Here is a 115,343-nt window from a genome sequence, read left to right on the forward strand (position 1 = left end):
GATGTACTGAAGGAAACCGAGGCGGGTGAAGATGCCACCGTTGGGCTTGTACGGATTGCCGGCGATGACCACTTGCAACCGCTGCTTCAGCGAGTTGTCCAGCGAGGTGAGGTTGCGCAGTTCGTTGGACACCACCGCCGCGCCCTGAGAGAAGCCGTAGATCACGACGTCGTCGTTGGTGGCGGTCAGTTCGTGGATCAGCGCACCGTTGAGGTGCGTGACGCCGGTGCCCACCGAGTCGTCCCACTTGTCGCCCTGCAGCCCGCCGACCAGTGGCCACAGCGAGGCCGGGTAGTTGATGCCCTGGAGATCGCATGAGGTGTCGCACGAGGTTGCGCCAAGGTAGTAATCGCGAACATTCGTCAGAAAACCGTCGACGAGGTTCGCGTTGGACGTCCCGGTGCCGGGCACGATCAGACCGGTGGTCGCGGCCAGCGCAACGGCCGAGGTGAGTACCGATCCGATCCCGAGAATCACGGCCGCGAACAAGGCGAGGACAGGGGCGACCAAGCGCCGGGCGCGATGCATGGATCACATATCAGCAGTAACGCGAGCTATGCGCAAGGCAAACTCCTGGCAATTCGCTGTCATACCCCCGAGCCGGTCATGTCTGGCACTGCCACATGATTGCCAGACGTCCCCGCTCTAGCGGTGGCCGCCACCCACTTCGGCGGGCAGTGGTGGCGGCAACGGTGTCGTCGACGTCGGGGTGGTGCTTGTTGGTGTGACCGACGTCGTCGGCGCCGATGACGTCGAAGTCGAGGTCGAGGTCGAGGTCGAGGACTGAGACTGCGGGCCGTGGAAATCCACCCACGACTCCGTGCGAACCACGCTGCCGCCGGAGCTGATCGCCAGCGAGCTCGAGCTCACGGTGTACGTGATGCCGTCGTTGGCTGCGGTGTACGAGCCGCCGCCGGCGCTGGATGCGGACACCACGAGCTTCGCGCCATCGCGCACCCGGACGCCGCGGTACTCATATCCACCGGACGTCTTGCAGATCGCAACCCGTGAGCTGTCGGTGCTGCCGAACAGCACGGCGGCGTCTGCACACCGTGCCGTGGAGTCGAGATAACCCTGAGAATCGAAGGCGGGGGCGGCGCCGGCCTGCGGTAATGCGGTCGCGAGCAGCGCAAAGCATGCCGCGGCCGCCGCAATGCCTGCGGCGCGGATTGTGTGAGAGGACATTGCTTCCACGACACCACGGTGGATGCGGGCGGGCGAGCGCCGATGCCGAGAATCCACGAGATCGTTAGTTTTCTGAGACCGCGGCCAGGGCGTTTGTAGACAGATTTCCGATTGTGTACTGTGACCGAGCGCACAGTCGATACTGTCTGGGCGTTGCACCACTGTCGGGGGATTTGAGATGGAGTTTGGGATGCGAGATCACGCAGGCGCTCGGCCGATGCCGCGCCGCGCACTGAAGGCACTTGCGACGGTCCTCTCGGCCGTCGCGTTGCTCCTGGCGTCGGCGCTGCCCGCCTGGGCTGCCGATTCGATCACCCTCACCTGGGTGCGTCATGGCGAGTCCTACGGCAACGTCGCCGGTGCCGGGATCGACACCAAGGTGCCAGGGCCGGTGCTCACCGATCTTGGCGAGCAGCAGGCGGAGGCTATCGCGCAGCAGCTCAAAGACGGCGGCTACGACAGCATCTACGTCTCGAACATGATCCGCACCCATCAGACCGCTGCGCCGCTGGAAGCCCTTCTGCCGGGCCTCCCGGTGCACGAGGAGGCGGGCATTCACGAGATCAGCGCGGGCATCTTCGAAGGTTCGCCCATCGACAGCGGGCTGGGCCGTATCGGCTACTTCCTGATCCCGGTGGCCTGGACCCTCGGGCTGCGCAGCCTGCCTATCCCCGGCGGAGAAACCGGCAATGGATTCGAGGCGCGGGTCAACGGAGCGATCGACGACGTCATCACAGGAGGTGACACCAAGCCCCTGCTTTTCTCGCACGGCGCGACGATCATGGTCTGGACGATGATGAACGTCGACAACCCGGACGTCCTGCTGATGCTCACGCACCCCCTTGGTAACACCGCCGTCGTGGTCGTGACGGGCAATCCGGACGACGGCTGGATGCTGCAGAGCTGGGATGGCATTGCGATCAGCCAGAATCCGTCGCTCGGCGGCCAGCTGTTCGTCAACCTCCGCAATCTGGTCGTGGCCCCGCAGACCGCGGTCTACAACGTCGTGCAAGCCGTCAAGTCCCGCGATCTCACCAAGGTTGTGGCCGCCATCCGTGACGGTGTGATCTCCGTCGCGAAGGCCGGCGTCGACTTCGTCAAGGACTCGGTCACCGACATCGCGCAGGCGATCCGTGGTGCACTCCCGGGTGCGGCAGCGGCCAAACCCGCTGCCACCAAGGTCAAGTCGACCGCGGCCGCCGTGGCAACCGACGAGACGGCGACCGGCGCGACGGATCTGACCGATGGCAACAAGGTCGAGCCCGCGAAGGTCGGCGCCGGCCGCGTGGCCGGCTCGTCGCCGGCGGCGTCGGACCAGGACGGCCAGAGCGCGACAACCGGCAAGGCTGACGCCGGCGCCAAGAAGGGCACCGGCTCGAGCCGGCGGGCCAGCGCGCATAAAGCGGCTGCCTGACAAACGATTTCGGACCCCTCCGCTTGGCGTGGAGGGGTCCGTTTCGTTGTCAGCCCAGATACCGCGACTCGAGCACCAGGTCGGGAATCAGACTCTGGTACTCCATGTGGCTGCGGTGTTCCACTGTCTCCCAGCCCTTACCTTGCTGGTCGCGCATGAAGCCCCGGTACTTCGGGGAGCCCGGAAAGCCGACGTTGTCGGCCACGACGATGGCACCCTGGCGTAGCCAGTCGCGCTCGACGATGCTGAGCAGATCGGTCAGGTAGGCGTTCTTGTTGTGATCGATGAACAGGAAATCCAATGTGCCTGAAGCGAATCCGCACTCATCACGCAGCACGTCGAGGGTTCGTCCGCCATCGCCGATCGTTCCCACCACGCAGGTGATGCGTTGTTCGACGCCTGCATGCGCCCAAATCCGCTGGGCCACTGCCGCATTCGCCGATGATAGCTCGACGGAGAAGATCTGGGCCGACGACGCGGCGCGGGCGATCCGTAGCGCGCCGTAGCCGCAGTAGGTGCCCAACTCCAGTGCCAGGCGCGGATCAGCACGGCGCACCGCGGCGTCGAGCAGGGTCCCCTTCTCGTCGCCGATATTAACCAGAAACGACTTCGCGTAGGCGTACTCGTCGATGGTGGCCAGCACGTGGTCGATGTCACCACGGCGGGCGTTGGCTTCGACGTAATCGGCCGCTGCCGCCTCCCGGCCGTCACCGATCTGACCGGTTCTGTTGAAATTGCGGATACCGATGCCGGTGCGTACCACCGACCATCGCAGCAGCGGAAAACGCTGGCCAAGCCTCATGTCCCCACGCTACGTTGTGCTCGGGGGTGCCACTGAAGAGGGATTGTGTGCTGGCAGATTCATCATCGCCGGCCGCCGGGGGACGCGGCGGCCGGATATTCGTAGCGGTGGGCTATGGCGTCATCTGCCATGTCGCGTTCGCGTTGGGTGTGGGCGCGATGATGGTCGCGATGTACTTCGGGATGAGCCGCTCACTGGGCACCCTCGCGGCGCCGTGGAGCTGGATCGCCAACGCCGCGCTGCTCGCACAGTTCCCCCTCGTCCACTCCCTGCTGCTCACCGGGCGGGGCAGGGCACTGGTCAACCGGCTCGGGCCACGCGGCACCGGCACGACGTTGGCGCCAACCACGTTCGTCACCGTCGCGTCGATTCAGGTGCTCGCCCTGTTTGCGCTGTGGTCGCCGTCGGGGACCGTCTGGTGGCAGGCGCACGGAGCCGCGTTAGGTGTTCTCGACGTGCTGTATGCGTGCGCCTGGTTGCTGCTCGGCAAAGCGATGGTCGACGCCGGCCTTTCGGTCCAAATCGGCACCTTGGGTTGGGTCGCCTTGTTGCGCGGTCGCCGGCTCGTCTATCCGAAGATGCCGACGACCGGACTTTTTCGGTTGACGCGGCAGCCGATCTACGTGGCCTTCACACTGACGGTCTGGACCGTGCCAACGTGGACGCCCGACCAACTGGCGGTGGCTGCCACTTTCACGGCGTACTGCCTGGTAGCACCCCTTTTCAAGGAGGCTCGATACCGCCGCATCTACGGTTCCGCGTTCGACAACTATGCGCGAAAGGTGCCCTATTGGTTACCGTTGCCGGGTAGGCCACGACGTCCTTCGGGGAGGCATTGTGAACCTGCTGCTGGTCGGGTACGTATCAGCAGAAGGCAGGGCTGACACCGAAGGACAATTCATTGCTGCGAGCGACCGCCCGGCTAGCCATCGCCGCGCCACGAAGGGTGGTCGCCGTTGCCATCCTCGTGATGGTGGCGATCGGCATCTTCGGCGTACCCGTCGCCAAGAATCTCTCCCCGAGCGGGTTCGCTGATCCGACCTCCCAATCGTCGCGGGCCACCGACCTGCTCACCGACAAATTCGGCCAGGGTGACGTCCAACTGCTGGTGGTCGTCACCGCGGGCGATCGGTACGACAGCCCGGCGGCACGTACGGCCGCCCTCGACGTCATCGATCAGCTGAAGCGCTCCGGCCACGTCATCGGGATCACCTCGGCCTGGACCTCCCCACCACAGGCGTCGGCCGCACTGGTCAGCCGCGACCAGAAGTCGGGCCTCATCACGGCGGGAATCACCGGCAGCGAGGCCAACCAACAGGCCTACGCCAAAGACCTGTCCGACCAGATCACCCGTGACCGCGACGGCATCGTCGTGCGAACCGGTGGGACGGCGATGGTGAACCTGCAGGTCACCGAACAATCCCAGCACGATCTGCTGCTGATGGAGTCCATCGCGATTCCGCTCAGCTTCCTGGTCCTGGTGTGGGTCTTCGGTGGCGTGTTCGCCGCCGCACTACCCATCGCCGTCGGGCTGGTGGCGATTCTCGGTGCCCTGGCCGTCCTGCGGGTGACGACCTTCTTCACCGACGTCTCGATCTTCGCGCTGAACCTCACCACCGCGATGGGCCTCGCACTGGCGATCGATTACACGCTGCTGATGATCAGCCGCTATCGCGACGAACTGGCCGAGGGGGCAGACCGCGAGGACGCGCTGATGCGGACCATGCTCACGGCGGGTCGCACCGTGCTGTTCTCGGCCACCACCGTCGCACTGTCCATGGGCGCGATGGTGCTGTTCCCGATGCACTTCCTCAAATCGTTCGCCTACGCCGGCGTCGCCACTGTCGCATTCGCGGCGATAGCGGCGGTCGTGATCACGCCCGCCGCGATCAGTCTGCTCGGTGATCGGCTGGACTCGCTCGACGTGCGCCGGTTGTTCCACCGCATCCTCGGCCGAGCCGAACCCGCACAGCGGCCTATCGACGAGCACTTCTGGTACCGCTCAACGAGATTCGTGATGAAGCGAGCGGTGCCGATCGGGTTGGCCTGTGTGGTGGTGCTGGTGACTCTCGGTGCGCCCTTCCTCGGGGTGCGCCCGGGATTCCCCGACGACCGGGTCCTGCCCTCGTCGGCGTCGGCCCACCAGGTGGGTGATCGGCTGCGCGGCGATTTCAACAACAATTTCGAAACCGCCATCCCCGTCCTCATCCCTGATGCCGACGGTCTTTCCGACGCGCAGATCGCCCGGTACGCCGCCGACCTGTCGCGAGTCAACGACGTGACGACCGTATCCGCGCCAATGGGTGCGTACGTGGGCGGAAACCTGGTGGGACCGCCGTCGGCGGCCACGGGCCTGGCGTCGGGTAGCGCGCTGATCACGGTGGAAAGCACCGCTCCGCTGTTCTCGGACCGTTCCTCCGATCAACTCGACCGACTCCATGCCGTGAGTACGCCCGGTAACCGGACGGTCGAGTTCGCCGGTACGGCGCAGACCAACCAGGACAGCGTCGACGCCATCATCTCCAAGCTTCCCATCGTGTTGGGCTTGATCGCGGTGATCATGTTGGTACTGCTGTTCCTGCTGACCGGCAGCATTGTGTTACCGCTGAAAGCCTTGGTGCTCAATGTCTTGTCGTTGACGGCGGCGTTCGGCGCGATGGTGTGGATCTTCCAAGATGGCAACCTCGGTGCGTTCGGCACGACCTCCACCGGGACCCTGGTGGCGAACATGCCAGTTTTGTTGTTCTGCATAGCTTTTGGGCTCTCGATGGACTACGAGGTGTTCCTGGTCTCGCGCATCAGGGAGTTCTGGCTGGCGTCACCGCAAGGCGGAGTGGCGGATAACGACGAGAGCGTCGCGCTCGGGGTGGCCCACACCGGCCGGGTGATCACCGCCGCCGCGTTGATCATGGCGATCTCGTTCGCCGCCCTGATCGCGGCGCATGTGTCGTTCATGCGGATGTTCGGGCTCGGCCTGGCGCTGGCGGTGATTGCCGACGCAACACTGGTGCGGCTCGTCCTGGTGCCGGCATTCATGCACGTCATGGGCCGCTGGAACTGGTGGGCGCCAAAACCGCTGGCGTGGATGCACCAAAGGGTAGGGATCCGCGAAGGCGGTCCGGCGCGGCATACTGGTTGATGTGGGAAGTAGGGGGTCGCAATGAAGGCTGGTGAACCAGTGGGTACGGGATCTCGTGTTGAAGACATGCGTCCGATCAGTGTTATCGCCGGTGTGCGTGGTGAATTGCCGCCTTACCGGTTCAGTCAGGCTGAGATCACCGAAGCCTTCCTAGAGATAGGCGGGTACGGCGAGTACGAAGAGATCCTGCGCAAGCTGCACCGCAGCGCCAAGGTCGACAACCGTCACCTCGTCCTGCCGCTGGATCAATATGCCGAGCTGACCGATTTCGGCCAAGCTAACGACCTGTTCATCGAGCACGCTGTCGAGCTGGGGTCGGCCGCGGTCGCCGGTGCGCTCGAGGAGGCCGGCCTGCGTCCCGAGGACGTCGACCTCGTCATTTCGACGACCGTGACGGGTGTCGCGGCCCCGTCGTTGGAAGCCCGGATCGCCGGTCGGCTGGGGATGCGGCCCGACGTGCGACGGGTGCCGATGTTCGGGCTGGGCTGTGTGGCCGGCGCGGCAGGCGTGGCCCGGCTGCACGACTACCTGCGCGGAGACCCCGACGGCGTCGCAGTGTTGGTGTCGGTGGAGCTGTGCTCGATGACCTACACCGCGCACAAGCCCACATTGCCCGGACTGGTCGGCAGCGCACTGTTCGCCGACGGGGCCGCGGCTGTCGTCGCGGTCGGTGAACGGCGAGCCAAGCAGATCAACGCCAGCGGCCCCGACATCATCGACTCGCGCAGCCATCTGTATCCAGATTCGTTGCGCACCATGGGTTGGGACGTCGGCGCATCCGGCTTGGAGCTGGTGCTGTCCGCCGATCTGCCCGAGGTGATCGAGCGTTACCTACCTACTGATGTCACCGAATTCCTTGGCGCACATGGTCTTAGCATCGACGATATCGGCACGTGGGTTTGCCACCCTGGTGGTCCGAAGATCATCGAAGCGATCGTGGACAGCCTCGAACTGCCTGAAGAGGCACTCGAGCTGACCTGGCGCTCGCTGGCCGATATCGGCAACATCTCCTCGTCTTCGGTATTGCACGTGCTGCGCGACACCATCGCCAAGCGTCCGTCAGCCGGTCCTAGCGTGATGATGGCCATGGGTCCCGGGTTCTGCTCGGAACTGGTGCTGCTGCGCTGGCACTGATGATTTGGTATGTGCTGCTCGTTGCCGCGGTCGGGCTGGAGCGAGTTGCTGAACTAGTCGTCGCCCGGCGCAATCTCGCCTGGAGCCGGGCTCAAGGCGGTATCGAATTCGGCGCGAGCCACTATCCGATCATGGTCGTTCTGCACACCGGGCTGCTTGCCGGCGCCCTGGTGGAGGTGATCGGTTTACATCGGCCGTTCCTGCCCGTGCTCGGCTGGCCGATGCTGGCGATAGTCGTTGGCGCGCAAGGCTTGCGCTGGTGGTGCATCACCACGCTCGGCCAACAGTGGAACACCAGGGTCGTGGTCATTCCCGGTGCGCAACGGATCGTCGGCGGACCGTACCGGTTCTTCAGCCACCCCAACTACGTCGCGGTGATCGCCGAGGGCATCGCGCTGCCACTGGTGCACACCGGGTGGATCACCGCACTGGTCTTCACCGTCCTGAACGCCGCGCTGTTACGGACCCGGATTCGCACCGAAAACGCCGCCCTGGCAAGCCTGTCGTGATCGATCTTCTGGTCGCGGGTGGCGGGCCGGCCGGGCTGGTCACCGCATTGCACGCCGCGCGGGCCGGACTCTCGGTGACCGTCGTCGAGCGGCGGACGCCGCCGATCGACAAGGCCTGCGGTGAGGGGATGATGCCCTACACCATCCAGCAACTGGATGCGCTCGGAATCACGCCGCCGGGCAAGCCGTTTCGAGGAATCACGTATCTGGATTCGGAACGCACCGTCGACGCACCGTTCCGGGCCGGCTCCGGTCTCGGGGTGCGCCGCACGGCGCTGCACAGCGCGCTGGTGGACGCGGCGTGCGCGGCGGGCGTCGACCTGGTCACCGCCCATGTCGGATCGATCAGTCAGGACTCGGATTCAGTTCAGTGCGCGGGATTTCGGGCACGCTACCTGGCTGCCGCCGACGGCCTGCACTCACCGATCCGGCGGTCGCTCGGCCTGGCCCTTCCCAGCCGAGGGTCGCGTCGGTGGGGGTTGCGGCGGCACATCCACGTGCCGCCATGGAGTGAACGGGTCGAGGTGTACTGGGGAGACGGTGCCGAGGCCTATGTCACCCCGGTTGCCGACGACTGCGTCGGCATCGCGATCCTGACAGCGCGGCAGGGCTCCTTCGAGAGCCGACTCGCCGGATTCGGTGCGCTCAGTGACCGCGTGAACGGTCACCCGCACGGACCCGAGCGCGCCGCCGGCCCCTTACGGCAACGGGTGGCGGGCCGCACCGCGGGACGCGTCATGCTGGTCGGCGATGCCGCCGGCTACGTCGATGCGCTGACCGGTGAGGGCCTGGGCATTGCGTTCGGCGGGGCCGAGTTGTTGGTGAATTGTGTTCTGGCCGAGCGGCCGCAGGACTACGACCGGCAATGGCGGCGGATGTCGCGGCGCTACCGCGTACTGACCGCAGGTCTTCTGCACGCCGTCGAGTTCGCGCCGACACGGTCGCGGATCATGCCCGCGGCAACGGCGTTCCCGAGCGCGTTCACCAGGATTGTCAACCTGCTGGCGTACTGACCGGCGTAGGCTGCGCCGCTATGAGCAACGGCCCGCGCGGCGACGCGGACATCCCGGACATTCCGGACTGGAATCGCTTGCTGGACGGCCGTGTTGCGGTGGTGACCGGGGGCGGTGACGGTATCGGAGCGGCGATCGCGGCGCTGTTCGCCGCGCACGGCGCCACGGTGGAAGTCGCCGAGATCGATCCCGTTCGCGCCGAGCGGATCAGCCACGACGTGTCGGCCGCCGGCGGCGTGATCCGCACCCACGTGATCGACGTCACCGTCGACGACGACGTCGCGCGCCTCGCCGACGCGGTGCTGACCGAACACGGCCGGGTGGACGTGGTGGTCAATAACGTCGGGGATTACCGGCCGCTGGTGGCCTTCGACGAGTCGACGCCGCAGAGCTGGCAGCGGATGTACGACATCAATCTGCGGCACATCTTCGCGGTCACCCGCGCGTTCGTCCCGGCGATGATCCAGGCGGGCAGCGGCAATATCGTCAACGTCCACTCGGTGGAAGGCATGCGTGGGTTCCCGCGCGACCCGGTCTACGGCGCGATGAAAGCCGCTGCCGCGCACTTCACGACGTGTCTGGCGGTTGACCTTGGCCGGCACGGGATCCGGGTCAACGGCATCGGCACAGACCTGACCCAGACCCCGCAGGTGGACTATCTCACCGGTTACGAGGATGTCGACCACCTGTGGCAGTCATGGGCGCCGGTCGGCCGGGTCGGCTGGCCCGACGATCAGGCGAGGGTGGCCTTGTTCCTGGCATCCGAGCTGTCGGCGTTCGTCACCGGCCACAACATCCCGGTCGACGGTGGAACGAAAGCCGGTGGGGGCTGGCTATTTTCACCGCGCGCCGGGCGGTTCGTCAACCGGTCGAAGCACCTTTAGCCCTTCAGTAATCAACAGTTCGGCAGATTTCGTGTGCCGAATCGGCCCGAGTCGTTCGCGCCCATCGGTAGCCTCGGGGTTGATGACTACGGAGGTCGGATGACGGCAGACGGCGGCGAACGCGGTCTGGCGTCGGCGCTGGGCGCGGCACCAGAGTTGATCACCGTGCGCACCGACGGGTTGGCGCACATGGACGTGTTCGCTGGGTGTCCGCCTGAGCTGCTGCGGCCGCTGGCCGCACAACTGCAGCCGTTGCAGGCGCCGGTCGGCCAGGTCCTGACCCGTCAGGGTGAGCGAGCGGTGTCGTTCCTGCTCATCCAGTCCGGCCGGGCCGAGGTGAGCCACATCGGCGACGACGGCGAGGTCGTCCTCGGCGAGGTGTGCGCCGGCATGATCGTCGGGGAGATCGCGCTGCTGCGTGACAAGCCCCGCACAGCCACGGTGACGGTCACCGAACCCTTGACCGCCTATATCGGCGACCACGCGGCCTTCGAGATCCTGGCCCACCTGCCCGGCATCAGCGAGCGCTTGGTGCGCACGGCCCGGCAGCGGCTGGCGGCTTTCATCACCCCGATCCCGATCGTGCTCAAGGACGGCACCGAACTGATGCTGCGACCGGCGCTGCCCGGTGACAGCGAACGCACATCGAACGGGCCGATCGAATTCTCCAGCGAGACGCTCTACCGCCGATTCATGTCGATGCGCGCGCCCAGCATGACGCTGATGAACTACCTGTTCCAGGTCGACTACGTCAACCACTTCGTCTGGGTTCTCGTGGACGGCGCGGACGGCCCGGTCGTGGCCGACGTGCGGTTCGTCCGCGATGAGTCGGATCCGTCGCTGGCCGAGATCGCGTTCATCGTCGGTGACGCGTACCAGGGCCGCGGCATCGGCAACTTCATGATGGACGCGTTGGTCATCGCGGCGGAGGTTGGGGGAGTGAAGCGGTTCTCGGGGCGCGTACTGTCCGACAACGTGCCCATGCGGACGATTCTCGACCGCTTCGGCGCGCAATGGGAACGTGAGGAGCCCGGAGTGGTGATCACCGAATTCGACGTGCCGAAAAGTGATGCGCTGCAGATCGATCCGGTCTTGGCTGCCGAGATCAGGGCAACCGTGCGGCAAGTACTCCGGGCGATCGGCTGACATGGCCAGGCCCGCGCTGAACAAGGACACCAGGCTGTGCATATCGCTGGCGGCCAGGCCCAGTAACATCGGCACCCGGTTCCATAACTACCTCTACGAGCAACTCGGCCTGGATTTCATCTACAAGGCATTCACCACAACCGATATCGCTGCCGCGATCGGGGGAGTGCGGGCGTTGGGCATCCGTGGGTGTTCGGTGTCGATGCCGTTCAAGCAGGATGTGCTGGCGCTGGTGGATCAGGTGGAAAAGTCCGCACGCGCGATCAACGCCGTCAACACGATCGTCAACGACAACGGCGAGCTGACCGCTGCCAACACCGATTACACGGCCGTGCAGCGACTGATCGCCGAGTACGGTCTTGATACGAGCGTGGCGGTGCTGATCCGTGGCAGCGGCGGGATGGCGAGCGCGGTGGCAACGGCGTTCCGGGACAGCGGATTCGGAAACGGCACGATCGTGGCCAGGAACACCGACAGCGGGCTGGAGCTGGCGGAGCGGTTGGGCTACGAGTGGCGCAGTGAGGTGGGCGATCTTCGTGCGCCAGTGATCGTCAACGTGACGCCGATCGGGATGGCAGACGGCCCCGAGGAACATGAACCGGCGTATGGCGACGACGTGATCGCGGCTGCGCACACGGTTTTCGATGTCGTCGCGCTGCCGTCGGAAACGCCGTTGATCGCCTCGGCTCGCGCGGCAGGCAAGCAGGTCATCACTGGCGCCGAGGTGATTGCCTTGCAGGCGGCCGAACAATTCGAGCGCTATACCGGGGTGCGGCCGAGCCCGCAACAGGTCGCTGACGCGTCGGCGTTCTCCCGCGCCTAGATCCTACGGAAATGCCACCGCTCTAGTCCTTTTCGTCGTCTTTGGGGAGCAGGCGTTCTGGGTGGTGGTAGTCGTTGGTGCCGCCTCGCAGTGGGACGCCTGGTGGTGGAGTCCAGTGGGTGTTGCCGCCTGGGAGTTGTTGAGTGGTCCAGCCGTCGTTTTCGGCCAGCAGGTTGTCGCATTTGCACGCCAACGTGAGGTGGTCGATATCGGTGGTGCCGCCGTGTTTCCAGTCTTTGGTGGCGTGGTGGACCTGGCTGTTATAGCCGTTGACGGTGCAGCCGGGTGCGGTGCAGCCACGGTATTTGGCCAGCAATATAATGCGTTGATCAGCTGAAGCCAGCCGTTTGGATCTGCCCAGCCACAAGGATTTTCCGGTGACACCGTCGAAGACCGCCAGATAAGGGTTCGCCGGCGTGGCCATGCGAATCAGGTCTGAGATCGGGATCAGTGTGCCGCCCGCAGTGACCGCGTGGCCGGCACCATTCTGGAGGTCCTGCAGGGTGGTTGTGACGATGACCGTGACTGGTAACCCGTTGTGCTGACCCAGTTTCGGATCACCCAGCCGGCCACCCACCAACTCGGCTAGCGCGTCATGTTGGCGTTGGGCGTGACTGCGCAGATCGTCGGGCTGCGGTGCGGCGAACTTCGCCAACCAGGCGTCCAGCATCGCCCGCAGCTCAGGTGTCGCGGTCAGCTTTCCCACACTCATGCCGTCGGCGCGTTGACCCCCACACCACAGGAAGCCACGCTTACGGGCCCGGTCTTCCTCGGAGAACTTCCCGTCGGGGTTGAGGTGAGTCGCGAGGCGGTCGGCGACCTTCGCGAGCTGATCGGGCCGCAAATTCTGGGCGTGCTCGGCCAAGGACTTCTCGGCCTTGTCCACTTCGACCGGCCCCACATGGTCGGGCAGGTCGCGGAAGAACTTCTGGATCACCTGCACATGCTCACCGTCGAGGTCCCCGGCCTCCCACGCCGAGGCGGTGTTCGGGAGCAAGGCGGGTAACGGGTCGCCGGTCAACGTGGTGCGCGCCGTCAACTGTTCAGCATCACGCACCCGCCGCCGTGCCGCAGGACGGCTGATCCGCAACACATCAGCCAACACGATCGGGATCGGCGGGCAGCCCTCGTAACGCTCCAGATGGGTGATCTGGGTGTGTGACACCGCGACCAGACGACGCACCACGGTTTCCAGTCGTTCGATCGGCGCGAACCGCTCCGGCGCGGGCAGTTCCTCGATATCAGCGGCGCCCAATAGTTCGACCGCGGCGTCGAGCGCATCCAGCGCCACCGTTATCGAACTCATGTTCGAATACTATGCCCACACACCGACCCAAACCGCGCCCAAAAGCAATCTGTGGATGAATCCGAGACTGGGGATAAAGCCAATCCGCAGAAGCGAATTCAGGCCGCTATATCTGCTTCTGCTGGCTCGCCGCGTACTCGTCGGGCCGATTCTTCTTCATCCACAACCGAATCGGCGCGAACAGCACCCACAAGACGCCGTACACCGAGTAGTAGATCGCCAGCGCGAACAGCAGCCCGACTACCCATCCCGGGTAGACGATGATCAAGCAGAACTGCACAAACTGCTTGAGCACCACCGGATATGGGTCGGCCATCGACAGCACGGAGCGCGGGCTCAGCGACTTCAGCATCCGGGCGCCCGCTGAAGTCTCAGGGATCTCAGGCTCTTCGGGTACTTGCGGTTCGAAAGATGTCACAACCAAACCTCTCCAGATGAGCGCGGCTGCCGGCGCGTGTACACACGCCGGCAGCCGCGGAATTCACCGATCAGGGGGTGATCGTCGTCTTCTCGTCGATGGCGTTGGTGGCTTCCATCAGCGGACCTTCCTGGCCGTCCAGCGCATCAGCGTTCAACTGCAGGACGTACAGCCCGTCCTTGCCCGGAATCGCCACCGTCTTCTGCGCGATGATCCGCTTCTTGCCGTCCTTCATGTAGTTGCCGCCGAGCTGAACGGCGTCGAAACCGCTCAGCGTGCTCTTGCCGACGTCCCCGAGCGACTCCCAGCCCGGCAGGTTCTGCAGCTCGCCCGGCGCGAACTCGAGGACCTTCTTCGGGTCGACGTTGCCGGTCAGCTTGGAGACGATCGCAATGATGCTCGGCGGATCGGCCGGGTCCTGCGGAGTGTTGAAGACAACCGCGCCGTACGCCCAGTCGGGCGTTTGCCCCCCGGCATCCGACCAGCCAGCCGGCATCGCCAGGTCGATGTTGGGTGAGCCGGGATCGCCGCGCTTGACCGGCGCCTCGGTGATCTGGTTCTCCTTCAGGTAATCCTGAATCGTCTTGTTCGTGCCGGCAGCCGGTGCCGGGCTCGCCGATGTCTCAGTGCTTTTCGACGCCGATGTCGAGGTGGACGTCGAGGTGGACGTCGAGGTCGACGTGGACGTCTTGGTCTCGGTCTTGCTGTCCGAGCCGCAGCCGACAACCGCGAGACTCAACGAAATGGCAGCCACGCCCGCCGTGGCAACCGCCGTCAATTTGTTCATCGAACGAGTTCTCCTTTTGTTGTGGCGCACTGTTCCCAGCGACCAACCAAATTCGATTGAGCAGCTTAGTGCGATTCACAGCGAATTTGAACGTTTGTGAACGTGCGCCGCAGAAGAGGAGCACCATTGCCGCTAGGTCGCGTAATTTCAATGGCGCAGCGTGGTCGCGGCGGTGGGTCGGGCTAAGCCACCATAGGCGTTGCGCTCGGCGTTGGGGGGACGCCATGGTCGGCTGTCTGCGCGTGCTGCGCCAGGCGTTCCTTGGCGTCGTATGTACGGCCGTTGTCGGAGCCGTCGCACCGCTGACAATCGGCGTTCAGCTGACCACCACCACGGCGTTGATCATGGGCGGCACCGGGCATCCGTTGGTCGGCGAATCACCCGACTTCGTCGGGCAGTTTGTCCGGGGCGCGCTCGACAACTACATCGCGCCCACCGGTCTCGCCAGGGCCGAGGCGACCGATCCTGGGTTTTATCACCTGGTCGCCGTCCATACCCCAGAACAGTTCTGGCCCGTCTTCGGCGCGGACCTGTTCGACACCTCGGTCGCGGCCGGCGTCGGCAATCTGAACAACTGCCTGCAGGGGCGCACATCGTGTCAGGCGCACAGTTTCGATGACGACACCGCGTCATCCTCGGGCTACACGGTGTTCGGGTATTCGCAGAGCGCAAGGATCGCGACCATCGAGAAGCGAAACCTGTTGGCGCAGTACCGCAAACCGGACGGAACGTGGCTCCCGGTTGCCGATTCCAACGGCGTGGACCTGGATGCCTCATTCGTTCTCATCGGCAATCCGAACCGGCCGAACGGTGGGATCATGGAGCGCTTCACCGGACTTCACATTCCTGTTTTAGGGGTGACCTTCGACGGCGCCACACCTACCGACAGTTGCGACGCGGACGGCACGAATTGCCGGTTCCCGACCGCCGACATCGCGTGGCAGTACGACGGGTGGGCGGACTTTCCGCGCCGCCCGCTGAACCTGCTGGCCGATCTCAACGCGCTCGCCGGGATCATCTACGAGCACCCGAACTACACCGTGTCCGTGACCGGCGCGATAAACCAGGGCACCACCGGCGATACCACCTACTATCTGCTGCCTGCCGCGCGTCTTCCGCTCCTGATGCCGCTGGCCCGACTCGGGGTGCCGGCACCGATTCTCGACGTGCTGGACGCGCCGCTGCGGGTGATCGTCGAATGGGGCTACGACCGCGGCGTCAACGCGGGGGACCCGACCTCGGCGACGCTGCTTGACTCCGGCGACCCGCTGACCAAGATCCGTAACCTTCTGACCGCCATCCCGACCGGGCTGGATGACGGCCTGCAGGACGTGGGGTTCGGGCGGCCCCTTGGGACCAAACCGGCCGGGACATTCGGAGTCGGCGTTGCGATGCCGCCAACCGCGACACCGAGCACACCGGCTTCGAGCACACCGGCGCCGGCCACTCGGCGGCCGGCGGTGCGGCCCGATGGCGCGGCAGGGCTGAAACCTCGCTCGCGGTCGGGATTGAGCCACCCGTCGCGCGGGTACGTTGGCGCCCATGGGCAAGTCGATCATCGCAACATCGTTGGCCACAGCCGCAGCGGCCGTGGTCGGTAGCGTCGCCAGCCGAGCCGGTGTCGAGACGTGGTACCCCACGCTGCGCAAGCCGCGCTACGTCCCGCCGAACGTGGTGTTCCCGGTGGCATGGACGTCGCTGTACGCCGACATCGCCGTCACCTCGGCCGCGACGATCGACAAATTGCGCACCGCGGGCGAGGCCGACAAGGCCCGCGCGTACTCCGCCGCGCTGGGCGTCAACCTGGTGCTCAACGCCGGGTGGAGCTGGCTCTTCTTCAAGTCGCACAAGCTGGGCCCGTCGGCGGTTGTCGCGGGCGCGCTGGCCGTCAGCAGTGCTGATCTGGCGCGCCGGGCCGGGGGAGCGTGCCCGAAACTCGGCGCCGCCCTGGCGCCTTACCCGTTGTGGTGCTCGTTCGCGACGCTGATGTCCACCGACATCTGGCGTCTCAACCGCTAGGACGGCAGGTCGGTCCTAACCGCTAGGACGGCAGGTCGGTCCTAACCGCTAGAACGGCATGTCGTGCGGTGCGAAGCGGTCGCTGATGTCGCCGACCAGTGACTCGTCATAGGGGTTGACCGCGATGGGCCCGCCGTCGAGCTTCAACCGATCCATCTCGATCCAGATGACACTGGGGCTCGTGGTCAGCTCGAAGAAGTACATCCGGTTGGTCAGGTCGGTCACCGTTCGGTATTCGGTGTTGTAGACGCCGAAGTCCTTGTACGGCGCACCGAACGGAACCGAGACGTTGCGCATGATCGCCATCACGCTCGCGATGGCCTCACGCTGCGAACCCGGTTTGGGCAGCAGCGCCGAGTAGTAGGCGGCCCGCTGGAAGCGATCGACCGGGTTGACGTTGCCGGGCAGCGGCATCTCGCTGGTGGGGTGCGAAAAGTCTTGCCGGGACAGCAGATCCAACTGCTCGTCGTACGTCGGGTCGTTGGTCATCAAGGTGTACTGGCGCCCGTGATGGATGACCGGGCGGCCCTGCGCGAACTCGATGATCGCCGAATCGCCACCGACATCCTCCAGAGCCAGATGCAGGTTGGCGTCGTGCCCGTGGGCCGAGATCTTCAGCACCTCGATCTCGTCCATCAGCTGCAGTGCTTCGGCCACGGTGGCGGCCTGGTCCAGCAGGTACTGCAACCACAGTCCGGCATGCACCCCGGGCTTCGCCGGGTCGCGCGGGCCGAAGTCGGTCTCTTGCAGGTACAGGCCGTGGCCGGCCAGGCCCGCCTCGTTGACACCGTCCACGGTGCCCAGACCGTAGATCGTGGTCACCAAGCTGGCGTGACGGCTGGTCCACCGCAGCGGATTCGAATCGGTGATGAATCCGGCTGGACTGATGCCGTCGCGCTCGCGCCCGCGGGGAAAGCCGACGATCAACGGTTGGGTCGACTCCGGCCAGTCCATCGTGCGACCGGTGAAAACGGCGACGTCATTGGTGTTCCACAGCACTCGAGTACACATGGCTGCCAGGTTAGCCCGCGAGGCGAGCGCGCCAGGCCAACAATCAGTGGTATCAAGGCCCCGTGCGGCAGCTCCTCGTCTGCTTGATGACGGCGCTCTGGCTGGCCGCATGTGCGGCGCAGCCCAATCCGGCGGCGCCGTCGTCGTCACCGAGCGCACCGCCCAGCGCCGGTCCGCTGAATCCGGCGAACATCAAGCGGATCCGGCCCGCGCTGCCCGCCGGTTACGAGATCGCCGACGTGTCCGGACCGCGCAGCGCAGCGGGGTTGTGGGGCTTTGGATCCGGGTGGACCGCAACGCCCCCGCAATGCGCCGCACTCGCCGACCCGGCCCCCGACGATCCGGGCGCCCGTGGGTACTCGGCGTCGGGGCCGGGCGGGACGGTCTACGTCGTCGTCGCGGTGCCGGCCCAGGGTGTGCCGGACGACGGCCTGATCGGCGACTGCGCGCACTGGACGATGACGTTCGCGCACACCACCGGCGACGTCAGCCTCATTGAAGCGCCGCACATCGACGGCGCCGACACCGTCGCGATGACGGTCAGCACCCGCATGGTCGTCGAGTCCGGGACCGAGACCGACGGCAATGCCGTGACCGCGCAGGCCTACCTCGACGGCCGCGTCGTATTCGTCACCTTGGTCACCGATCCCGGATCCCCGCATCCGCCACTGGATTCGCACTTCGTCGGCGATCTGTTGGTCACGACGGTGTCTGCCCTGCGCGGCTGAACACCCGCGTTCGGTACATTTGGCCACGATGTTGAAACCCGGCGCGGTCATCGCAGTGCTGTGTGCCGGACTCCTGGTCGCGTGTGGTTCGGGCGGATCGGCCCATTCAAAGGCTGACATCGCGAAGGTGACGACGCTGAAGTCCAGCTTCGGTCCCGAATTCACGGTGTCCGAGACGGCCAAGGCGGGGATCGATCCCCAAGTGCTGGCCGGACAGAAGCTGCCCGACGGACTGACCTTCGACCCGCCCGCCTGCGCGAAATTCGCCGCCGGACAACTCGTGCCGACGGGCACCGAGGGCAACATGGCCGCGGTCTCCGCCCAGGGGGAGGGCAACCGGTTCATCGTCATCGCCGTCGAAACCAACGCGCCGCTGCCGGTGACCGAGCCCGGACCCGATTGCCAGAAGGTCACTTTCAACGGCGCCGGGATGCGCGGAGTGGTCGAGATCGTCGACGCACCGAAGATCGACGGCGTCCAGACTCTGGGTGTGCACCGCGTCCTGCAGGCGATGGTCAACAACCAGGTGCGCACCGGCGAGACCTACAACTACTCCGCCCACTTCGACGTCTATCAAGTGATCGTCAGCGCCAACCCGTTGGTGGTGGCCGACAAGCCGATCGTGCCGGTGAACACTGGGCGCGCCCGCGACCTCCTGGTCGCCGGCGTCAACGCCATTCGCAGCTGAGCTCAGCGCACGTCGCGCGGGCGGAACTGGATGCTGATCCGCGGGCCCCGCGGGCGGGCGGTCTTCGGGATCGCATGCTCCCAGGTGCGCTGGCACGACCCGCCCATCACCAGAAGGTCGCCGTGGCGTTGCGGCAACCGCAGCGACGGTCCACCCCCGCGGGGGCGCAGCGCGAACACCCGGGTCGCGCCGAGGCTGACGATGGCGACCATGGTGTCCTCGGAGCGGCTGCGGCCGATGGTGTCGCCATGCCAGGCCACGCTGTCGGTGCCGTCGCGGTACAGGCACAGACCAGCGGTGGTGAAGGGTTCGCCGAGCTCCCCGCCGTAGATGTCGTTGAGGCGGCGGCGCAGTTTGGTGATGACGGGGTGCGGCGGCGGCTCGGTGGTCAGGTCGTGGAAGCTGACCAGTCGCGGGACGTCGAGGACGCGGTCGTACATCTGCCGCCGTTCGGCGCGCCAGGGGGTTTCGTCGACGAGGCCGTCGAACAGCACGTCGGCATCTTCGACCCACGCCGAACGGATGTCGATCCACGCACCGGCGCCGAGTTCGCGGCGCTCACTGTGCTCGAACAGCGCGCTCTGAACCACCACAGACACGCGATCGAGGATATCGCACATCTGTTCGATGGGAAGACATCTACAGCTTCGCCGCTCCGGGTCCGTGGCCGGCGAGCACGTCTTCCGGGTTCGACAGTGCGCAACTGCGCAGGCTCAGGCAGCCGCAGCCGATGCAGTCGGCGAGATTGTCGCGCAACCGCTGCAGGTGCACGATTCGCTCGTCGAGATCCTCGCGCCAGCCCGCGGACAGCCGCGCCCAGTCCCGGCTGGTCGGCACCCGGTCGGTCGGCAGTGTCGCCAGCGCGTCGGCGACCCGGGCCAGCGGTATGCCGAGGCGCTGGGACATCCGGATGAACGCCACCCGGCGCAGGGTGTCGCGGAGGTAGCGCCGCTGGTTCCCCGAGGTTCGGCGGCTGGTGATCAGCCCCTCGCGTTCGTAGAAATGCAGTGCCGAGATCGCCACGCCGGCCCGCTGGGCGAGTTCGCCGGGCGACAGTTCTTGCTCGGTCACACCTCAACGATAGTTGAGGTGGCTGAGCTGTTGTTACGGTGCTACGTGTGACTGCCACCGTGCTGGGCTCCAACTCCGAGGTCGGGACGCTCCGGGTCGTCATTTTGCACCGGCCCGGCGCCGAATTGCAGCGACTGACCCCACGCAACAACGACAAGCTGCTTTTCGACGGACTGCCGTGGGTGTCGCGAGCCCAGGAAGAGCACGATGCGTTCGCCGATCTGCTGCGTTCGCGGGGCGTTGAAGTGCTGCTGATGTCCGATCTGCTGACCGAGGCCCTGGGCAGCGGCGCTGCCCGGATTCACGGCATCGCGGCGGCCGTGGACGCGCGCCGCCTGGGATTGCCACTGGCGCAGGAGCTTTCGGCATATCTGCGCAGCCTGGAACCGGCGGCCCTGGCGCACGTGCTGACAGCGGGCATGACGTTCACCGAACTGCCGTCGGGCGCCAAGACCGACACCTCGCTGGTGCGGCGCATGCATCACGGCGGCGATTTCGTCATCGAGCCGCTGCCGAATCTGCTGTTCACCCGCGACTCGTCGTTCTGGATCGGCCCGCGGGTGGCGATCACCTCACTGGCATTGCCGGCCCGGATGCGCGAAACCTCGCTGACCGACCTGATCTACGCCCACCACCCGCGCTTCCTCGGAGTGCGGCGCGCCTACGAGTCGCACACGGCCCCGGTGGAAGGCGGCGACGTGCTGCTGCTCTCGCCCGGCGTGGTTGCCGTCGGGGTGGGCGAGCGCACCACCCCGGCAGGTGCGGAAGCGCTGGCGCGCAGCCTGTTCGACGACGGGCTGGCGCACACGGTGCTGGCCGTGCCGATCGCTCAGTCGCGGGCCCAGATGCACCTGGACACCGTGTGCACGATGGTCGACGTTGACGCGGTGGTGATGTATCCGGCCATCAGTGATTCGCTCTCGGCCTTCACCATCAAGCGCACCCCCGACGGGGTGCGGATCCTCGACGAGGCGCCGTTCGTGAAGGCCGCCGCCGAGGCGATGGAGATCGAGCAGCTGCGGGTCATCGACACCGGGCTGGATCCGGTGACCGCCGAACGCGAACAATGGGACGACGGCAACAACACGCTCGCGCTTGCGCCCGGCGTCGTGGTCGCCTACGAACGCAACACCGAAACGAATGCGCGGCTGCAGGATTCGGGCATCGAGGTGTTGCCCATCTCGGCATCCGAGCTCGGTACCGGACGCGGCGGACCGCGGTGCATGTCCTGCCCGGTCGCGCGGGATCCGCTGTGACCGACCTGCTGATCGACGGGCGTCTGGTCGTCGGGGGGGCGGGCACGTTCGACACGATCAACCCGGCCACCGAAGAGTCGATCGGGCCGGCCGCCGACGGCGACGCCGCCGATATGGACCGGGCGATCGGGGCGGCACGCCGTGCCTTCGACGACAGCGACTGGTCGCGGGATGTGGCGCTGCGAGTGCACTGCCTGCGCCAGTTGCGCTGCGCGCTGAACGCCGAGATCGAGGAACTGCGCGCGATCACCGTCGCCGAGGTGGGCGCTCCGGTCACTGGTACGTATGCCTCGCACCTGCAGGGCCCGGTCAACGACCTCGCGTTCCCCGCCGACACCGCCGAACACTATTCGTGGACAACCGATCTCGGTGTGGCTTCGCCGATGGGGATCGCGTCCCGGCGGACGCTGGTGCGTGAGCCCTACGGTGTCGTCGGTGCGATCACGCCGTTCAACTTTCCGCACCAGATCAACCTTGCCAAGCTCGGGCCTGCCCTGGCGGCCGGTAACACCGTGGTCCTCAAGCCGGCCCCGGAAACCCCGTGGTGCGCCGCCCACATCGGGCGAATCATCGCCGAGCACACCGACTTTCCACCCGGTGTGGTCAACATCGTGACCTCCAGCGACCCGCGCATCGGCGCGCGACTGAGCGAGGACGCCCGGGTGGACGTGGTGTCGTTCACCGGCTCGACCGCCACCGGCGCGGCGGTGATGGCCGCTGCGGCGCCGACCATCACCAAGGTGTGCCTCGAACTCGGCGGTAAGTCGGCGTTCGTCGTGCTCGATGACGCCGATCTGGTGCGGGCGTCCGGCGCGGCGGCGCTGGCCGTCTCGCGCCACGCCGGCCAGGGCTGCGCATTCACCACCCGCCTGCTGGTGCCGCGGGACCGCTACGACGACGCCGTCGAGGCCGCCGCGGCCGCGATGGCCGGCATACCGGTCGGCGATCCGACCGATCCCGCCACGGTCTGCGGCCCGCTGATCTCGGCGCGTCAGCGTGACCGGGTTCAGGGATATCTGGATTTGGCTGTGGCCGAGGGCGGTTCGTTCGCCTGCGGTGGGGGCGCGCCCGCCGGGCTGAGCCGGGGGTACTTCATCGCGCCGACGGTTGTTCGCGGACTGGACAACTCCGCTCGGGCGGCCAGGGAGGAGATCTTCGGGCCCGTGCTGGTGGTGCTGGCCCACGACGGCGACGACGACGCCGTCCGCATCGCCAACGACTCGCCGTATGGGCTGTCCGCCGCGGTGTGGGGCGCCGACCCGGACCGCGCGGCGCGCGTGGCGGCGCGGTTGCGGACCGGCACGGTCAGCGTCAATGGGGGAGTGTGGTATTCGGCTGACGCTCCGTTCGGCGGCTACAAGCAGTCGGGCAACGGCCGCGAAATGGGGCTGGCCGGCTTCGGGGAATACCTCGAGACCAAGCTGATCGCGAGCGCGGTGCACATATAGTGCGGACAACGTGACCGGCTTGCCCTTCGACCCCGACGCGCTGCGCGCCCGATACGCGCGCGAGCGCGAGGTCCGGCTGCGACCGGACGGGGTCGGCCAGTACGTCGAGGTGGCCGGCGATTTCGCGGGATTCGCCGAAGATCCGTGGTCGGGCGAACCCGCGGCCCGCGAGCCGCTGACCGACGAGGTCGACGTCGCGATCATCGGCGCCGGATTCGGTGGTCTGCTGACCGGGGCGCGGCTGCGTGAACTCGGGGTGCAGCGGATTCGGCTGATCGACAAGGCCGCCGACGTCGGCGGCACCTGGTACTGGAATCGGTACCCCGGCATCGCCTGTGACGTCGAGTCCTACGTCTACATGCCGCTGCTGGAAGAGACCGGCTACCTGCCGACCGAGAAGTACGCCAAGGGCCCCGAGATCTTCGCACACTGCCAGCGCATCGCCGAGCACTACGACCTCTACCGAGATGCCTGCCTGCACACCGAGGTCCGCCAGATTCGCTGGGACGAACACCTGTCCCGGTGGATCGTCGAGACCGACCGCGGCGATGCGATCCGGGCCCGGTTCGTGTCGATGGCCAACGGCTACCTGCAGAAGCCGAAACTTCCCGGCATCCCCGGAATCACGGCGTTCTCCGGGCACACGTTCCACACCAGCCGGTGGGACTACGACTACACCGGCAAAGATCTGGAATTGCTGGCCGACAAGCGAATCGGCATCATCGGCACGGGTGCGACGGCCGTGCAATGCGTGCCGCATCTGGCGCGCGCGGCGGGTCACCTTTCGGTGTTCCAGCGCACGCCGTCATCGGTCGACGTGCGCAACAATCAGCCGACCGATCCGCAGTGGGCGGCGGACCTCACTCCCGGCTGGCAGCGCCGACGCATCGAGAACTTCCAGCAGCTCACCGCAGGCGGCGAGGCCGATGAGGACCTGGTGGCCGACGCCTGGACCAGTATCACCAAGACCCTGCTGGTGATGCGGGACGGCGAGCTTGCCGATTTCGCGAAGATGGAGGAGGTCCGCGCCAGGGTCGACGCCATCGTCACCGATGCGGACACCGCCGAAGCGCTCAAACCGTGGTACGGCTACTTCTGCAAGCGCCCGTGCTTTCACGACGATTACCTGGCAACCTTCAACCGGCCCAACGTGAGTCTGGTCGACACCTACGGACACGGCGTGCAGTGCATCACCGAACGCGGTGTCGTGGTCGAGGGCGTCGAGCACGACATCGACTGCCTGATCTTCGCGACGGGTTTCGAAGTCGGCACCGAGTACGCGCGCCGGACCGGCTTCGAAATCGTCGGCTGCGACGAACTCACGCTGACCGGCAAGTGGCGCGACGGCGTGCGCACGCTGCACGGGCTACTGGTCGCGGGGTTCCCGAATCTGTTCGTCGAAAGCATTGCGCAATCGGGGTTTACGGTGAATTTCCCCTACCTGCTCGATGTCCAGGCTTCCCACGTCGCGTGGATTATCGCCGAGGCCCTGGCCCGCGACGTCACCAGGCTCGAAGCGACCACCGCCGCCGAAGACGGTTGGGTCGACACCGTGGTGGGCAGGTCGGCGGGCACCGCCGACCGCGCTCGGTCCTGCACCCCCGGGTATTACAACCGGGAGGGCCAGGCCAACGCGACGACGCGACAGGGCAGCTTCTTCTACGGCACGCCCACCGAGTACGCCGACACCCTGGCGGCCTGGCGCGACGACGGCACACTCGACGGGCTCGACATCACCAGAGGTGGGCGCTGATGCGCAACCGGTACCTGTCGGGGCGGGTACGGGCGACCCTGCGCCGGCGTCCCGCACCGCGGGTGGCGATCATCGGTGCCGGGTTCGGCGGCCTCGCCGCGGCGGTGGCGTTGCGCCGCATCGGTATCGACGATCTGGTGATCATCGAGCGCTGTGACGGGGTGGGCGGAACCTGGCGGCTGAACACCTATCCCGGTGCGGCGTGCGACATCCAGAGCCACCTCTATTCGTTCTCGTTCGCACCGAATCGAAACTGGAGCCGCACCTACGCCCGGCAGCCCGAGATCCTGGCGTATCTGGAGTCGGTGGCCGAGGACTTCGACCTGACACGGCACCTGCTGACCGGCACCGCCGTGCGGAGTATGCGCTGGAACGCGGGCACCTCGCAGTGGGATCTTGACCTCGAATCGGTCGGCACGGGAGGCGTTTCCGCATACTCCGCCGACGTGGTGGTGAGCGCGGTGGGCTTGTTCGGGGAGCCCAAGCTACCCGATATCGACGGCCTGCCCGACTTCGCCGGTTCGATCATGCACACCTCGCGGTGGGATTCGACCGCCGACCTCACCGGTCGCCGGGTGGCGGTCGTCGGCACCGGAGCCAGTGCCGTGCAGGTCGTTCCGGAAATCGCGAAGGTCGCCGCCGAGGTGACGGTCTTTCAACGCACCCCACCGTGGATGGTGCCCAAGGACGATCGCGCGTTCACCGGTGACCAGCTCGATCGCTTCCGCCGCAGCCCGTGGGCGGCTCGCCGCGAACGCTGGCGGTTGTGGAAGGAACAGCACGACAACACCGCGTTGCGCCTCGACGACCCACTGGTTGCCGGCAAGCAGGGCATTGCGGAAAAGTTCCTGCGCCGCAACGTTGCCGACGACGGGCTGCGCGCGGCGCTGACGCCCGACTACCCGTTCCGCTGTAAGCGGGTGCTGCTCGGCAGCGACTACTACGCCGCATTGCAGCGGGACAACGTCTCGCTGGTGACCGCGCCCATCGACAAGGTCACCGCGGTCGGAGTGTCCACCGCGGGGTCGGTGACCGACGTCGACACCATCGTGCTGGCCACCGGATTCCAGACCAACCACTACCTGTCGGGTATCGAGGTGACCGGCATCGACGGGCAGTCGCTGCATCAGCGGTGGGGTGAGGACCCTAGCGCCTACCTCGGTGTCGCCGTCAGCGGGTTCCCCAATTTCCTGATGCTGTACGGCCCGAACACCAATCAGGGCGGCAATTCGATCGTCTACATTCTGGAGGCCGGGGCCCGGCTGGTTGCCGACGCGGTCAACCGACTCGCCCGCAGGGGCGGAACGCTGGAGGTGCGACCGGAAGCCGAGCGGCGGTTCAACGAGGAGATCTCGGCCGAACTCGAGCAGACGGTATGGACGCAGTGCGGCAGTTACTATCGGTCACCGGCCGGCCGCATCGTCACGCAGTGGCCGTATAACGAGCTCGAATATGCGCGCCGCACCTGGCGCGTGCGGTCCCGCGACTGGATCCACCGGACGAATGGTCACAGTCCCAGTGGCCAGGATCCGATCACCCTGCCGTCTTCCAGGCCGGCGAGCTCCTGAGCCGTCAACCCCAGTGACCCGCCGAGGATTTCGGTGTTGTCCTGCCCCAGTAGCGGAGCGGCAATGTCCACGAAGTGACCGGTGACCGGCGGTCGCGGGTAGGGCAGCGGGCCGCACAGCGGGTGGGTGACGGTTTGGAAGAAGCCCCGGGCCGCCAATGCGGGATTGTCGATCACCTCCGGCGGCTGCACGACCGGCGCGGCCGGTATCCCGGCGGCGAGCAGCGTGGCCACGGCAGCGTCGCGGGGTTGGGTGGTGAACCAGCCGGCGAGGTGGCTGTCGATGTGGTCGGCGGCGGCCCCGCCATATTCGACGCCGAGCGCCCATACCGGTTGGCCAAGAACACCTTTGAGGGCAACCCAATCGTCGTTGTGGCGAATGCTGACCGCGATCCACTGATCCTCACCCGCGCAGGCATAGACGTTCTGGACAGCGAACTCATGGCCGCGGTTCCCCCGACGCGTCAGCAACACCCCGGCGGCGTCGCGCTCGATGACTTGCAGGGCGCTGGCGTTGAGCACCACGTCGATCATTGGCAATTCGACCAGTTGCCCCTGCCCGGTGCGGCGTCGATGGTCCAGCGCCGCGAGGGTGAGGAAGGCGGCGTGCACACCGGCCAGCGGGTCACAGGCGCCCCGCGGTGCGGTGGGAAGCCCGTCGGGATATCCGGTGAGCCAGGCCAGTCCGGCAAGCTGCTCCATCGTCATCGCGAACCCGACCCGGTCGCGCCACGGGCCGTCGAGCCCGAACCCCGGCATGCGGACCTCGATGATCTTGTCGTTGAACGCGCGCAACTCCTCGTAGCTCAGCCCGAAGTTCTCCATCACCCTGGGGGTGAAGTTCTCGACCACCACGTCGGCCTCGGCGACCATGCGGCCGAAAAGTGTTCTGCCCTCTTCGGATCCGAGATCCAGCGTGACGGAGCGCTTGCCGGAGTTCACGCCGTGGAACACCCAGCTGTACTCCCACCACCGTTCGACGTCCTCGCGGAAGCCGCCGGCGAAACGCATCCCGTCCGGGCGCTGCACCGATTCGATCTTCACCACGTCGGCGCCGAGCATGGCCATCAGATGGGTGGCGGTCGGGCCGGCCCAGAACGCGGTCAGGTCGACGATCCGGACGCCGTCCAACGGCAGACCCGCGTGCTGGGGCGGTGAGTCCCGGGTCGGCCAGGCCACCCCGGGGTCGGTGCCGCCAAGGGCGGGCGGCAGCGCCGGTGGCAGCGCGGGCGTGCTGCTCATCCGCCAGGGTGCGCGGGGCGCGCGGAACCCACCGGGATGGTCGAGGAACGACTCTCGTTCGATGAAATGATCCATGCCGGCCAGCGTTTCGCCGTTTCCGATGGACGTCATCGGAATACGGAACAGCGCGGCCAGCTCGACGATCTCCGCGACGGTGTGCGTGGCGAAAAACTCCGCGGTGCGGGCCCGGATGAGATCGCGCTGTTCCCACCGGCCGATTTGGAAGCGCAGCTCGGGGACGTCGGCCAGATCGGGGCACTCGACCATGGCGCAGAAGTCCTGCCACTGCTGTCCGGTGGCCATCGAGATGCCGACATAGCCGTCTTTGGCGCGTTCGACCGACGGTACCTCGGTCGACCTCCCGACGACCTCCAGCAGCATCAATTCCTTGCGCAGCCAGGAGAACACCTGCATCGAGGTGGTCATGGCCTCCAGGACCGACAGGTCGAAGGATCCGCCCCCGCGGTGGGCGGCGAGTGCGAAGAACGCGGCGTAGCTGCCTGCGATGAACTCGCCAAGGTCGCCGCCGACGGCGATCGGCGGGCGCTCGGGCTCGCCGCGTGAGCCGGTCGATCCGCACCACGCCTGCAGCGTGAATTCGGTGGCGGGCATATCGGTCCAAGGGCCCGTCCAGCCGAAGTCCGAGACAGTGATGACCGATGCTGTGCGGCAAGCGAGTTCGTCGCTGCCAAGGCCCATCGCGGCGGCTTCTGCCGGTGTCGCCCCCAGGATCACGACATCGGCCGTATCCAGTAACTCGGGGGGCGCCGGGCCGGTAATACTGCGCTTGCCGCCGGCCAGGAACGAGAAGAACGGGGCGTCACCGGCGGACGGCTGCACCCCGGCAGGCCGGTAGCGCCGGAGCCGGTGCCCGGCGGGTGGTTCGACCATCACCACGTCGGCGCCTGCGTCGCGCAGCAACTTGCCGCAGTATGCGGTGGCGATCCGATCGCCGATTTCGAGCACTCGGATACCCGATAGCGGAGAAGCCATGGGGCTCAGGCGATCCCGAAGTCGATAACGCCGCGGACCAACTCACCGCGCAGCAGGTCGTCGAACGCGGTGTTGATGTCGTCGAGGCGGTAGCGGCGGGTGATCATCTCGTCGAGGCGCAGTTGGCCCGCGGTGTACATGCTGGCCAGCAGCGGGATCTCGGAGCGCGGATTGCACGAGCCGAACACCGTGCCGCACAGGGTCTTGTTCATCAGCACCAGGTCCTGGATGTCCAGCTGAACGGGCAGTCGGCCGGCCGGCGCCATACCGGTCAGCACACAGGTGCCGCCCTTGCGCGTCAGTGCCAGCGCGTCGCGCACGTCGTCGCCGGTGATGTCGGAAGGGGCGACGACCACGCAATCCGCCATCACCCCGCGGGTCAGGTCCCGGACCAGTTCGACGGCGTCGCACGCCCACACCGCGGTGTGCGTCGCACCGAAGTCGGTCGCCGACTTGCGTTTGTTCTCAAGGGGATCGACGGCGACGATCGTCGTCGCGCCGTTGATCCGGGCCCCCTGGATGGCGGCCGTCCCGATCCCGCCGGCACCGATCACGACGACGGTGTCGCCGCCGCGCACGTTGCCGCGGTGGACCGACGAGCCGTAGCCCGTCGGGATCGCGCACGCCAGCAGGGCGGCGGGCACCAGCGGGATGTCCTGGTCGATCTTCACCAGCGAATCGGCTGCCACCACAGTGTGTTCGGCAAAGGCGCCGATCTTGGAGGTGTGGCCCACGTCCTCGCCATCGAGGGTGTGGTGGCGGAAGGTGCCGTCGGTCGGCATGCCGGGGATCAGCACACCGGCACCCTTGTCGCACAAGTACTCCATGCCCGACGCGCACCACCGGCAGTGCCCGCACACCGCGACGAACGAGGTCACCACGTGGTCACCGGCGGCCAGCCCGGTCACCCCAGGGCCGACCTCGACAACCACGCCGGAACCCTCATGGCCCCCGATGGTCGGCGGCCGGGTTCTCGGGCCGCCGGGCGGCGACATGAAGCCGTTGCGGATGTGGTCGTCGGAATGGCAGAGGCCCGCGGCCGCCATCTGGACCAGCACCTCGCCTGCGCGCGGTGGGTCGAGCTCGAACTCCTCGACCGACCAGGTGCCGCCCACTTCGCGGACGATCGCGGCGCGGCTTCTCATGGCCCCGACCTTACGGCCCGGCGATATTCCCAGGTTCGCGGAGAGTGAAACGGGGCGCGCGCCCCGGTTAATCGTGGTTACGTGAACTCCCGTGGCAATCAAACTTGCACTTCAGATCCCGAACTTCTCCTACGGCACCGGCGTTCCGGAAATCTTCCCAACGGTTATCGCGCAGGCACAGGAAGCCGAGGCCGCGGGCTTCGACTCCGTGTTCGTGATGGACCACCTCTATCAACTGCCCGGGCTCGGCGCGCCCGAGGAGCCGATGCTGGAGGCCTATACGGCGCTCGGCGGCTTGGCGACGGCGACCCAGCGGGTGCAGCTGGGCACGCTGGTCACCGGCAACACCTATCGCAACCCGACGCTGCTGGCCAAGGCGATCACCACGCTCGACGTGATCAGCCAGGGCCGGGCCGTCCTCGGCATCGGCACCGGCTGGTTCGAGCTCGAACATGACTCGCTGGGCTACGAATTCGGGACCTTCACCGACCGGTTCAACAAGCTCGACGAGGCGCTGGCGATCATCCTGCCGATGCTGAGCGGCGAGCGGGTCACGGTGGACGGCAAGTACTACCGCACCAACGAGGCGTTCGCGAACCCCCGCTTCCGTGACCACATCACGCTGATGATCGGTGGCAGTGGCGAGAAGAAGACAATTCCGTTGGCGGCCAAGTACTTCGACCACCTCAACATCATCGCCGGTTTCGATGAACTGCCCCGCAAGGTGCAGGTGGTCAAGGACCGCTGCGAGGAAATCGGCCGTGACCCAAGCACCCTCGAGACCAGCGTGCTGGCCATGGCAGTCATCGATGAGAACGTCACCGCCGACACCATTCCGGACGACTTCAAGCAACAGGCTGTGTTCGGCAGCCCCGAACAAGTGGCCGACCAGATCAAAACCAGGGTGCTCGACGCCGGCGTCGACGGTGTGATCCTCAGCCCCATCACCAGTGTGAGCGGCTACCAGCCCGGTGCCATCACCGCGGTCGCCGAGCACCTGAAGCCGCTGCTGGGTCTCGCCTAACGCCAGCTGGGCAGCCAGATCTCCATGTTCCATGTCGACTGCGAGATCGGGACGCCGGTCAGCACCGGATACAGCCAGGCGAAATTGGTGATCACCAGCGCGACATAACAACTCACCACGATCAGCCCGAGCGTTCGTCGTTCGGCATTCTGGTGGGGCGAGTGCAGGATGTCGCCGAGGATCAGCGCGATCGCCATGATCAGGAACGGCGCCATCGGCACGGCGTAGAAGAAGTACATCTGCCGGTCGATGTCGCCGAACCAGGGCAGGAATCCCGCGCCGTAGCCGGTGAGTACGACCGCGTAGCGCCAGTCGCGGCGGACGAACGCCCGCCACAGCGCATAGATCAACACCGGCACCGCCAGCCACCACATCGCGGGTGTGCCGACCAGCATCACGGCTTTCACACAGGAGACCGACCCGCAGCCGGCCACGTTCTGGTTGTCGATGGCGTACAGCACCGGCCGCAGCGACATCGGCCACGTCCACGGCTTGGACTCCCACGGATGGTGGTTGCCCGCGGAGTTCGTCAGCGTCGAATGAAAGTGATACGCCTTGTAGGTGTAGTGCCACAGCGACCGGATCGCGTCCGGCGGCTGATACCACTGGCGCTCGCCGATCGACTGCCCGACCTCGTAGCGGTTGACCGCCGTCTCCGAGGAGAACCACGGCCCGTACGCGGCCAGATACACCGCGAACGGGATCAGTCCGAAGACGTAGGCGGTCGGCCCCAGGTCGCGCCGGATCGCCCCGAACCACGGCCGGGGCACCCGGTAGGCCCGCCGCGCGGCGATGTCGAACGCCAGCGACATCGCGCCGAAGAACACGATGTAGTACAGCCCCGACCACTTCGTCGCGAATGCGAGTCCGAGCAGCACGCCGGCGCCGAAGCGCCACCACCGCACGCCCAGCCGTGGACCCCACGGTGTCTCGGCGATGCGGCCCTCCAGCAGGGCGTTGTGCATTCGCTCGCGCATCTGATCGCGGTCGACGATCAAGGCGCCGAACGCCGCTACCGCGAACAGCGTCAGGAAGCTGTCCAGCAGCGCGGTGCGTGCGGCCACGAAACTCACGCCGTCGGCGATCAGAAGCAGCCCGGCGATCGCGCCGACCAGAGTGGACCGGCTGATCCGGCGCACGATGCGCACCACCAGCAGGACCAGCACCACGCCGAACATCGCGCTGGTGAACCGCCAGCCCACGCCGTTGTAGCCGAACAGCGCCTCCCCGAACGCGATCAGCTGCTTGCCCATCGGCGGGTGTACCACCAGCCCGAAGCCGGGGTTGTCCTCGACTCCGTAGTTGTGCAGCACCTGCCAGGCCTGTGGCGCGTAGTGCTTCTCGTCGAAGATCGGGGTGCCGGCGTCGGTGGGCGAGCCGAGGTTCATCAGCCTCGTCAACGCCGCCAGCGCGGTGATGATGGCGGTGGCCACCCAGCCCTCGATGCGATCGAACGGGCCGAAGTCGGCGACCGGCACCAGCGGGCCGGGGCTGATGACGGGCGCGTGCCGCTCATGCGCGTCGAGGTCATCGGCGGTGGTGGTCATCGCCTGCGATCGTAAGCTGTCGGCGTGCCAATCCCCGAGTCGCTGCGCTCCGGCCCGCCGGAGCCTGCCGGGAGACTGCTGCTCGGCGCCACGCCGTTGGGGCAACCGGGTGACGCGTCGAAACGGCTGGTCGACGCCCTGGCCACGGTCGATGTCGTGGCCGCGGAGGACACCCGGCGGGTGCGCACCCTGGCCCAAGCGCTGGGCGTTCGGATCGGCGGGCGAGTGGTCAGCCTGTTCGATCAGAACGAAGCCTCCCGGGTGCCCGCGCTCATCGACGACATCAAGGCCGGTGCCACCGTGCTGGTGGTCAGCGATGCCGGGATGCCGCTGATCAACGATCCCGGCTATCGCATGGTGACGGCCTGCATCGAAGAGGGCCTGCCGGTGTCGTGCCTGCCCGGTCCGTCCGCGGTGACCACCGCGCTCGCGGTCTCCGGGCTGGCGTCGGACCGGTTCTGTTTCGAGGGGTTCGCGCCGCGCAAGCAGTCCGCACGCCGGAGCTGGCTGGCTGGCTTGGCCGCCGAGAGGCGCACCTGTGTGTTCTTCGAATCGCCCCGGCGGCTGGCCGACTGCCTGCGCGACGCCGTCGACGAACTCGGCGGGGAGCGCCGCGCGGTGGTCTGCCGGGAACTGACGAAGGTGCACGAGGAGATCGTGCGCGGCTCGCTGGCCGAGCTGGCGCAGTGGGCCGACGAGAAGGTGCTCGGTGAGATCACCGTGGTGCTGGCCGGTGCGGTGCCGACCACGGATCTGCCGACGCTGGTCGCCGAGGTCGGCGCGCTCGTGGCCGACGGGATGCGGGTCAAGGACGCCTGCGGCCACGTCGTCGAGGCCCATCCGGGCGCACCGTCGCGGCGGGAGCTCTACGAGGCAGTGCTGCGCTCTCGGGAGTCGTGAATCACCGGTGCTGCCTTATGCAGGCATTCCTGCCATTCGGCTTTCGCGTCCGAGTCGGCAGTGATCCCGCCGCCGACGCCGAGCACCGCGCCACCGTCGGCGTCGAACTCGACGGTGCGGATCGCCACGTTCAGCTCGGTGCCTGCTATTGGCGACGCCATGCCGACGGTGCCGCAGTACACCCCGCGCCGCCGCGGCTCCCATTGTGAAAGCAGTTGACGGGCACGGCCTTTCGGTGTTCCCGTCACCGAAGCGGGCGGGAAGGTCGCGGCCAGAAGCTCTGCGTTGGGGACTTCGCGGCGCACTGCGGCGGCCACCGTCGACACCAGGTGCCACACGCCCGGTGCGGCCCGGACCGTCAGCAGTTCGGGCACGGTCACCGTTCCGGTGTCGGCGACCCGGCCCAGGTCATTGCGCACCAGGTCGACGATCATGATGTTCTCGGCCACGTCCTTGGCCGACGCCAGCAGCTCGGCGGGTGGGCGGTGCAGCGGCAGCGTGCCCTTGATCGGGCTGGACGTCACGTGGTCGCCGACCCGGCGGATGAACAGCTCCGGTGACAGCGAGGCCACCGCACCCCAATCGCCGGCCAGGTAGGCCGCTCGCGCCGGCATGGTCCGGGTCACTGCGTCGGCGAAGAACTCCAGCGACGAGCCGCGCAGTGTGCCGGTGAATTGCGTGCATACGCAGGCTTGGTAGACCTCGCCGGCGCCGATCGCAGCAAGGGCTGCCGCCACCCCGTCTTGGTGGCGCGCGAAATCGGGCTCTTCCCAGTCGATTTCGTAGGTACCGCGGGGCCAGAGAGAAGACAATGGCGGAGCGGACAATGCGTCGGCCACCCACGCCGCAATCGGTGCGCCGGAAAGGCTTTCGTGCCACCAGCAACCGTCGCGGTCGAGGCGCAGCACAGTGTCGGTCCAGCCGCCGGCCGCTTCGGGGATCCGCGGCGGCGCGCCGTCGGCAGCGGCATCGGGGTAGGACAGAAAGCCGATCCAGCCGCCGCCGATCGCCTCACCGCGATCGCCGGGCGGCACGGCGAACACCTCGGCGGGGGTGATCGCCCGCACCGGCACGGTGGGGGCGATCACCGCCGCTGAGCCAAACCAGTCGCCGACCAGTGCGGCCGGAGGCGGCAGCCGGCGCGGTGCGGCGGCGCCGGCTACGGCGCGCAGCACCGCGGCGGCGGTGCCGAGGTCGCCGAGCCGGTCGATGCGCATCGCCCTAGCCTGACGCCTGCGGCCAGCAGACGCAAAGGTGTCAGCGGCTGATCTCCCTGCGCACGGTCACGGCGGCGAGCTTCTCCGGGTTGCGCATGGCGTAGAAGTTGGTGATCGTCCCGTCAGTGATCTCGATCGTCATCACCGATTCGGCTTGGTCGTCGCGATAGACCACCAGCGCCGGCGCACCGTTGTAGTTGGCCGCTTCGATCCGGTATTCCGGCGTGGCCTGCCGGAACAGCCCGATGATCAACCGGGCGACCTTGGCGGGGCCCAGAACCGGGCGGCGGGCGGCGCTCGCCTTGCCGTCGCTGTCGGAGGTGAAGACCACGTCGGGCGCCAGCATGCCCATCAGCCCGTCCAGGTCGCCGGTCGCCGCCGCCATCAGAAACTGCATGGTGATCTGCTCGGACTGCTGCGGGTCGGCGGGCTCGAACCGACGGCGCCGCGCGTGCACATGCTCGCGGGCGCGATGCGAGATCTGGCGCACCGCGGCCGTGGATTTCCCTACTGCATCGGCGATTTCGTCATGACTGAAGCCGAACACCTCGCGCAGCACGAACACCGCGCGCTCGTCGGGGGTCAGGGTCTCCAGCACCACGAGCATCGCCATCGACACCGATTCGGCGAGCACCAGGTCATCGGCGGCGTCGCGTTCGTCGAGCAGCAGTGGTTCGGGCAGCCACGGTCCGACGTAGTCTTCGCGGCGGCGGGCCTGCGAGCGCAGTGTATTCAGCGCCTGGCGGGTGACCAGCTGAGCCAGATAGGCTTTCGTATCACGAACCACGTCTAAATCGACTGTCGCCCAACGTAAGTAGCTGTCCTGCAGGACGTCGTCGGCTTCGGTGGCCGAGCCGAGGATCTCGTAGGCGATGGTGAACAGCAGTGGCCGCAGCAGGGTGAACCGGTCGGCGTGTTCGTCGGTCGAGGTCATGGGGTCTGCACCGCCTCGGGTGCCGGCCGCTTGCCGCCGCCCTTGATCCAGAAGTAGGACCCGGGCTTGCGGGCCTCGCGGCGCAGGAAGCTGACAGTGCCCTTGCAGACCGCCTCTTTGATCATCGCCGCGGTGCGCCCGCCGATGTACAGCGGCAGCGGGACGTCATTGGTGCGGGCGAGCTGCACGGTGGCGCCGGCGCGGCCCAGGCTGATGCACTGCCCGGTGAACGCCTGGCTGATCGCGGTGGGCTGATCGCCGGCGATGCGGGCCAGCACGGTGTTGGCGGCCTGGGCGCCCAGCGGGATCGCGGCCTGGCAGCTCATCCGCAGCGGCTGGTCCGACGGCGCGCCGGCATCCCCGGCGGCCACGATCCGGACGTCGTCGACGCTGGTCAGTGTCTCGTCGGTGAGTAACCGGCCGATCGCGTCGGTGCGCAGCCCGGACCGGATCGCCAGATCGGGCACGCCGAACCCGGCGGTCCAGATCGTCACGTAGCTCGCCAGCCGGCGTCCGTCGCCGAGGGTGACCGCGTCGGCGGCCACCGCGGTCACCATGGCCTGCGGTCCGTCGACGATCTCAACCCCGAGCTTGCGCAGCCGCTTGGCCACCGACCGGCGACCCGGCGTGCTCAGGTACGGGCCGAGGACGGCGCCGCACACCAGCGTGACGGCCCGGCCCTGCTCGGCCAGCTCGGCGGCGGTCTCGATACCGGTTGGGCCGGCACCCACCACGCACACCGGCGCGCCGTAATGCAGGTCGGCCAGCGCCGCGGTCAACCGCTGGGCTTCCTCGAGATCGGCGATGGGATAAGCGAATTCGTCGGCGCCGGGAACGGTGGGTCGGGCCGAGCCGCTGCCGACCGCGTAGATGAGGTAGTCGTAGGGCAGCGGCTCGCCGCTGAACAGCTCCACGTGCCGCGCCTCGGTGTCGATGCGGGTGGCCGCATCGACCACCAGCGCGATGCCGTCGCCGAGGATGTCGGCGTAGGTCACGGTGGCGTCATCGGAACCGGTGACCAACTGGTGCAGCCGGATCCGTTCGACGAACTCGGTGCGCGGGTTGACCAGGGTGATCTGCACATCCGGACGCAGCCGCAGGTGATTGGCGGCGATCACGCCGGCGTAGCCACCGCCGACCACCACTACTCGGGTTCGTTGCTCGGTCATCACATCTCTCCTTTGAGGTCGCTTGAGCGTGCTGACCTCGAGACACCAGCGTTGGCGTGAATGTGACGCTACGTGACGCAGCTCACTCGGCGACCTGGTACCGCGGGAAGACCCCGGCCGGCGCCGGCAGCGGGGTGCCGGGCGCGATGCGCACCGCGACAGCGCCGAAGTCACGCGCAGACTCGGACTGACCCAGTAGGTCGAGCAGGGTTCCCGACGAGGTCGGCATCACCGGTTGCACCAACAGCGCCGCGATCCGCACCACCTCCAGCGTCACGTACAACACCGTGCGGAACCGGTCTTGGTCGGCCGCCGCCTCGGACTTGCGCAACACCCATGGCTCCTGCGCGGAGAAGTACCGGTTGGCGGCGCTGAGCATGGCCCAGATCGCCTCCAGAGCGAGATGCATGGCGGGCACATCGAAATACGCACGCACCCTGGGCAACAGCTCGTCGGCGAGCGCGAGGAGCTCGCGGTCAGCGTCGGTGAACTCGCCTGGTTCTGGCACCTGGGCATCGAGGTTCTTGTTCACCATCGACAGCGAGCGCTGCGCCAGGTTGCCGAACTCGTTGGCGAGGTCGGCGTTGATCCGGCCGATGATGGCGTCCTCGTTATAGCTGCCGTCCTGCCCGAACGGCACCTCGCGCAGCAGGAAATAGCGCACCTGGTCGAGCCCGAACGCATCGATGAGCGCGAAGGGATCGACGACATTGCCCACCGACTTGCTCATCTTCTCGCCGCTGTTGAGCAGGAAACCGTGGACGAAAACCCGTCGCGGCAGCTCGATTCCCGCCGACATCAGGAACGCGGGCCAGTACACGGTGTGGAACCGGATGATGTCCTTGCCGATCATGTGCAGATCGGCCGGCCAGTACTTGCGGAACGACTCGGAGTCGGTGTCGGGGAAGCCGGCGCCGGTGAGGTAGTTGGTCAGCGCATCGACCCACACGTACATGACGTGATCGGGATGGTCCGGCACGGGCACACCCCAGTCGAACGTGGTGCGCGAGATCGACAGGTCGCGCAGGCCGCCGGAGACGAAGCTGAGGACCTCGTTGCGGCGCACGTCGGGCGCGATGAATTCGGGGTGGGCGTCGTAGTGGGCCAGTAGCCGCTCGGCGTACGCCGATAGCCGGAAGAAATAGGTCTGCTCCTCGGTCCACGTCACGGGCGTGCCGGTCTCGACGGAGTACTTGTTGCCGTCGGCGCGCGTCTCCAGCTCGTCCTCGGTATAGAAGCGTTCGTCACGCACCGAGTACCAGCCCGAGTACGAGTCGAGGTAGATGTCGCCTGCGGCGTCCATCCGCTTCCAGATCGCGATCGACGCCTCGATGTGGTCGGCGTCGGTGGTCCGGATGAAGCGGTCGAACGATGCCCCGAGCTTCTCCTGCATCGCCTGGAACGCATCGGAGTTGCGCCGCGCCAGCTCGGGGGTGGCAATGCCCTCCGCGGCGGCGGTCTGCGCCATCTTCAGCCCGTGCTCGTCGGTCCCGGTCAGGTAGCGCACGTCGAAGCCGTCGAGGCGCTTGAAGCGGGCGATCGCGTCGGTCGCGATGTACTCGTACGCGTGCCCGATGTGCGGCGCACCGTTGGGATACGCGATCGCGGTGGTGAGGTAGTACGGGGGGCCTGGGGTGCGCGCCCCCGCGCCGGGGAATGAATCTGTCATTGGGGTTCACCCTAAGGTGTGGGCGTGAGCTCGCAGACAAAGAGACGTGAGCCACCGCCGCTGCCAGAGCCGTTGACGCCGTTGATCGATGCTCATACGCACCTGGATGCGTGCGGGGCCCGCGACGCCGACGACGTCCGTGCGATCCTCGACCGCGCGCAGGCCGCCGGGGTGGTGGCGGCGGTGACCATCGCCGACGACCTGGACGCCGCCCGCTGGGCTGCCGAGGCGGCCACCTGGGACCCGCGGGTCTACGCCGCGGTCGCACTGCACCCGACTCGTGCCGACGCACTCACCGACGACGCCCGCGCCGAGTTGGAACGGCTGGCCGCGCACGAGCGGGTGGTGGCAGTCGGGGAGACCGGCATGGATCTGTACTGGCCGGGCAAGCTCGACGGGTGCGCCGACCCGTCGGTTCAGCGGGAATCGTTCGCCTGGCACATCGACCTCGCCAAGCGCACCGGCAAACCGCTGATGATCCACAACCGCGACGCCGACGCCGAGGTTCTCGACGTGTTGCGCGCCGAGAGCGCCCCGGAGACGGTCATCTTTCACTGCTTCTCTTCGGGCCCGGAGATGGCACGCACCTGCGTCGATGCGGGCTGGGTGCTGAGCCTTTCCGGCACGGTCAGCTTCAAGAACGCCCGTGACCTGCGGGAAGCGGCGACTCTGATTCCGCCGGATCAACTCCTGGTGGAGACCGACGCCCCATTTCTGACGCCGCATCCCTACCGCGGGGCGCCGAACGAGCCCTATTGCCTGCCGTACACCGTGCGTGCGCTGGCCGAAGTCGTGGACCGGCCGGCAGAGTTGCTGGCAGAGCAGTCATCGGCGACCGCTCGGCGGGTCTACGGTCTCTAAGGGTCTGCTGAGAGCCTCGGGCCCGAGTTGCTCCGGTCCGGTCTGGTTCGTTACCGTCTTGTGATCAAAGGGGGCCGATAGGCCCCTTTCTTTCGTTTATTGCTTAGTACTGAGGCGGGATCGAACACTTGAATGCGTTGACCAAGCTCCACCAGTCGCCGTCACCGATCCTTCGTCTCGTCATCGCCGCAGTGCTGTTGACGCTGGCCGGTGCCGGGGTGTTCGCGGTGATCTCCGAGAAGACCGTGATGCTGAACATCGATGGCACCCAGCTGAAGGTCAGCACGATGAAGTCGCGGGTGATCGACGTGATCGAGGAGAACGGCTACTCCGTCGGCGACCGTGACGATCTCTTCCCGGGCGCGAACCAGTCGGTGAACGATGCCCAGACGATCGTGCTGCGGCGCAGCCGCCCGCTGCAGATCTCGCTGGACGGCCAGGACTCCAAGCAGGTGTGGACCACTGCGTCGACCGTCGACGAAGCCCTTGCTCAGCTGCGCATGACCGATACCGCGCCGGCCGCAGCCTCACGCGGCAGTCGATTGCCGCTCGAGGGCATGGCTCTCCCGGTCGTCAGCGCCAAAACAGTGCAGATCAACGACGGCGGCGTGGTGAGCACGGTCCACCTGGCCGCCCCGAACGTGGCCGGCTTGCTCACCGTCGCCGGCGTGCCGCTGGAGCAGGCCGACTCGGTCGTGCCCGCAGCGTCCTCCCCGATCATCGCCGGAATGCAGATCCAGGTGACCCGGACGCGCGTCGAGAAGGTCACCCAGCAGATGCCGCTGGCGCCGGTGGCCCAGCGGATCGAGGATCCGACCATGAACATGAGTCGCCAGGTCGTTCAAGATCCAGGAACGCCCGGCGTACAGGACGTGACTTTTGCTGTCGCGACGGTCAACGGTGTGGAAACCGGACGGCTGCCCGTTGCCAATACCGTCGTTCTCCCGGCCCGCGACTCGGTTCTTCGGGTCGGCGCCAAGCCTGGCACTGAGGTGCCTCAAGTGCTGAATGGACCCATTTGGGATGCCATTTCCAGGTGCGAAGCGGGCGGGAACTGGGCGATCAATACCGGCAACGGTTACTACGGCGGCGTGCAATTTGATCAAAATACCTGGGAAAGAAACGGCGGTCTGCGCTATGCTGGCCGTGCCGATCAGGCAACAAGAGAAGAACAAATCGCAATTGCTGAAGTTACGCGTTCGCGACAAGGCTGGGGAGCGTGGCCCGTGTGTGGTAGGGGTGCATCGTGACAATTCGTCTTCTCGGGCGCACCGAGATCAGAAATCTGGCTAAAGAGCTCGACTTCAGGCCGCGAAAATCTTTGGGTCAGAATTTCGTGCACGACGCAAATACTGTGCGTCGCATTGTCTCGGCGTCTGGCATCAACAAGCACGACCACGTCCTGGAAGTCGGGCCCGGCCTCGGCTCGCTGACGCTGGCGTTGCTAGACCGTGGTGCCACCGTGAGCGCTATCGAGATCGATCCGGTGCTGGCCCAACGGCTCCCCAAGACGGTTGCTGAGCACTCGCACAGCGAGATCCATCGGCTGACCGTGCTGAACCGGGACATCCTTGGCATCGAACGGTCCGATCTGACCGAGCAGCCCACCGCCGTGGTGGCCAACCTGCCGTACAACATCGCCGTGCCCGCACTGCTGCATCTGCTGGCCGAGTTCCCGTCGATCCGGACCGTGATGGTGATGGTCCAGGCCGAGGTGGCCGAGCGGCTGGCGGCTGAACCCGGTGGCAAGGACTACGGAGTGCCCAGCGTCAAGGTGCGCTTCTTCGGCAAGGTCCGCCGCTACGGCATGGTCTCGCCGACGGTGTTCTGGCCCATCCCGCGGGTCTACTCGGGTCTGGTGCGCATCGACCGTCACGAGACCTCGCCGTGGCCGGAGGAAGACGGCTTCCGCGAGAAGGTGTTCGAGTTGGTCGACATCGCCTTCGCGCAGCGTCGCAAGACCGCCCGCAACGCGTTCCTGGAATGGGCCGGTACGGGTAACGAGTCCGCCGAGCGTCTGCTCGCCGCCAGCATCGACCCCGCCCGTCGTGGGGAGACGCTGACGGTGGCCGACTTCGTCCGGCTGTTACAGCGCTCTGTCGACTTCCCCGGCGCGACCGAATCCTCGGAAGGCCCGTCGCGGCCTGCTCAGGTGTTCTGAGCGCTGCGGCGCACTACCTCGGCGATGTGATGCACCAATTCGGTGCATGACGGATATCTCCGGTCTGGGTCTTTGGCGATGGCTCTGGCCAGAATCACGTCGAATGACCGTGTCAGCCACGGGATGTGTCGTGACGTCTCCGGTGGCGGCAGGTGCAGGTGTGCATCGACGAGAGCCAATTCATTGTCAGCGGTGAATGGCGGTGCGCCGGTGAGCAATTCCAGTGCCGTGCACGCGAGCGCGTACTCATCGGTCGCAGCCTGGGGCAGGCGGCCCGCCAAGAGCTCGGGAGCGGCATAGGGCAGCGACGCCATCACTTGGGCGGGGCGATGCCAGACATCCTCGGCGAGCACATGGGCGACACCGAAGTCGATCAGCACCGCACCGTATTGCGAAAAATCTTGATGCACAAGGATATTCGCAGGCTTGACGTCACTGTGGACGACACCGTCGTGGTGGGCGTGGTCGAGTGCGGCGGCGATCTGGCCGAGTGCGGAGAGCTTCGCCTCCAGTGAGGCCAGCCGGGTCGCGTTGCCGCCGTCGATGTACTGCATGGTCATCCAGTGCTGACCGTGGTCGTAGACGGCCACGATGTGGCGGTGCCGCAGACGATTTGCGATCCGGAACTCCCTGGCCAGTCGGGCGGTGCCGGCGGGATCGCGGTCTTGCTCGTTGAGCACCTTCAATGCGACGAGCGGATGCGTCTGGTCCGCGCCGCGGGCGAGGTAGACGGTCGCCTCGCCGCCGTGGCCCAGCACGTTTTCCACCACATAGCCCGCGAACGACTGCCCGGGATGCACCACGCTTCGAACCCTAGAGTCGCGGGTCGGCGACAACCGGGGAATCGCGCGCGGCGCGCTAGTCTCGTCCGGTGCCCCCGTCCAACGGCTCCACCGCGTCCGAATGGGTGCCGACCGGGTCGGTGACGGTACGCGTGCCGGGCAAGGTGAACCTGTACCTGGAGGTCGGTGACCGCCGCGCCGACGGCTATCACGAACTCGCCACTGTCTTTCACGCCGTGTCGCTGGTCGACGAGGTCACCGTGCGCAACGCCGACATCCTGTCCCTGCGCGTGGTGGGGGAGGGTGCCGACGACCTGCCCACCGATGAGCGCAATATCGCCTGGCAGGCGGCCGAGCTGATGGCTGAGCATGTCGGGCGTGCACCCGATGTCGAGATCACCATCGAGAAGTCGATTCCGGTGGCCGGCGGGATGGCCGGCGGCAGCGCCGACGCCGCGGCCGTCCTGGTCGCCATGAACAACTTGTGGGAGCTGGGCGTGCCGCGCCGCGATCTGCACGGACTGGCCGCACAGCTGGGCAGCGATGTCCCTTTCGCGCTGCACGGCGGTACGGCGCTGGGTACCGGTCGCGGCGAGGAGCTGGCGACGGTCTTGGCGCGCAGCACGTTTCACTGGGTGCTGGCGTTCGGTCGGGACGGATTGTCGACGGCCGCGGTGTACAGCGAGATCGACCGGTTGCGGGAGACCGGGGACCCGCCCCGGCTGAGCGACCCCGAGCCGCTCCTGGGTGCGCTGGCCGGCGGGAATCCCCGAGAGCTGGCCGCGCTGCTGGGCAACGATCTTCAGGCGGCCGCGTTGAGCCTCAACCCGGGTCTGCGACGGACCCTGCGGGCCGGCGCCGAGGCGGGTGCGCTGGCCGGCATCGTGTCGGGGTCCGGCCCGACGTGCGCGTTTTTATGCGAATCAGCGGCCGCGGCAGTGGACGTCGGTACCGAATTGGCCGGCGCCGACGTCTGTCGCACCGTGCGAGTGGCCAGTGGTCCGGTCCACGGGGCCCGCATCGTGTCCAGCCAAGCCTGATTCCCGGGTCGGTGCCCCTCCGCGGGCTGGCCCAAACTGTGACGCGCTTCTCATTCCCGTCGAAAACTTGGCAGTAACTTAAGGGGAGTTTAAGATGATCGACGGTGATGACTAGCGGCCTGGCACTCCTTACGTGCGAGTCGCCCACCCCGATCCGGGGCGGGCGGTGGCCGGGCGGGACCGCTGTTTGTTCCGCAGCATCACCATTTCGAGACCGAACCGCTCCCCAGTCGTACTGGCGTGCCTCCTATGCAGTGCGTTGCGGCAGGTGGAGCATGAATTCAACGTCGCTGATCAGCCAGCTCCAGATGCCGAGGAGGTCGTCGTGAGCCGTTTCACCGACAAGATGTTCCACAGTGCCATGGTCAGTAAAAAGGGCATGGTCACCGGGGAACCGGTCGAGCCGGTGCGCCACACCTGGTGGGAGGTGCACGAACGTGCACGTCGCATCGCGGGTGGCCTGGCTGCCGCGGGAATCGGCCCCAGCGATGCAGTGGGCGTCCTGGCCGGTGCTCCGGTGGAGATCGCGCCGACCGCCCAGGCGCTGTGGATGCGTGGCGCCAGCCTGACGATGCTGCACCAGCCCACCCCGCGGACCGACCTGGAGCAGTGGGCCAAGGACACCGCCATGGTCATCGACATGATCGAGGCCAAGGCCGTCATCGTCTCCGACCCGTTCCTGATCGCCGTGCCCGTGCTCGAGGAGGCCGGCGTCAAGGTGCTCACGGTCGAGGCGCTGCTGGCCGCCGAGCCCATCGAGCCGGTTGAGACCTCCGAAGACGATGTCGCGCTGATGCAGCTGACGTCCGGGTCGACCGGATCGCCCAAGGCCGTGATCATCACCCACCGCAACATCCACTCCAACGCCGAGGCGATGTTCATCGGCGCCAAGTACGACATCGACAACGACGTCATGGTCAGCTGGCTGCCCTGCTTCCATGACATGGGCATGGTCGGCTTCCTCACCATCCCGATGTACTTCGGTGCCGAGCTGGTCAAGGTCACCCCGATGGACTTCCTGCGCGACACGCTGCTGTGGGCCAAGCTCATCGACAAGTACAAGGGCACCATGACCGCGGCGCCGAACTTCGCGTACGCGCTGTTCGCCAAGCGGCTGCGCCGCCAGGCCAAGCCCGGCGACTTCGACCTGTCCACCCTGAGGTTCGCCCTGTCCGGTGCTGAGCCGGTCGAGCCTGCCGACGTCGAGGACCTGCTGGATGCCGGCAAGCCCTTCGGGCTGCGGAAATCGGCGATCCTGCCTGCCTACGGCATGGCCGAGACCACGTTGGCGGTGTCCTTCTCCGAATGCGACGCCGGACTGGTGGTCGACGAGGTCGACGCCGACCTGCTGGCCGCATTGCGTCGCGCCGTGCCCGCCGCCAAGGGCAACACCCGCCGTCTGGCCACGCTGGGTCCGCTGCTGACCGACCTCGAGGCGCGCATCGTCGACGAGGACGGCAACGTATTGCCGGCGCGTGGCGTGGGCATCATCGAGCTGCGCGGTGAATCGCTGACCCCGGGCTACATCACGATGGGCGGCTTCGTGCCCGCCCAGGATGAGCGCGGCTGGTACGACACCGGTGACCTCGGCTACCTGCTGGAGAACGGCCACGTCGTGGTGTGCGGCCGGGTCAAGGACGTCATCATCATGGCCGGCCGCAATATCTACCCGACCGACATCGAGCGGGCCGCCAGTCGCGTGGAAGGGGTGCGCCCCGGGTGTGCGGTCGCGGTGCGGCTCGACGCCGGCCACTCCCGCGAGACGTTCGCGGTGGCCGTCGAATCCAATGCCTGGCAGGATCCCGCCGCCGTGCGCCGCATCGAGCATGAGGTGGCCCACGAGGTGGTTGCCGAGGTCGATGTGCGGCCGCGCAATGTCGTGGTTCTCGGGCCGGGCACCATCCCGAAGACCCCGTCGGGCAAGCTGCGTCGCGCCAACTCGGTGGCACTGGTCACCTAGGCTGGATTATCGACCTGGGGTCAGGCCCGGCAGCTGATCTCCATCGCGTCAGAGTTGCGGACCGGGAAGCTCACGCCCACATAGCCATTCGCCGGGTCGCGGATGTAGTCGACGTAGGGCTTGGCGTCCGCTAGGCCGGTGTTGTCGGCGATGACGAGTGCGCCAGGGCTCAGCTTCGGCTCCAACAGCGCGATGACCGGGACGTAGAGGTCCTTCCAGCCGTCGAGCAGGACGAAGTTCACCGGCTCCGCGATGCCGGCAAGCGTCTGCAGCGCGTCACCCTCCAGCACGGTGATCACGTCGTCGAGGCCGACCTCGGCGAAGCTGGCCTTGGCGGCGACGACCTTGGCCGCACTGAGTTCGGTGGTCACGACTCGTCCGACGCCGTTGTCGCGGACGGCACTGGCCAGATGAATTGCCGAGAGCCCCAACGACATTCCGAACTCCACGACCAATGTGGGCCGGGTCGCGCGGACCAGCGTGTACAGCAACTGCCCGGACTCCGGGGTCACCGGCAGGTAGAAGTCGCTGAACGCATCGGCGCGCTCCTGCGCGGTGGTCGCCTTGATCAATTGGGCGCCGCGCTCGTGGAGCTGTGCCATCTGTTCGCTTGCTTCGGTGTACATGCGGTCGATGACCGACGCCACCTTCGGATCGCGCAGGGTATTCACGCCCCCGACGGTACCTTGGCGTCGTTGCGGGACGGCGGTCTCTGGCTCGCGCACCCGCCCGACGGTTCTGGAATCAGCAGGACCGGAGTGGCGGTGTGGGCCACGACGGCCGCGGCGACGCTGCCCTGGAGGTGACCGAGCAGCCCGTTGCGGCGGTGCGGGCCGAGCACGATCACGCTGGCCCCGTGCTCGTCTGCGGTTTCGACGATGCCCTTCCAGGTTGGTGATGCCTCGATCGCCAGACTGCACGAGGCGAACCCTGCCTCGTCTGCCAATGCCGCGCCGTGGGCGGCTGTCCGCTCGGCGGCCAGTCGTACCTGGCTGGCCCGGTCCGCGTCGAATGGCTCGCCATCCAGTGGCGTGAAGCCGACCTCGACGGGCTGCCAGACACAGACCACGACGGCGCTGCGAGGCGAAAGTTGTTCAGCGGCTTTCGTTATCGCATGGTCTGCCAGTTGCGAACCGTCGTAGGCGAATAGCGCGGGCCCGATCGAGGTGACCGGATGACGATGCGGCGTCCGCACTGCGCGGCCTGCCGCGGCGACCGGAGCCGGTGCCGTGAGGCCGCGCAGGCGTGCCAGCAGCGGCGGCGAATACCAAGCGGGGGAGTCGCCGTCGAGGAACTCGTCGAGATCCGGGGTCTGCGGCCGTGCCCCGCTCAGCGCGTACACCGCGACGCCGAACACCGCGCCACCGATAGCGAGCCCGAACCCGACCCAGAGTGCGACACCGGTCCCTTCGAGGAGATCGCCCGAGTATCGCGTCGCCAGATGGGCGAAGATCGGGGCGACCATGAACGCCGCGACCGCACGCAGCAGTTCGATGATCGCGAAAACCCGCTGCAGGCTGTTGGATTGCAGGGAGAACCCGGCGACGAACAACGCGGGTGCGACCGTGGCACCCAACGCCAGACCCGTCAGCGCGGAACCGAGAAGTGCCAGCGGCACATTCGCGGGAAGCGACGCCCTGAACACAGCGATACCGGCCGCCAGCAGGACCATGCCGACCAGTGGCAGGTAGTGCATGGCGCGTCGGGAAATCACGAAGCCGAACACCACGGCCATGACCAGCGCGCCGCCCAACTCGGGCAAGTACAGCAGGCCGACCTCGACCGGGCTGAAGTGTTGCATGAAGACCGACGCGGTCAATACGGTCGCCGCCACCGAGGCCGCCGCGGCGAACAGCGCGACACCCACGCCCGCGACCGGGATCGCGCTCGTCATCATCGTGCGGACGGTCAGCAGCGGCCGGCGCGCCCGGAACTGGTAGACGATCAGCGTCACGATCAGGGCCAGACCGCCGAACATCGGTCCGGTCACCGCCAGGTCGGAAAACTCATGAGTCGTCAGCTGCGCGGCGCCCACGAAGGCGGCCGTACAGCCAACGGCGGCCAGCGCGATCGCGGCCAGATCCCATGGGGCGTCGCGATCGGCGGGTGGCGCATCGTCGAATGTCAGGGTCGCCAGAATCAGTGCCAGCAGGGCGATTACCGCGACGATCCAGAACAGCGGCCGCCAGGCGTGCGCCGAGGCCTGCACTCCGCCGACAAACGGCCCGAGGGCGACGGCCCCGAACACGCACATGTTCATGATCACCGCGGTATTGCGGAGCTTGTCCCGGGGGAATCCGATCGTGAGCGGCGGCGCTGCGGCGATCAACAGCATGCTGGTTGCCAGGCCCTGGAGGACGTGGCCGACGATGAACGCCGTCGCATTGGGCGCGGCGGCCGCGATCACCGATCCGACGACGAGCACCACCGCGTACCCGACCAGCATGCGGCGCTGGGGGAGGTGCTGGGCGAATTGCACGGCGAGCACCGTGCCGACGGCATAGGCCGCGTTGCCAAGCCCCGAGCTCAGGGCCATCGCCTGAGTCGTCATATGCAGCTGCTCAGAGATGATCGGCACCAGCGGATCGAGTGCGGCCGACAGCGCGAGGTAGGGGATCAGCGCGAGGGTGACCATAGCGGCCACCGCTGGGTAACGTCCTGCCAGCGGGCCTTGGCGCATCAGTGCCGTCTCCCGGTTTCTGCCGCCGGGGCGAGACGCGCGCTCGAGTGCGGGTGGGCGGGCGCGGGGAGACAGAGCATGGTCGCAAACAACTTTACATAGGTAACCAATATTCCGCCCACTGAGGTGTCCTCCGTCACGGATAGCTGAGTATCGTGTACCGTACTCAGCTATGAACCTGCCGCCGCGATTGGCCGATCACCCGACCGTGCAGGCCGTGCGGGCCCGTCAACGTCAGGAACCGGCACGGGTGATCGACGCCGACTGGCTGCGTGAGCTGTGTCTGGCGGCCGGTGCCGACGATGTGGCCTTCGCCAGCGTGGACAATCCCGAGCTGGCCGGTGAACGCGAGCACGCCGAGGCGGCACTGCCGGGGACCCGCAGTTACATCAGCCTGGTCGTGCGGATGAACCGCGACAACGTGCGGTCGGTCGCCCGCAGCGTGGCCAACCAGGAATTCCATCGGACCGGCGAGCTGATCAACGAGGCCGCCCACCGGATCACCCGCACGTTGCAGGACGCCGGTCACCGCGTGCTCAACCCGTCGGCCACCTTTCCGATGGAGATGGACCGGTACCCTGGCCGGATCTGGGTGGTCGCGCACAAGCCCGTCGCGGTGGCCGCCGGGTTAGGGGTAATGGGTATCCACCGCAACGTCATCCACCCGAAGTTCGGCAACTTCATCCTGCTGGCCACCATTCTCGTCGATACGCCGGTCAGCAGTTACGGTGCCCCACTGGACTATTCGCCATGTTTGGAATGCAAGCTCTGCGTCGCGGCCTGCCCGGTCGGAGCCATCAAGAAAGACGGCGAATTCGACTTCGTTGCCTGCTCGGTGCACAACTATCGGGAGTTCATGGGCGGGTTCACCGATTGGGTACAGACCGTCGCCGACAGCGAGGATGGCGCTGACTTCCGTTCCCGCGTCACTGATTCGGAGAACGCCTCGATGTGGCAGAGCCTCGCGTTCAAGCCCAACTACAAGGCCGCCTACTGCCTCGCGGTCTGTCCTGCCGGCGAGGATGTCATCGAGCCGTACCTCGAGGATCGCAAGGGATTCATGGATCTCGTCTTGCGACCGCTGCAGGAGAAGCCCGAAACCCTTTACGTACTGCCGAATTCAGCAGCCAAGGAGTATGCGGAACGTCGCTACCCGCACAAGCCGGTCAAGGTCGTCGACAGTGGAGTCAAGGGTCGCGCGTAGGCTGGCCCGATGGTGCGCGCGCTCGGCTGGATCGGTGTGGTCGGTGCGGTGGGGGCGATGGTCCTGGTTCTCACTCTCGACGCCACGCTCGGCGGCCAGCAGTCCCGGCGTGGGGAATTGCGCGCGGCAACCATCTCCGAATACGTCTACACCTCGGGCAGCTGGGCCTTCGTTGTCGCGGTGCTGATGCTGGCCTGCGGTTCGGCGGCGCTGCTGTACGGCCTGATCCGGGCCGGGCGGATCCAGCCGCGATCGGCCGGTTCGGTGTTGATGGCGCTCTGGGTGCTGGGCCTCGTCGCTGTGGTTGCGTTTCCCAAGCACAACTTTGTCGCCGGGCCGAGCGCTTCCGGCACCGCGCACCGGTACGCGACCCTGATCGCGTTCGTCGCGTTGCCGCCGGCGGTGCTGTTGATCGCTCGCGGCCAGGCAATCACCGCCCGGGCGGCCAGGTGGCTTGCTGGGATCGGAATCGGTTGGCTGGCAGTGTTGTTCGGGGCGATCGCAGTCGGCATCGTCACGGGTCAACGGTGGTGGGCGTTGATCCCACTCGGCCTGGTCGAGCGCGGGATCGCCGGATTCGAGGTGGCCGCGCTGATTGCACTTGGGCTATGGCTGGTTCGCGGTGAGGGTGCCGGCGCCATCGCGTCGAGAACGTCGTAGACCTGCCACCACTGGGCCTCGTGCTGTAGCGGGGAGATCCGGCCCTCTTCCAGGGCGAGGTCGGCCTGATCGAGCGCGCGCGCCATCACGCGTAGCACCGAATACCGTCGGTCAACGTCGTCGTGGTCGTAGCCGGCCATGGTGCTGGCCCACAGGGTGCGCACCCGCACCCGCGTCTGATCCGCCAGCACGAATGTCAGTGCACCCGCGGCGATGTAGATCATCGACCCGGCGATCAGCGCGGTCTCGGGCATGCCGGCCAACTCGCCGGCGATCTGCAGGCCCACCCACAACACCGCACCCCACAGCGGCCAGGCTCGCCACATCCGCAGCAGTCGCCGCTCGCGGGCGGTGATGCCGGGTGGAAACACGACCAGGCGGTAGCGGGCCACACCATAGCGCGCGGGGTAGGCGTCGAAGGAACCCCAAACACGGGAAATGCTCACGCATTCAGGTCTACGTCGGCAGCGACGCCGGTTCAACGATCCCTACGGAATCCTGACGGCCGAGCGGCGAATCCTTACGCCGGCTCATACCGATGTCGCCGGCCCAGCGGCTCCGTTACCAGGCGTGCACCTGATTCTGGGCGGTCTCCAGACCGACCTCGATCAGCAGCTCGGTGGCGTCGGCGGCCTGCTCACAGATCGCCGGCACCTCGGTACGTTCGGCCGCGGCGAAGGCCTCCAGCACATAAGCGGCCGGATCCTTACGCCCCGGCGGTCGGCCGATCCCGATGCGCACCCGTTGAAAGTTCTTGGTGCCCAGGGAAGTCGCGATCGATCGCAATCCGTTGTGACCACCCTCGCCGCCACCGAGCTTCAGCCGGATCCGGCCGAAGTCGATGTCGAGCTCGTCGTGGATGACGATGATGTCGGCAGGCATCACCGAGTAGAACTTCGCCAACGGACCGACCTGGCGCCCGGACTCGTTCATATAGGTGCGCGGCTTGGCCAGCACGACGGGACGATGACCGAGTCGGCCGGTCACGATCTCCGCGCCAGAACGCTTGTGCACCTTGAACTGTGCGCCCATCCGCCCGGCTAGCAGGTCGGCCACCATGAAGCCGACGTTGTGCCGGGTCTTGGCGTATTGCGGGCCCGGGTTGCCGAGGCCGACAACCAGCAGGGGTTCGGCCATCCGGGCTTACTCGGCCTCGGCCGACTCGCCCTCGCCCTCGCCAGCCTCGGCTGCCTCGGCGGCCTGCTCTGCGATCGACTCGCCGCCGCCCTCGGACTCCAGCTCCTCAGCGGACGGCGCGGCGACGATGTTGGCGACCAGCAGGTCGGGATCGCTGACCAGCGTGACGCCCTCCGGCAGCTCGACGCGGCCGGCGGTGATCTGGGTGCCCTCCTCGACGCCCTCGATCGACACGACCAACTGCTGCGGGATCGACATGGCGTCAGCCTCGATCTCAATGGTGCTGGCTTCCTGCGTGACCAGGGTGCCCGATGCGGCTTCGCCCTCGAGCAGGATGTGGACCTCGACGGTCACCTTCTCGCCGCGACGGACGATCACCAGGTCGGCGTGCGTGATGCTGCGGCGGATCGGGTGCACGTCGAGGGCCTTGGTCAGCGCCAGCTGTTCCTTGCCGTTGATGTCCAGGGCCAGCACGGCGTTGGTGCCGGAGTTACGCAGGACGGCGGCGAATTCGCGCGCGTTGAGTTCGAGGTGCTGCGGGTCGGTGCCGTGGCCGTAGAGGACGACAGGAACCTTGCCGTCACGACGGGCCTGGCGCGACGCGCCCTTGCCGGTCTTGTCCCGGACGTCTGCGGTGAGCTTGCTAGTGGCGTTCTTGGCCATGATCGGTGCTCCTGTGTTGCCTGTTGTGGGTCATCCGCACGGAGAAGGCAGGCACCAAATCAAGAAGGTTGCCTCGTCGATAACGGTGGCTGGACCACCCTCGCCGTGACGCGGGCATAAGGGTAGCCGACTAGCGGGTCAGAGCGGAAATTCGATGGCCGTGAGCTGCTCGGATAGCCGCCACAGCGCGTTCGCGGTGGTCTGATTGCTGGCCAGCGGACTGCGCGGTGACTGCCCGGTCGGTCCGCGCATGCCGAACTTGGGGCCGATGAAGCTGTTGCCCGGCAGGTCCTGGCTGGCCGCATACAGCGTCTGGCGCGCGCCGAAGTCGGCGCTGGTGGCCAGCAGCGAGTTACCGGCATCCCAGACCCTGGTGCCCAACCGGTTGCCGGTCTGGCCCTGAAGGTTGGTGGCCGAGTAGCCGGGGTGCGCGGCGTAGGACTTCACCGTCGAGCCGGAACCGTCAAGGCGCCGCTGCAGTTCGCTGGTGAACTGCAGGTTGGCCAGCTTGGACTGGCCGTATGCCAGCCACGCCGAGTACGGCCGGGCTTTCCAGTTCAGGTCCTTGAGGCTGATCTTGCCAAGCAGGTGCATGAACGACGACACCGTGACCACCCGGTCGGTCACCTTGGGCAGCAGCAGGTTGGTCAGCGCGAAGTGGCCCAGGTGGTTGGTGCCGATCTGGCTCTCGAAACCATCCTTGGTCACTGCGTACGGGACGGCCATGATGCCGGCGTTGTTGATCAGGACATCCACGCTCTGCACGCCGTCTGCGAATTCCTTGATCGAGGCCAGATCTTGCAGATCGAGGCTGCGCACCTCGACGTCGCCGGTCATATCGGCTGCTGCCGCGGCGCCCTTGCTCACGGTGCGGCACGCCAGGATGACGTGTGCGCCGACGCGGGCGAGCTCTCGGGCGGTGACCAGACCCAGTCCGCTATTGGCCCCGGTGACGATGACGGTGCGTCCGGCGAATGACGGCAGATCTGCAGCGGTCCAACTCATGCCGATCACCCTATCTGCCTATTTCAGCGCGACAGTGAAGCCTTTGATGATCGCCTCGACATCGTCGGATGCGGCCGCGGCCTGGTCGGCCAGGGTGGTCACCGTGAGCTGCACCAGATAGCGCTGGAACTTCGGTGCCGCGGTCACCGGGATCACCACCCGGTTGTAGGAGTGCAGACGCTTGCCGTTGAGGTCGTAGCTGCCCTCGATCATCGCGGATGGGAAGCCATCGAAATCGGCGGTGGATGCATTGAGCTTGGTGAAGTTCTGCGACATCTCGGCGTCGGCGCCGGCGTGCTTGAGTGCCTCGCCCACATCGAAGTTGCCCGTGAGCTTGAAGACGATCACCATCGCCGTCGGGTACGTGTTGTTCTTGGCGATCACTTCGGTGCCGGGGGAGAAGTTCGAGTTGGAATATTTGGTCCAGCCCGGCGGCCGCGGCAGCGTCACGGTGATGTCGGTGAGCTTGTCCAGCGGAATCTGCTCGCCGGTAACCCCGACGCCGTAGAGGTATTCGGCGATGGGCTGCGGCTTGCCCGAGGCGCTCGCGGGTGCCGTCGTCGTCGCCGGTGTGGTCCAGACCGAGGAGTAGTCGGGCGGCCTGGATCCGCACGCCGCCACGGTCATGGCCAGCGCGAGGAAAAGGGCTGCGCTACGCGCTTTCACAGAATTTCGTGCACCGATTCGATCGGCCGGGCCAGGCGGGTGCCTTTGCCGGTCACCACGAACGGACGCTCGATGAGGATCGGGTTGGCCGCCATCGCGTCGAGCAACTCGCTATCGGTCGCCTCGGCGAGATTCAGCTCGGCGTAAAGCGATTCACGCTTGCGGACGGCAGCACGCACATCGATGCCGGCATCGGCGATCAGCTTGGCGATCTCGGCGCGTGACGGGGGCGTCTTCAGGTATTCGACGATGTTGGGCTCAATGTCGTTGCTGCGCAGCAGTTCCAGAGTCTTGCGTGAAGTGCTGCAACGAGGATTGTGATAGATGGTGCTGGACAACGCTACGCATCTCCGTCGAAAAGGCCTGTCACCGAGCCGTTTTCGAAGACCGCGCGGATGGTTCGGGCCAGCAGGGGTGCGATGGACAGCACCGTCAGCTGTGGGAACCGCTTGGCGTCGTCGATCGGCAGGGTGTTGGTGACGATGATCTCGCGCGCACCGCTGTCGGCGAGCCGCTCGCGCGCGGGGTCCGACAAGACGCCGTGGGTGGCGGCGATGATGACGTCTTTGGCGCCGTCGTTGTGCAGCAGCTTGACTGCGCCGGCGATGGTGCCGCCGGTGTCGATCATGTCGTCGGTCAGCACGCAGGTCTTGCCCGCCACGTCACCGACGACCCGGTTGGACACCACCTGGTTGGGCACCTTCGGGTCGCGGGTCTTGTGGATGAACGCCAGGGGCGTGCCACCCAGCGCGTCGGCCCACTTCTCGGCGACCCGCACGCGGCCGGAATCCGGCGAGACCACGGCGACGTTCTCGCAGTTGTAGTTCTCCCTGATGTAGCCGGTCAGCAGCGGCTGTGCCCGCATGTGGTCGACCGGGCCGTCGAAGAAGCCCTGGATCTGGTCGGTGTGCAGGTCAACGGTGACGATGCGGTCGGCGCCCGCGGTCTTGTACAGGTCTGCGACCAGGCGGGCCGAGATGGGTTCGCGGCCGCGGTGTTTCTTGTCCTGGCGGGCGTAGGGGTAGAAGGGCAGGATCGCGGTGATTCGCTTGGCGCTGCCGCGCTTGAGCGCGTCGATCATGATCAGCTGTTCCATCAGCCACTTGTTCAGCGGCGCCGGATGCGACTGCAGGACGAACGCGTCGCAGCCACGCACCGATTCGTCGAAGCGGACGAAGATCTCACCATTGGCGAAGTCTCGCGCGGTCTGCGCGGTGACCTCGATGTCGAGCTCCTTGGCGACCTGTTCGGCCAGCTCCGGGTGCGCTCGACCCGAGAAGAGCATCAGATTTTTGCGGTTGTCGGTCCAGTCCGTGCCCACTGTGCGCTGCCCTTGCCGGTCGGAGATCGATACGGCCCAATCGTACGGTGCTAGGTCCCCGGGTTACCAAAAAGGCAACATCTGGCGACGCTGATCACTCGATGGCGTCACCGGCTGGGGCCTGCTTAGCCCTCGCGGCGGCCTCCGCCGCTTGGGCTCGATTTGCGGCCTCCGCCGCGGGACTGCCCGGGCGCTTGCGTTGCACCCAGTCCTCGATGTTGCGCTGCGGCCCCGCCGACACGGCCAGCGCGCCGGGCGGCACGTCGTCGCGCAGCACGGTTCCTGCGCCGGTGTAGGCGCCGTCACCGACGGTGACCGGTGCGACGAACATGGTGTCCGAGCCGGTGCGCACGTGCGAGCCGATCGTGGTGCGGCTCTTGTTCTCGCCGTCGTAGTTGACGAAGACGCTGGAGGCACCGATATTGCTGTGCTCGCCGATGTCCGCATCGCCCACATAGGTCAGGTGCGGCACCTTGGTACCGGCCCCGATCACCGCGTTCTTGGTCTCGACGAACGTCCCGAGCTTGCCGGCCACACCGAGGTCGGTGCCGGGGCGCAGGTACGTGAACGGCCCGACCGTCGCCCGGTCGGCGATCGTCGACTCGCTGCCGTGGGTGCGGATCACCGAGGCGTCGTTGCCGACGCTGACGTGGGTGAGTGTGGTGTCGGGGCCGATCTCGCAGCGGGCGCCGATCCGGGTGGCGCCCAGCAGCTGGGTGCCGGGCTGGATGACGGTGTCGCCGCCGATGGTGACGTCGACGTCGATCCAGGTGGTCAGTGGGTCGACGACGGTGACGCCGGCGCGCTGATGAGCAGCCACCACGCGGCGGTTGAGTTCGCGCGCCAGATCGGACAGCTGCACCCGGTCGTTGACGCCGGCGACCAGGGCCGCATCGTCGACGTGCTTGGCGTGCACGACCCGATGGTCGGCGCGCAGGATCGAGATGACGTCGGTCAGGTAGAGCTCGTGCTGGGCGTTGTCGGCCGAGAGCCGGCTCAGCGCCGATCGCAGTTCGGTGATGTCGAAGGCGTACACACCGGCGTTGACCTCGCGGATGGCGCGCTGCTGCGGGGTGGCGTCGGTTTCCTCGACGATGGCGATGACCTCGCCGTCCTGGGTGCGCAGGATCCGGCCGTACCCGGTCGCGTTGGGCAGCGTGGTGGTCACGACGGTCGCCGCCGCGCGTTGGCCGCGATGGTTGGCGATGAGCTCGGCCAGGGTTTCGGCGTCCAGCAGCGGCACGTCTCCCGACGTCACGACGACGGTGCCGGCGAAATCGGGGGGCAGACCGGAAAGGCCGCACAGCACCGCGTGCCCGGTGCCCAGCTGCTGTTCCTGCACCGCGACCTCGATAGCGCGGCCCAATGGCTCGGCCAGCCCGGCAACGACCGGGCCGATGCGTTCGCGATCCTTGCCGAGCACGACCACCAGGTGCTGGGGTGCGACCTTGGCCACCGCGTGCAGGGCGTGCGACAGCATGCTGCGGCCGCCGAGGGTGTGCAACACCTTGGGGGTCTCGGAACGCATGCGGGTGCCGGCGCCGGCGGCCAGAACCAGGACGGCGGCATCGGTGTGTGTGGTCATCAAAGACCTCCCATAAATGCGCTCCCCAGCAGATAGTCGCTCGCCGAGAGCTCGCTCCGTCGCCAGGACTCGAACCTGAACTATCTGAACCAAAATCAGAGGTGCTGCCGATTACACCACGACGGACTGGCCGAAATGTCCGCCTGAGACTCTAGTGCAAGCGGCTAGGCTCCTTCGGAGGGCAGGAGCGCAGCGACCCGGGAAGGTACACAGCGTGGCAGCACCGGAGAAGGAGCCGAAGGCGCCGCGCGCCCGAATGACCGGCACCGAACGTCGCCGCCAGCTGATCGACGTGGCCCGCACACTGTTCGCCGAACGCGGCTACGAGGGCACCTCGATCGAGGAGATCGCCCAGCGCGCGAACGTCTCCAAGCCCGTCGTCTACGAGCACTTCGGCGGTAAAGAGGGCCTGTACGCGGTGGTGGTCGACCGCGAGATGTCCGCTCTGCTCGACGGCATCACGGCGTCGCTGACCAACAACCGCTCCCGGGTGCGCGTCGAGCGGGTGGCGCTGGCCCTGCTGACCTACGTCGAGGAGCGCACCGACGGCTTCCGCATCTTGATTCGTGACTCACCGGCCGCGATCAGCACCGGCACCTACTCGAGCCTGCTCAACGACGCGGTCGGTCAGGTGTCCTCGATCCTGGCCGGCGATTTCTCCCGCCGCGGCCTCGATCCCGGATTGGCGCCGCTCTACGCCCAGGCGCTGGTCGGCTCGGTCTCGATGACCGCGCAATGGTGGCTGGACACCAGAGAGCCGAAGAAGGAAATGGTCGCCGCCCATCTGGTGAACCTGATGTGGAACGGGCTGACTCATCTGGAAGCGGATCCGCAGTTGGAGGGCGAATAGCGGCGCCAGCCGGAATAATGACGTCACGTCGAACAGACTGTCGGGGGCTGACAGGAGGGGACGACGCCGTGGTCGGCAACGGGGAGAGTATCGACCAGATCGGGGCTCGGCTGGCAGCCGCCGAGCGCCTCGAGGATGTCCAGCAGGTGGTCAAGGTGGCCGCGCGCCGCCTTGCCGATGCGCACGGTGCGACCTTCGTGCTGCTGGACCGCGATATGTGTTACTACGCGGACGAGGATTCGATGAGTCCGCTGTGGAAGGGACAACGTTTCCCTGTCTCGGACTGCATCAGCGGCTGGGCGATGATCCACCGCACGGCGGTGACGATCTCCGACATTCGCCGCGACGACCGGATCCCGCAGGAGGCCTACCGGCCGACCTTCGTGCGCAGCCTGGTCATGGTGCCCATGCTGGCGGCCGATGCGGTGGGTGCCATCGGGGTGTATTGGGCACGGCCCGGTCAGCCTCATCCGAACGTCGTTGAGTCGCTACGGCGTCTGGCTGACCTTGCGGTGGCGGCGCTGCAGCGGTTCCCCGAAGGCATTCCCGACCCCGGCTTCAAGGTCGCCGCACTGAACGCGGCCGGCGGCGACTAGACCCGACGCGACCTGCGTCACAGCGCTCGGGCGAATCGCGGCCCGCCGCAACGCCTTCGGTGGTCTTGCCTAGGATGGGGGGATCATGACCGCACCGGGGCACCAGTATGTCCAGACCCCGTTAGCCGGGCTGGTCGATTTGGCGCTCACCGCGCCGGCTTTCGTCGAACTCGCGCAGCGCGCTGTCGACCGTCCCGAAGAACTCACGATGGTCGGGCCGTCCAGCGCGCAGCTGTATGCCGCGTGCGCGCTGGCCCGCGGCGGTCCACTGCTCGTGGTGACCGCGACCGGGCGCGAGGCCGACGACCTGACCGCCGAACTGCGCGGCGTCTTCGGCGACGCGGCCGTGATGTTCCCGTCCTGGGAGACGCTGCCGCACGAGCGGCTCTCACCCGGCGTTGACACCGTGGGCGCCCGCCTGATGGTGCTGTACCGGCTGGCGCACCCCGACGACGCCCGGCTGGGGCCGGCACTGCGCGTGGTGGTGACGACCGCGCGCTCACTGCTGCAGCCGATGGCGCCCGATCTGGCCGACATCGAGCCGGTGACGCTGCAACTCGGTGCGGAGTTCGACTTCGACCAGCTGGTCGCGCGGCTGGTCGAGCTGGCGTACACCCGCGTCGACATGGTCGGCAAGCGCGGCGAGTTCGCCGTCCGCGGCGGCATCCTCGACATCTTCCCGCCGACCGCCGAGCATCCGGTCCGGGTGGAGTTCTGGGGCGACGAGGTCAGCGAGATGCGGATGTTCGCGGTCGCCGACCAGCGCTCGATCCCCGAGATCGACGTCGCCACCGTGGTCGCGGTGCCCTGCCGTGAGCTGCTGCTCACCGACGAGGTGCGGGCCCGCGCGACCAAGCTCATCGAGACGCGCCCGCCGGATGACAACCACATCACCGGCAGCGTCGGGGAGATGCTGACCAAGATCGCCGAAGGCATCCCGGTCGACGGGATGGAGGCGTTGCAGCCGGTACTGCGACCGGACGAACTCGCGCTGCTCATCGATCACCTGCCCGCCGACACTCCCGTATTGGTGTGCGACCCGGAGAAGGTGCGCACCCGCGCGCACGACCTGATCAAGACCGGGCGCGAGTTCCTCGAAGCGTCGTGGTCGGTCGCCGCGATCGGCGGTGACGCCCCGATCGACGTCGAGCAGCTCGGCGGGTCCGGCTTCCGGGAGCTCGAAGACGTCCGCGACGCGGCCCGGGCGAGCAACCGCCCGTGGTGGACGTTGAGCCAGCTCGCCGCCGAGAGCGCCGTCGAGCTCGAGGCGCGCAGCGCCCCGTCGGCGCGCGGGCAGCAGAGCAGTGTCGACGAGATCTTCGCGATGCTGCGCGCGCACGTGCTCACGGGTGGTTACGCCGCCGTCGTCGCACCCGGCACCGGCACCGCCCACCGAGTCGTCGAACAGCTCGGCGAGCGCGATACCCCGGCCGCCATGCTCGAGCCCGGCCAGGCCCCCAAACAAGGTGTGGTGGGCGTGCTCAGGGGCCCGCTGCACGACGGCATCGTCGTGCCGGGCGCCAACCTCGTGGTCATCACCGAAACCGACCTGACCGGCAACCGGGCCACCGCCCCCGAAGGCAAGCGGCTGGCCGCCAAGCGCCGCAACACCGTCGACCCGCTGGCACTGACCGCAGGCGATCTGGTGGTGCATGACCAGCATGGGATCGGGCGGTTCATCGAGATGGTCGAGCGCACCATTGGCGGTGCGCGCCGCGAGTACCTGGTGTTGGAGTACGGCTCCAGCAAGCGGGGGCAAGGAGCCGACAAGCTCTTCGTGCCGATGGACTCCCTCGATCAGCTGTCACGCTACATCGGCGGCCAGGAGCCCGGCCTGAGCCGGCTCGGCGGCAGCGACTGGACCAACACAAAAACCAAGGCGCGCAAGGCCGTTCGCGAGATCGCCAGCGAACTGGTGTCGCTCTATGCCAAGCGTCAGGCCGCCCCAGGGCATGCTTTCGGACCGGACACCCCATGGCAGGCCGAGATGGAGGATGCGTTCGGGTTCACCGAGACCGTCGATCAGCTGACCGCCATCCACGAGGTCAAGAACGACATGGAAAAGCCGGTCCCGATGGATCGGGTCATCTGCGGTGACGTCGGCTACGGCAAGACCGAAATCGCGGTACGGGCGGCGTTCAAGGCCGTGCAGGACGGCAAGCAGGTGGCGGTGCTGGTGCCCACCACGCTGCTGGCCGACCAGCACCTGCAGACGTTCACCGCGCGGATGGCTGGTTTCCCGGTGACCGTGAAAGGACTGTCGCGGTTCACCGATACCACCGAATCGCGGGCGGTGCTCGACGGGATGGCCGACGGCAGCGTCGACATCGTGATCGGCACCCACCGGCTGCTGCAGACCGCTGTGCGCTGGAAAGACCTCGGCCTGGTGGTTGTCGACGAGGAACAGCGCTTCGGTGTGGAGCACAAGGAACACATCAAAAGCCTGCGCACCCACGTCGACGTGCTGACGATGAGCGCCACCCCGATCCCGCGGACCCTGGAGATGAGCCTGGCCGGCATCCGGGAGATGTCGACGATCCTCACCCCGCCCGAGGAGCGCTACCCGGTGCTGACCTATGTCGGCGGGCACGACGACAAGCAGGTCGCCGCCGCACTTCGCCGTGAGTTACTGCGTGACGGGCAGGTCTTCTACATCCACAACCGGGTCAGCAGCATTGACTCTGCGGCCGCCCGGATCCGGCAGCTGGTGCCCGAGGCGCGGGTGGTGGTCGCGCACGGCCAGATGCCGGAAGAGTTGTTGGAGCGCACCGTCGAAGGCTTCTGGAACCGCGAATACGACATCCTGGTCTGCACCACGATCGTCGAGACCGGACTGGACATCTCGAATGCCAACACTCTGATCGTCGAACGTGCCGACACCTTCGGCCTGTCCCAGCTGCATCAGCTGCGCGGGCGGGTGGGCCGCAGCCGCGAGCGCGGCTATGCCTACTTCCTGTACCCGAAGGAGATGCCGCTCACCGAGACCGCCTACGACCGGCTGGCCACCATCGCGCAGAACAACGAACTCGGCGCGGGTATGGCAGTTGCGTTGAAGGACTTGGAGATTCGCGGCGCGGGCAATGTGCTCGGTGTCGAGCAGTCCGGCCACGTCGCCGGGGTCGGATTCGACCTGTACGTCCGGCTGGTGGGCGAGGCGGTCGAGGCGTATCGGGCGGCTGCCGACGGAAAGACGGTGACCACGGTCGAGGAACCCAAGGATGTCCGGATCGACTTGCCGGTCGACGCCAACCTGCCGCCCGAGTACATCGCCAGTGACCGGCTGCGGCTGGAGGCCTATCGCCGGCTGGCCGCCGCTGCCGACGATGCCGGCATCGTCGCGGTCGTCGAGGAACTGACCGACCGCTACGGACCGCTGCCCGAGCCCGCCCAGCGGCTGCTGGCGGTGGCGCGCCTGCGTCTGCTGTGTCGCGGTTACGGGGTGACTGAAGTGTCTGCCACCGGAAGTGGTTCCGCCACAACGATTCGGGTGGCACCGCTGACGTTGCCCGACTCTGCGCAGCTGCGCCTGAAGCGGGTGTATCCCGGTGCCGCCTACCGTGCGACGACCTCGACGGTGCAGGTGCCGATCCCACGGTCGGGCAGTGGCGTCGGTGCGCCGCGGATCCGTGACCTCGAATTGGTGCAGATGGTTGCCGATCTGCTTCGCGCACTTGACGGACAACCGCATGGCGAGCTTGATATAACGACCTTCACACCGGCTGGCGCAGAGAAGGGAGATCGGCGGTGACCGTGATCCTGGTCGATCCGCGCCGTCCCTCGCTGGTGCCCGTCGAGGCCGTCGAACTACTCAGCGGCGACGTGCAGTACACCGAGGAAATGCCGGTCAAGGTGCCGTGGTCGCTGCCGTCGGCGCGGTCACTATTCACCAGCGGCCGGGAAAAGCCGGCTCCGGTGCTGCTGTCCTCGGATCGGCAGCATCCTGAGGTGCGGGCCCGGTTGGCCGCCGGCGAGCGGCTGATCGCCGTGCCGGAGCCGCAACCCGGCGAGCGGTTGGTCGACGCGGTGGCGATCATGGACAAGCTGCGTACCGCCGGGCCCTGGGAGGGCGAACAGACCCACGACTCGCTGCGGCGCTACCTGCTGGAGGAAACCTACGAGCTGTTCGACGCCGTGCGCGGCGGCAACCTCGTCGAGTTGCGTGACGAGCTCGGAGATGTGTTGCTGCAGGTGCTTTTTCACGCCCGGATCGCGCAGGAAGCGACGCAACATGCGTTCACCATCGACGATGTCGCCGATGCGCTGGTGCGCAAGCTCGGCAATCGGGTGCCCGCGGTATTGGCCGGCGAATCGATCTCACTGGAAGACCAGCTGGCTCAGTGGGAAGAGCGCAAGGCCTTGGAACACAGCAGCGGGCGGGTGTCCTGTGTGGACGACGTGCCGACCGGTCAGCCGGCGCTGGCGTTGGCGCAGAAGGTCATTGCCCGGGTTTCGACCGCGGGCCTGCCGGCACAGTTCATCCCGGCGTCGATCGTGACGGTGACCGTGGCGGCCGACAAGGACGCCGAAAACGAGCTGCGCACCGAGGTGCTGGAGTTCATGGACACCGTGCGCGCCGTCGAACGCGCGATCGCGGCGAACCGCCGCGACACCGATGCGCCCAGCCAACTCGACGCCGCCGCGCCGCTGGGGCCGGTCAGTGCCGACGAGTGGCGCAGGCATTGGCCGTCACCGGCCGACGAGCCGCTGGAACTGCCGCTGGTGCCCGAGCTGGTCTCCGGCGATGAGGATCTGCTCGACGATCTCGAAACCGTGCTTGTCGCAGGAGAAGACGAGGAATTCGAGGTGCCCGAGCTCGCCGTCGAGGACGTCGACCTGGCCGATCAGCCGAGCAGCGTCGAACCCCAGTAGTCGCTGTCCCGCAGACCCGGCGGGATGGCGAAGATCGCACTGCCGTTGTGGGTGATGTACTCGTTGAGCGCATCGCGGCGGGCCAGTTCCATCTGCATCGGGATGAACTGGGTCAGCGGGTTACGCACGAACGCGATGAAGAACAGCCCCGCATCCAGGTGGCCGAATCCGTCGGAGCCGTCGGTGAAGTTGTAGCCGCGGCGCAGGATCCGGATGCCGTTGAGGTGCTGATGCGACGCCAGCCGCACGTGGGCGTCGACGTCGATCAACGGGGTGTCCTTGTTGTCGACGATATCGAGGTTGAGCTCCTCGAACTCCTGGGTCAGCCCGTTGGGTGCGCCGCTGCCCTTCTGTCGGCCGATCACCCGCTCCTGCTCGAGAAGCGTTGTGCGGTCCCAGGACTCGATACGCATCCGGATCCGGCGGCTGATCATGTAGCTGCCGCCGGTCATCCAGTCCGGTCCGTCGCCCTTTTCCACCCACACCTGCTGGTTGACCTGGTCGGTGTCCTCGGCCTTGATGTTGTTGGTTCCGTCTTTGAACCCGAACAGGTTCCGTGGCGTGGCCTGCTCACGAGTGGTCGACGAGGTACGGCCGAAGCCCAGCTGGGAGTAGCGCACCGCCACCGTGCCGAAGCCGACCCGGGCCAGGTTGCGGATGGCGTGCACCGCCACCTGCGGATCGTTGGCGCACGCCTGCACCACGATATCGCCGCCGCAGCGGGCCGGATCCATCGTCTCGTTGGGAAACTTCGGCAGGTTTTCCAGCAGCTGCGGCTTCTGGCCCGCGATACCGAAGCGGTCCTTGCCGTCCTTGAGGAAGAACGTCGGACCGAACCCGATGGTCAGCGTCAGCTGCGACGGCGGTAGACCTAGCGCCTCACCGGTATCCGACGGTGGCGCATAGGGATTGAGCCCGATGGCGCCGTCGCGGACGGCCTCTTCGCCGGCGGTCATCCGCTCGGCCATGCCCGTCCACTCCTTGAGCATGGCGACGACGTCAGCCTTGGAGTCGGTGGTGAGGTCGAAGCTGGCGAAGTGCATCCGGTCCTGGGCCGGGGTGACGATCCCGGCCTGGTGGTCGCCGCGGAACGGCACCGGTTTGTCCAGCCCGGCGGTGTGCGAGTCGGCCGCCGACGCCCGCCCGGCCAGCGCCCCGGCGCCGGCCGCGCCGACCACCGCGGCGGTCACCCCGGCGGCACCGAAGAGCTTGCGTCGGGACAGGCCAGATGACGCCGGCTGGGCCGGCGTCATCTCGTCATCGCTATTGGGGGGCAATGACACCTTGCACCTGGCTGACGTTCTTGCTCAGCGCGTCGATCGCACGCGAGAGTTCTTGGCGCTGAGGCTCGGTCACCGTGTCGTACAGCACGAACCCATCACCCTGGCGGTACTTGGCCAGCAGCGCCTCGACGTCGGTGAAGCCCTTGTCGACCTGCTTGCCCAGCTCGGCGTTGCGGCTGTCGAGGATCGGGCGCACCGACGCGACGGCGGTCTGTGAACCATCCACGTTGGCCTGGAAGTCCCACAGGTCGGTGTGGCTGAAGATGTCCTCTTCACCGCTGATCTTGCTGGCCGCGATCTCGTCGAGCAGACCCTGTGCGCCACCGGCGATCTGGGTGGAGTCGATGGTCCAACCCGGCGCCTTGACGCCGTCGTTCAGTTCCTTGACGTCGGCCACCAGCTGATCGGCGAGCGCGTTGGCATCGGGCTGCAGGCCGGTGACCCACAGCTGCTTCTCCAGGGCGTGGAAGCCGGTCCACTTCTGGCCGGGTTCCACGTCGGCCTCACGCAGGTCGATGCGCGGGTCGAGGTCGTTGGGGAACGACTCGGCGACCGGCTCAATGCGCTCGTAGTAAGTGCGGGCGATCGGGTACTGCGCCTTGGCCGCCGCGACGTCACCCTTCTTGATGGCGTCGACGAACAGCTGGGTGGCGGGCACCAGTGCGTCGGTCTGGCTGTTGACGTACCGCTTGTAGCTGTCGGCAGCTTCCTTGAACTCGCCCTTCTCGTCGACCGCGACGGAGTTGCCGGTCACGGTGAAGTCGCCGCGGAGGCCGTCGCCGATCATGCCTGGCTTGCACGCGGTCTGGTACTTGCCCGGCTCGCCGAGCTGAACGACCAGCTTGCGCTGCAGGCCGGGGGAGATGTTCTCGACCTCGCCCATCACCCGCTCGCCCTCGCCGTACACGTAGAACTCGGTGACCTTGGTCCCGTTGTTGGTGATCACGAAGGTGCTGGGCCCGGTCCCGGACTGGGTGCCCGACAGCTTGCACTCGGTGTCGGAGGCGTTGACGGTGATCTCGGAGGGCGCCTTGGTGCTCGAGTCCGCGGACTTGGTCTCTTTGGCCGTGCAGGCGGCCATGGAGATTCCGGCCAGGATCGCCGCGGTAGCGGCAGTACCGGTCTTGATGCCGTGGGTGAACGTCACTGAGGGGACCTTTCGGAGAGGGTGGACTCCTCCAAATCATCGGAGGCATGGGTGTTCTCGGTGGAAACGGTTTTCTGGGTGGAAACTTCGCTCGCCGGTGCTTGCGGCTTCGGCGCGTGGCGGGCGGGCCGCAGGAACAGGGCGAGCACGACGACGATGTAGGCCAGCCAGCAGACCAGCTGGAGCACCGTCGGGGTCGGGGTGATGTTGAAGACGCCCTGGATGATCGCGCCGTACCAGGCCGACCAATCGAATGCGTTGCTGATGTCAAAGGCCTTGGAGCCCAGTCCGGGAAGCCAACCCACGGTCTGGATCGCGCCGATGCCGTACGACAAGACGCCGGCGGCAACCAGGATCAGGAACACGCCGGTGTAGGAGAAGAACTTGGCCAGGTTGATCCGCACGGCGCCGGCGTACATGCCCCAGGCGATCGCGGCCGCGGCCAGCACGCCGATCAGCAGGCCCAACAACGGCCACGACGTCTCGGCCTCGGCGAACCCGACCATGAACAGCGCGGTCTCGACGCCCTCCCGGCCCACGGCCAGGAACGCGAGAGCGAAGACGGCAAACGCGCCGGTCTCAAGTGCCTTGGACATTCCGGCCCGCAGCTCACCGGACATGGTGGCCGAGGCCTTGCGCATCCACAGCACCATCGAGGTGACGATCACGACGGCCACCAGCGATGCCACCCCGGCGATGGCCTCGGCGCCCAGGCCCGTCACCGTGTAGGTGCCGTACTGGATCGTCAGGAACACGCCGACCGTCATCACGACCGCCGCACCGACACCCAGCCAGACCCATTTCAGGGCGTCGCGGCGGCCGGATTTCACCAGGAACGCGATCAGGACCATGACGATGATCCCGGCTTCCAGGCCTTCACGTAGGCCGATCAGCCCGCTACCGAACAGCTGGGCGGTGATATTGGGGGCGGCCGCGCTGAATGTTGTGTGGATACCGGTCGCGATGTCCGCCACGTCAGTCATTCGGCGAGTCCTCACTAGCTTTGGATAATCCCAGGTAACCAAGCCTTACCAAACCAAGGGTGGGCTCACCTTAACAGAAGGCAGGTAACGACGTTATCGCCTCGTTGGCATCCCTCCTTGGCATCATTGGTGGGAATTGGTGGGGACTAATGACGCCGAACCCGTGGGACGATGAACACGGTTGATTGGGTTCGAGGAGTGCTGTGTCGTCAACGCGTTGGCTGCGGGCTGTCGCCGTCGTTGCGGCGGCTGCCATGCTGCTGGCGTCGAGCTGTTCCTGGCAGCTCGGCGCACCAATTCCCGACGGTGTACCGCCACCGCCGGGTGATCCGGTGCCCGCGGTGGACACCAGTGCCAAGGGCCGGCCGGCCGACCAATTGCGTGACTGGGCGGCGCAACGGGCGCCTCAACTGGGCATTCCGATCAACGCGCTGGAGGCCTACGCGTACGCCGCGCGGGTGGCCGAGGTGGAGAACCCGGATTGTCATCTCGCGTGGACGACGCTGGCCGGGATCGGCATGGTCGAGAGCCACCACGGCACCTACCGCGGGGCCATCATCGCGCCCAACGGCGACGTCAGTCCGCCCATCCGCGGGGTGCACCTGGACGGCACCAACGGCAACCTCGAGATCATCGACAGCGAACAGTCGCTGGACGGTGACGTGCCGGTCTACGCCAGGGCGATGGGGCCCATGCAGTTCATCCCCGAGACCTGGCGGCTCTACGGCGTCGACGCCAACAACGACGGGGTGATCAGCCCGGACAACTTCGACGACGCCGCGCTGTCGGCGGCGGGGTATCTGTGCTTCCGCGGCAAGGACCTGGCGTCACCGCGCGGCTGGATGAACGCGCTGCACGCCTACAACCACTCCGACCAGTACGCCCGCACCGTCCGGGATTGGGCGACGGCCTACGCCCAAGGCCATGCGCTCTAAGAGCGCTCTGGGCAGCGGAACCATCTAGGCTATTCGTCGCAGCCCACGACGCGAAGGAGAAAGCCAAGTGCCCATCATCGAGCAGGTCGCGGCCCGCGAGATTCTCGACTCCCGGGGCAACCCGACCGTCGAGGTCGAGGTGGCCCTGATCGACGGCACCTTCGCCCGCGCCGCCGTCCCATCCGGCGCGTCGACCGGCGAGCACGAAGCGGTCGAGCTGCGCGACGGCGCAGGCCGCTATGGCGGTAAGGGTGTGGAGAAGGCTGTCGAGGCGGTGCTCGACGAGATCGCCCCGGCGGTCATTGGACTGTCCGCCGACGACCAGCGGCTGATCGATCAGGCGCTGCTCGACCTGGACGGCACCCCCGACAAGTCGCGGCTGGGCGCCAACGCCATCCTCGGCGTCTCCCTGGCGGTGGCCAAGGCCGCTGCGGATTCCGCCGGGCTGCCGCTGTTCCGCTATCTGGGCGGCCCGAACGCCCACATCCTGCCCGTGCCGATGATGAACATCCTCAACGGCGGCGCGCACGCCGACACCGGTGTCGATGTGCAGGAGTTCATGGTCGCCCCGATCGGTGCGCCGAGCTTCAAGGAAGCGCTGCGCTGGGGCGCGGAGGTCTACCACGCGCTGAAGTCGGTGCTCAAGAAGCAAGGCCTGTCCACCGGTCTGGGCGACGAGGGTGGTTTCGCGCCCGACGTCGCCGGCACCAAAGCCGCGCTCGATCTGATCGGCACCGCCATCGAGGCCGCCGGGTTCAAGCTCGGCACCGACGTGGCATTGGCTCTCGATGTGGCCGCCACCGAGTTCTACACCAGCGGTAGCGGTTACAGCTTCGAGAACGAGGTTCGCACCGCCGCGCAGATGACTCAGTTCTACGCCGAACTGCTGGACACCTACTCGCTGGTGTCGATCGAGGACCCGCTGTCCGAGGATGACTGGGACGGCTGGGTCGACCTGACCACCGCGATCGGCGACCGCGTGCAGATCGTCGGCGACGACCTGTTCGTCACCAACCCCGAACGGCTCGAGGAGGGCATCGAGCGCGGGGCGGCCAACGCACTTCTGGTGAAGGTCAACCAGATTGGCACGCTGACCGAGACGCTTGATGCTGTCGCGCTGGCCCACAACAGCGGGTACCGCACCATGATGAGTCACCGCAGTGGCGAGACCGAGGACACCACCATCGCCGATCTGGCGGTGGCCGTCGGCGGCGGTCAAATCAAGACCGGCGCGCCCGCCCGCAGCGAGCGGGTGGCCAAGTACAACCAGTTGCTGCGCATCGAGGAGGCACTCGGCGACGCCGCGCGCTACGCCGGCGATCTGGCCTTCCCGCGGTTCGTGCTCGGCGAATAGGCGCCAAGTCACTGTGGCGGAAAGCAAGCGGCCCGACCCCAAGCGACGCTCCCCGGCCTCCCGGCCGGGTGCGTCGGGGCGGATCCGTTCGCGTTCTGCGCCAGTAGCCAAGCCGCGCCCCGCTGAGTCGCGTGCGGTCGCGGAGCCGGTGAGTGTCACCGAACCGATCCGGCGGTCGATCGCGGCCTCGGTGGAGCACCAGAGTGAACAGCGACTGGGCTTCACCGCGCGCCGGGCGGCGATCCTGGCGGCACTGGTCTGCGTGCTGACGCTGACCATCGCCGGACCGGTGCGCACGTATTTCGCCCAGCGGACCGAGATGAAGCAACTGGCCGCGACGGAGGCGGCGCTGCGCCAGCAGATCTCCGATCTCGAGTCGCAGAAGACCAAGCTCGGCGATCCGGTGTACATCGCCGCGCAGGCCCGTGAACGGCTGGGCTTCGTGATGCCCGGTGACATTCCCTATCAGGTGCAATTGCCGCAGGGGGCCGCCGTCGCCCCCGACACCGGCCCGCAGGCCGCGCCGGTGCGCAACAACGACCCCTGGTACACGTCGTTGTGGCACACCATCGCTGACACGCCGCATGGTCCGCCGCCGGTCCCGGTCGGCGATCCCGCCCAGCCTGCGTTGCCGCCGCCGCCGGAACCCGTTGCACCACCACCGGCGCCCGGTGGTTGATCCCGCCGATCTCGACGCGGTGGCGCGGCAGCTGGGGCGAGAACCGCGCGGCGTACTGGAGATCGCATATCGCTGCCCCAATGGCGAGCCGGCGGTGGTCAAGACCGCGCCCCGGCTGCCCGACGGCACCCCGTTCCCGACGCTGTACTACCTGACCCATCCGGTGTTGACCGCCGCGGCGAGCAGGCTTGAATCCGACGGGCTGATGCGGGAGATGAGCGAACGGCTGCAACAGGATTCGGATCTGGCCGCGGCCTATCGGCGGGCGCACGAGTCCTACCTGTCCGAGCGGGATGCGATCGAGCCGCTGGACACCACGTTCACCGGCGGCGGCATGCCCGACCGGGTCAAGTGTCTGCACGTGCTCATCGCGCATTCGCTGGCAAAAGGCCGCGGGGTCAACCCGTTTGGCGACGAGGCGCTGGCGGTGCTGGCCGTCGAGCCGGGGATGGCGGGAATTCTGGACAAGGGGGAGTGGACATCACCGTAGAGACCAATCGGGTGGCAGCCATCGACTGCGGCACCAACTCCATCCGGCTGCTGATCGCCGACTTGGCCGGCGGCCGACTGCACGATGTCCACCGGGAGATGCGCATCGTGCGGCTGGGTCAAGGTGTCGATGCCACCGGACAATTCGCACCCGACGCCCTGGCTCGCACCCAGTCGGCGCTGGCCGACTACGCCGCGCTGCTGAAGCGCTTCGACGTCGGCAAGGTGCGCATGGTGGCGACGTCGGCGACCCGCGATGCGGCCAACCGCGACGTGTTCTTCGCAATGACCGCCGAGGTGCTGGACCCGGCGGTCCCCGGCGCGATCGCAGAGGTGATCAGCGGCCATGAGGAGGCCGAGCTGTCGTTCAATGGTGCGGTCGGTGAACTCGACAGCGCCGCAGCACCATTCGTCGTGGTCGACCTCGGAGGTGGCTCGACCGAAGTGGTTGTCGGCGACGGTGACGGGGTACAGGCCAGCTTCTCCGCAGACATCGGCTGTGTGCGGCTCACCGAGCGCTGCCTGCATTCCGACCCGCCGACGGCCGCCGAGGTGGCCGCCGCGCGTGAGGTGGTGCGGGAACGCCTGGGCGAGGCGCTGCGCGTGGTGCCGGTGGAACGGGCCAAGACCTGGGTGGGCGTGGCGGGAACCTTCACCACCCTCGCCGCATTGGCCCAGCAGATGACCACCTACGACCCCGAGGCGATCCATCTATCCCGGGTCGGGTTCCCCGGCCTGCTGGCCGTGTGTGAACAGCTCGTCGGGATGACCCGCAAGCAGCGCGCCGCGCTGGGGCCGATGCACGAGGGTCGCGTCGACGTCATCGGTGGCGGTTCGATCGTCGTCGAGGAACTGGCGTATGCGCTGGGGCAGCGGGCCGGCATCGACGAGTTGGTGGTCAGCGAGCACGACATCCTCGACGGGATCGCGCTGTCCATCGCCTGAGCGTCAATCCTCTGGGCGTCAATCCTCTGAGCGTCAATCCTCTGGGGCGATCAGCGGCTCTCCGTCGACGCCGGTGGGAATCCGGCTACCGGCCAGCGTGATGCCCAGCAATGTCATCACCACACCGATCGAGAAGTGCAACCAGATATCGGCGTTATTGAGCGGCAGCACGTTTCGCGGACCGGCCAGGTCGATGATCAACCCGTAGACCCACAGCCCGAGGTAGATCAGGCCGCCGCCGATCAGGTAGGCGCGAGCCATGGCGAAAGTCCTCGCGAGCAGCAGGCCGATGACGCCGAACGCCAGGTGCATCAGATTGTGGAGCACCGACACCTCGAAGACACCGAACAGCTCGGCGTGGGATTCGCGCCCCATCCAGTGCAGTTGGTCGTAGTCGGTGGTCAGGCCGGGAATGAAGCCGGCGATACCGGCGACCAGGAATGCCGTGGCCACACATATGGTGGCGCCCTGCACTGCCAGCAGGCCGATTTTCGGTCGCCGGATCCAGCCGGAATGGGCGGTCACCATGCGGATTGGCATACCCGTCAATTCCGGTGGTCAATCTCGGGTGGGCCAAAAAATTAAGGAGCCGCCACCCGGGTTCGGGTGGCGGCGCCTCTGGAGTTAAAGCTTGACCTTGCAGCCGCTGCCGATGTTGTGACAGTGGTGGCCGCCGTCGCAGGCATTACAGCGACACGTACAGCCACCGGTGTGCTTGGGCTCGACCCTGGCATTTTTAACCTGACGGTTCATGACAATTCATCTCCTTCGCCCGGATGATCCTCACGATAGTTCGCAATTCAGGCGTACATCGGCGATTCCGCAGACGTGAACGGCAGCGGTGACGTCACTGCTCGAAGCGGTAGCCCATGCCCGCTTCGGTCAGGAGATGGCGCGGATGCGACGGGTCGTCCTCGAGCTTGCGCCGCAGCTGCGCCAGGTATACCCGCAGATAGTGGGTCTCCTTGGCATAGGCCGGGCCCCACACCTCTTTGAGCAACTCCTCACGGCCCACCAGCTTGCCGCGGTTGCGCACCAGCATCTCGAGCATGCCCCACTCGGTGGGGGTCAGGTGCACTTCGGCGCCGTTCTTGACGACCTTCTTGGCGGCCAGATCGACTGTGAACGCGCTGGTTTCGACCACCGGCTCGTCGGTCTCCGAGGCAGCCGCGGCGCGTCGGACCGCCGCGCGCAAGCGAGCCAGGAACTCGTCCATCCCGAACGGCTTGGTCACGTAGTCGTCGGCGCCGGCGTCCAGCGCTTCGACCTTCTCGGCGGAGTCGGTGCGGGCCGACAACACGATCACCGGTGCGTTGAGCCAGCCGCGCAGCCCGCCGAGCACCTCGATACCGTCCATATCGGGCAGCCCGAGGTCGAGGACGACCACGTCGGGCCGGTGCTCGGCGGCGGCCTTCAATGCCCCGGCACCGGTCGCGGCGGTGATCACCTCGTAGCCGCGCACGCTCAGATTGATCCGCAACGCCCGCAGGATCTGCGGCTCGTCGTCGATCACCAGCACCTTGACCTTGCTCACAGCCGGCCTCCCGGCGGTGCCGCGAGGTCGACGATCACGGTCAGGCCACCGCCAGGGGTGTCGGTGGCCGAGATCGTTCCGCCCATCGCCTCGACGAAGCCGCTGGCCACCGAAAGGCCCAGTCCGACACCATATTTGTTATTCCGGTCGCCGAGGCGCTGGAACGGCTCGAACAGTTGCTCTTCGGTGCCGCGGGGTACACCGGGGCCTTCGTCGATGACGTTGATCAGCATTCGCTCGCCGACTCGGCCTGCGTTGACCCGCACGATGGATTCCGGTGCGTAGCGAAGCGCGTTGTCCACCAGGTTGGCCAGCACTCGTTCCAGTAGACCGGCATCGGCAAGCGCGACTGCATCCCCGACGTCGACCTTGACCCGATCGAGTCCCTTGGCACCGAACCCAGTGCCCCGGTTGATGCTCAGCAACGCGCGCTGAACCACCTCTTCGAGATACACCCGTTTCAGCTCGGGGCGCACCACCCCGGCCGCGAGCCGGGACGAGTCCAGCAGGTTGTCCACCAGCGCACTCAGCTGGTCGACTGACTCCTCGACCGTGGCCAGCAGTTCGGCCGTGTCCTCCTCGGAGAAGCCGATGTCCTCGGACCGCAGGCTCGACACCGCCGCCTTGGCCCCGGCCAGCGGCGTGCGCAGGTCATGGCTAACCGCCGAGAGCAGCGAGCGGCGCAGTTCGTCGGCCTTCTCGATGGCCTCGGCCTTGCTGGCCTCGGCGGCCAGTTCCCGTTGGCGCACCAGCCCGGCCGCTTGTTTGGCAACGGCGGTCAGCACCCGCCGGTCGCGCGCGGGCAGGCTGCGCCCCGACATCAGCATCCAGAACTCGTCGTCACCGACCTCGATGGCGGTGTCGGCGGAATCCACTGTCACACAGGGGTCGTCGCCGACACACGCGATGATCTGCTCGTCGTGCCCACGCACGCGCAGCACGCTGACCGCGCTCTGCGAATAGGTCTCTCGCACCCGTTCCAGCAGGGTGTCCAGGTCCGCGCCGCGCAGCACTGCGCCGGCGAACAGGGTCAGCAACTCGGCTTCCTGGGAGGCATGTCTGGCCTCGCGTTGCCGGCTGGCCGCCCGGTCGACCAGTACGGCGACCGCGACCGCCAGCATCAACAGCACGAGCTCGGTGATCGCCGCATCGGGTTCGGCGATGGTGAACGAGTAGCGCGGCTCGGTCAGAAAGTAGTTGAGCAGCAGGCCGGACAGCATGGCCGACAAGACCGCAGGCACCACGCCGCCGAGCAGCGCGACGATGAGCACACCGACCACGAACAGCGCGCTCTCACCGCCGATGGTCAGGTACCTGTCGAGGAACAGCGCGGTCAGCGCGCAGATGACCGATGGCACGATCACGGCGGCCAACCACGAAATCACCCGGCGTTCCTTCGGTGAGGCCGCCCGCACCGAGAACCCCCGCTTGGCCTCCTCGTGGGTGACCATATGCACGTCGATCTTGCCGGAGTGCTGGACGATCGCCGCCCCGATACCTTCGTCGAAGATCCGGGCCCACCGGCTTCGCCGGGAGGTGCCGATCACCAACTGGGTCGCGTTCATCTCACGGGCGAAGTCCAGCAACGATTTTCCGACGTCGTCGCCGACGACAGTGTGCACCGTGGCGCCGAGGCTGGCGGCGAGTTCGCGGACCTTCCCCATCTGCGGCGCCGATACCCCGGACAGCCCGTCGCCGCGCACCACATGCACGATCATCAGCTCGGCGCTGGCCTTCGACGCGATCCGAGATGCCCGGCGCACCAACGTCTCCGACTCGGCGCCCCCGGTCACCGCGACGACGACGCGTTCGCGGGCCTCCCAGGTGGCGGTGATCTTGTTGTCGGCGCGGTATTTGGCCAGGGCCGCATCGACCTGATCGGCCAGCCACAGCAGCGCCAGCTCTCGCAGCGCGGTCAGGTTGCCGCGGCGGAAGTAGTTGGACAGCGCGGCGTCAACCTTGTCGGGGGCGTAGACATTGCCGTGAGAAAGCCTGCGTCGCAAGGCCTCCGGAGTGATGTCCACCAATTCGATCTGGGCGGCGCTGCGGACGATCTCGTCGGGCACCGTCTCCTGCTGCTCGATGCCGGTGATCTGCGCGACGACATCGTTGAGGCTCTCCAGGTGCTGGACGTTGACCGTGGAGATCACCGTGATGCCCGCGTCGAGCAGCTCTTCGACGTCCTGCCAGCGTTTGGGGTTCTTGCTGCCAGGGGTGTTGGTGTGCGCCAGTTCGTCGACCAGGACCACCTGCGGCTTGCGGGCCAGCACGGCCGGCACGTCGAGTTCGGGGAAGCGACTGCCGCGGTAGTCGATGTAGTGCGGCGGGATGTTCTGGATCCCGGCGAGCAGTGCCGCTGTCTTCTTACGGCCATGCGTCTCGACGACGGCCGCCACCAGGTCTGTGCCCCGCTCGAGCCGCCGGTGGGCCTCGCCGAGCATCGCGAACGTTTTTCCGACGCCCGGGGCGGCGCCAAGGTAGATGCGCAGCTCGCCCCGACGCGGCTTGGGGCCGGTGGGGGCGGGCCGCGCATCGTCCTCGGATGAGACGTCAGGCGGCGGTTCGCCGCCTGACGTCACGCGTGGTGGTTGACCGGTATCCACACGCTTATCATCCACCGTCGAATCAGCTCTTCATCGGGAACTTCTCGTCCAGCGCAATATTGAGCTCGACGACATTGACCCGCGGCTCGCCGAAGACCCCGAGCGTGCGGCCGTCCGTGTGGTCGGCGACGACCGGCCGGATCTGGTCGGCGCTCACACCGCGGGTCTTGGCCACCCGGGCGATCTGCAGATCGGCGTACGCGGGGGAGATGTTCGGATCCAGGCCGCTACCGCTGGCGGTCACCGCGTCGGCAGGTACCGCCGGGTCGGACGCTGCGCCCTTGATCGGCACGATCTGGCCGATCGAATAGTCCTCACCGAATTTGGCGCACTCCACCCGGACGCCTTCGTAGGTGGCCAGGAACGGCTGCTTGCTCGTTTCGCACGGTTCGTTGACGCTGACAACCTTGGTGGGGTTCACGACGTTGCCGTGAGCATCACGCGGGCCGATCACCGACAGGACCGCGCCCACACCGTCACCGGTGCAGAACGGCCGCTTGCCATCGACGCCCTCGAGGTCACCAATGGCCTTGCTACGCGAGCAGACCAGGGTCAGCAGACTGGCCTTATAGCCGTTGTCGTCCGCAGGTGCCGACGGGTCGGCGGGAGCATCGACGATGCTCTCCGGGCCCAGGTTCGACGCGCTGGTGGCCAGCGGATCGTACCCGGCGCCCGCGGCAGAGGGCCGGCTCTGGAAGTACTGCGGCAGCGCGTTGCCCTTGTCGTCGGTGAACGATTGCCCGATCAGGCTGGAGCCCAACGGCTTTCCGTTGACCTCGATGATCGAGCCGTCGGCCTGGTCCTTCAGCCCCGGGATCTGGCCAACCAGCCAGATGAACAGCGGATAGCCGAGGCCGACGATGACGGTGAGCACCAGCAGCGCGCGCAGCGCCGCCCAGTGTTGACGAATCAGACTGGAGAAGTTCATATGTCACATCCCGGGTAGGAATTGGATGACGAGGTCGATCAGCTTGATCCCGACGAACGGGGCGATGATCCCGCCGAGGCCGTAGATGTAGAGGTTGCGGCTCAGCAGCTTCGAGGCGCTGCTCGGGGTGTACCGAACACCCCTGAGCGACAACGGAATCAGCGCGATGATGACGAGCGCGTTGAAGATCACCGCGGACAGGATCGCCGACTGAGGGCTGTGCAGCCGCATGATGTTCAGCAGGTCCAGACCGGGGAACAGCGCCACGAACATCGCCGGAATGATGGCGAAATACTTGGCGATGTCGTTGGCGATCGAGAATGTGGTCAGCGCCCCACGCGTGATCAACAGCTGCTTGCCGATCTCGACGATCTCGATGAGTTTCGTCGGGTCGGAGTCCAAGTCGACCATGTTGCCGGCCTCTTTGGCCGCCGAGGTGCCGGTGTTCATCGCCACGCCCACGTCGGCCTGTGCCAGCGCGGGTGCGTCGTTGGTGCCGTCACCGGTCATCGCGACCAGCTTGCCGCCCGCCTGCTCCTGCTTGATCAGCGCGAGCTTGTCCTCGGGTGTGGCCTCGGCAAGGAAGTCGTCGACACCGGCTTCGTCGGCAATCGCCTTGGCAGTCAACGGGTTATCACCGGTGATCATCACCGTGCGAATGCCCATCTTGCGCATCTCGTCGAAGCGTTCCCGCATGCCCTGCTTGACGACGTCCTTGAGGTGAATGACGCCGAGCACCTCGGCTTTGCCGTCGACCTTCTGGCCGACCACGAGTGGCGTGCCTCCGCCCGCGGAGATCCCGTCGACGATGTCGCCGAGTTGGGCAGGCACGATACCGCCTGCCGACCGTACCCATTCCGCGACCGTACTGGCGGCACCCTTGCGCAGCAGGTGGCCGTTCTCCAGGTCCACACCGGACATCCTGGTGGCCGCGGAGAACTCCACCCAGTGCGCATTGACCAGTTCGCCCGGGGTGCGGGCTCGCAGCCCGTAGTTCGACTTGGCGAACACCACGATCGAACGGCCCTCGGGGGTTTCGTCAGCCAGGCTGGACAGCTGCGCGGAGTCGGCCAGCTGCTCGGGGGTGACCCCCGTCAGCGGGACGAAGTCCGACGCCTGCCGGTTGCCCAGTGTGATGGTGCCGGTCTTGTCCAGCAGCAGCGTGTTGACGTCACCGGCTGCCTCGACCGCGCGGCCCGACATGGCCAGGACGTTGCGCTGCACCAGGCGGTCCATGCCGGCGATGCCGATCGCGGAGAGCAGTGCACCGATGGTCGTTGGGATCAGGCACACCAGCAGCGAGACCATCACGATGCCGGTGACGCCATCACCGTTGAGCGCCAACGTGTCCGGCACGCCGGGGTTGTTGGCCTTGGCGAAGATGGCCAGGGGTTGCAGCGTCGCGACGGCGAAGATGAAGATGATCGTCAGCGCGGCGAGCAGGATGTTCAGTGCGATCTCGTTCGGCGTCTTCTGCCGGTTGGCGCCCTCGACGAGGGCGATCATCCGGTCGATGAAACTCTCGCCGGGCTTCTGGGTGATCTTGACGACGATTCGGTCCGACAGCACCGTGGTGCCGCCGGTGACCGCTGAGCGATCGCCGCCGGACTCCCGGATGACGGGAGCGGACTCGCCCGTGATGGCCGACTCGTCCACCGATGCAATGCCTTCCACCACGTCCCCGTCTCCCGGGATGACCTGGCCGGCTTCGACCACCACGAAATCACCCTGACGCAGCAGGGGGGCGGCAATCTCTTCCTCGCGACCGGGAAGCCCAGGCTCCCATCCGGTCAGTCGTCGAGCCATGGTGTCGGCCTTGGTCTTTCGCAGCGACTCGGCCTGCGCCTTACCCCGGCCTTCGGCCACGGCCTCGGCGAGGTTGGCGAACACCACCGTCAACCACAGCCAGAACACCGTCAGCCAGGCAAACCAGCTCGGGCTGATGATCGCCAGGACGGTGCTCCACACGGCACCGATCTCGACGATGAACATGACCGGATTGCGCCACAGCGTGCGCGGATTGAGCTTGCTCAGCGCGTCGGGCAGCGAGGTCAGGAGCATCTTGGGATCGAGCAGACCCCCCTGCACCTGTTTCTTCGTGACGCTGGTCTCTTGCACGGTGGCGGCCTCAAATGTCGATACAGCCATGGTCAGTGGATTCCTTCAGCGAGCGGCCCGAGCGCGAGCATGGGCAGGAACGTCAGGGCCACCAGGATGAGCGTCACCCCGGCAACCATTCCGACGAACTGGGGACGGTGGGTGGGTAGCGTGCCGATCGACTCCGGGGTGCGGCCCTGCTTGGCCAGCGCACCCGCCAACGCGAGTACCAACACGATCGGCAGGAACCTGCCGAACACCATCGCCAATCCGAGTGCGGTGTTGTACCAGTCGGTGTTGACGGTGATGCCCGCGAACGCCGAGCCGTTGTTGTTGGCCGCCGAGGTGAACGCGTAGAGCACCTCGGACAGGCCGTGCGGACCGCTGTTGAGCATCCCGGCCCGCTGACCGGGCATGGCCATCGCAATAGCGGTGCCGGTCAACACGATCAGCGGTGTCACCAGGAAATAGCTTGCCGCCAGCTTGATTTCGCGCGGGGTGATCTTCTTGCCCAGGTACTCCGGGGTGCGACCGACCATCAGGCCGGCGATGAACACCGTGATGACGGCCAGGATCAGCATGCCGTACAGGCCCGATCCGGTGCCGCCGGGCGCGACCTCGCCGAGCTGCATGTTGAACATCGTCATCATGCCGCCGAGGCTGGTGTAGGAGTCGTGGAACGAGTTCACCGCGCCGGTCGACGTCAGGGTGGTGGCATCGGCGAAGATCGCCGAATCGGCAACGCCGAAGCGTTGTTCGACGCCCTCCATGGCCGATCCCACCGCGGTGGGTACGGTGCCGTGCGCCTGCAGCTGGAACTTCAGCATCAGGGTCACGCTGATCAGCGCCAACACGCTCATCACCGCAGCGATCGCATAGCCCTGCTTCTTGCTGTCCACCATGCGCCCGAAGGTGCGGGGCAGTGAGAAGCTGATCACCAGCAGCAGGAAGATCTCCACCCAGTTGGTCCAAGTGGTGGGGTTCTCGAACGGGTGCGCGGAGTTGGCGTTGTAGAACCCGCCGCCGTTGGTGCCGAGTTCCTTGATGACCTCCTGGCTGGCCACCGGCCCCCCGGTGATGGTCTGCTGTGCACCGGCCAGGGTGTTCACGATCTGGTCGTGGAGGTGGAAGTTCTGGATGACGCCACCGGCGAGCAGGATGATCGCCCCCAGCACCGCGATCGGCAGCAGGATGCGCAGAGTTCCGCGCACCAGATCGACCCAGAAGTTGCCGAGCTCGGTCGTATTGCGGCGGGCGAAGCCGCGCACCAACGCGACGGCGACGGCCATGCCGACCGCGGCCGATACGAAGTTCTGCACCGACAACCCGGCCATCTGCACCAGGTGGCCCTGAGTCGATTCGCCGGAATACGCCTGCCAGTTGGTGTTTGTCACGAAGCTGACCGCGGTGTTCCACGCCAGGGCCGGCGTCATGGCGGTGCCCGGATCGTTGAGATGCAGTGGCAACTTGCCCTGCACCAGCTGGAAGACGAACAGCACCAGGATGCTGACCGCCGAGAAGGCCAGCACACTGCGGGCGTAGGCGCCCCAGGTCTGCTCCGACTTGGGGTCGGCGCCGATCATCCGATAGAGGAACCGCTCGACACGATTGTTCTTACCCGACGCGTATACCCGGTACATGTAGTCGCCCAGCGGCACGTGCACGGCCGCCAGCGCGACGATCAGCAGGACGAGGAAGACGATCCCCGCCGATGTCGTACTCACTTAGAACCTTTCCGGGAACAGCAGTGCCGCCGCGACAAACAAGGCCAGCACTACGGACAAGATCAGGCCAACGACGTTCTCGTAGCTCACAATCGCTCGACCAGCTTCTGTACCAGGCCGAGCAAGGCGAAGATCGCCACGGTCAGCAGGACGAATATGAGGACACCCATATGGCGACGCTAAGTCGCACACCGGCCCCCTACCGCCGACGTTGACGGTTTCTTTACGCCGGAGCGGGCCGTCTTGACGGTCTTCGGCACTACGGGATTCAGCTAGCCCACAGCGGGGTCCGAGCCGCATCGAGGTTTGGGCGGGCACGGTCGACATAGGCCTGATGTCGCCGGCCCGGCGGCTCCGGGAAGGAAGAAGGTGTTTGATGACGCTGTCGAGTTTTCGGTCATTGGTTCGGGGACGTCAACAACTTCCGCACGCCGAGCATCCGGAGATACGCCGGATGATCGGTTATCGGGACTCGTGCGCGCCCGCTGAGGTGTCGTTTCCGGCGGCCGCACTGGGCGACGCCCTCGTGGCGCGTTGGCTGCGCGACCGCCGGGTGGCCGTCGACGTGCGCACGCTTGCCGAGCTGCATTCGGCGATCTCGGTCGGTATCCATCCGGTACTGATGACCGTCCACGCCGATCAGCTGAACGTCGGCGACATCCGCCGGGCAAGCGCGGCCGGAGTGGGCCGGGTGGTGCTCAGCCGTCCAGAACAGATCACGCCGTTGCGGGCCAAACAGACGCAGAATGTGTTGTTGCGCATGACCGATGCCGCGACGAACTACTCCGACATCGCGGCCGACGCGGTGATCGCCTGCCGGTCCACCACCCTGATCGGTCTGCTCTGCGACATCGGCACCTGCGGAGACGACGTCGTCGGGTGTCCCGCCGCGATCGGCAACATGATCGCCCAGATGGATCACATCCGGCGTCGCCATAACATCGTGCTGACCAGACTCATCCTGGGTGTTAGCAATACTGAGGCCGCCGCTGGCAATTCTATCCGCCGCCGTGATCTCGCCGAAGAGATCGATGAATCGGTCGTCGACGCCTGTGCCACACTGCGTTTCCCGCGTCCCGCCATCGTGATGGCGGCCTGACACGCACGAATTACCGTGTCACTGAGCACGTTCGGTGTAGCGCGCCTCGACCTGTTCCTTGAGTGGACCCCACCACCAGTCGTTCTCCCGGTACCAGTCGATGGTGCTGGCCAGCCCCTCGGCCAGATCGGTGTGCTTGGGCGCCCAGTCGAGTTCGGCACACAGCGCACTCGGGTCGATCGCGTAGCGCAAGTCGTGGCCGACCCGATCGACGACATGGTCGAAGTCGTCGGCGTCGCGGCCCATCAACTTCAGAATCATGCGCAGCACCGAAAGGTTGTCGCGCTCGCCGTCGGCGCCGATGAGATAGGTGGCCCCGCTTACGCCATCTTCTAGGATGCGCCACACCGCGCTGTTGTGGTCCTCGACATGGATCCAGTCGCGCACGTTGGCGCCGGCCCCATAAAGCTTGGGGCGGCGGCCGGTCAGGATGTTGGTGATCTGGCGCGGGATGAACTTCTCGATGTGCTGATAGGGCCCATAGTTGTTGGAACAGTTCGAGATCGTGGCGCGCAGCCCGTAGGACCGCACCCAAGCCCGCACCAGCAGATCGGACGACGCCTTGGTCGCCGAGTACGGGCTCGACGGGTTGAACGAGGTCTGTGCGGTGAACCGCTGTCCGGCCTCAAGCGGCAGGTCGCCGTACACCTCATCGGTGGAGATGTGATGCAGGCGGACCCCGTGCCGGCGAACAGCTTCCAGCACGACGAAGGTGCCGACGACGTTGCTCCGCACGAACACCGCGGGACCCGCCAGCGCGTTGTCCACGTGGGTTTCGGCGGCGAAGTGGACGACGGCGTCGGACTCGGCGACCAGCTGGTCGACCAGCCGTTCGTCGGTCACATCGCCTTCGACCAACCGGATGTGATCCTCGACAGGACACAATGATTCGCGGCAGCCGGCATAGGTCAGTGCGTCCAGCACCGTCACCGAAACTCCAGGCCGTTCGCGGACGGTGCTGTGGACGAAGTTGGCGCCGATGAAACCGGCGCCGCCTGTCACCAACAGCCGCATGGTGTCACCCTAACGGGGACCCCGCGCGATCACCCGGCCGCGGTCAACCCCAGCGGCCCGGCCAGCTCAGTCAGCGTGGGCAGCAGTGTCTCCGGGCCGCCCAGCACCTGGATGGCCACGTGATCGGCGCCGGCAACGAGGTGTTCGTTCAGCCGCGCGGCGATCGCCTCGGCCGTGCCGTGCGCGATGACCGCGTCGATCAGCTTGTCACTACCCGGCTGCTCGACGTCGGCGTCACTGAACCCCAGCCGCTTCCAGTTGTTGACGTAGTTGCTCAACCCCAAATAGAAGCCAACGCTGTCCCGGCCGAGCTTGCGGGCTTCCTCGGGGTCGGTGGTCAGCACCACCTTGTGTTCGGGGGCCAGGAACACCGACGCGCCCACCAGATCGCGCGCCTGTGCGGTGTGCTCGGGGGTGGTCAGGTACGGATGCGCGCCGGCGCTGCGGTGCGCGGCGAGCTGCAGCACCTTGGGCCCGAGCGCGGCGATCACCCGGCGGCTGGTCGGTACACACTTGTCGTCGAGCTTGTCGAGGTAGTTCACCAGCGCCTCGTAGGGCTTTTCGTACTCCTGCGTGTGCTCGGGGTGGCCGACGCCCACGCCGAGCAAAAACCGCCCGGGATAAGCCTTTTCGATACGATCGAAGGACGCTGCGACCTCGTCGGGCGGCGCGTTCCAGATGTTGACGATCCCGGTCGCGACCGTCAGGTTCTCGGTGCGCTCGAGGATCGGCTCGACGAACGCGAGCTCGGCGGCCGGCGACGCGCCGATCCACACCGCGCCGTAGCCAAGGCGCTCGATCTCGACAGCCTGCTCCGGCGACACCGGGCCGCCGGTCCACACTCCGTAGCGGCCGAGATCAGGTTTGAGCAGCGACGGATTGGTCACGGGTCCCTCTCGTTACGGTTGTTTGAGGCCCTACGGTTGTTTGAGGCCAAGCGGTCCGGCCAGCGCGGCCAGTGCATCCACCAGCTTGTCAGACGACGTCAGCACCTGGACGGGCACGTGGTCGGCCCCGGCGTCGAGGTGCGCGGTGAGCCGGGCCGCGATCGCCTCGGGTGTGCCGTAGGCGACGACGGCGTCGACCAACCGATCGCTGCCGGGCCTGGCCACGTCTTCGTCGCTGAAGCCCAAGCGTTTCCAGCTGTTGAGGTAGTTCGCCAAGTTGAGGTAGATGTCCAGCGCACCCCTGCCGACCTGCCGCGCTTTGTCGGCGTCGGTGGTGAGAACCGCCTTGTGCTCGGGTGCCAGGAATGCCTCCGGGCCCAGCAGCTGGCGGGCTTCGGCGGTGTGTTCGGGCGTGGTGAGATACGGATGCGCGCCGGCGCTGCGTGCCGCCGACAGCTTGAGCACCTGCGGCCCGAGCGCGGCGATCACGCGGCGATTCTTGGGCACCCCGTACTCGTCGAGCTTGTCGAGGTAGCCCCGCAGCGCGTCGATCGGCTTCTGGTATTCCTGGGTGGCTTCGGGATGGCCGACACCGATCCCGAGCAGGAACCGGCCGGGATAGGCCGCCTCGATGCGGTGGAACGACTCGGCCACCGGGCCGGGTGCCGCACTCCAGATGTTGACGATGCCGGTGGCTACCTTCAGCGTGGTGGTGTTCGCCAAAATCGGCTCCACCCAATCCAATTCGGCCGGCGGCGAGCCACCAACCCAGACCGCGCCATAGCCGAGTGCCTCGATCTCCTTGGCCTGCGCCGGGGTGACCCCGCGGCCGAACGAGCCGAAGCGGCCCAGGTCTGGTTTGGCGTCCGTCATGGATCTTCCTCTTTCGATCAGCCCAGCCCGAGCGGGCCGGCGAGTTCAGCCAAGGTTCCGATGACCTTGTCCGGTGAGGTCAACAGCTGGATCGGTACGTGGTCGGCGCCGGCGTCGAGGTGTTCGTTGAGCCGGGACGCGATGGTCTCAGGCGTGCCGTACACGAGCAACGAGTCCACGAGCCGGTCGCTGCCGGGGCGGGTGATGTCGGAATCAGTGAAGCCCAGGCGCTTCCAGTTGTTGAGGTAATTACGCAGGCCGAGGTAAAGCTCGAGCATCTTGCGCCCGATCGCCCTGGCCTGCTCGACGTCGGTGGTCGGCACGACCGGGACCGCGGGCGCCAGGAAGGCGTCCGGGCCGATCAGACTGCGTGCTTGCGCAGTGTGTTCGGGCGTGACGAGCACCGGGTGTGCGCCGGCGCTGCGCTGCGCCGAGAGCTGCAGGACTTGCGGGCCGAGCGCGGCCAGCACCCGGCGTTCCGTGGGAACCTCGTGCTCATCCAGCACGTCCAGGTAGGCGTTGAGGGCCGCCATCGGCTTGGCGAACTGGGCGTCGGCCTCGGGATGTCCGACGCCAAGGCCCAGTAGAAACCGCCCGGGGTAGGCGCTTTCGATGCGATGGAACGAGGCGGCGACGGCGTCGGGCCGGGCCGTCCAGATGTTGACGATGCCGGTGGCCAGTTTCAAAGTGCTGGTCTGGGCGAGGGCCGGTTCCACCCAGTCCAGCTCCGCCGGCGGCGACCCGGCGACCCACACGGCGCCGTAGCCGAGCGCTTCGATTGCCGTTGCGTCCTCGGGGGTGACCCCCATACCGAATGATGCGAACCTGCCGAGATCGGGCTTGGCGCTCATGGCGGCTACAACCCGCGGTCGGTAGTCGGCTATTCCGCGGCGACCGGAAGTTCGGCCGGCGTGTCTGCCATCGGCGCCGCCGCGATCAACGGCAACAGGATGATGAAGCGGGTATTTCCCGGTTCGGATTCGACCCGGATATCGCCCTGGTGCTTTTCGACGATGATGCGGCGCGCGAGATCCAGGCCGAGGCCGTCACCCTCGCCGAAGGGCTTCGTGGTGAAAAACGCGGTGAAGATCCGGTCGATGGCTTCGTCGGGAATTCCGGGGCCGTCGTCGCCGATCTCGACCCGGATCATGTCCTCGCCCTGGCGACGGGTCCGGATGGTCAGCGTGCCGCGGCCCTTCATCGCCTGGATGGCGTTGTTGATGACGACGTCCCATACCTCGTTCAAACCGCCTGGGTAGCAGCCGATTTCGGGAAGCGTCTTGTCCCAGTCCTTGACCAGCTTGATGGGCTTGTCGGGGCCGACCTTGTCGCCGAAGAGCGTCTTGAGCGTGCTGTGCAGCAACTCGTGGACATTGGCGACCTGGTATTCGGCCCGGTCCATCTGGGAGTACTTCTTGGCCCCGGCGAGCAGGCCCGAGATGCGCTCGCTGGCGTCGGCGATCTCGTTCATCCGGAGCTCGGTGTCGATCGTGTACTTCAGCCAGCCGATGGCGCTCTGCAGCGTCGCCGAGCAGTCGACCGAGTCGATGGAGGCTTCGACGCGTTCGAGCCAATCGACGTCAAGGCCGGCCTCCACGAACGTCGGCGCGTAGTCCCAGGCGCCGGAAATGCCGTGGTCTTCCAGCCAGTCGCCGACCTGGTCCTCGCGGTCGGAGGTCTCCAGCGCGGTCAATTCCTGGGCCTTGGACTTGGCGACCATTTCGGCGACTTCGTCCTGAATGCGCACCAGCATGCGCAGTGCCTCGGGGGTGAACTTGCCGTCGGCGAGCATCGACAGCTTGTAGCGCATCTTGCCGACGCCCTCGCGCAGATCGGCGACGGCACGCGCGGTAGCGGCCGCGGGGTTGTTGAGTTGGTGGGTCAGGCCCGCGGTGATCGTGCCGAGCGCCAGCAGCTTTTGGCGCTGGCCGATGATCTGGCTTTGCCGCCGGCCGCCGACCATGTGGCCCTCGAGCAGGTGGACGGCCATCGGGAACTGGGATTGCATGAATCCGGCGAATGCGGCGGCGTCGAGCACGAAGAACCGCGACGGCCGGGTGACGCGCACCGACGCTTGGTAGAGCTGTTCCTCGTCGGGTATGTATGCCGACCAGGCTCCGCAGTACACGCCGCGCTGCGAGGTGCGACTGGTCTCGATGTCGACCCCACCTGAGCGCTTGGACATCACCAGCTCACCGTCGAGCAGAACGTAGAAGCAGGTGGCCGGGTCGCCCTCGATGACGACGGGGCCGGTCTCGAAGACGCGTATTTGCCCGTTCTCGCACAGCGTCTGCAGCTGTGTGTCGGTCAGCGCCTCGAACAGGAACAGGGTCCGCAGCTCACTGGGCAGACATTTCTCACCCATCGTCTTCTCCTTGCTGGTTACGCCTCGGCCAGGTAGCGGTGCACCAACATGACCGCCATCGACCCTTCGCCGACGGCGGCCGCCACCCGTTTGGCGGATTCGGCGCGCACGTCTCCTGCAACAAACACACCGGGCACACTTGTTTCCAGGTGGTGCGGGGGCCGGTCCAGACCCCACCCGGCCACGTTGAACAGGTCGGGTCCGGCGAGGATGAAACCGTGGTCGTCGACAGCGACGACCTCTTTGAGCCAGTCGGTGCGTGGCTCGGCGCCGATGAAGCAGCACATCCGGGTGGACTCGACGGTTTCGCGCTGACCGCTCTGCCTGTTCTCCAGGACCAGGCCGGTCAGGTGATCGTCATCGCCGAGGGTGTCCACCACCTCGGTGCAGGTGCGCACGGAGATGTTGGGGTTCTTCTCGATCTGCTGGATCAGGTAGTGCGACATCGACGCTTCCAGCGAGGGGCCGCGCACCAGCATCGTGACCGAATTCGCCTCACGGGACATGTACATCGCGGCCTGCCCGGCCGAGTTGGCTCCGCCGACGATGTAGACGTCCTCGCCCTTGCACTCGGCGGAATCCGACACCGAGGCCCCGTAGTAGACGCCGCGTCCGACGTAGTTACACGCTGGATCGTCGGGGTTGTCCCAGCAGCCGGTGACTTGCAGCTGGCGATAGGACACCCCGGTGGCCAGGATGACCGCCCGCGCGGCGATGCTGCCTTCGTCCTCAAAGGCGATGGTCCGGGCGGTGCCCGCCTCGCCGGCCTCCAGCCGGACCGCCTTGCGGGTGGTGATGACCTCCGCGCCGAACCGCTCGGCCTGCCGGCGCGCCGACGTGGTCAGCTCGGCCCCGGAGACGCCGGTGGGGAAGCCGAGGTAGTTCTCGATCCGGGAGCTGCGCCCGGCCTGGCCGCCGGTCGTCGTCTGCTCGATCAGGACGGTCTTGAGCCCTTCGGACGCGCCGTACACCGCGGCCGCCAACCCGGCCGGCCCGCCGCCGATGACGGCGAGGTCGTACATCTCCAGCAGCGGGTTGGTCGACAACCCGAGCATCTCGGCGAGCGCGCCGTTGGTCGGGTCGACCAGGATTTCGCCCTTCTCGCTGATGACGACGGGCAGCTCCAACCCATCCAGGCTGGCGGCGTCGAGCAGCTGCTTGCCCTTGGGCTCGTCGGCATTGAACGCGCGGAACGTGTGCTGGTTGCGGGCCAGGAACTGGCGGACCTCCCAGGACCGTTCGCTCCAGCGGTGCCCGATCACCTTGGTGTGGGGGATGGCCCGGTCGCCGGTGGCATGCCAGGCCTCCAGCAGTGCGTCGATCACCGGGTAGAGCTTTTCCTCCGGCGGATCCCACGGCTTGAGCAGGTAGTGGTCGAGGTCGACGACGTTGATGGCGTCGATCGCGGCGTGGGTGTCGGCATAGGCCGTCAGCAGAACGCGCCGCGCCATCGGGTAGACGTCCATCGCCTCTTCGAGGAACTGGATGCCGCTCATCTGAGGCATCCGGTAGTCAGCGACGAACACCGCGACGGTCTCGCCGCGCAGCTTGAGTTCGTTGAGTGTTGCCAGCGCGTCCGGCCCGGATTCTGCACGGACGATCCGGTACCGCTCGCCGTAATGGCGGCGAAGATCGCGAGCGACAGCGCGCGACACGGCTGGGTCATCGTCAACGGTGAGAATGACGGGTTTGCGGGGCTGGGGAGCGGGTCCAGTCATCACCGTCCAGTATGCGCTGCGTGTCCAATGGAAATGAGGCCAGGCTTCCGCCCTTGACCTCGACCCTAAGGTGAGGTCAGCACCGCTGCGCGACGGTTTTGGAGTAGCGCGCCTAAACGGGTATCGTGGACCGGCGGTGCGGTATCCGCGCCGACTCTTGCGTGCCTCGTCCTGGAACTTCTGGAATTTCCTGATCCCGGCTCACGTTTTGCAGTCGGGGCGAAGGCTGCCCGACTGTGAGCACCTGTAGCCAGGAGCGACCGGTGTGAACAGAACCAACAAAGCAGGATCTGAGAGGTTATGGCCAAGAAAGACGGTGCCATCGAGGTCGAGGGCCGCGTGGTCGAGCCCCTGCCCAATGCGATGTTTCGCATTGAGCTGGAGAACGGGCACAAGGTACTCGCTCACATCAGCGGCAAGATGCGGCAGCACTACATCCGCATCCTTCCCGAGGACCGGGTGGTAGTGGAGTTGTCTCCCTACGACCTGACCCGGGGTCGCATTGTGTACCGGTACAAGTAGCGACGCGCGAAGCAAGTCGCTACCGATATCTGAAGCGCCTCGACCGGAACCAGCAAAAACCGACAACGACGAGAACTAGAAGGATCGAACAGCCGTGAAGGTGAACCCGAGCGTCAAGCCGATCTGCGACAAGTGCAGGGTGATCCGCCGGCATGGGCGGGTCATGGTGATCTGCTCTGATCCGCGCCACAAGCAGCGGCAGGGCTAACTCCCCGCCACTGATCGGCAAGCATCACAACACAACTGAATGATGACCTCCCAGTACCACTGAATGGATACGCCGTTCAGCTACGCCCGGAACAGAGGCCGGGCCCCGACGCCGTCGGGAACGGACTGGGAACAGACCTCTGCATAGAAAAAGGAACTAAGCCACTGTGGCACGTCTAGTGGGCGTAGATCTCCCGCGCGATAAGCGCATGGAGATCGCGCTGACCTACATCTACGGCATCGGCCGTACCCGCTCCCAGGAAATTCTTGCCGCCACCGGTATCGACCGGGATCTGCGCAGCAAGGACCTGACCGACGATCAGCTCACGCAGCTGCGTGAATACATCGAAGCCAGCCTCAAGGTGGAGGGTGACCTGCGCCGTGAGGTGCAGGCCGATATCCGTCGCAAGATCGAGATCGGCTGCTACCAGGGCCTGCGGCACCGCCGTGGCCTGCCGGTGCGTGGCCAGCGCACCAAGACCAATGCGCGTACCCGCAAGGGCCCGAAGCGCACCATCGCCGGCAAGAAGAAGGCCAGGTAACCCCGGATGGCACAAGCAAAGAAGGGCGGCGCTGCACCCAAGAAGGGGCAGAAGACCCGTCGCCGGGAAAAGAAGAACGTCCCGCACGGGGCTGCGCACATCAAGAGCACGTTCAACAACACGATCGTCTCCATCACCGATCCGCAGGGCAACGTCATTGCCTGGGCGTCGTCGGGTCACGTCGGCTTCAAGGGCTCGCGTAAGTCGACCCCGTTCGCCGCGCAGCTGGCCGCCGAGAACGCGGCTCGCAAGGCTCAGGAGCACGGCGTCAAGAAGGTCGACGTCTTCGTCAAGGGCCCGGGCTCGGGCCGTGAGACCGCCATCCGCTCGCTTCAGGCCGCTGGCCTCGAGGTTGGCGCGATTTCCGATGTCACACCGCAGCCGCACAACGGCTGCCGTCCGCCCAAGCGGCGCCGGGTCTAGGGAGGACTAGAAAAATGGCTCGTTATACCGGACCCGCAACCCGCAAGTCACGCCGTCTCGGCGTCGACCTGGTCGGCGGCGATCAGTCGTTCGAGAAGCGCCCTTACCCGCCCGGCCAGCACGGCCGCGCGCGGATCAAGGAGAGCGAATACCGCCAGCAGCTGCAGGAGAAGCAGAAGGCCCGCTTCACCTACGGCGTGATGGAGAAGCAGTTCCGTCGTTACTACGAAGAGGCCAACCGCCTCTCGGGTAAGACCGGCGAGAACCTGCTGCGCATCCTGGAGACCCGCCTGGACAACGTCGTGTACCGCGCCGGCCTGGCGCGTACCCGTCGGGCCGCTCGCCAGCTCGTCAGCCACGGCCACTTCACCGTCAACGGTGTCAAGGTGAACATCCCGAGCTACCGGGTGTCGCAGTACGACATCATCGACATCAAGGACAGGTCGCTGAACACGTTCCCGTTCGAGCTGTCGCGGCAGACCGCAGGCGATCGCCCGATCCCGTCCTGGCTGCAGGTCGTCGGCGAGCGTCAGCGGATCCTCGTGCACCAGCTGCCCGAGCGTGCGCAGATTCAGGTGCCGCTGTCCGAGCAGCTCATCGTCGAGTTCTACTCGAAGTAAAGAAGACGTCCGCGGGGCAACCGTCCCGCGGACCACTTAACGGCATCAAATAGCGGGTGCCGAGAAGGAGATAGAAAAACCATGCTGATTTCTCAGCGCCCCACACTCGGCGAAGAGGTCATCGCCGAGAACCGGTCCCAGTTCGTCATCGAGCCGCTGGAGCCGGGATTCGGTTACACCCTTGGCAATTCGCTGCGTCGTACGCTGCTGTCGTCGATCCCCGGCGCAGCCGTGACGAGCATCCGCATCGACGGTGTGCTGCACGAGTTCACCACCGTGCCCGGGGTGAAGGAAGACGTCACCGACATCATCCTCAACCTCAAGGGTCTGGTCGTCTCGTCCGAGGAGGACGAGCCGGTCACCATGTACCTGCGCAAGCAGGGCCCGGGTGAGGTGACCGCCGGTGACATCGTTCCGCCTGCCGGCGTGACCGTGCACAACCCCGACATGCACATCGCGACCCTCAACGACAAGGGCAAGCTCGAGGTCGAGCTCGTTGTCGAGCGTGGCCGCGGTTACGTGCCCGCCGTGCAGAACAAGGCGTCGGGTGCCGAAATCGGCCGTATCCCGGTCGATTCCATCTACTCGCCCGTGCTGAAGGTCACCTACAAGGTGGAGGCCACCCGCGTCGAGCAGCGCACCGACTTCGACAAGCTGATCCTGGACGTCGAGACCAAGAACTCGATCAGCCCGCGTGACGCCCTGGCGTCGGCAGGCAAGACGCTGGTCGAATTGTTCGGTCTGGCACGGGAACTCAACGTCGAGGCCGAGGGCATCGAGATCGGCCCGTCGCCGGCCGAGGCCGATCACATCGCGGCGTTCGCGCTGCCGATCGACGATCTGGACCTGACGGTCCGCTCGTACAACTGCCTCAAGCGCGAGGGTGTGCACACCGTCGGCGAACTGGTCGCCCGCACGGAGTCCGATCTGCTGGACATCCGTAACTTCGGCCAGAAGTCGATCGACGAGGTCAAGATCAAGCTGCACCAGTTGGGTCTGTCGCTCAAGGACAGCCCGGCCAGCTTCGATCCGTCCGAGGTCGCCGGCTACGACGTCGCCACCGGCACGTGGAACAGTGACGCGGGCTACGACCTGGACGCCGACCAGGACTACGCCGAAACCGAACAGCTCTAACAGAGAAACCGTCCCGGTCCTACCTGATACGGGGGCCGGCCCCATTTAGGAGAAGTCGCAATGCCTAAGCCCACTAAGGGTGCCCGCCTCGGCGGTTCGTCCTCGCACCAGAAGGCGATTCTGGCCAACCTGGCCACCTCGCTCTTCGAACACGGCCGAATCAAGACGACCGAGCCGAAGGCGCGGGCGTTGCGGCCGTACGCCGAGAAGCTCATCACCCATGCCAAGAAGGGCACGCTGCACAACCGGCGTGAGGTGATGAAGAAGATCCGCGACAAGGACATCGTGCATGCGTTGTTCGCCGAGATCGGGCCGTTCTTCTCCGATCGCGAGGGTGGCTACACCCGCATCATCAAGGTCGAGGCGCGCAAGGGCGACAACGCCCCGATGGCGGTCATCGAGCTGGTGCGGGAGAAGACCGTGACCTCAGAGGCCAACCGGGCTCGTAAGAGCTCGGCAACCAAGGCCGCCCCTGTCGCGGCCGCTGCGGCCGAAGAGGCTCCGGCCGAAGAGATCCCGGCTGAAGAGTCGCTCTCCGAGGTCGAGGCGGAGGATGCCGGCATCGCCGACGCCCAGACCGCCGAGGCTGCCGAAGAGGTCGCCGAGGAGCAGGCTGAAGAATCCGCCGAGGATTCGGACGCTGACAAGTCCTGACGTTGTGAGTACGAACCTGCCCGTCACCGATTCCGGTGACGGGCAGGTTCGTCTTCGGCTCGACATCTCCTACGACGGCACCGAATTCACCGGCTGGGCGGTGCATGAGGGATTCCGCACCGTCGCAGGTGTCCTCGAGGAGTCCTTCTCCACGGTGTTCCGGACACCCGTGCGGCTGTTCGGGGCCGGACGCACCGACAGCGGTGTGCACGCCACCGGGCAGGTCGCCCACCTCGATGTGCCCGCCGATGCACTGACCCATGCCTATCCGCGCCACCCCCGTCCCGATCGGTCCGAGTTTCAGCCGCTGGTGCACCGATTGGCCCGCTTTCTGCCGGAGGACGTCCGTGTCCGTGAGATCGTCCGTGCGCCAGCCGGATTCGATGCCCGTTTCTCGGCGTTGCGCCGGCACTACGCCTACCGGCTTTCGCTGGCGCCCTACGGTGTCGAGCCGCATCTTGCGCGCTACGTAACGCCCTGGACCAAGCCGTTGGATGTCGACGCCATGGCGGCAGCATCGCAGTATCTGGTGGGGTTGAACGACTTTGCCGCATTCTGCCGGTATCGGCCCGGTGCGACGACCATCCGCGACCTCCAGCGCCTGGACGTGGTGCGCGAGGACGATATAGTGACCGCCCATGTCAGCGCCGACGCGTTCTGCTGGTCGATGGTGCGCTCATTGGTCGGCGCACTGCTTGCCGTGGGGGAGGGCCGTCGCGAACCATCCTGGTGCGCAACGTTGTTGAGCGCAGAGTCGCGGTCCAGTGATTTCGCAGCAGCACCCGCCCGCGGCCTGACCTTGGCCGGGGTGGACTACCCGCCCGACGATCAGCTGGCCGCCCGCATCGAGGTCACCCGCAACCCGCGGACGCCGCCAAAACCCTAGAGCTTGCTCGCCACGAAATCGGCGGCCTGATCGATCATTCCGGCCTTCTGGTAAGCATTGGCCAGGTGATCGGGCCAGTTGGCCTCCCAGGTATCCGGGTCAGCCGGGTTGCAGATCGGATCGGCGCCGTGGCACAGCTCGATGGTCCGGTCGGTGAACGTGGGGATGAAGTTGGTGATCGGGCCCAGCCACTGGCTGCCGTTGCCGAACAAGGCGACTGCCGCGATGTGGGGGTCGGCGCCGGCGGGCATGGGATTCTTGAAGCCCATGATCGAAATGGGAACTGCTAGAACCATATCGGTGGCCGCCGCGCCCAGCGAGTAACCGCCGAGGACCAAGCGGGTATTCGGGCAATTGTTCATGTTGTACGAGATGCGGTTGCTGATGTCGTTGGCCCCGATGTCGACCTGGTTGTCGGCGGGATAGTTCACCGCGTAGACGCCGATGGTCTTGTGCACCCGCGATCGCAGAGCATTGACGAAGGCTTGCCCGATGATCCCGGTGCCAGGCGATTCGAGGCGGCCGCGCGCGAAGATGACCTCGACCGGGGGACACGATGCGGCGGTGGCTGTCGGCACCGCGGCGGGCAGGGCGGAGGGGACCACCAACATCCCAAGTGCCACAACGAATGTCGCGACCGCACTGATGGCGGTTTTTCGGATATTCACATTTAGAGCCTGTCTGCCGCGAACCTGGCGGCCTGGTCGACCAGTCCGGAACCGATGTAGGCATCCTGCAGATGCGAGTTCCAGTTGTCGGCAAGGGTGTTGGGATCGATGCCGTTGCAGATCGGGTCGTCGACGTTGCACTGGTCGATGGTCTTGGGGCCATAGACTGGGCTGTTGGACGCCGACACCGGGCCGAAGATGCTGCGGGTGCCGTTGCCGAACAGCACCACCGCCGCGACATGCGGGGCGACCGAAGCGGGCAGCGGGTTGTAGCCGAATTGGGACTGGGTGACGCCCAGTACGACGTCGACCGCCGCGGCGCCCAGCGAGTACCCACCCGGTACCAGTCGGGTGTTGGGGCAGTTGGTCGCCATGTATTGCATGTGCTTACTCATATCGATCGCGCCGGGCACGATGTCCCAGTCGGCGATGTAGTTGACCGCGTACACCCCGACGCTTTTAGGAGTGTCGGCGCGCAACGCGTCGACGAACGCCTGGCCGATACGTCCGACGCCCGCCGGTTCAAAGCGGCCGCGGGCGAAGATGACCTCGGCATCGGGGCAATCGGCCGCAGTGGCCACCGCCGTCGGCACAAGCGATGCGGCGACGCACACTATCGCGGCCACACTGCTCAGCACCGCTGTGACGCGCATGCCAGCCATCGTAGACGAGGCTGTGGGACTGCTGGCAGCAAATAAAATGCGGGGCTACAGCAGGCCCGCGAGGAACGTGGCGGCTTCCGCAGGCCCTGGGCCGCTCTCGTAATCGGTGTGCGCAAACGGATTGCGGCCGCGCGAGCAGATCGGATCACCGTCGTTGCACAGGTCGATGCCCTTGCCGGCGAAGGACCCGCCGGCGGAGGTGATCGGAATGCTGAACTTGGTGGACGGGTTACCGAAGACCGCCAGCCCGGCGACCTTGTTGGCCAGGTTGCCCGGCAGCGGCGGCGCGGAGCCGATATCGCCCACCTTGTTGCCCAGCGGAGGTATCCCGACCAGCATGTCGACCACCGCGGCACCCTGCGAGTAGCCACCGAGCACGAATCGAGTCGACGGGCACGCGGCGGCCGTCGCCGACATGTGATTGGTCGCGTCAGTGGCACCGTCGGCGGCACCGAGGAAGTCGTAGCTGGCCGGGTAGTTCACCCCGTAGGCGGCTACCGTGCGGCCGCCGAGCTGGGCCTGGAGGTTGTCGGTAAGGGCTTGTCCTACGCGGCCGATGCCGGCCGGCTCGCTGGTGCCACGGGCGAACACGACCTCGACGTCGGGGCACGGACCTGCGTGGGCAGCCGGAGCGACGGTCGTCGGAGTCAGGAGCGCGAGCGCAGCGGCGACGACAGCGGTCGAGCCAACCCCGAAGAGGCGGGCTGGTGTGGTCGGCATGGCCATGGTGATTGAGACCCCCTTGGTCGCTAGCACTGGGTTAAATACTCACACACCAGGCGGGGAGGCCCAAACCGCTGCGATCTACAGCAGGCCGGCGACGAACGCGGCGGCCTGGTTGGCCGAGCCATCGCTGCCATAGGCCCGGTGGGCCGCGACGTCTTCTCCGGAGGTGCAGACCGGGTCGCCGGCGTTGCACAGGTCGATAGACCTGCCCCCGTACACCGGGCTCGTGGTCAGCGGCAGGCCGACCTTGGCGGTCGGGTTACCGAAGACCGCGATGGCCGCGACGTGGTCTGGGACATTGGGGGGCAGCGGGTTGTCGAACCCGATTGCGGGGAACGGGACCGCGGCGATGATGTCGATGACCGCCGCACCCTGCGAGTAGCCGCCGAGCACCAGCCTGGTGTTCGGGCAATCGTTCACCACGCCCTGGATGAACGCGCTGGCGTCATTGGCGCCGTTCGCGGCGGCCAGGAAGTCGTAGCTGGCCGGGTAGTTCACCGCGTACACACCCAACGAGCGGTTGCCGATCTTGGGGCGCAGGGAGTTGACGAACGCCTGCCCGACGCGACCGATGCCGGGTGCTTCGTCGGTGCCCCGGGCAAACACCACCTGAACGTCGTAGCAGTCGGCCGATGCCGTCGGCAGGGTGGCCGGGCTGACCAGCGTGGACATGGCGACAAGGACGGTGGCCGATAGGGCCAGCAGGAAACGCTTCGACACAGCGGAGGAAGTCACATCTGGATGTTACCGATGAGGGGCGTGTTTCATTCCCGACGTTTGCTCCGCGTGGCGTGTCAGGCCCGCGCGGAGCTGGTGGCTTCCTCGATCGGTCCGGCGTCCGGCCAGGTCGCGGCGGTGACCGCGGCACTGCGATCGCCCTGGCGGGCCAGGGCCAGGCCTAGCAGGACCACCACGCCGCCGACAGCCTGCGTGACGGTGACGGCTTCGCCGAGCAGCACCCACGCCGTCAGCACCGCGAAGAGCACCTCACCAAGGCCGACCAGCGACGCGAAGCTCGGTCGCAGCCGCGCCACACCGCTGATGCCCAGCGTGTAGGCGATGGCGGTGGCCACCACGGCCAGCATCAGCACCGGACCCCACCACGGGACGATCAGCCCGGCGACCTCAGCGTTGTTGGCGGTGAAGGTCAGCGGCATCACGCCGGTCAGGCCCAGCAGCCCGACGGCGATCGCACCGACCACAAGGCCGCCGGCGGCCAGGGTAATCGAGTTCAGGCCGCTGCCGTCAGCAGTCACCGCGTCGGACATCATGAAGTAGCAGGCCGCGCAGATCGCCGCCGCCAGACCCCAGGCAATACCCGTCGCATTGATGTGGGCGCCGCCACTGCCCCCGTCCGATGTCGCCGGCCCAGCGGCTCCGACATTGAGCACCAACATGATTCCCGCCACCGCCAGTGCCACACCGGCCAGGGTCATGGTGCGAGGGCGGCGCCGGGTGGTGCCCCAGATCCAGCCAACGACCAGGATGGGGGCGGTGTATTCGAGTAGCAACGCGACGCCGACCGAGAGGTGCGAGACGGCGTTGTAATAGCAGAGCTGGGCGCCGGCGATCGGGACGAGGCCGTAGGCCACCACGGTGCGGGCGTGCGCACGGGCTTCGCGAACCCAGTCGGGCTTGACGATGGTGGCGAACACCGCCATGACCACGGCGCCACCGGCCAGCCGGGCGGTGACGGCGGCGGTCGGGGACCAGCCGGCCTCCATCAGCGACTTGGCGAAGGGGCCGGACATGCCGAAAGTGAAGGCCGATCCGATGGCGAACAGCAGACCAAGCCGAAAGTGGTCTTGGCCACGAACCGTCGTCGACATCAGTCACCTCGTGTGTAATGAGTAAAATGATCGTTGGTCATGACAGTATGTCCCGAGGGAGTCATGAGTCAAATGCTTTTCGTTCATGACACGGAGCTCACATTGCGGGCTGCGTGTGCACTGGTCAACAGCGATCGCGTCGACGGCGAACAGCTGGCGGATCAACCTGCCCTGGACGCCTACCTGAACAGCTACGGCTGGACCGGGCGGCGCGATCACGACGACGCAGAGGTGGCGGCGGTGCACACGCTGCGCGGGCGGCTGGGCCGGATCTGGGCCACCGCCGACGACGAGGTCCGCGCCGTCGGGCAGATCAACGCGCTGCTGTCCGACACTCGCGCGTCGCCGTGGCTGACCCGCCACCCAGAGATGCCCGAGTGGCATCTGCACCTGGCGTCGATCCACGATCCGCTGGCCCAACGGATGGGCGCCGAGATGGCGATGTCGCTGGCCGACTTGGTGCGCGCGGGCGAGCTTCGCAGGCTCAAGATCTGCGCGGCCCCGGACTGCGACGCGGTGCTGATCGATCTGTCGCGCAATCGTTCGCGGATGTTCTGCGATACCGGAAACTGCGGCAATCGCCAGCACGTCGCCGCTTATCGGGAGCGCCGCTCCAAAGAGGGGTAGCGTCAACCGTCATGCGCGCACGGGGGCGTGACATCGACATCATGGTCTTCGGAGCCACTGGCTACGTGGGCAAACTCACCGCGGGATATCTCGCCAGATCCCGCTCGGGGCTTCGGATTGCGCTCGCCGGCCGGTCGAAAAGCCGCCTCGAAGCCGTCCGCAGCGCTCTCGGCGGCAAAGCGAAGAACTGGCCGCTGATCGTTGCCGACGTCGACAAGCCCGGCTCGCTGGATGCCATGGCATCGCGAAGCCGCTTGGTGCTCAACGCGGTTGGCCCCTACACCAGATACGGACTGCCGGTCGTCGCGGCCTGCGCAGACGCCGGAACCGACTACATCGACCTCACCGGCGAGGTTCCGTTCGTGCGGCGCAGTATCGACCAGAGCCACCGCCGGGCCAAGGACAGCGGCGCGCGCATCGTGCATTCGTGCGGATTCGACTCGATCCCTTCCGATCTCACCGTGTACGCGCTGAGTCGCCGGACCGCCGACGACGGGGCTGGTGAGCTCGCCGACACCACGCTGGTGCTGCGGGACTACTCGGGCGGCTACGCGGGCGGTTCGGTGTCGACGATGGTCGACCTGATGCGCCTGACATCATCGGATCCCGATGTGCGCCAGATGCTGGACGACCCTTACAGTCTCAGCCCCGACCGCGCTGCCGAGCCCGATCTTGGCCAGCAGATTGATCTTCCGCTGCTGCCCGGCCAGGACATCGCCCCCGAACTGGCGGGGTTGTGGACCAGTGGGTATGTCATGGCGTTGTACAACACGCGCTGTGTGCGCCGCTCCAATGCCCTGATGAAGTGGGCCTACGGGCGGAACTTCCGCTACAGCGAGACGCTGATCATGGGCTCGTTCCCTGGTGCGGCCCTGGCGGGCGCGATGTTCAACGCCGGTATCGCCACCGCGTCGCGCTTCGGCGGTCATTACTTACGTATGCTGCCAACGGGTTTGGTGGACCGGATGACGCCGGCGGCGGGCACCGGCAACGACATGGGATCGCGCGGGCACTACCGGGTCGAGACATACGCGACCACGACAACCGGCCACCGGTATCGGGCGACGATCGCGCAACCCGCCGACCCCGGCTACTCGGGCACCGCGGTCCTGGCCGGCGAGAGTGCGCTCGCCCTCATCCTCGACCGAGACCGCCTGCCGGACCGGCATGGAGTTCTGACACCGGCCTCCGCGATGGGTGATGTGCTGCTCGACCGGCTGCCTGCCGCCGGGGTCACGTTCGAGACCGTCGGCCTGCCCTGAGTTGTCACGGCAAGTAGAAGCGCTGTCACGGCATGTAGAAGCCCCGGATATGGTGGTAGCGGCCGTATCCCAGCAGCGCGTTCGCCGCCTGCAGTCCGGAGACGACGGCGGCTTCGATGCAGCCCGCATTGATGCCGCAGTCGGTCCAGTCGCCGGCGAGCACGAGATTGTCGTAGCCGCTCTCGTCGGGGCGCAGGCGGTATTTGTCTGACCCCGGGACGGACAGCACATAGCGGTCGGACGGGTCGATGTTGACGCTGACGTGCTGGGTTTCCAGTGCGGCCGCGCCCTTTCGGCCCCCGGCACCGGCGAGCAGGCCCCAGCTGAAGCCGCCTTCGGTCACCGCTCCGGGCAGGTACATTCCGACATGGCGGTCCAGATACTCAACGGCGTTGGACAGCACCCGTTTTCGGTGGGCGGCGACGTAGGCGGCCGGGTCGTCGCTGGTCGGCCAGTGGGCATCGAGCGCGCCACAGAAATACGCCACGGCATGGGGCTCTTCGGACGCCGGCCACTGCTCGGCCCACAACGTCTGACCCATCGACGCCCAGGTGTCGAACGGTGCGACGTAGCCACTGGTGGTCACCCCAGGGCGGTGCCAACCCAGAGCGGCTTCGGTTGGCCGTAGCCAAAGCTGGAATGACTGGGTGGCCACCGTGCGGACGTGCGCGGTCATCTCGTGCCACTCCGGGCGGTCGGCGATGAGTTCTCCCGCCACCAGTTCGACCATGCCCAACGACGCCGCCAGCACCACGTGATCGAAATCGACACCGCGACGCAGGAAACGGGTCTCGACGTCGCTCCGTTCGCCGAAGTGTGATTCCAGGCCGTCTAAATCGGTTGTGGCCTTGAGCTGTTCATAGCGGGGGAGCGTGGGGAATACCGGTAGACCATCGGCCGGGATCAGCGGCTCGTAGGTGTCGAGCCCGTCGGCGAGTTCGACCTGCCGTCCCATCGTGATCGCGTCGATCCGGTGCCGGTGATCATCGAGGTGCAGCGCATCGAGGCGGTGGAAGAACTCGAATCGGACGCCGCGCCTGCGCAATGCCTGATAGATCGGTGCGATGATGACGTCACCCATACCGGCGGTCATCTTCCAGAAGAACGCCCCCTTGTACTGGAAAAGCGCTATGCCGGTGAGTAAGACGGCCACGCCTGCGGCGAAGGTCGGTCGGCTGAAATCGCCATCCTCGTAGCCGAACACCATGTCGTACATGCCGCGGATCAGCGGGAAGTCGAGGACATCGGGGTCTGCGCCGTGGCGCAAGAGCCAGGCGCTGTATTCCTCATCGTTGATGGCGCGAAAGCCCGCTGGGTCGGTGATCAACCGGTCGGCGATCAAGCCGCGGGTGGTGGCCGCCAGCAGTGACATCAGCAGCCACGTGCGCTTGTGCTCGGGTCGGCGCTCGTAGTCCAGCGCTTCGCGGACGGCGTCGAGGGCCTCGGTCAGGAAGCCCGCGGCGGTACCTTCGGCGCTGCTGGGTCCGATCAGGGCGGCCAGGGTGGCCATCGCCGCCCGCCGTACCGTGGCGATCCAGTCGGCCGACTCCGGCCTTGGGCTGGCCGACAGGGTGAGATCCTTACCTGAAGCCGCACTGAGGGATTCGGCGAAATCCAGCAGCAATCGCAGCGCTCGAGCGGCGAAATCGAGCACCGTCAGTTCGCGTCCCGTCGCACCCGGCTCGCCGGGCAGATCGGGAGTGCGGCTGAACTTGCCGGACCAGATCAGCCAGTCGTCGCCGAAGCGGTCGGCCATCCCGAGTTCTTCGGCGGGGGTCAGCGCCTGATCCCAGGTGCGGATCGGGCAACCGGGATCGGTGTTCTCCCGGTCGAGTTCGGCATAGCACTCGCGCAACAGCGCGAAAGCGTTCTCGTAGGAGCCCAGCCAGATGTGCAGGCCGTGCTCCTCGATCCGGTTGTGCTCGCCGCGGCTGGAGGCGCCCTTGCCGCCGAGGCGCCAGCCGCGCTGGTACACGGTGATCGACTCGAAGCGGTCCTGCCACTGGCCTTCACTGAGCCGCCACGCGGCACTTAGCCCCGCCATGCCCCCGCCCAGAATCGCGATCCGGCCCCGTCGGCGCATCACCCCGGCAACGCTCGGGCGCGCGCCAGCTCGGGCCAGTCCTGATCCGCGGCGATCCGGCCAAGCGCCTGCTCCAGTGCCGGCCGGGCTCGCTCGCCCACGAGTTCGAAAGCATCAGCAGCACAGCGTAATTCGAACACCACGGCGCCCTGATCGCGAGCCACCCCGATGGCTTTCTGCAGGCCGGCGTACTGCGCGTCGGGATCATCGTAGGTGTGCGCCAGGACGCGGAGCAGTTCGGCCTTGTTGGTGGCGACACCGGTTTCCTCGACCATCACCAACGCGTCGGTCGCGCGTTGCCGAGCTGCTTCACGATCACCCACAGCGGTGTGGAGCCGCACCAGAACGCTCTCGTATGTCGCCAGGTAGGACTTGAGTTCGACTGCACGCCAACCCTCCACGACAGCGGCCATATTGTCGATGTGTGGCTGCAGCACGGCCGGTTCGGACTCCCCGCTGGCAAGCGCTGTCCGCGCGGCCAGTGATGCCCGGAAACTCGCTGCCACCATCACCCATTCGTTCAGGCTGTACCGTTCCGCGCGGTCGACAATGTCGTCGAAGATCTCCGCTGCCTTGTCCAATTGTCCCGCCTCGACACGCACGGTTGCTTCGCGCGCTTGTCCGTAACACATGCTGACTTCGTTGCCAGGGAACGTTAGCTCTGCGCATCTGCTGCCGATTCTGGAGAAGACCGAGTGGGTGGCAGCCAGATCACCCTGGATAAACCGAACGAATCCAAGCTCGGCGTACAAGCCCGAGATCCTGTCACTGGGTGTGTACCAAGTCTGCGTGATCTCCGGGACGCCGTTGCGGTCGAGTGCCGCGACAGCCGCCTCGAGCTCGGCGCGCGAGTCATTGAAATGACCCCGGAACATCGCCAGAAAACCGGCTACTGCGTTATAGATCGGGGACGTTAATCCGGGTGAGGCTTCGAGACGGCGCAACGCATCGGAAAGTTGTGTGGCCCGGTCGAGTTGGCCGCGGGCCGTGTAGTGGCCCCACAACGCACTGAAGACCCCGAACATCTCCAGCGTTGGCTCTGCGCTCACTAAAAGTAGGCAGCGTTCGAACTCGTCGGCCGCCTCGGGACTGGTGTATCCACTGGCGGCGGTAGCGAGGAACCCGCGCTCCAGGCGGATGGTGACCTCTCGTCGGTCACGGTCGGGGGAGGGCTCCAACTTGTCGATGTTCTGCAGCGCCCTGGTGAGGTGGTTGCCTGCCTCGATGAGGGCCCCTCGTTCGCGTGCTTCAGTCGATGCCTTTTGATAGGCCGCGGCGCCCTCGTCGAAGCGCTCCGCCCTTTCGAAATGGTGTGCCACCAGGGGCCATTCCGGTGTTCCACCCGCGGTGGTGTCGGCAAGAACGTCGGCGATGCGGTGGTGCAGCCGCCGTCGGACGCTGGGGGGTGACAGCTCTGCGGCGACCTCGCGGAGAAGTTCGTGCTGGAACGCCCACTGGCGCTTGCCAACCGGTCGAAGCACCCGGGCTCGGCTCAGATCGTCGAGCAGGGAATCGATCTTGCGCCAGCCGACCCCGGTCACCGACGACAGCAGGTCGCGGTCGAAGCGGCTGCCGATGAGCGCGGCGGTTTCGACGATCAGCAGCGAGTCGGTGCTGGAGCGCAGCCGCGCGACCAGTGTCTCGTACAGGGTGTCGGGAACCTGGGCCTGCTCGTCGGCGTCCTCGGTGCGGAACTTGAGTTTGGCCACCACCTCTTCGATGAACAGGGGGACGCCATCGCAGCGCTCCTGGACCGCTCGCCTGGCATCGGGTCCCATGTCGGGATGAAGTGCCCGAATCAATGTGTCGGAGTCCTCGGCCGCAAGGGGTTTCAGATCCAGTTCTTCGACGAAGCCCCGTAGTGGGGGGACGCTTCGCCCGGTGACGACTACCAATACGCGGTTGTCCGACCCCCGCAGAAGGGAATTGACAATGCTGATGGTGTCCTCGTCGTACCAATGAATGTCTTCGGCCAGGATCAGGGCCGGGCCGGTGCCGACGCACGCAAGGAGATAGTCGTTGACTGCCGCGGTGATCTGGTCGAACCGCGCGCCGGCGTTGACGGTCGCGGGCTGGTATCCCGCATCGGGCGTGAGGCCGAGTACCGGTGCCAGCAGCGGCACCGCCGTCGCGGTGTCCATCGAGCGACTCTCGATTTCCGCTTCGAGGAGCCGCAAGCTGTCGGCGGCGTCGGAACCACGTTGTATCTGGCAGTGGCGCTCGATCAACCGGCGGACTGGGCGCAAGCCGACATCGGTGTGGAACGGGGAACCGAACAGTTCGAGGACGGTGGCGTCGGACTCGCGCGCCATATCGACGACAGCGCTGGCCAGTCGGCTCTTGCCGATGCCGCCCTCGCCGCGCAGGAGCACGCCGCGGGTGCTCAACGTTCCGGCGCTGGCCTGGTCCCACATGTCCCGCAGCGCAGCAAGTTCCCGCTCCCGCCCGACAATCGGGCCGTAGGACTTGGCGTCGAGATCCCGCTCGGCGATGACCCGATGGTGGACGAGTGGGGCGTCCAAACCTTTGACCCGCTGCGGCGGGCATTCCGCCATGTCGAAGTTGTCGCGGGTCAGCCGTTCGATGGCCACCGACACCGCGACCGTGCCCGGCTGCGCCAGGCTGCAGATCCGCGCCGCGAGGTTGGCGCCGAGGCCGTAGACGTCGTCCTGATCGATGTCGAGGAACACCACACCGCGGTGGATGCCGACCCGGACGTCGATGTCGAATCCGAAGCGGCGCTCGGCGCGCGCGCTCAGGTCGGCGACTTCCCGCACGATGTCGAGCCCGGCCAGCACGGCGCGGTGGGTGTCGTCCTCGTGGGCCTTGGGGTGGCCGAACACCGCGAGCAGCCCGTCGCCCTTGATCGAGCCGATGTGGCCTTCGTAGCGTCCGACGATATTGCGGACCACGTCGCGGTAGCGGCCGACGACGGTGCGGTACACCTCGGGCTCGATGCGCATCGAGAGTGCGGTCGAGTCAACCAGATCGGCGAATAGCACAGTGAGTCGCCGTATTTCACCACTGCCGACCGGTGTGGCGAGCAGCTCCTCGGCGTCGGGGTTGGTGCGATCGACGGCCAGCACCTGACCGGCGAGTGCGTCGGCGGTGGCACGGTCGCCTTCGTTGATCGCTCGGACTGCGCGTTCGAGAAGATCGTCGATGGCCGGATTGTCAGTCACGCGAGCCTACAAACCGACGGTGACCGTCACGGTTTCGGAGTCTTGGCCGGCACCGTCGGCCCGGCGGAGGCGAAGGGCGCCGGTGTAGTTTGCGCCGGTGTACCGATCGTCGGTCAGGATGATCTGGACCTGCTTCGCGCCGGGAGCGAGTAGGGCCGGCTCGAACGTGAGCGCCTGCAGGGGAATTCGGACGTCCGGGCGCCCGATACGTTCGAAGGGTTGCACCACCGACACCGCCCGCAGGTAAGGCCGATCCGGGACGTCGATGGGGTCAGGTGGGATCGGCTTCGTCGAGGTGGGCTGCAGCCACCACGACGGGCCGGCGAGCGCCACCTGAACGGCGCCGGCATAGGTCCGCATGTTCAGGTCGAGGAGGTTGTGGATCAGGCGGACCCAGCCGTCGATACCCCACTTGCCCGCATCGTCGCGCCTGGCCGCATCCTGAGCGATCTCGTTGATCTGGTCGTAGTACCCCCGGACGACGCTGGCCGGCCGCTGTAGCTGGGGTTGCGGTGGCGTACTCATTTCTTACTCCCTGGCTTGCCGGGGCTGCGCGGAGTCGTCATCGCCTGCAAGTACTTCCACGGTGAGCTCGCGAGCTCACTGGTGGCACGTGTTGTGTAGTCGGCGAGGTCGGTCAGGGTGAGGCTGCCGGACAGCCACTTCTGGGCGACGTCGAAGTAACCATTGGTCAGGTCCTGCGCGCACTCGGTCCACGCGCCGACGGCCGCCGGCACGAAATGGGTCATCGCTGTGGCCGGCGGGGCAGGGGCGTTGGCCTGCGCGGCGTCGGCGTCGTCCTCGTTCTTGGGGTAGTCGAACGGTTTCGGGTCCACCGGCGGCTGGGCGGCCGCGCCGAGCAGGAAGTTGGCCGACGCGGTGCCGTAGCCACCGACACAGACCAGCTTGCCCTGTGCGTACGCGGAAATGCCTTGGATATGAACGACTTTCCGGGTCGTCACGTGAACCCCGGGCTGCGTGGGATCACCCGCCTCGTTGGTCACCTTGATGTTGATGAACCCGCGATCGACCAGCACCTGCCCGTCGCCGGTATCGAGGGCCGGCTTGTCCAGGTCGTAGTCCAGCGTCGCTTCCAGTGGACTCGCTTGATAGGGATAGAACTTCAGCGGGGTCGTCAGCTCGGTCGTCCCGAGCAAGCGGACTGTTTCCAGTACCCGACGCCAGCCGTCTGGCAGGATATCCGGCTCCTGGTCCTCCATCCGGACAAAAAGCTCAGAGTAGTCCTGGGCCCAGTTGAATGGATTGACAATGCTTTTCAGCTGTTCCAGCGAGACGTCGTTCGAGTCGAACTCGGTGTCGATGACCGCCGACTCCAAGCCGTCGACCACGACGGCCGCCGTGCGGCACAGCGGGGAGCCCATCGGGTTTCCGGACCGGATGGGACTTGCCTCGACTTTCTCCCGCACCGCAGATGTGAAGTCCTTGGTCCGGGTGAAGCCCCTCATGGATTGCAGCAGCTCTTCGCGCGCTTCGGTGGCGTTGTCTCGGCGATCCTTGAGGCCCGGGGACCGCTTCGGTGCGATCGCCGCGAGCGATCCGATGAGCGCATCATCGAATTTTGGGTCGGATTCATCCAAGGCCGGCAATGGCGTCGATGCGACGGCATTGAGGCGTTGCGCCGCCGAGATGCCGTACAACAAGCGGGTCTTCTGTGCCGAGGTCAGCCTGTCGGTATCCGGATTGGCATCCTCCTCGGCGATCCGCTGCAACGCCTCGGCGAGGTTCGGACTCTTGCGAGCCTCGCTGCCGAAGTACCGGCTCTCGAGTTCGGCGTACCAGGTTGGGCATGCCGTTCCCAACCCGGGAATCAACTTGTCGGCAGCCGCTGTCACGTCCGGATCGTCGGCCTCGCGCACGGCGCGGTCCAACGCGCCGAAGATTTCAAGGATGTCGCGAACTGAGTTCACTGATGCCATTGGCCGCCCCCAACCATGTTTGCGCAGCTAGCATAACGTGATTGCACGTCAATATGCGAGACAATTCTGGCGGGGGGCCTCCAGTGGACGGCGGGAACAACGGCGACATCCACGATGTGCCATGGGCGTCGATCTTCGACCCGGCGGCCAACGTACGGGCACTCACTGGTGTTCAGGCAGAAGGCTTTCGAGCTGCCAGCGAACTTGTCGACCGTTTCGTGCGGATGGTCGCGACGCGCCCCGACGGCGGTGCCGCAGCGGTGCGGCACGCCTCGCCGCTATCCGACGAGCAACGCGCAGATCTCTTGGGTGCCACCGATGTGGAACCGCTGATCAGGTCGTGGTGGGCGATGGCCGGGCAGTTCCTCATGGGTGGGGCGCCGCAAACTCCGTCGCCGGGCGCAGCGATGTCGCCGACGTTGGACTTCACCGGGTCCGCGGCGGCGGGCAGGTTGGAGTTCGAAACCGAGGCTGGGACTACAGCAACTGCGGAGGTGTGGTTGCACAACGCCGTCGATCAGGATCTGGGCCGGATTCGCCTGCGGTGCAGCGAGTTGATGGCTGACGACGGATCGGTCATCGAGGCCGCGGCGTGTCGGATACATCCCAAAGCCGTTCCGGTGCCCGGACGGTCCAGCCGCGGTGTCGCCGTCACGGTGAAAGTCGCCAAGAAGGTCAAGCCCGGTCTGTATCGCGGCACTGTTCTGGTCGAAGGCCGACCGGAGTTGTGGCTGCCGCTGGCGTTGACCGTCCGACCGGCGTCGTGACGAGCATCGCCGACCGCTCGGAGGTGACCGAGGCGGTCGAGACCAAGCTGCGCGAGGTCGGCAAGACGGTCCGCCGTGCGATGCTCGACGCGATGCCCGATGGCGAGCCGGTGCAATGGCTGTACGGCCCGATGCGCGAGTACCCGTCGCGGGTGGGCAAGGCGCTGCGACCGGCGCTGTGCCTGTCGGCCGGCCGCGCCTTCGGGGCGGAAGAGAAGGACCTGATCGGCATCGCCGTCGCAATCGAATTGCTGCACAACGCATTCCTGGTGCACGACGATATCGCCGACGGCAGCGAGATGCGGCGCGGTCGGCCCACCCTGACGGCGCGGCACGGGATGGCGTCCGCGCTCAACGCCGGCGACGGCCTGGCGATCGTCGCCAGCCAGGTGTTGCGCCGCGCGACCCGCAGGCTCGACCGGGACATCGCCGATCTGGTGATGGAGGAGTTCGACATCATGGCGATGCGGACCCTGGAGGGGCAGGCGACTGAACTCGGCTGGCAACTTGACTGTGTCGAGGATCTGCGGCCCGCGGACTACCTCGACCTGATCATGCACAAGACCTGTTGGTACACCACGATTTATCCGCTGCGGGTCGGCGCGATCGTGGGGTCAGGCGGGACCGCCGATCTCTCGCAGATGATTCGCTTCGGCTTCCACTTCGGCGCGGCGTTTCAGATCCGCGACGATCTGCTGAATCTGGTGGGCGATGAACGGGACTACGGCAAGGAGATCCTCGGCGACATCTTCGAGGGCAAGCGCACGCTGACGCTGGTGCACCTGATGGCCAGTGCCCGCGGAGCCGACCGCGACGTGGTCCGAGACTATTTGCGCCGCAGTCGCGCCGAGCGTTCCGAGGACTTGGTCCGGACCATTCGCGCGCTGATGGACGACTACGGCAGCATCGACTTCACCAGCGAATACGCCGAGGGCATTCTGCTGGTTGCCGAGGAGTATTTCGAGCAGGCCTTCTGCGATGCCCAGCAGGGCCCGGACTTGGACTTCCTGCGCTCGCTCGTGCCCTATGTCTGGGAACGTACGAGGTAGCCGTCGGGCCCGAGGGGCTACGGCTGTTGATGAGCGGAATCGACGAGGACCCAACTGTTCTAGCGTCACGGGATGGCAGGCGGCCCGTCGCTTCGAGCGCAGTTGAGTGCGCGGCGGTTCTTGCTGCGCCGCCTGGAATATGCGGTCCAGGGGCGGTCGATGCCGCACCGGCACGACCCACTTCGTGCGCAGAAGTTCTCGCTGCTGGCCGGCGGCGCGGTCGCGATCGGGTTACTGGTTCTCGACACCATCCTGGGATCGTCGCGGCCCGCCGGGATTCCCGCCGCTGCCGCCGTGGTGATGTCGCGGCAATCCGGTGCGTTGTTTGTCCGTGTTGATGACCAGCTACGTCCGGTCGAGAACCTGACCTCAGCTCGGCTGATCCTGGGGTCGCCGGCGTCGCCGCACGTGGTCGACGAAGCCGCCCTGGGGAACGTTCCCGGCGGCCCGATGTTGGGCATCCCCGGAGCGCCGCGGACGCTGGGTGAGGTGATCGCGTCCCCGGACTTGCGCTGGGCCGTCTGCGCCGATTCCGGTGGACAGACGACCGTGGCGGCCGGCGATGACTGGGTACCGCTTGGCCTGGACACGCATGCCGCCGTCGTCGTCACCGTGGCGCGCGGCGACGGGGCGGTCTATCTGCTCTACGACGGCAAGCGGGCGATGGTGGACCCCGGTGATCCTGCCACCGCACGCGCGTTGCACCTGGACAGCGGAGGCACGATCCGAACGGTATCGCCGACCGTTCTCAATGCGATTCCGGAGGTGCCGGCGATCAGCCCACCCCTCATCGAGGGGCTGGGACAACCGTCGGGGATCACCGGGTTCCGGGTCGGTACCGTCCTGCGAGTCATCAGGGCTGATTCGCCCGAGTACTACGTCGTGCTTGCAGGCGGCTTCCAGCGCATCGGTCGGCTGACCGTGGACCTGCTCCGGTTCGCCGACCCTGCCGCCGCGGGCGACATCCCCGACGTACCGCCCGAGCTGGTCGCACGGAGCCCGCTCGTCGACGTCCTTCCGGTGGCCACGTATCCCGACGAACCGCCCACGGTGGCCGCCGTCGGCGAGGAGTTGTGCGCAACATGGCAGTCGGGCCGCAGCGGTATTGCACTCGGGCCGTCAGCCGCAGACGGGCGCGGGTCCGTCACCCTGGCGGGTTCCGACGGTGACGGGCCCGGCGTCGACATCGTGCGGATGCCGCCGGGCCGCAGCCTTGACGTCACGGGTGGCGGCGCCCGTTACCTCGTCACGGATGCGGGAGTGCGCTTCCCCGTGCGTGATTCGGCAGTTGCCGCTTTGGGATTGACCGGTCCACCGGCGGCGGCTCCGTGGGCGATCGTGGGTGCGTTGCCCGCCGGTCCCGAACTCGCGCGTGACGCCGCGCTAGTCCGCCGCGACGTCCTCGGGTCGACGCCGTAGCCGAACAGAGGCCGCTGTGACGAGGCCGGCCAGGCACAGCGCCGCACCCGTCACCGCGACCGCGTACGGACGGCGTGGCTGAGGATCGGTCGACGCGGGCGGGGCGAGCGGACGTGCTCCGGGAGGGGGCGGTGCCGCGCTCTGATCGCTCAACGCGGCCAGGGGGTCGACGACACCATTGCCGACTGCGGCGTTCCATCCGGCGGCAGGGTGATGTGCGGTGTTCTCGATGCGGGTCATCACTTGCCGCGCCGACAGCCGGGGCAGTCGGGCCCGCACCAGGGCAACCAGGCCGCTGACCAGAGGTGCGGCGTAGCTGGTACCCGATATCGACGCCTTACCCGTCGGTGCCGGCATGGTGTCGATGACGCCGTCGCCATCGGGATCCAGGGAGATGATGTGTTCTCCCGGTGCCGCGGTGTCGACCCACGGGCCGTTGAGGCTGAACTCCGATGGCGCGCCTGCCGAGTCCACCGAGGCGACGGTCAGGACGTAATCGTCGTACCACGCCGGGCTGGCGATCACGGTGGGCTGCGCGGTGGTGTTCTGAGCAGGGCACTGACCTTCCCCGCCGACATTGCCGGCTGCCGCAACCACAACGGCGTCCTTGACGTCGACCGCGTACGACAGGGCGGCACCGAGCGCCCGGTCGTCGAGTGTCGACTCGGCGCAGGCCACCGAGGAGATGTTGATCACCGAAGCGCCCATGTCGGCCGCGGTGCGGACGGCCATCGCAAGGCTGCTGACGTCGCCGAACCCGCGTCCCGTCGGATCCACAAGCGGGCCGAACTTGTTGCTGGACTGCCGGATTGCGATCAACGTAGCCTCGGGGGCGATGCCGGTGAATTCGGTCGGATCGGTGCGATCGGGTGCCGCCGCGATGATCCCGGCGACGACCGTTCCGTGCCCGTCGCAGTCTTGCCTGCCGTCGCCGCTCGAGACGTAGTCGCCGCCGGGGATCACCCGGGGCAACCGGCGATGCGCCGCGATCCCGGTGTCGATGATCGCTACTCGCTGTCCCGCGCCGCGGGTGAGCCGCCAGATCGCCGGGATATCGAAGCCCGTCAACTGCGTTGCCGATACGTCGGCGCCGCTGACCGGCAACGGGACCGCGCACGCCTCGCGTTGTTCGGTCGGCTGGGACGGTGCAGGCGGTGCAGACGGCGGCAGGAGCGAGTTGTCGATTGCCGGCGGGACGACCGCGAACGCCGGTGGCGCGCAGTGCGGCAGGGCCAGCAGCACCACCGCGGTTGCCAGCGCCACTCGCCGGCGGCCGCGGCTCGTCATGGCTGACCGATCCCCGGCAGCGCCGCGAATGCCCCGGCCGCAACTGCCGCGGATGGGACGACCGCCGCGCTGACCGCCAGGTCGAGCACCGTGATCGCGCCCCGCACCGACGGTGGCAATCGCCACCGCCCGCCGTGCCTGAACCTCACGGCGCCGGCACCCACAGCCACGAGGCCACCGCACAGCCATGGCGTGTTGACCGGCGACTTGATGGCGCACAGGACGATCAGGGTTGTCATCGCAATTCCGAATGAAATAACCAGTGCGACATGATGATACGGGTCACTCTGGCGGTACGCCCGCAGCAGAAGCGCCGAGCAGACGACCGCGATGAAGCCCGCTGCGACACCGGGCCGTACCGCCGTCGCCGCGGTGACGACAGCGCCAAGGGGCGCTCCTGCGGCCGCCGTCATGACGAGTGCGGTCAGCCGATCATGAGCGGTCCTCGTCCTGACTTCGAGATCGGTGCCGGACAGGTCCGCGGTCGACAACCCGGCACTGTGGACCGACAGCCGGGCCGACACCGCCAGGGTGGCCAGCGACGCCGTCACCACCATCGGGCCAGCGGCTGTCGTGGGCCACCAGCCGGCCACCGCACCGACTGTCGCCGCGGAAGCCGCCATAGTCGCCGCGGCCAGCGGAAGGAAAACGACAGCGGCACAGTCCAACAGCCGCCAGGCGAGCAGTGATGTCGCAGAGCCCGCAGACATCGCCAGCAGGAAGCTCGCAAGGCCTGCGTGGACCGGAGAAGCCAACGCGGCGGTCAGACCCGCGAGTGCTGCTGCCAGCACGCCGAGCGTCGAGGCGAGAGCACGATCCCGGCGCACCGCCACCGCGCCGGCCAATGCCAGTGCTGTTGCCGCCGCGCCGATCGCGGCGTGACGCGGCGCATTCGCGTTCAGTGTCGCGAATCCGAGGAGGACCAGGAGCACTGCCGAGGCCCAGCACAGCACGATCCATCCAGCTCGGCGGCCGGCGGCCGGCCACGACGGGTGGATCAGGCCTGCCACCGCGTCGACGACGGCAGTACCCGCGTCGAACCTCGGCACCGGTACCGGCCGAACCGCCGCTGAGGTCAGGATCAGCAGCTCGCCGTCGGGAATCGCCGATTGGGCGAGCGTCGCCGCTGTATTGAGCACCTCCCCGGAGACCCGGGTGAGTCGCGGCTCGCGGCCGGCGAACTCGTCCTTGCCGATGAGGTCCACCACCGCGGGCATCAGCTCCGCGATCGGAACCTGTGCGGGCAGCGTGACGTCGACTTCGTGGTCGGCGGTGCGGATCGACACCTGGCACATCTCATCGGTGGCAGCCATGACAGCGGACGCTAGCCACGCTGCGGTGCCGCCGAACTCCGTTGTCCACAGGTGAATTGCCCACCGGGGTCGGCGGTGTCTACCGTCCGTGCATGAATCGGCCCGTCCGGCTGGCACCGCAGTTTCCGACCCACGATCTGATCGTCGACGCGTTGCCGCGGACCCCGGAGACCGGTGGGATGGCGCGATTCCTGCCGATGCTGGGTCTGGGCGCCATGCTGGCCGTCGGTGCCTTGGTGTGGGGGTCGGGCATGGTCGCGCGCGGCCCGTCCGCGGTGGTCCTTCCGGTGATGATGCTCGTGTCGGCGGTGGGGATGGCGATGCAGGCGGGCTCCCGCCGGAGCGGCGGCGGTCTCGACCAGCAGCGCAGGCGCTATCTGACCGGCCTCGGCCGGCTCAGCGAGCAACTGCACGACGCCGCGCAACGTCAGCGTGCGTCGCTGCTGTGGGTACATCCGGCACCGTCGTCGTTGTGGACGCTGGCGCTTGGGCGGCGCATGTGGGAGCGCGGCAGCGTCGACTCGGATTTCTGCCACGTCCGCGTCGGTCTCGGCCGGCAGCGGCTGGCGCGCCGCATCGTGGTACCGCCGGTCGGGCCGGTCGACGAGCTGGACCCGGTGACCGCGGAGGCGTTGCGGCGCTTCGTCCATTGCCACGCGACACTCGATGATGCGCCTGTTGCGGTCGCGCTGCGCGGCCTGGGGGTGCTCGGGGTCGAGGGTGAGGCGACGGGCGCGCGCGCTCTCGTCCGTGCGATGGTCTGCCAGCTGGTCGTGCTGCACGGGCCGGACGTCATCGTCGTAGCGGCAGTGACCGCCGATGAACACACGCAGCACTGGGATTGGCTGAAATGGTTGCCGCACGAAGGTGATCCGCACGCCGACAACCGACGCCACGTGGTGCTGATCGTGGACGGCGTCGACCATCGCAGCCTCGCCAGGACAGGAGTGACCGTCATCGTTGTCGGGAACGACACCGACGCCAACACACTTCGACTGCACGTCAACGGTGACCGGCTTGCAGTGCGCAGTGGTGAGCACCTCGAGGAGCTCGGTGTCGCCGACGGTATGACGACCGCGCAGGCCAGGATCTGCGCCCGCCGCCTGGCCCGCCACCGAACGGCGGACATCGTGCCGGATGACCTGCAACGCTGGCTCACCACGCTGGACACGAATGAGCTTGCACCGCTGCGGGTTGCGCTCGGTACCTCGCCGGACGGTGCAGTGGTCAACCTCGATATCAAGGAGGCGGCCGAGGGTGGGCACGGCCCGCACGGATTGTGCATCGGCGCGACCGGGTCGGGGAAGTCGGAACTGCTGCGCACCGTCGTTGCGGGGATGATCGCCCGCCATTGTCCCGATGACCTCAACCTGGTGCTCATCGACTTCAAAGGCGGGGCAACCTTTCTTGGTCTGGAGGGCATGCCGCACGTCGCTGCCGTCGTCACCAACCTCGCGGACGAGGCACACCTGGTCGCGCGGGCCAAAGAGGCGCTCGGCGGCGAGATCCACCGTCGTCAAACGCTGCTGCGTCGCGCGCGCCATGCCGTCAATCTCGGTTCCTATCAACGCCATCGGCAGATCGATCCGACCCTTCCGGTTTTGCCGACATTGCTTGTCATCGTCGACGAGTTCGCCGAACTGCTGGCTCACCAGCCGGATTTCGCGGAACTGTTCACGATGATCGGGCGAGTCGGCCGGTCACTCGGTGTGCATCTGCTCCTGGCCAGCCAGCGGCTGGACGAGGGACGCCTTCGCGGCTTGGAGTCGCACCTGTCCTACCGCATCTGTCTGAAGACGGCGACCGCCGCGGAATCCCGCGCCGTGCTCGGCGTCGCGGATGCCGCCGAGCTTCCCGCCACTCCGGGAGCGGCGTTGCTTCGCACTGGAGACGGCCGTCTCACCCGCTTCCAGACCACCTATCTCGGAGCCCCGCTGCATGAGCGCGCCCCTGCGCCATCGAATCCGGCTGTGCGACTGTTCACCTCAGGAAATACCGCACCACTCACGATCGGCGATGGCACCGGTCCAAGCGCGTGGGACGTGATCGTCGGTCGATTCCGCGGCCAAGGCGGTCCGGCTCATCAGGTGTGGTTGCCACCGCTCATCCGGTCACCTGCTCTCTCGGAACTCGACGGTGGCGCCGGGGGAGAGCTGAGTGCTGTGATCGGCCTGGTTGATCTGCCGTTCGAGCAGCGACGGGCACCACTGGTCGTCGAGCTCGGCGGTGCGGGCGGCAACGTCGCGGTGGTGGGTGCGCCCCAGAGCGGGAAGTCCACTGCGGTACGCACCATGATCACCGCGCTGGCCGCGCGCCGTGATGCGCAGCGGATCCAGTTCTACTGCCTGGACTTTGGTGGCAGCACACTCGATGAGCTACGACGCCTGCCGCACGTGGGATCGGTGGCGAGTCGCAGGGAGAGGGAATTGGTGCGGCGGATCGTCGGCCATGTCGGCACGATCCTGTCCGCCCGAGAATCCCGCTGTGACGCCGACAGGTACGGCGAGGTGTTTCTGGTCGTCGACGGCTGGTCGACTCTGCGTGAGGAGTTCCCCGATCTCGAGGTGACGATCACCGGCCACGCCGCACGGGGCTTGTCGTTCGGTATCCACGTGATCATCACCGCGGGACGGTGGGCCGATATCCGGCCGGGTCTCAAGGATCAGATCGGCACCAGAATCGAACTGCGACTGGGTGATCCGATCGATTCCGACACGGACCGCAAGCAGGCTGCGCTGGTTCCGATCGACCGGCCAGGGCGGGGCATCACCCGCGACGGCCACCACTTCGCGATCGCGACGCCGGACGGTGTGGAGGTGGTCCGTGCGGGTCCGTGGTGTGCCCCGCCTGTTCGGTTGCTGCCTGCGTCGGTCGAGCACTCGGCTGTCGTCGACCAAGCCGGCGACGCCCCGAAGTGCATCCTGCTCGGCCTCGGCGAAGACCGCCTCGAACCGGTTGCCCTCGACTTCAGCCGACAGCAGCACCTGCTGATCCTCGGCGACCCCGAGTGCGGGAAGACCTCGACACTACGGGCGTTGTACGGCGAGATCGCGCGCGGTGCGATCACCCGGCCGGCGTCATTGTTCGTCATTGACTACCGTCGCGGCCTGCTCGGCGTCGCTGAATCGCCGCGCACAGTCGGCTACGCATTCTCACCAAGCAGTCTCGCTGGTCTATTGCCCGAGCTGATGTCGTTGTTGCAGAGCAGGTTACCTGCCGGGGACACCTCGATTGACGAGCTCAAGGCCAGGACGTGGTGGACCGGGCCGGAGGTTTTCGTCGTGGTCGACGACTACGACGTCGTGTCCGCGACATCACCGGACGCGCTGGGACCACTGCTCGCCCTACTGCCGCATGCCACCGATATCGGGCTGCACCTCATCGTGGCGCGCCGGTGCGCGGGATCCGCGCGGGCGATGTTCGAGCCACTTCTCGCGCACCTGCGCGACAGCGGCTGCGCCGGCCTGTTGATGAGCGGAAATCCCGAGGAGGGTGGGCTATTCGGCCCCCACCGCGCGACGGTCCAGCCGCCGGGGCGCGGACTGCTGGTGACCCGTTCGGCGGCGCAGCTGGTTCAGGTCGGCTGGTGCCCACCGTGATCAGTACGGTGCTGGAGATCGGCCCCGCCGCAGTGGTCCGTTCCCGCACAGACCGGCACACGTCGATCCCGGCGGAGATGGTCGCCGCGGCGCTGGCCGGCATCGACGACACGATCGTATTGTTGGACGAGCGGCCGGTTGCCGTGGTTGACCTGTGGCAGCGAGTGATCAGAGCGAACGTCGAAACCGACTGCGAATCACTGACCGTCGTGCACCCCACGTGGTGGCCGCGGCGTCGGGTGGACCGCGTCATCGACGCGGCGAGGACCGTCGCCGACGACGTTCGCGCACTGTCCCGATCGGCAGCTATTGCGGCCACGGAACCGGCCACCGTTGTCGAGATCGCCGACGACGTCATCGCGATCAGCGCCCCAGCGCGGCCGCCAGTGATACTGGCCCGCACAGACGACCCAGGTGACATCGCTGCGGCTCTCGAGACTGAAGCCGGCGCACCCGTGCTCATCGACGCACCGCCTGGAGTAGCAGGCGCGGCAGATTTTGCCCGCGGCGTGCTGGGGGCTCTGCGCCGACGCGGCGCGGTGGCGCGACTGGCCGGCGTCGGCGACGTGGCACCGGCGGCATCGAGGGTTGAGCCGCTACCGACGGCGACGCCGCGACGCCGGCTGGCTCCGGCACTTGCGGCGGCCTCGGTGACCTTGGTGCTCTGCGTAATTGGAGTCTCTGTAGCCAGAACTCACCCTCGGGCGCCGGTCCTCGACGCGGTCGATATCGTGGAAGGTCACGTCACCGTTCGAGTCCCGCCGCAGTGGGCGCTCACCCGGATCACCGCCGGACCCGGATCGCGGCGGATCCAAGCCAGCTCGCCCACCGAACCGAACATCGCTCTCCACATCACTCAGTCCCATTCTCCCGGTGAGACATTGGACCGGACGGCGGAGGTGCTGCGGCAGGCCATTACTGACGAGCCGCGCGGCGTATTTGTCGACTTCAACCCCGACGACCGGCGCGGCGGGCGACCCGCCGTCACCTACCGTGAGGTTCGGGTCGGTCGGGATATCAGCTGGGCGGTGGTGCTCGACGGTTCGACGCGGATCAGTGTCGGATGCCAGAGTGCCCCGGGCCGTGCGGACACCGTCGCCGCGGCGTGTGAGACGGCAATCGCGTCAGCCCGTGAATTGGTGGGAACCAATGCGGACTCGTGAACGTCAAATCTTTTGTCAGCGTGTATAACTCAACTGTAAGGACAGATTGTGACAACTCTGAGCGCCGACTTCGATCTCATGCGGACCGCCGCCGCGGCTGCCGACACCCGCAACGACGAGATCCGCGTTCTGTTGCAGGGCTTC

Annotated in this window: 104 protein-coding genes, 1 tRNA gene and 1 pseudogene (2 of these 106 cut by a window edge); 52 read left to right on the plus strand and 54 right to left on the minus strand. The window is 66.9% G+C overall.

Features of this window, described 5'->3' with window-relative positions; genetic code table 11:
- Together SLQ31_RS06145 and SLQ31_RS06150 are read right to left on the minus strand one after the other, a co-directional pair.
- A protein-coding gene (locus tag SLQ31_RS06145; protein ID WP_319430556.1) for a PE-PPE domain-containing protein crosses the window boundary here: on the minus strand, positions 1–528 show its 5' end (the start). The gene continues 816 nt to the left of window position 1, outside the view; only the first 528 of its 1,344 coding nucleotides appear in the window; it begins with the start codon at positions 526–528; its stop codon lies beyond the left edge, outside the window.
- 117 nt (positions 529–645) lie between these two features.
- Positions 646–1,185 carry a hypothetical protein gene (locus SLQ31_RS06150; RefSeq protein WP_319430558.1) on the minus strand — a complete coding sequence of 180 codons (540 nt, stop codon included), beginning with the start codon at positions 1,183–1,185 and terminating at the stop codon, positions 646–648.
- A 190-nt stretch (positions 1,186–1,375) separates the two neighbouring features.
- Between SLQ31_RS06150 and SLQ31_RS06155 the strand changes: the two genes are divergently transcribed.
- Positions 1,376–2,599: a histidine phosphatase family protein gene (locus SLQ31_RS06155; RefSeq protein WP_319430560.1), complete on the plus strand. Its 1,224-nt coding sequence runs from the start codon at positions 1,376–1,378 to the stop codon at positions 2,597–2,599.
- Between the two features lie 49 nt (positions 2,600–2,648).
- On the opposite strand, the gene SLQ31_RS06160 is transcribed toward SLQ31_RS06155, so the two are convergent.
- The gene (locus SLQ31_RS06160; RefSeq protein ID WP_319430562.1) at positions 2,649–3,401 is read right to left on the minus strand and encodes an O-methyltransferase; all 753 of its coding nucleotides are present in this window, start codon (positions 3,399–3,401) and stop codon (positions 2,649–2,651) included.
- A 47-nt stretch (positions 3,402–3,448) separates the two neighbouring features.
- Here SLQ31_RS06160 and SLQ31_RS06165 point away from each other — a divergent pair, with 47 nt between their 5' ends.
- The 8 genes from SLQ31_RS06165 (at position 3,449) to SLQ31_RS06200 (ending at position 12,049) form a co-directional block, all read left to right on the plus strand.
- A complete protein-coding gene (locus tag SLQ31_RS06165; RefSeq protein ID WP_319430564.1) occupies positions 3,449–4,285 on the plus strand; it encodes an isoprenylcysteine carboxylmethyltransferase family protein in 837 nt (278 codons plus the stop codon).
- Positions 4,286–4,302: 17 nt separating this feature from the next.
- Positions 4,303–6,540: an MMPL family transporter gene (locus tag SLQ31_RS06170; protein WP_319430566.1), complete on the plus strand. Its 2,238-nt coding sequence runs from the start codon at positions 4,303–4,305 to the stop codon at positions 6,538–6,540.
- 75 nt (positions 6,541–6,615) lie between these two features.
- Positions 6,616–7,674 carry a type III polyketide synthase gene (locus SLQ31_RS06175; protein WP_319432875.1) on the plus strand — a complete coding sequence of 353 codons (1,059 nt, stop codon included), beginning with the start codon at positions 6,616–6,618 and terminating at the stop codon, positions 7,672–7,674.
- The gene (locus SLQ31_RS06180; RefSeq protein ID WP_319430568.1) at positions 7,674–8,183 is read left to right on the plus strand and encodes an isoprenylcysteine carboxyl methyltransferase family protein; all 510 of its coding nucleotides are present in this window, start codon (positions 7,674–7,676) and stop codon (positions 8,181–8,183) included. Before SLQ31_RS06175 ends, SLQ31_RS06180 begins: the two co-directional genes overlap by 1 nt.
- Positions 8,180–9,196 carry an NAD(P)/FAD-dependent oxidoreductase gene (locus SLQ31_RS06185; protein ID WP_319430570.1) on the plus strand — a complete coding sequence of 339 codons (1,017 nt, stop codon included), beginning with the start codon at positions 8,180–8,182 and terminating at the stop codon, positions 9,194–9,196. The genes SLQ31_RS06180 and SLQ31_RS06185 overlap by 4 nt, the downstream gene beginning before the upstream one ends.
- A gap of 20 nt (positions 9,197–9,216) precedes the next feature.
- A complete protein-coding gene (locus tag SLQ31_RS06190; protein WP_319430572.1) occupies positions 9,217–10,080 on the plus strand; it encodes an SDR family NAD(P)-dependent oxidoreductase in 864 nt (287 codons plus the stop codon).
- Between the two features lie 99 nt (positions 10,081–10,179).
- Entirely contained in the window at positions 10,180–11,226 is a 1,047-nt protein-coding gene (locus tag SLQ31_RS06195) for a GNAT family N-acetyltransferase (RefSeq protein ID WP_413641515.1), read from the plus strand.
- Between the two features lies 1 nt (position 11,227).
- Positions 11,228–12,049: a shikimate 5-dehydrogenase gene (locus tag SLQ31_RS06200; protein ID WP_319430574.1), complete on the plus strand. Its 822-nt coding sequence runs from the start codon at positions 11,228–11,230 to the stop codon at positions 12,047–12,049.
- Between the two features lie 22 nt (positions 12,050–12,071).
- Here SLQ31_RS06200 and SLQ31_RS06205 read toward each other — a convergent pair whose 3' ends face one another.
- From SLQ31_RS06205 to SLQ31_RS06215, 3 genes are all read right to left on the minus strand, one after another.
- Positions 12,072–13,355 (minus strand): HNH endonuclease signature motif containing protein, encoded by a 1,284-nt coding sequence (locus tag SLQ31_RS06205; protein WP_319430576.1) that lies wholly within the window; start codon positions 13,353–13,355, stop codon positions 12,072–12,074.
- A gap of 106 nt (positions 13,356–13,461) precedes the next feature.
- Positions 13,462–13,773 carry a hypothetical protein gene (locus SLQ31_RS06210; RefSeq protein ID WP_319430578.1) on the minus strand — a complete coding sequence of 104 codons (312 nt, stop codon included), beginning with the start codon at positions 13,771–13,773 and terminating at the stop codon, positions 13,462–13,464.
- A gap of 70 nt (positions 13,774–13,843) precedes the next feature.
- On the minus strand, positions 13,844–14,560 hold the full coding sequence (locus SLQ31_RS06215) for an LpqN/LpqT family lipoprotein (protein WP_319430580.1): 717 nt from the start codon (positions 14,558–14,560) through the stop codon (positions 13,844–13,846).
- A gap of 224 nt (positions 14,561–14,784) precedes the next feature.
- On the opposite strand from SLQ31_RS06215, the gene SLQ31_RS06220 reads away from it, so the two are divergent.
- Together SLQ31_RS06220 and SLQ31_RS06225 are read left to right on the plus strand one after the other, a co-directional pair.
- Positions 14,785–16,161, plus strand: a complete 1,377-nt coding sequence (locus SLQ31_RS06220) for a PE-PPE domain-containing protein (protein WP_319430582.1) — start codon at positions 14,785–14,787, stop codon at positions 16,159–16,161.
- Positions 16,103–16,579, plus strand: a complete 477-nt coding sequence (locus SLQ31_RS06225; protein ID WP_319430584.1) for a TspO/MBR family protein — start codon at positions 16,103–16,105, stop codon at positions 16,577–16,579. The genes SLQ31_RS06220 and SLQ31_RS06225 overlap by 59 nt, the downstream gene beginning before the upstream one ends.
- 48 nt (positions 16,580–16,627) lie before the next feature.
- Here the strand turns inward: SLQ31_RS06225 and SLQ31_RS06230 are convergent, their stop codons facing one another.
- Positions 16,628–17,590, minus strand: a complete 963-nt coding sequence (locus tag SLQ31_RS06230; RefSeq protein WP_319430586.1) for a linear amide C-N hydrolase — start codon at positions 17,588–17,590, stop codon at positions 16,628–16,630.
- 62 nt (positions 17,591–17,652) lie between these two features.
- Between SLQ31_RS06230 and SLQ31_RS06235 the strand changes: the two genes are divergently transcribed.
- Together SLQ31_RS06235 and SLQ31_RS06240 are read left to right on the plus strand one after the other, a co-directional pair.
- Positions 17,653–18,318 carry a DUF5642 family protein gene (locus SLQ31_RS06235; protein WP_319430587.1) on the plus strand — a complete coding sequence of 222 codons (666 nt, stop codon included), beginning with the start codon at positions 17,653–17,655 and terminating at the stop codon, positions 18,316–18,318.
- A 28-nt stretch (positions 18,319–18,346) separates the two neighbouring features.
- Positions 18,347–19,006 carry a DUF5642 family protein gene (locus tag SLQ31_RS06240; protein WP_319430589.1) on the plus strand — a complete coding sequence of 220 codons (660 nt, stop codon included), beginning with the start codon at positions 18,347–18,349 and terminating at the stop codon, positions 19,004–19,006.
- Between the two features lie 2 nt (positions 19,007–19,008).
- On the opposite strand, the gene SLQ31_RS06245 is transcribed toward SLQ31_RS06240, so the two are convergent.
- Both SLQ31_RS06245 and soxR read right to left on the minus strand, forming a co-directional pair.
- Positions 19,009–19,605, minus strand: a complete 597-nt coding sequence (locus tag SLQ31_RS06245; RefSeq protein WP_319430591.1) for an alpha-ketoglutarate-dependent dioxygenase AlkB — start codon at positions 19,603–19,605, stop codon at positions 19,009–19,011.
- Between the two features lie 40 nt (positions 19,606–19,645).
- Positions 19,646–20,077, minus strand: a complete 432-nt coding sequence (soxR, locus tag SLQ31_RS06250) for a redox-sensitive transcriptional activator SoxR (protein ID WP_319430593.1) — start codon at positions 20,075–20,077, stop codon at positions 19,646–19,648.
- Between the two features lie 59 nt (positions 20,078–20,136).
- Here soxR and arcA point away from each other — a divergent pair, with 59 nt between their 5' ends.
- Genes arcA through SLQ31_RS06270 form a run of 4 tightly spaced genes read left to right on the plus strand, consistent with a single transcriptional unit; the run spans position 20,137 to position 26,102 of the window.
- Positions 20,137–21,333, plus strand: a complete 1,197-nt coding sequence (gene arcA / locus SLQ31_RS06255; protein WP_319432879.1) for an arginine deiminase — start codon at positions 20,137–20,139, stop codon at positions 21,331–21,333.
- Positions 21,330–22,781: an aldehyde dehydrogenase gene (locus SLQ31_RS06260; RefSeq protein ID WP_319430595.1), complete on the plus strand. Its 1,452-nt coding sequence runs from the start codon at positions 21,330–21,332 to the stop codon at positions 22,779–22,781. Before arcA ends, SLQ31_RS06260 begins: the two co-directional genes overlap by 4 nt.
- A 10-nt stretch (positions 22,782–22,791) precedes the next feature.
- A complete protein-coding gene (locus SLQ31_RS06265) occupies positions 22,792–24,534 on the plus strand; it encodes an NAD(P)/FAD-dependent oxidoreductase (protein ID WP_319430597.1) in 1,743 nt (580 codons plus the stop codon).
- On the plus strand, positions 24,534–26,102 hold the full coding sequence (locus SLQ31_RS06270; protein ID WP_319430599.1) for an NAD(P)/FAD-dependent oxidoreductase: 1,569 nt from the start codon (positions 24,534–24,536) through the stop codon (positions 26,100–26,102). Before SLQ31_RS06265 ends, SLQ31_RS06270 begins: the two co-directional genes overlap by 1 nt.
- On the opposite strand, the gene SLQ31_RS06275 is transcribed toward SLQ31_RS06270, so the two are convergent.
- Positions 26,042–28,336: a CoA transferase gene (locus SLQ31_RS06275; RefSeq protein ID WP_319430600.1), complete on the minus strand. Its 2,295-nt coding sequence runs from the start codon at positions 28,334–28,336 to the stop codon at positions 26,042–26,044. The two genes, SLQ31_RS06270 and SLQ31_RS06275, sit on opposite strands and share 61 nt — an antisense overlap.
- Positions 28,337–28,341: 5 nt before the next feature.
- Positions 28,342–29,481: a Zn-dependent alcohol dehydrogenase gene (locus SLQ31_RS06280; protein WP_319430602.1), complete on the minus strand. Its 1,140-nt coding sequence runs from the start codon at positions 29,479–29,481 to the stop codon at positions 28,342–28,344.
- Between the two features lie 91 nt (positions 29,482–29,572).
- Between SLQ31_RS06280 and SLQ31_RS06285 the strand changes: the two genes are divergently transcribed.
- On the plus strand, positions 29,573–30,505 hold the full coding sequence (locus SLQ31_RS06285) for an LLM class F420-dependent oxidoreductase (protein WP_319430604.1): 933 nt from the start codon (positions 29,573–29,575) through the stop codon (positions 30,503–30,505).
- Here the strand turns inward: SLQ31_RS06285 and SLQ31_RS06290 are convergent.
- Positions 30,502–32,052 carry a dolichyl-phosphate-mannose--protein mannosyltransferase gene (locus SLQ31_RS06290; protein WP_319430606.1) on the minus strand — a complete coding sequence of 517 codons (1,551 nt, stop codon included), beginning with the start codon at positions 32,050–32,052 and terminating at the stop codon, positions 30,502–30,504. The two genes, SLQ31_RS06285 and SLQ31_RS06290, sit on opposite strands and share 4 nt — an antisense overlap.
- A 24-nt stretch (positions 32,053–32,076) precedes the next feature.
- Between SLQ31_RS06290 and rsmI the strand changes: the two genes are divergently transcribed.
- Complete coding sequence (gene rsmI, locus SLQ31_RS06295; protein ID WP_319430608.1) at positions 32,077–32,952, plus strand: 16S rRNA (cytidine(1402)-2'-O)-methyltransferase; 876 nt, start codon at positions 32,077–32,079, stop codon at positions 32,950–32,952.
- On the opposite strand, the gene SLQ31_RS06300 is transcribed toward rsmI, so the two are convergent.
- The 4 genes from SLQ31_RS06300 to metG form a co-directional block, all read right to left on the minus strand.
- A complete protein-coding gene (locus SLQ31_RS06300) occupies positions 32,919–34,169 on the minus strand; it encodes an aminodeoxychorismate synthase component I (protein ID WP_319430609.1) in 1,251 nt (416 codons plus the stop codon). The two genes, rsmI and SLQ31_RS06300, sit on opposite strands and share 34 nt — an antisense overlap.
- A gap of 40 nt (positions 34,170–34,209) precedes the next feature.
- Positions 34,210–35,103, minus strand: a complete 894-nt coding sequence (locus SLQ31_RS06305) for an RNA polymerase sigma-70 factor (RefSeq protein WP_319430611.1) — start codon at positions 35,101–35,103, stop codon at positions 34,210–34,212.
- On the minus strand, positions 35,100–36,272 hold the full coding sequence (locus SLQ31_RS06310) for an NAD(P)/FAD-dependent oxidoreductase (RefSeq protein WP_319430613.1): 1,173 nt from the start codon (positions 36,270–36,272) through the stop codon (positions 35,100–35,102). The genes SLQ31_RS06305 and SLQ31_RS06310 overlap by 4 nt, the downstream gene beginning before the upstream one ends.
- Positions 36,273–36,354: 82 nt before the next feature.
- Complete coding sequence (gene metG, locus SLQ31_RS06315) at positions 36,355–37,941, minus strand: methionine--tRNA ligase (protein ID WP_319430614.1); 1,587 nt, start codon at positions 37,939–37,941, stop codon at positions 36,355–36,357.
- Positions 37,942–37,965: 24 nt separating this feature from the next.
- Here metG and SLQ31_RS06320 point away from each other — a divergent pair, with 24 nt between their 5' ends.
- The 3 genes from SLQ31_RS06320 (at position 37,966) to rsmA (ending at position 40,963) form a co-directional block, all read left to right on the plus strand.
- Entirely contained in the window at positions 37,966–38,802 is an 837-nt protein-coding gene (locus SLQ31_RS06320; protein ID WP_319430615.1) for a TatD family hydrolase, read from the plus strand.
- Positions 38,803–38,930: 128 nt separating this feature from the next.
- Complete coding sequence (locus SLQ31_RS06325) at positions 38,931–40,052, plus strand: transglycosylase family protein (protein WP_319430617.1); 1,122 nt, start codon at positions 38,931–38,933, stop codon at positions 40,050–40,052.
- Complete coding sequence (gene rsmA / locus SLQ31_RS06330; RefSeq protein WP_319430618.1) at positions 40,049–40,963, plus strand: 16S rRNA (adenine(1518)-N(6)/adenine(1519)-N(6))-dimethyltransferase RsmA; 915 nt, start codon at positions 40,049–40,051, stop codon at positions 40,961–40,963. The genes SLQ31_RS06325 and rsmA overlap by 4 nt, the downstream gene beginning before the upstream one ends.
- Here the strand turns inward: rsmA and SLQ31_RS06335 are convergent.
- A complete protein-coding gene (locus SLQ31_RS06335; RefSeq protein ID WP_319430619.1) occupies positions 40,951–41,766 on the minus strand; it encodes a serine/threonine-protein kinase in 816 nt (271 codons plus the stop codon). The two genes, rsmA and SLQ31_RS06335, sit on opposite strands and share 13 nt — an antisense overlap.
- A gap of 68 nt (positions 41,767–41,834) precedes the next feature.
- On the opposite strand from SLQ31_RS06335, the gene SLQ31_RS06340 reads away from it, so the two are divergent.
- On the plus strand, positions 41,835–42,785 hold the full coding sequence (locus SLQ31_RS06340; protein WP_319430620.1) for a 4-(cytidine 5'-diphospho)-2-C-methyl-D-erythritol kinase: 951 nt from the start codon (positions 41,835–41,837) through the stop codon (positions 42,783–42,785).
- A gap of 325 nt (positions 42,786–43,110) precedes the next feature.
- Entirely contained in the window at positions 43,111–44,745 is a 1,635-nt protein-coding gene (locus SLQ31_RS06345) for a fatty acyl-AMP ligase (protein WP_319430621.1), read from the plus strand.
- A gap of 20 nt (positions 44,746–44,765) precedes the next feature.
- On the opposite strand, the gene SLQ31_RS06350 is transcribed toward SLQ31_RS06345, so the two are convergent.
- Positions 44,766–45,371 carry an O-methyltransferase gene (locus SLQ31_RS06350; protein ID WP_319432882.1) on the minus strand — a complete coding sequence of 202 codons (606 nt, stop codon included), beginning with the start codon at positions 45,369–45,371 and terminating at the stop codon, positions 44,766–44,768.
- Between the two features lie 41 nt (positions 45,372–45,412).
- Positions 45,413–47,425, minus strand: a complete 2,013-nt coding sequence (locus SLQ31_RS06355) for a universal stress protein (RefSeq protein WP_319430622.1) — start codon at positions 47,423–47,425, stop codon at positions 45,413–45,415.
- 172 nt (positions 47,426–47,597) lie between these two features.
- Between SLQ31_RS06355 and SLQ31_RS06360 the strand changes: the two genes are divergently transcribed.
- Positions 47,598–48,629 carry an epoxyqueuosine reductase gene (locus SLQ31_RS06360; RefSeq protein ID WP_319430623.1) on the plus strand — a complete coding sequence of 344 codons (1,032 nt, stop codon included), beginning with the start codon at positions 47,598–47,600 and terminating at the stop codon, positions 48,627–48,629.
- A gap of 9 nt (positions 48,630–48,638) precedes the next feature.
- The gene (locus SLQ31_RS06365) at positions 48,639–49,289 is read left to right on the plus strand and encodes a DUF998 domain-containing protein (protein ID WP_319430624.1); all 651 of its coding nucleotides are present in this window, start codon (positions 48,639–48,641) and stop codon (positions 49,287–49,289) included.
- Between the two features lie 41 nt (positions 49,290–49,330).
- Here SLQ31_RS06365 and SLQ31_RS06370 read toward each other — a convergent pair.
- The 9 genes and pseudogenes from SLQ31_RS06370 to SLQ31_RS06410 all read right to left on the minus strand — a co-directional run.
- Positions 49,331–49,735: pseudogene (locus tag SLQ31_RS06370) on the minus strand (DUF6611 family protein); the annotation flags it as partial.
- Between the two features lie 115 nt (positions 49,736–49,850).
- Positions 49,851–50,426 carry an aminoacyl-tRNA hydrolase gene (gene pth / locus SLQ31_RS06375; protein WP_319430625.1) on the minus strand — a complete coding sequence of 192 codons (576 nt, stop codon included), beginning with the start codon at positions 50,424–50,426 and terminating at the stop codon, positions 49,851–49,853.
- Positions 50,427–50,432: 6 nt separating this feature from the next.
- Positions 50,433–51,089 carry a 50S ribosomal protein L25/general stress protein Ctc gene (locus tag SLQ31_RS06380; protein WP_319430626.1) on the minus strand — a complete coding sequence of 219 codons (657 nt, stop codon included), beginning with the start codon at positions 51,087–51,089 and terminating at the stop codon, positions 50,433–50,435.
- A gap of 138 nt (positions 51,090–51,227) precedes the next feature.
- Complete coding sequence (locus tag SLQ31_RS06385) at positions 51,228–52,094, minus strand: oxidoreductase (protein WP_319430627.1); 867 nt, start codon at positions 52,092–52,094, stop codon at positions 51,228–51,230.
- A gap of 18 nt (positions 52,095–52,112) precedes the next feature.
- Positions 52,113–52,760, minus strand: a complete 648-nt coding sequence (locus tag SLQ31_RS06390; RefSeq protein WP_413641516.1) for an LpqN/LpqT family lipoprotein — start codon at positions 52,758–52,760, stop codon at positions 52,113–52,115.
- On the minus strand, positions 52,757–53,098 hold the full coding sequence (arsC, locus tag SLQ31_RS06395) for an arsenate reductase (glutaredoxin) (protein ID WP_319430628.1): 342 nt from the start codon (positions 53,096–53,098) through the stop codon (positions 52,757–52,759). The genes SLQ31_RS06390 and arsC overlap by 4 nt, the downstream gene beginning before the upstream one ends.
- A gap of 2 nt (positions 53,099–53,100) precedes the next feature.
- On the minus strand, positions 53,101–54,081 hold the full coding sequence (locus SLQ31_RS06400; protein ID WP_319430629.1) for a ribose-phosphate diphosphokinase: 981 nt from the start codon (positions 54,079–54,081) through the stop codon (positions 53,101–53,103).
- Between the two features lie 94 nt (positions 54,082–54,175).
- Positions 54,176–55,666 (minus strand): bifunctional UDP-N-acetylglucosamine diphosphorylase/glucosamine-1-phosphate N-acetyltransferase GlmU, encoded by a 1,491-nt coding sequence (gene glmU, locus SLQ31_RS06405; RefSeq protein ID WP_319430630.1) that lies wholly within the window; start codon positions 55,664–55,666, stop codon positions 54,176–54,178.
- 54 nt (positions 55,667–55,720) lie between these two features.
- Positions 55,721–55,792 (minus strand) — tRNA-Gln (locus tag SLQ31_RS06410).
- A 130-nt stretch (positions 55,793–55,922) separates the two neighbouring features.
- Between SLQ31_RS06410 and SLQ31_RS06415 the strand changes: the two genes are divergently transcribed.
- The 4 genes from SLQ31_RS06415 (at position 55,923) to SLQ31_RS06430 (ending at position 61,981) form a co-directional block, all read left to right on the plus strand.
- Positions 55,923–56,516, plus strand: a complete 594-nt coding sequence (locus SLQ31_RS06415) for a TetR/AcrR family transcriptional regulator (protein ID WP_319432885.1) — start codon at positions 55,923–55,925, stop codon at positions 56,514–56,516.
- Positions 56,517–56,584: 68 nt separating this feature from the next.
- Positions 56,585–57,112: a GAF domain-containing protein gene (locus SLQ31_RS06420; RefSeq protein WP_319430631.1), complete on the plus strand. Its 528-nt coding sequence runs from the start codon at positions 56,585–56,587 to the stop codon at positions 57,110–57,112.
- Positions 57,113–57,197: 85 nt separating this feature from the next.
- The gene (gene mfd / locus SLQ31_RS06425) at positions 57,198–60,860 is read left to right on the plus strand and encodes a transcription-repair coupling factor (protein WP_319430632.1); all 3,663 of its coding nucleotides are present in this window, start codon (positions 57,198–57,200) and stop codon (positions 60,858–60,860) included.
- Entirely contained in the window at positions 60,857–61,981 is a 1,125-nt protein-coding gene (locus SLQ31_RS06430) for a nucleoside triphosphate pyrophosphohydrolase (protein ID WP_319430634.1), read from the plus strand. Before mfd ends, SLQ31_RS06430 begins: the two co-directional genes overlap by 4 nt.
- Here SLQ31_RS06430 and efeB read toward each other — a convergent pair.
- From efeB to efeU, 3 genes are all read right to left on the minus strand, one after another.
- Complete coding sequence (efeB, locus tag SLQ31_RS06435; RefSeq protein ID WP_319430635.1) at positions 61,954–63,234, minus strand: iron uptake transporter deferrochelatase/peroxidase subunit; 1,281 nt, start codon at positions 63,232–63,234, stop codon at positions 61,954–61,956. The two genes, SLQ31_RS06430 and efeB, sit on opposite strands and share 28 nt — an antisense overlap.
- A 10-nt stretch (positions 63,235–63,244) precedes the next feature.
- The gene (gene efeO / locus SLQ31_RS06440) at positions 63,245–64,345 is read right to left on the minus strand and encodes an iron uptake system protein EfeO (RefSeq protein ID WP_413641898.1); all 1,101 of its coding nucleotides are present in this window, start codon (positions 64,343–64,345) and stop codon (positions 63,245–63,247) included.
- Between the two features lie 62 nt (positions 64,346–64,407).
- On the minus strand, positions 64,408–65,394 hold the full coding sequence (gene efeU / locus SLQ31_RS06445; protein ID WP_319430638.1) for an iron uptake transporter permease EfeU: 987 nt from the start codon (positions 65,392–65,394) through the stop codon (positions 64,408–64,410).
- A 203-nt stretch (positions 65,395–65,597) separates the two neighbouring features.
- Between efeU and SLQ31_RS06450 the strand changes: the two genes are divergently transcribed.
- From SLQ31_RS06450 to SLQ31_RS06470, 5 genes are all read left to right on the plus strand, one after another.
- Positions 65,598–66,329: a lytic transglycosylase domain-containing protein gene (locus tag SLQ31_RS06450; RefSeq protein WP_319430639.1), complete on the plus strand. Its 732-nt coding sequence runs from the start codon at positions 65,598–65,600 to the stop codon at positions 66,327–66,329.
- 67 nt (positions 66,330–66,396) lie between these two features.
- Positions 66,397–67,683 (plus strand): phosphopyruvate hydratase, encoded by a 1,287-nt coding sequence (gene eno / locus SLQ31_RS06455; protein WP_319430640.1) that lies wholly within the window; start codon positions 66,397–66,399, stop codon positions 67,681–67,683.
- A gap of 13 nt (positions 67,684–67,696) precedes the next feature.
- Positions 67,697–68,362 (plus strand): septum formation initiator family protein, encoded by a 666-nt coding sequence (locus SLQ31_RS06460; RefSeq protein ID WP_319430641.1) that lies wholly within the window; start codon positions 67,697–67,699, stop codon positions 68,360–68,362.
- Positions 68,355–68,852 carry a DUF501 domain-containing protein gene (locus SLQ31_RS06465; RefSeq protein ID WP_319430642.1) on the plus strand — a complete coding sequence of 166 codons (498 nt, stop codon included), beginning with the start codon at positions 68,355–68,357 and terminating at the stop codon, positions 68,850–68,852. Before SLQ31_RS06460 ends, SLQ31_RS06465 begins: the two co-directional genes overlap by 8 nt.
- Positions 68,843–69,796 (plus strand): exopolyphosphatase, encoded by a 954-nt coding sequence (locus SLQ31_RS06470; RefSeq protein ID WP_413641900.1) that lies wholly within the window; start codon positions 68,843–68,845, stop codon positions 69,794–69,796. Before SLQ31_RS06465 ends, SLQ31_RS06470 begins: the two co-directional genes overlap by 10 nt.
- A 33-nt stretch (positions 69,797–69,829) precedes the next feature.
- Here the strand turns inward: SLQ31_RS06470 and SLQ31_RS06475 are convergent, their stop codons facing one another.
- The 6 genes from SLQ31_RS06475 to kdpA all read right to left on the minus strand — a co-directional run bounded on the left by SLQ31_RS06475 (position 69,830) and on the right by kdpA (position 78,682).
- On the minus strand, positions 69,830–70,324 hold the full coding sequence (locus tag SLQ31_RS06475; RefSeq protein WP_319430644.1) for a DUF4383 domain-containing protein: 495 nt from the start codon (positions 70,322–70,324) through the stop codon (positions 69,830–69,832).
- A gap of 319 nt (positions 70,325–70,643) precedes the next feature.
- Positions 70,644–71,315 carry a response regulator gene (locus tag SLQ31_RS06480; RefSeq protein WP_319432886.1) on the minus strand — a complete coding sequence of 224 codons (672 nt, stop codon included), beginning with the start codon at positions 71,313–71,315 and terminating at the stop codon, positions 70,644–70,646.
- A gap of 11 nt (positions 71,316–71,326) precedes the next feature.
- Entirely contained in the window at positions 71,327–73,819 is a 2,493-nt protein-coding gene (locus SLQ31_RS06485) for a sensor histidine kinase KdpD (RefSeq protein ID WP_319432888.1), read from the minus strand.
- A gap of 136 nt (positions 73,820–73,955) precedes the next feature.
- Entirely contained in the window at positions 73,956–74,861 is a 906-nt protein-coding gene (locus tag SLQ31_RS06490) for a potassium-transporting ATPase subunit C (RefSeq protein WP_319430645.1), read from the minus strand.
- Positions 74,862–74,864: 3 nt separating this feature from the next.
- Entirely contained in the window at positions 74,865–77,009 is a 2,145-nt protein-coding gene (kdpB, locus tag SLQ31_RS06495; protein ID WP_319430646.1) for a potassium-transporting ATPase subunit KdpB, read from the minus strand.
- 2 nt (positions 77,010–77,011) lie between these two features.
- Entirely contained in the window at positions 77,012–78,682 is a 1,671-nt protein-coding gene (gene kdpA / locus SLQ31_RS06500) for a potassium-transporting ATPase subunit KdpA (RefSeq protein ID WP_319430647.1), read from the minus strand.
- A gap of 376 nt (positions 78,683–79,058) precedes the next feature.
- Here kdpA and SLQ31_RS06505 point away from each other — a divergent pair, with 376 nt between their 5' ends.
- Entirely contained in the window at positions 79,059–79,781 is a 723-nt protein-coding gene (locus tag SLQ31_RS06505) for a hypothetical protein (protein ID WP_319430648.1), read from the plus strand.
- Positions 79,782–79,799: 18 nt separating this feature from the next.
- On the opposite strand, the gene rfbB is transcribed toward SLQ31_RS06505, so the two are convergent.
- From rfbB to SLQ31_RS06535, 6 genes are read right to left on the minus strand one after another with little or no spacing between them, the layout of a single operon-like run.
- Complete coding sequence (gene rfbB, locus SLQ31_RS06510) at positions 79,800–80,795, minus strand: dTDP-glucose 4,6-dehydratase (protein WP_319430649.1); 996 nt, start codon at positions 80,793–80,795, stop codon at positions 79,800–79,802.
- Between the two features lie 29 nt (positions 80,796–80,824).
- Positions 80,825–81,682, minus strand: coding sequence for an LLM class F420-dependent oxidoreductase (locus SLQ31_RS06515; RefSeq protein WP_319430650.1), 858 nt, complete (start codon positions 81,680–81,682; stop codon positions 80,825–80,827).
- Positions 81,683–81,712: 30 nt separating this feature from the next.
- Positions 81,713–82,555: an LLM class F420-dependent oxidoreductase gene (locus tag SLQ31_RS06520; RefSeq protein ID WP_319430651.1), complete on the minus strand. Its 843-nt coding sequence runs from the start codon at positions 82,553–82,555 to the stop codon at positions 81,713–81,715.
- 17 nt (positions 82,556–82,572) lie between these two features.
- Positions 82,573–83,406 (minus strand): LLM class F420-dependent oxidoreductase, encoded by an 834-nt coding sequence (locus SLQ31_RS06525; RefSeq protein WP_319430653.1) that lies wholly within the window; start codon positions 83,404–83,406, stop codon positions 82,573–82,575.
- A 29-nt stretch (positions 83,407–83,435) separates the two neighbouring features.
- The gene (locus SLQ31_RS06530) at positions 83,436–84,920 is read right to left on the minus strand and encodes an ATP-binding protein (RefSeq protein ID WP_319430655.1); all 1,485 of its coding nucleotides are present in this window, start codon (positions 84,918–84,920) and stop codon (positions 83,436–83,438) included.
- Positions 84,921–84,937: 17 nt separating this feature from the next.
- Positions 84,938–86,638, minus strand: coding sequence for an FAD-dependent oxidoreductase (locus SLQ31_RS06535; RefSeq protein WP_319430656.1), 1,701 nt, complete (start codon positions 86,636–86,638; stop codon positions 84,938–84,940).
- A gap of 300 nt (positions 86,639–86,938) precedes the next feature.
- Here SLQ31_RS06535 and infA point away from each other — a divergent pair, with 300 nt between their 5' ends.
- From infA to truA, 8 genes are all read left to right on the plus strand, one after another.
- Positions 86,939–87,160 (plus strand): translation initiation factor IF-1, encoded by a 222-nt coding sequence (infA, locus tag SLQ31_RS06540; RefSeq protein WP_005140011.1) that lies wholly within the window; start codon positions 86,939–86,941, stop codon positions 87,158–87,160.
- Positions 87,161–87,254: 94 nt separating this feature from the next.
- On the plus strand, positions 87,255–87,368 hold the full coding sequence (rpmJ, locus tag SLQ31_RS06545; RefSeq protein ID WP_003879483.1) for a 50S ribosomal protein L36: 114 nt from the start codon (positions 87,255–87,257) through the stop codon (positions 87,366–87,368).
- A 166-nt stretch (positions 87,369–87,534) separates the two neighbouring features.
- On the plus strand, positions 87,535–87,909 hold the full coding sequence (rpsM, locus tag SLQ31_RS06550; RefSeq protein ID WP_319430793.1) for a 30S ribosomal protein S13: 375 nt from the start codon (positions 87,535–87,537) through the stop codon (positions 87,907–87,909).
- 6 nt (positions 87,910–87,915) lie between these two features.
- The gene (gene rpsK / locus SLQ31_RS06555; RefSeq protein WP_005140014.1) at positions 87,916–88,332 is read left to right on the plus strand and encodes a 30S ribosomal protein S11; all 417 of its coding nucleotides are present in this window, start codon (positions 87,916–87,918) and stop codon (positions 88,330–88,332) included.
- A 14-nt stretch (positions 88,333–88,346) separates the two neighbouring features.
- On the plus strand, positions 88,347–88,952 hold the full coding sequence (gene rpsD / locus SLQ31_RS06560) for a 30S ribosomal protein S4 (RefSeq protein ID WP_319430796.1): 606 nt from the start codon (positions 88,347–88,349) through the stop codon (positions 88,950–88,952).
- An 81-nt stretch (positions 88,953–89,033) separates the two neighbouring features.
- A complete protein-coding gene (locus SLQ31_RS06565; protein WP_319430798.1) occupies positions 89,034–90,086 on the plus strand; it encodes a DNA-directed RNA polymerase subunit alpha in 1,053 nt (350 codons plus the stop codon).
- A gap of 60 nt (positions 90,087–90,146) precedes the next feature.
- Positions 90,147–90,740, plus strand: coding sequence for a 50S ribosomal protein L17 (gene rplQ, locus SLQ31_RS06570; RefSeq protein WP_319430800.1), 594 nt, complete (start codon positions 90,147–90,149; stop codon positions 90,738–90,740).
- Positions 90,640–91,626, plus strand: a complete 987-nt coding sequence (truA, locus tag SLQ31_RS06575; RefSeq protein ID WP_413641517.1) for a tRNA pseudouridine(38-40) synthase TruA — start codon at positions 90,640–90,642, stop codon at positions 91,624–91,626. Before rplQ ends, truA begins: the two co-directional genes overlap by 101 nt.
- On the opposite strand, the gene SLQ31_RS06580 is transcribed toward truA, so the two are convergent.
- From SLQ31_RS06580 to SLQ31_RS06600, 5 genes are all read right to left on the minus strand, one after another.
- Positions 91,623–92,237, minus strand: a complete 615-nt coding sequence (locus SLQ31_RS06580) for a cutinase family protein (RefSeq protein ID WP_319432892.1) — start codon at positions 92,235–92,237, stop codon at positions 91,623–91,625. The genes truA and SLQ31_RS06580 overlap by 4 nt on opposite strands.
- A 59-nt stretch (positions 92,238–92,296) precedes the next feature.
- Positions 92,297–92,947: a cutinase family protein gene (locus SLQ31_RS06585; protein ID WP_319430802.1), complete on the minus strand. Its 651-nt coding sequence runs from the start codon at positions 92,945–92,947 to the stop codon at positions 92,297–92,299.
- Between the two features lie 54 nt (positions 92,948–93,001).
- Entirely contained in the window at positions 93,002–93,682 is a 681-nt protein-coding gene (locus SLQ31_RS06590) for a cutinase family protein (RefSeq protein ID WP_319430804.1), read from the minus strand.
- Positions 93,683–93,760: 78 nt separating this feature from the next.
- Positions 93,761–94,354: a cutinase family protein gene (locus SLQ31_RS06595; protein ID WP_413641903.1), complete on the minus strand. Its 594-nt coding sequence runs from the start codon at positions 94,352–94,354 to the stop codon at positions 93,761–93,763.
- 122 nt (positions 94,355–94,476) lie between these two features.
- Positions 94,477–95,511: an EamA family transporter gene (locus SLQ31_RS06600; RefSeq protein ID WP_319430809.1), complete on the minus strand. Its 1,035-nt coding sequence runs from the start codon at positions 95,509–95,511 to the stop codon at positions 94,477–94,479.
- A 72-nt stretch (positions 95,512–95,583) separates the two neighbouring features.
- Between SLQ31_RS06600 and SLQ31_RS06605 the strand changes: the two genes are divergently transcribed.
- Together SLQ31_RS06605 and SLQ31_RS06610 are read left to right on the plus strand one after the other, a co-directional pair.
- A complete protein-coding gene (locus SLQ31_RS06605; RefSeq protein WP_319430810.1) occupies positions 95,584–96,138 on the plus strand; it encodes a CGNR zinc finger domain-containing protein in 555 nt (184 codons plus the stop codon).
- Between the two features lie 11 nt (positions 96,139–96,149).
- Positions 96,150–97,400, plus strand: a complete 1,251-nt coding sequence (locus SLQ31_RS06610) for a saccharopine dehydrogenase family protein (protein WP_319430811.1) — start codon at positions 96,150–96,152, stop codon at positions 97,398–97,400.
- Between the two features lie 25 nt (positions 97,401–97,425).
- Here SLQ31_RS06610 and SLQ31_RS06615 read toward each other — a convergent pair whose 3' ends face one another.
- The 4 genes from SLQ31_RS06615 to SLQ31_RS06630 are packed head-to-tail and all read right to left on the minus strand — an operon-like array spanning position 97,426 to position 104,602.
- Entirely contained in the window at positions 97,426–99,483 is a 2,058-nt protein-coding gene (locus SLQ31_RS06615; RefSeq protein WP_319432894.1) for an FAD-dependent oxidoreductase, read from the minus strand.
- Positions 99,483–102,665: an ATP-binding protein gene (locus tag SLQ31_RS06620; RefSeq protein WP_319430813.1), complete on the minus strand. Its 3,183-nt coding sequence runs from the start codon at positions 102,663–102,665 to the stop codon at positions 99,483–99,485. Before SLQ31_RS06620 ends, SLQ31_RS06615 begins: the two co-directional genes overlap by 1 nt.
- A 6-nt stretch (positions 102,666–102,671) precedes the next feature.
- A complete protein-coding gene (locus SLQ31_RS06625; protein WP_319430815.1) occupies positions 102,672–103,190 on the minus strand; it encodes a hypothetical protein in 519 nt (172 codons plus the stop codon).
- Positions 103,187–104,602 (minus strand): hypothetical protein, encoded by a 1,416-nt coding sequence (locus SLQ31_RS06630; RefSeq protein ID WP_319430817.1) that lies wholly within the window; start codon positions 104,600–104,602, stop codon positions 103,187–103,189. Before SLQ31_RS06630 ends, SLQ31_RS06625 begins: the two co-directional genes overlap by 4 nt.
- Before the next feature lie 83 nt (positions 104,603–104,685).
- Here SLQ31_RS06630 and SLQ31_RS06635 point away from each other — a divergent pair, with 83 nt between their 5' ends.
- The 3 genes from SLQ31_RS06635 (at position 104,686) to eccB (ending at position 107,837) form a co-directional block, all read left to right on the plus strand.
- Positions 104,686–105,369 (plus strand): hypothetical protein, encoded by a 684-nt coding sequence (locus SLQ31_RS06635; RefSeq protein ID WP_319430819.1) that lies wholly within the window; start codon positions 104,686–104,688, stop codon positions 105,367–105,369.
- Positions 105,366–106,418, plus strand: a complete 1,053-nt coding sequence (locus SLQ31_RS06640) for a polyprenyl synthetase family protein (RefSeq protein WP_319430821.1) — start codon at positions 105,366–105,368, stop codon at positions 106,416–106,418. The genes SLQ31_RS06635 and SLQ31_RS06640 overlap by 4 nt, the downstream gene beginning before the upstream one ends.
- Positions 106,419–106,490: 72 nt before the next feature.
- A complete protein-coding gene (gene eccB, locus SLQ31_RS06645; RefSeq protein ID WP_319430823.1) occupies positions 106,491–107,837 on the plus strand; it encodes a type VII secretion protein EccB in 1,347 nt (448 codons plus the stop codon).
- On the opposite strand, the gene mycP is transcribed toward eccB, so the two are convergent.
- Positions 107,802–109,124 (minus strand): type VII secretion-associated serine protease mycosin, encoded by a 1,323-nt coding sequence (gene mycP, locus SLQ31_RS06650; RefSeq protein WP_319430825.1) that lies wholly within the window; start codon positions 109,122–109,124, stop codon positions 107,802–107,804. The two genes, eccB and mycP, sit on opposite strands and share 36 nt — an antisense overlap.
- Positions 109,121–110,437, minus strand: coding sequence for a type VII secretion integral membrane protein EccD (gene eccD / locus SLQ31_RS06655; protein ID WP_319430826.1), 1,317 nt, complete (start codon positions 110,435–110,437; stop codon positions 109,121–109,123). Before eccD ends, mycP begins: the two co-directional genes overlap by 4 nt.
- Positions 110,438–110,529: 92 nt before the next feature.
- On the opposite strand from eccD, the gene eccCb reads away from it, so the two are divergent.
- The 3 genes in view from eccCb to SLQ31_RS06670 are tightly spaced (at most 48 nt apart) and all read left to right on the plus strand, a layout consistent with a single transcriptional unit that may run on beyond the window.
- Positions 110,530–114,036 carry a type VII secretion protein EccCb gene (gene eccCb / locus SLQ31_RS06660; RefSeq protein ID WP_319430828.1) on the plus strand — a complete coding sequence of 1,169 codons (3,507 nt, stop codon included), beginning with the start codon at positions 110,530–110,532 and terminating at the stop codon, positions 114,034–114,036.
- Positions 114,024–115,199: a type VII secretion-associated protein gene (locus SLQ31_RS06665; RefSeq protein ID WP_319430830.1), complete on the plus strand. Its 1,176-nt coding sequence runs from the start codon at positions 114,024–114,026 to the stop codon at positions 115,197–115,199. Before eccCb ends, SLQ31_RS06665 begins: the two co-directional genes overlap by 13 nt.
- 48 nt (positions 115,200–115,247) lie before the next feature.
- Positions 115,248–115,343, plus strand: the start of a protein-coding gene (locus SLQ31_RS06670; RefSeq protein WP_174397132.1) for a WXG100 family type VII secretion target. Its footprint extends 213 nt past the window's final position; 96 of the gene's 309 nt are visible here — the first part of the coding sequence; the start codon lies at positions 115,248–115,250; its stop codon lies off the right edge, out of view.

Origin of the sequence: Mycobacterium sp. RTGN5 (assembly GCF_033804465.1) — a bacterium.
GTDB lineage: Bacteria > Actinomycetota > Actinomycetes > Mycobacteriales > Mycobacteriaceae > Mycobacterium.

Bases quoted from the DNA above. Each gene is read 5' to 3' on its own strand.
- SLQ31_RS06150 (WP_319430558.1), bottom strand. From the start codon at position 1,185: ATGTCCTCTCACACAATCCGCGCCGCAGGCATTGCGGCGGCCGCGGCA.
- SLQ31_RS06155 (WP_319430560.1), top strand. From the start codon at position 1,376: ATGCGAGATCACGCAGGCGCTCGGCCGATGCCGCGCCGCGCACTGAAG.
- SLQ31_RS06160 (WP_319430562.1), bottom strand. From the start codon at position 3,401: ATGAGGCTTGGCCAGCGTTTTCCGCTGCTGCGATGGTCGGTGGTACGC.
- SLQ31_RS06180 (WP_319430568.1), top strand. From the start codon at position 7,674: ATGATTTGGTATGTGCTGCTCGTTGCCGCGGTCGGGCTGGAGCGAGTT.
- SLQ31_RS06190 (WP_319430572.1), top strand. From the start codon at position 9,217: ATGAGCAACGGCCCGCGCGGCGACGCGGACATCCCGGACATTCCGGAC.
- SLQ31_RS06195 (WP_413641515.1), top strand. From the start codon at position 10,180: ATGACGGCAGACGGCGGCGAACGCGGTCTGGCGTCGGCGCTGGGCGCG.
- SLQ31_RS06200 (WP_319430574.1), top strand. From the start codon at position 11,228: ATGGCCAGGCCCGCGCTGAACAAGGACACCAGGCTGTGCATATCGCTG.
- SLQ31_RS06205 (WP_319430576.1), bottom strand. From the start codon at position 13,355: ATGAGTTCGATAACGGTGGCGCTGGATGCGCTCGACGCCGCGGTCGAA.
- SLQ31_RS06215 (WP_319430580.1), bottom strand. From the start codon at position 14,560: ATGAACAAATTGACGGCGGTTGCCACGGCGGGCGTGGCTGCCATTTCG.
- SLQ31_RS06220 (WP_319430582.1), top strand. From the start codon at position 14,785: ATGGTCGGCTGTCTGCGCGTGCTGCGCCAGGCGTTCCTTGGCGTCGTA.
- SLQ31_RS06225 (WP_319430584.1), top strand. From the start codon at position 16,103: ATGGGCAAGTCGATCATCGCAACATCGTTGGCCACAGCCGCAGCGGCC.
- SLQ31_RS06230 (WP_319430586.1), bottom strand. From the start codon at position 17,590: ATGTGTACTCGAGTGCTGTGGAACACCAATGACGTCGCCGTTTTCACC.
- SLQ31_RS06240 (WP_319430589.1), top strand. From the start codon at position 18,347: ATGTTGAAACCCGGCGCGGTCATCGCAGTGCTGTGTGCCGGACTCCTG.
- SLQ31_RS06270 (WP_319430599.1), top strand. From the start codon at position 24,534: ATGCGCAACCGGTACCTGTCGGGGCGGGTACGGGCGACCCTGCGCCGG.
- SLQ31_RS06275 (WP_319430600.1), bottom strand. From the start codon at position 28,336: ATGGCTTCTCCGCTATCGGGTATCCGAGTGCTCGAAATCGGCGATCGG.
- SLQ31_RS06280 (WP_319430602.1), bottom strand. From the start codon at position 29,481: ATGAGAAGCCGCGCCGCGATCGTCCGCGAAGTGGGCGGCACCTGGTCG.
- SLQ31_RS06290 (WP_319430606.1), bottom strand. From the start codon at position 32,052: ATGACCACCACCGCCGATGACCTCGACGCGCATGAGCGGCACGCGCCC.
- SLQ31_RS06300 (WP_319430609.1), bottom strand. From the start codon at position 34,169: ATGCGCATCGACCGGCTCGGCGACCTCGGCACCGCCGCCGCGGTGCTG.
- SLQ31_RS06305 (WP_319430611.1), bottom strand. From the start codon at position 35,103: ATGACCTCGACCGACGAACACGCCGACCGGTTCACCCTGCTGCGGCCA.
- SLQ31_RS06310 (WP_319430613.1), bottom strand. From the start codon at position 36,272: ATGACCGAGCAACGAACCCGAGTAGTGGTGGTCGGCGGTGGCTACGCC.
- metG (WP_319430614.1), bottom strand. From the start codon at position 37,941: ATGACAGATTCATTCCCCGGCGCGGGGGCGCGCACCCCAGGCCCCCCG.
- SLQ31_RS06350 (WP_319432882.1), bottom strand. From the start codon at position 45,371: ATGTACACCGAAGCAAGCGAACAGATGGCACAGCTCCACGAGCGCGGC.
- SLQ31_RS06355 (WP_319430622.1), bottom strand. From the start codon at position 47,425: ATGCGCCAAGGCCCGCTGGCAGGACGTTACCCAGCGGTGGCCGCTATG.
- SLQ31_RS06360 (WP_319430623.1), top strand. From the start codon at position 47,598: ATGAACCTGCCGCCGCGATTGGCCGATCACCCGACCGTGCAGGCCGTG.
- SLQ31_RS06365 (WP_319430624.1), top strand. From the start codon at position 48,639: ATGGTGCGCGCGCTCGGCTGGATCGGTGTGGTCGGTGCGGTGGGGGCG.
- pth (WP_319430625.1), bottom strand. From the start codon at position 50,426: ATGGCCGAACCCCTGCTGGTTGTCGGCCTCGGCAACCCGGGCCCGCAA.
- SLQ31_RS06380 (WP_319430626.1), bottom strand. From the start codon at position 51,089: ATGGCCAAGAACGCCACTAGCAAGCTCACCGCAGACGTCCGGGACAAG.
- SLQ31_RS06385 (WP_319430627.1), bottom strand. From the start codon at position 52,094: ATGAGTTGGACCGCTGCAGATCTGCCGTCATTCGCCGGACGCACCGTC.
- glmU (WP_319430630.1), bottom strand. From the start codon at position 55,666: ATGACCACACACACCGATGCCGCCGTCCTGGTTCTGGCCGCCGGCGCC.
- SLQ31_RS06415 (WP_319432885.1), top strand. From the start codon at position 55,923: ATGACCGGCACCGAACGTCGCCGCCAGCTGATCGACGTGGCCCGCACA.
- mfd (WP_319430632.1), top strand. From the start codon at position 57,198: ATGACCGCACCGGGGCACCAGTATGTCCAGACCCCGTTAGCCGGGCTG.
- efeB (WP_319430635.1), bottom strand. From the start codon at position 63,234: ATGACGCCGGCCCAGCCGGCGTCATCTGGCCTGTCCCGACGCAAGCTC.
- efeO (WP_413641898.1), bottom strand. From the start codon at position 64,345: ATGGCCGCCTGCACGGCCAAAGAGACCAAGTCCGCGGACTCGAGCACC.
- efeU (WP_319430638.1), bottom strand. From the start codon at position 65,394: ATGACTGACGTGGCGGACATCGCGACCGGTATCCACACAACATTCAGC.
- SLQ31_RS06475 (WP_319430644.1), bottom strand. From the start codon at position 70,324: ATGGTGACCGCCCATTCCGGCTGGATCCGGCGACCGAAAATCGGCCTG.
- SLQ31_RS06490 (WP_319430645.1), bottom strand. From the start codon at position 74,861: ATGAACTTCTCCAGTCTGATTCGTCAACACTGGGCGGCGCTGCGCGCG.
- kdpB (WP_319430646.1), bottom strand. From the start codon at position 77,009: ATGGCTGTATCGACATTTGAGGCCGCCACCGTGCAAGAGACCAGCGTC.
- SLQ31_RS06505 (WP_319430648.1), top strand. From the start codon at position 79,059: ATGACGCTGTCGAGTTTTCGGTCATTGGTTCGGGGACGTCAACAACTT.
- rfbB (WP_319430649.1), bottom strand. From the start codon at position 80,795: ATGCGGCTGTTGGTGACAGGCGGCGCCGGTTTCATCGGCGCCAACTTC.
- SLQ31_RS06520 (WP_319430651.1), bottom strand. From the start codon at position 82,555: ATGACGGACGCCAAACCAGACCTGGGCCGCTTCGGCTCGTTCGGCCGC.
- SLQ31_RS06525 (WP_319430653.1), bottom strand. From the start codon at position 83,406: ATGAGCGCCAAGCCCGATCTCGGCAGGTTCGCATCATTCGGTATGGGG.
- SLQ31_RS06530 (WP_319430655.1), bottom strand. From the start codon at position 84,920: ATGGGTGAGAAATGTCTGCCCAGTGAGCTGCGGACCCTGTTCCTGTTC.
- SLQ31_RS06535 (WP_319430656.1), bottom strand. From the start codon at position 86,638: ATGACTGGACCCGCTCCCCAGCCCCGCAAACCCGTCATTCTCACCGTT.
- infA (WP_005140011.1), top strand. From the start codon at position 86,939: ATGGCCAAGAAAGACGGTGCCATCGAGGTCGAGGGCCGCGTGGTCGAG.
- rpsK (WP_005140014.1), top strand. From the start codon at position 87,916: ATGGCACAAGCAAAGAAGGGCGGCGCTGCACCCAAGAAGGGGCAGAAG.
- rpsD (WP_319430796.1), top strand. From the start codon at position 88,347: ATGGCTCGTTATACCGGACCCGCAACCCGCAAGTCACGCCGTCTCGGC.
- SLQ31_RS06565 (WP_319430798.1), top strand. From the start codon at position 89,034: ATGCTGATTTCTCAGCGCCCCACACTCGGCGAAGAGGTCATCGCCGAG.
- rplQ (WP_319430800.1), top strand. From the start codon at position 90,147: ATGCCTAAGCCCACTAAGGGTGCCCGCCTCGGCGGTTCGTCCTCGCAC.
- truA (WP_413641517.1), top strand. From the start codon at position 90,640: ATGCCGGCATCGCCGACGCCCAGACCGCCGAGGCTGCCGAAGAGGTCG.
- SLQ31_RS06580 (WP_319432892.1), bottom strand. From the start codon at position 92,237: ATGTTGGTGGTCCCCTCCGCCCTGCCCGCCGCGGTGCCGACAGCCACC.
- SLQ31_RS06585 (WP_319430802.1), bottom strand. From the start codon at position 92,947: ATGCGCGTCACAGCGGTGCTGAGCAGTGTGGCCGCGATAGTGTGCGTC.
- SLQ31_RS06590 (WP_319430804.1), bottom strand. From the start codon at position 93,682: ATGGCCATGCCGACCACACCAGCCCGCCTCTTCGGGGTTGGCTCGACC.
- SLQ31_RS06595 (WP_413641903.1), bottom strand. From the start codon at position 94,354: ATGTCCACGCTGGTCAGCCCGGCCACCCTGCCGACGGCATCGGCCGAC.
- SLQ31_RS06600 (WP_319430809.1), bottom strand. From the start codon at position 95,511: ATGTCGACGACGGTTCGTGGCCAAGACCACTTTCGGCTTGGTCTGCTG.
- SLQ31_RS06605 (WP_319430810.1), top strand. From the start codon at position 95,584: ATGCTTTTCGTTCATGACACGGAGCTCACATTGCGGGCTGCGTGTGCA.
- SLQ31_RS06610 (WP_319430811.1), top strand. From the start codon at position 96,150: ATGCGCGCACGGGGGCGTGACATCGACATCATGGTCTTCGGAGCCACT.
- SLQ31_RS06615 (WP_319432894.1), bottom strand. From the start codon at position 99,483: ATGCGCCGACGGGGCCGGATCGCGATTCTGGGCGGGGGCATGGCGGGG.
- SLQ31_RS06625 (WP_319430815.1), bottom strand. From the start codon at position 103,190: ATGAGTACGCCACCGCAACCCCAGCTACAGCGGCCGGCCAGCGTCGTC.
- SLQ31_RS06630 (WP_319430817.1), bottom strand. From the start codon at position 104,602: ATGGCATCAGTGAACTCAGTTCGCGACATCCTTGAAATCTTCGGCGCG.
- eccB (WP_319430823.1), top strand. From the start codon at position 106,491: ATGGCAGGCGGCCCGTCGCTTCGAGCGCAGTTGAGTGCGCGGCGGTTC.
- mycP (WP_319430825.1), bottom strand. From the start codon at position 109,124: ATGACGAGCCGCGGCCGCCGGCGAGTGGCGCTGGCAACCGCGGTGGTG.
- eccD (WP_319430826.1), bottom strand. From the start codon at position 110,437: ATGGCTGCCACCGATGAGATGTGCCAGGTGTCGATCCGCACCGCCGAC.
- eccCb (WP_319430828.1), top strand. From the start codon at position 110,530: ATGAATCGGCCCGTCCGGCTGGCACCGCAGTTTCCGACCCACGATCTG.